This is a genomic window from Pediococcus acidilactici DSM 20284 (assembly GCF_000146325.1).
In the GTDB taxonomy this organism is placed as follows: Bacteria; Bacillota; Bacilli; order Lactobacillales; family Lactobacillaceae; genus Pediococcus; species Pediococcus acidilactici.
In genome coordinates, this window is record NZ_GL397067.1 from 404,656 (window position 1) to 519,998 (window position 115,343).

A 115,343-nucleotide genomic window follows, 5' to 3' on the forward strand; every position below is an offset into this window, starting at 1 on the left:
GCATCGTTAGCAGTCCAACATTAGAATTACGCATCAGTGCCAGCTTTCGTTGGTCATCGGTAAAGGCGTTGACGTCATTAATGATATCGACATAATCGATCACCCGTTCCATTACCGCGTATTTATAAGTATCAATCGCTACCGCCACTTGACTAAAGTTCTTTTGAATTAGGTCGAGTACTTGGGTAACTCGTTTGAGCTCTTCCTCCGGGGGAATTTCTACAAAGCCTGGCCGAGTAGTTTGGCCACCAACTTCGATAACGTCTACTCCGGCGCCAACCATTTCAGAGACCCGTTTTAAGATTGCGGTTTCACTTTGATACCAGCCGCCATCGTAAAAAGAATCGGGAGTAACATTTAAAATCCCATAGATTACGGGACGTTCAGTAAGGTTAAATTCAAAGCGACCAGCTTGCCACAGCACCCGGTACCTTTGATTTAGATTGTTCATTTGTTGGTCTAAACTCGGATCATTAAAAATTTCCGTCAATTTTTCCTTAAAAAGGGCTAAGTTAACCTGTGGTAAAAGTAAGTCTACTTTTAGCCCCTCCACTGTATGAATTAAATCCATCTGGTCTAATAGTTTGGCTAACAACCTTAACTTCGCAGCGTCATCAGCAATTACCTTTAACGCTAAATAACGCTGCCGGTTAAGCAGGTCATCCCATATTTTATTTTCCAATTGACTGCTAAATTGTAAATGCCGTTCGTAGATTTCCATAACTGATTCCTTTATATAAAGTAGCTGTCCAATAAATTCTGAACCGCCTTTGTCCGATGCAATAGCGGTATTTTTTCGTCGTTAGGCAGTTCCGCTAGCGTAGCGTTTTTTCCCGGGACTTCCAATATTAGATCAAAACTTTTCCCATTGTTTCCGCGGGGCTCGGCACTAATTTGCCCAACAAATTTACCGGTTGCTTTAAGGACGTGAGGTTGGTTTACCGCCACCAAAGTAGACTGCATGGTTACTTCCCTACTTTGATTGGCAACCATCTTTAAAATTTCTTGGTTCAACGCCGAATCCGTAGTTTGGTCCATGTGTAAATCTCGCGAAGTAGTGATTCCTAAACTTTGAGGGCATGCTTTTAACATCATCCCAGTATCGTCAGCCACGATCCACTTTCCCGGAAGTTTTTGAGCAATCCAGTTGGCCTTGGTAAGCGCATTTTCGGAATAACTTGTGGTACCTTCCTTAGGAAAATCAACTCGCCCTAGCAAAGACTGGTACGAAATTGCCTGCTGCCCAAACCATTCAAAAATCTGAATCAGTTCCCTAGTTTTATTTCTATTATTGGAAGCAATTATAAAGTTAGTTGGCATTGGAAACATTCGGTACCTCCAGCTCCTTGATCAAATAAAATGAACCGGTAACTACAATGGTCGTATCTGCATCAGCTAATGTTAAAGCCTGTTGCAAAGCGGTATATAGGTCACGATAACTACCCACGACTTTATTGCCTAACACGGTCTGAATCGTTGTCGGACGTAGTGCTCGGGATGGATTGTCTGGTTGAACCGCAAAAATCCGATCGGCCGCTTTAGCATACAAGTGCAACATTCCTGAATAATCTTTGTCTTTTAAGAACCCTAAAATAAAAAATAATTTGTGATTGGCGTTCAAATTGGACAATCCCTTAATCAGGGCTTGAGTACCGTCCACGTTATGAGCCCCGTCTAAAATAACCAACGGATCCCGTTGCAAAACTTGAAATCTATCCGGGATTTGAATGTGCTGCATCATTTCTATTAGTGGTTGCCAATCGTTAATCACTTGCTGATTAAACAGCCATTCGTAAACTGTTACCACGGTCGTTAAATTATCAATTTGGTAATCGCCCAGCAATTTAAACGGCGTCGCTGCAATGTTAATGGTCTTGGCATGCAGGCTAACTTTGAACCCAGTTATCGAGCGCTTAATCACTTGAATTGTTCCCGGAACTGCTTGGATTACCGAAGTGGCCCGCTTTTGAACCGCCTTTTTTTCAAGGATTGTCCGCACCTGCTGCGTTTGTTTGGGGGCGATAAAGACGGTTGCATCTTTTTTGATAATTCCCGCCTTATTTTGCGCAATTTGTTCTAAGGTATCACCTAAAATTTGTACGTGGTCGTAATCAATGTGGGTGAAAACGACCGCTGCGGGATGTTCAATAATGTTGGTTGCGTCATTTTCGCCACCGAGTCCTGCTTCGATAATTGCCCACTCTACGCCATTTTCAGCAAAATATTCCAACATAATCAACGTAAACCATTCAAAGATTGAAATACTTGCCGTTGTGATAGTTTGGGGAAGTTTTTGTGCGATTTTTTCGTATAAAGCCACAAAGGCTTCTTTTTCAATCATCGAGCCGTTAATTTGAATTTGTTCGCGCTGGTCAATCATTGCCGGGCTGGAAAAATGGCCCGCCCGGTAGCCCGCGTTTTCGAGACTTTTTGCAAGCATAGCGCCTGTAGAACCTTTCCCGTTGGTCCCCGCTAAGTGGATGATTCGATAATTTAAATCAGGATGTCCTAAGGCTGCGAGGACTGTTTTTAGTAATGGAATGCGATCTTGGTGACTAACCAGCATGTTATGATTTAATTTTCGAATTAATTCTTCGTAAGCTGTTTTAGGCATTTTGTTGTCCGACCTGCTGGAAAAAGTTAGCCCTTAAAGCTTGATCCGTTTTAAAAACCCCGGTCATTTTTGAAGTATAGGTAAATAAGTTCGATTGATTAATACCACGCATTTCCATACATAAATGCCGTGCTGACACGGTAACTGCGACCCCTTGAGGATCTAAGATGTTAGCTAATTCGGTGCTGATTTGGGTAGTTACTTTTTCTTGCATTCCGGGCCGTTTAACAACAAAGTCAACCAACCGGGGGATTTTGCTAATCCCAATGACTTTGCCATCCTTAGGGACATAAGCGACGTTGACGTTACCAAAAAATGGTAATAGATGGTGCTCACATACCGAATAAAACGGAATCTTTTGAACTAAAACCATTTCAGGCTCTTCGTCTACGTGAAAGATCTTATAATCGGTAAAATCGGTCGCCTGGTGGTTTAGTCCCGCAAAAATTTCTGCGTAAGCTTTCGCCACTCTTTTAGGCGTTTCCACCAAACCTTCTCGTTGGGGGTCTTCCCCAATTCCTTCTAATAAATCACTGACTGCTTTTTCAATTTTGGGTAGGTTCAATGTTTTCACTTCCTGAATCATATATTCTGACCATATTTTTGTCCGAAGTTGCATCAAGTAAAGCTTGGATTGCTTGATGAAGTTTAGGATCGTCCTGACTGACTTCCAACATCGGAATTAAAACAAAACGCCGATTTGGAATCTCCGGATGGGGAAGCGTTAATTCCGGAGAAGACACATGGTCGTTATTAAAAAATAAGATGTCTAAATCAATCGTCCTCGGACCCCAGTGGATGATTCGTTTACGTTTTAAAGCTTTCTCAATCGCGTGCAAATCATCTAATAGCTCATAAGCACTCTTCGAAGTCTTAACTTGAATCACCATATTAAGAAAATCATCTTGTTTGACGCCACCCACCGGTTCAGTTTCATAAATATGGGAAAGTCGGCTAACTTGAGCCACCTGATTTAACTTCTCAATTGCTAATTCTAAATTCTTTTTACGATCCCCTATATTACTGCCAATGCTTAAATAAGCCGTATTAACCATTCTGTTGACCACTCACTTCTATTTCTACGTTATCAAAATGTCCGTTAATCGGGACGCTGTATTTTCTAATTTTCAACTGCACGGCTTGAAGACTTGGATACTCACGTAAAATCAATTCTAATAGGTGATTAGCAACGCTTTCGATCAAGTCATAGTTATGAGTTAAAACAAATTCTTCGACCGTTTTATAAACGGCCGAATAACTAACCGTTTCGGTTAAATCGTCATGTTTAACTCGTTCTTCAATTGGATAAGTTAGCTCGGCATCAATTTCGATTTTTTGCCCTAGCTTCTTTTCTTCCGGTAAAACACCGTTGTAAGTATAAAACTGCATGTTGTTAATTCTAATCTTTCCCAACGAAACTCACATCCAATCCTCGTTAATAGTTATAATAATACCATTAAAAATATTCCCTAAAAACTATGCTGCATCAGTAAAAAATATGTTAAACAGTGGAAGCCTTGGTAACGGCCCGTTGATAGGTTAATTTAAAAATTGAATTAATGCTAAACGCGAGGTCTCTTTTATGATTAAGTCGTAAAATCCTTTTTGGGAGCCACAAAATATGTCAACTCGGAGAATTAAAGGGGAGTTTAATCGTTTGAATTAAAAAAATTATCCCCAAAATTAGATTTTAGTTCATAAAAGATTAAAATTTAATTACATACATTCTATTGACTTTTTTTTCTGCTACAATTATACTCATATTTAATTTATTTTTATTCATAAAAGGAAAAGTTAGGAGAAGATATTCAATATGGGTGAACAAAAGAAAAAACTATCGCTCGGCGCTTTAGTTTTGATGATATTTACCACCATCTTTGGTTTTGGTAATACCCCTACTGCTTTCCAGCAAATGGGTTACGGAGCAATTTTTTGGTACATTTTAGGTGCAATTTTATTCTTTATTCCCGCTGGCTTAATGTTTGCAGAATACGGGGCAACCTTTAAGGAAGCTAAGGGGGGCCTTTACTCCTGGTTGGAACAATCCATCGGTGAAAAGTGGGCCTTCATCGCCACATTTATGTGGTTGGCTTCATGGATCATTTGGATGGTAATGATCGCACAAAAGATTTGGATTACCTTGGCAACCATCATTTCTGGGCACGATACTACTGGTAGCTGGTCACTATTTGGAATGAATTCAACCATGACGATTGGATTACTCGCCATTCTATGGGTAGTATTTGTAACTTGGGCCGCTTCTCGAGGAATTAATACTTTGGCAAAGGTTTCCTCATTAGGCGGTTTAGCCGTAATGGCAATGAACGTAATCTTACTATTAGCTAGTGTGTTCATTTTAATCGCTAACCACGGTCACTTGGCTCAACCAATCAATCATTTAAGTGATTTTGCAACTTCGCCAAGTGCCCAATTCCAAAACCCCATCGCGATGATTTCCTTCGTAATTTACGCGATCTTCGCTTACGGTGGTTTGGAATCCATGGGGGGAATCACTGATAGTTTAGATAAGCCTGAAAAGACCTTCCCTAAAGGGGTTATGATCGGTGGAATCGTAATCGCGGTAGGTTACTCATTTGCGATCTTCCTCTGGGGAGTTTCAGCAAACTGGCACACCGTAATTTTGGAACAAAAAGCTAACTTAGGTAATATCACGTACGTAATGATGCAGAACTTAGGATTAGAGTTGGGTAAAGCAATGGGCTTGAGTAGTTCAGCTGCAGTTGCGTTAGGAACGGCCTTCTCAAGATTCTCTGGTTTAGGAATGCTGTTAGCTTACGTTGGTTCCTTCTTCGTTTTAAGTTACTCACCATTAAAATCATTCATCTTAGGTTCACCTAAAGAATTGTGGCCAAAGAAAATGACCGAACTAAACAAAAACGGCATGCCTGCTAACTCAATGTGGTTACAAGCAATCGTAGTTAGCGTATTTATCGCTGGAATTTCTATTTTAGCTTCAATTACTCACAAAGAAGCCACTTTCTTCTACAACGTGTTGACTTCCATGAGTAACGTTTCAACTACTTTGCCATACATCTTCTTAGTAGGGGCATTTCCATTCTTCAAGGCTAAAAAAGACCTTGATCGGCCATTTGAAGTTTACCGCAGTCGGCCTTGGATGCTAACCATCGTTACGGTAGTGTTAATTACCGTCGGCGTCGGAATTGTCTTTACCGCAATCTCACCGTTCATTTCCGGAGATTTGTTCACCGGATTATGGACCGTGGCAGGACCGTTATTCTTCGGTTTAATTGCTTGGGCATTCTTAGTTAGACGTGAAAAGAATAAAAATATTTAATAAATAAAAATCGTAAGTTTCAAGCATGTGCTTGGACTTACGATTTTTTTATTTGCGCCTTTTTATTGCCAATGGGTTTGTTTAAATTGACTTCGCCCGCCAGCCTCTTCAATTTGGTATCTCCGCGGATTCTTTTTATAAAATTGCTGGTGTTCTTCTTCTGCCGGATAAAACGGTTGGGCATCCTCAATGGTAGTGACGATTGGTTCGTCAAATCTACCTGATTCCGCGAGTGCTTTACGGGAAGCCAACGCAACCTGGCGCTGTTCTTCGCTGTTAACGTAAATTACCGGTCGATAGTTGTCCCCTCGGTCTTGGAATTGCCCCATCGCGTCTGTAGGGTCCGTTTGTTGCCAATATATTTCTACTAACTCCCGATAAGAAATAATTTCAGGATCAAAAGTGATCTGGACCGCTTCAGTATGGCCGGTGGTGTGCGAAGCTACCTGTTCATAAGTGGGATTTGGTACATGTCCCCCAGTATAACCAGAAACGACGTTTAAGATTCCAGGCTGCGTTTCAAATGGTTCGACCATACACCAGAAACATCCGCCCGCAAAAATAGCTGTTGATGTCATAAGTTACCCTTCTTTATCAAAGATTTTTTTCAAATAGCCGAGGTGATGCTCTTCCAATTCATCGTACGGGATGAACTTCAGCGCTGCCGAATTAATACAATAACGCACGCCTCCAGCTTCTTGTGGACCATCCAAAAACACGTGTCCTAAATGGGAGTCAGCTTGTTTGCTGCGCACTTCCACACGTTCCATTCCCCAGGATTGGTCCCGGTGTTCGGAAACTAACTGAGGGTCAATTGGTTGGCTAAAGGCTGGCCATCCACAGTGAGCGTCATATTTAGCAGTAGAGCTAAATAATGGTTCTCCACTGACTACGTCAACGTAAACTCCTTTTTCATAGAAGTTATCATATTTCCCGCTAAAGGGACGTTCTGTAGCCGCTTCTTGCGTCACCGCATATTCTTCAGGACTAAGCTTTTCTTTTAGCTCAGCTTTAGAAAGTTTTTTGTTCTCCATTTGCAGCACTCCTAACCACTAAAATGAATATAAATACATATTTATGGGTAATTTTGTTTAATTAGCCCCCTAAATATACAATTGGAAGATTAAAATAGAATTAGATCTTCGATCATTGTGGCTACATTATAAGCTGAATATTTTCAAAAGCAAATAATTGGCTTGCCCGTAAATTTATGGGACAAAAGGGTTCTTATTTGACCGAACCAATTCCTTTCTTAATTAACCGAGCGATATTCTCCGCAACTTGGGCAACATCATGAGGACCAGTTGCCAAAGCTTCGCGTAGCGACTTAACTCCGGATACGCTCGTAAAAATTGCGTCAATTGCGTTATCTGCGTATAATTCATCAATTCCCTTGCCGACGTTACCAGCAATTACAATCACCGGTGCATCTGGAGCAACTGCCTTAGTGGTTAGTGCTACCCCATAGGGAGTTTTGCCATACTTAGTTTGAAAATCGATTCCCCCTTCTCCGGTAAATACGTAGTCCGCATTTTGCGCCTTATTTTTTAATCCGCTGTATTCGATTACGATGTCGATCCCTTTTTTCATGGTTGCGTTAGTAAATGCTACTAGCCCGGCACCTAAACCGCCTGCAGCGCCCGCACCAGGGCGTTTAGCTAAATCAAGCCCTAAATCGCGCTGTAAGACTTTTGCATAATGAGTAAGGTTTTGATCCAGAAGTTGAACCATCTCGGGAGTCGCGCCCTTTTGGGGACCAAAAACCGCCGATGCGCCTTGTTTACCAATTAAGGGATTGGTGACGTCTGAGGCGATGATAATTTCCGTTTTTTTGATTCGGGGATCGATTTGGTTAACCTTAATTTGCTTAAGTTGGTTTAAATTGCCCCCGCCTAGTTGAATAGCTTGACCACCATCGTCTAGCAACTCTGCTCCAAGAGCTTGGGCCATTCCGGCACCGCCATCGTTAGTGGCACTGCCACCGATGCCAATGATTAACCGATCAACTCCTTGATCAAGTGCCTTTAAAATCAGTTCGCCCGTCCCGAAAGTAGTTGCTTTTAATGGATTCCGAGTGGTTTTCGTAACGTATTGGATTCCACTGGCTTGCGACATTTCAATCACGCCGGTATGCTGGTCACCTAAAATTCCATAAGTGGCGTTTACGGGCTTACCAAGTGGACCGGTAACTTCAGCAGTCAACAGCCGTCCCTTAGTGGCGTCAACTAAAGATTGTACGGTTCCTTCACCACCGTCTGCCATGGGAACGAGTGTATAAGTCGCTTCCGGAAAAATTCTTTTAAGTCCCGTTTTAATGGCGTTAGCGGCTTGTTTAGCCGTCATTCCATTTTTAAATGAATCTGGTGCAATCACAAATTTCATTATTCTACTCCTTTATTAAAAGAATCCATACATTACGGTTGCAACGATGGTCATTGACAATCCGACCAAGGTTTCATAGATAATTGAACGAGAACGTTCCTTAATTTCCATATGCATGGCATTGGCTGTAACGTGAAAATAATTCCCGTGTGGCAAGTGATCAATTACCGTCGCCCCAGTATGTACCATCGCAGCAGCGCCTAACGGACTTACCCCAAAACCTAAGATGGCCTTACTAAAGGAGCCTGTCGCTAAGATAACCCCCGTCGACGTTGAAGCAGTTGCCGCCGCCATTAAGATTCCAGCTAACGGCGCCAAGAAGACTCCAGAAACGTGGCTGATTTTGATTAATTCAATAATTTTATTTGGCAAACTAGACGTGGTAATTAACGCGCCAATCATTCCTGCTCCGATTAAAATCATGACTACATCGGTCATTCGGGCAATTCCAGATTGAGCGTAAGCCTTTAATTGTCGTCCCTTTCGCATTGCTAACGTCCCAACTACGGCAGCAAAGGGAAGCACGTAGGTGGCATCCAAATTTAAATTAGTTAAACCGTGAATATGTAAAAGTGAACTTAACGGATTTAGTAGCAACAAAACAATCGCTAAAATCGGGGTTACCAAGGCTGTGGCCAATGATGGCAACTCCGTAGGTTGCTTAGGCTTAGTTAAATTTGCAATATCCGTATCTAAGACCGCACTCCCACGATGTTTCAAAAAGGAAGCCACTAAAACTGCCACGATTAAACCAACGACACTGGGAATAAAGTCTGCAATCATGATCTGACTTAGATTAACGCCAAACCCTTTTGCTGCAGCAATCGAATTGGGATTTGGTGAAATAATGTTTCCGGCTTTGCCGCCTCCGGAAAGGGCAACTAAGAGCGCCAATTTTGAAATATGCATGCGTTGGCCAACTTCAAGCGCAATCGGCGCAACGATTAAGACGGCAACTGGGATAAAGACTCCCACTCCCGTAATTACCATTGTCGCTAATGCTAAACTAAATAGCGCTAACTGATCCCCCAGTTTGTTAACAATGGTCTTAGCGATCACATCCGCTGCGCCGGATTCCATCATCACCCCGGCAAGCATTCCGGCTGCAATTACCCGTAACACAGTTCCCATAACGCTTTGCGAGCCTTGAATGAGGACGTTAATGGTTTGGCTAAGTCCTGCTCCACCTAGCAAACAACCTAAAATTGCCCCCAACATTAACGAATAAACGGGGTTTAATTTCTTGAGAATAAGGATAATGGCAACGGCTAACCCCACTAGCGCTGCCCACCATGGTAATAAATGCATGAAATACTCCTTTCTTGTCAATCAATTCACATAACATTATACAGCTAATCACAAAGTAAAATAACCTCCTTTTCAAAAGTAAGCGCTTAACTTAGCAAATATGTAAAAAGGCTCTCCGTGACCAGATCCTCACCCTTCAGTGAGCATTGGTAGCGAAGAACCACGTAATAATTATTAATCTTTTGCTGTGTTCTTAAAACGGCGCCAATAATTTGCTAAATATTGGGTGGTGAGACTTTGAGGGTCTTTAATTAATTCGCCAGGCTGACCGGTTGCAACAAGCTTGCCACCGTTTTGACCACCAGTAGGACCTAAATCAATTAAGTAATCCGCATTTACCATTAAATCGAGATCATGGGTAATCACAATAATGGTTGCCTGTCGATCCAGCAAACGTTGAATGACTTGTAAAAGTACGCGGACGTCTAAAGGATGCAATCCAATGGTTGGTTCATCAAAAACAAATAGAGTGTTGGCTTGTTGTTGATTGAGATGCTTCACTAGTTTCAAGCGTTGCGCTTCTCCGCCCGATAAGCTAGGAGTATTTTCACCCAAATGTAAGTATCCTAACCCGACTTCCATTAAGTTTTGCAAATCTTGTTGAATCTTGGTTTCGTCCTTAAAGACGGTAATCGCTGATTTTACGTCCAAGTTTAAAACGTCCACGATCGACAAACCGTGCCATTTAATTTGCTGAATTTCAGGATTGTACCGTTCTCCATGACAAGTTGGGCAGACTTGTTGCATGTCTGGTAAAAACTGAATATCTAAAGTAATGCTTCCCGTCCCACCACAAGTCGGGCAGGCGCCCTGCTTGTTGTTGTAGGAGAAGTAGCTTGCCGTGTACTTTCGTTTTTTTGCTGCAGGTTGGCTAGCATATAGTTTACGTAAATTGTTCATGATATTAGTATACGTGGCAACCGTTGATCGAACACTTTTGCCAATTGGTTCGGCGTTGACGCTGACTACCTTTTTCAACGGGGTTTTTAGCTGCGTTACTTGTTTAGGGAGACTACGTTTTTGGGATTGCGCGGTGATTGCTGGGACTAAACTATCTAGGATTAAACTAGTCTTCCCCGCACCGGAAAAGCCGGTAACCGTGGTAAGCCGGTTGACGGGGATTTCAGCCCGCACATTTTGTAAATTGTAGTAGTCTTTAACGGTAAAATCGATTAATTTAGCAGGGTCCTGATTATTGATTTTCCGGACGTGAATCGTTGCCGTTCCCTTCAAGTAAGGGCCAATCAAGGAATCGGGATCTTCGGCCAATTCTGCTGGAGTGCCTTGATTCAAAATATAGCCGCCTTCCTGACCAGAGCCGGGGCCAATTTCAATAATTTGATCAGCAGCGCGGATAACGGCTAAATTATGGTCAACGACCACCAATGAATTTCCTTGATCAACTAATTCCCGAAAGACTTTTAGCAAACCACTGACGTTATCGGGATGCAAACCAATGGAAGGTTCATCCAACACGTATAAGACTCCCGTAGTCTTTGTACGTAAAGTTCGTGCTAATTGGATTCGTTGTAACTCCCCTGTCGAAAGACTATTACCGTTTCTTGAAAGGGTTAGATAATCTAAACCTAGATCGAGTAAAGGACGTAAGTTATGGCTAAATTCGGCAAACAAACTATCCGCCATCTTTTGCATGTCCGCGGGAAGTTCTGCGAGGACCTTTTCCATCCAGGAGTTTAAGTCGCCTAAGGCAAGGTCAGAAACTTCGGCAATGTTTTTTCCGCCGGTCGTCTGCTGCATTAATTCCGGTTTCAACCGGCTTCCGTGACAGACGGGACAAGTCGAATAGTTAAAAAATTGACTTATCCGAGCCTGCGCCCGTTCGCTTTTGCTCGTTTTAGCTGATTCGAGTACGGCCTGATGCGCATTTTCGTATAAAGCGTTAAAATCGTGGAAAACCCGGCCGGTTCCCGAACGAAAGTCCATCCGGTATTTTTTCTGGGGACCGTTTAAGATAAAGTCCTTTTCTTTAGCAGTCAATTCTTTGTAAGGCACGTTAATCCGCACACCGGCCTGTTCGGCAACCTTGGGCATAAAGTTTCTTCCTGGAAGATGCCAGGAAGCGACTGCACCATCAGCAACACTAAGGTTAGGATCACCGATTAATTTATCTTCGTCCAGTTGCCGGACTTTTCCAGTCCCCTGACAACGCTCGCAAGCTCCGTCACTATTGAAGGAAAATTGCTCCGCACTAGGGACGTAAAAGGCAACTCCACAAACGGGACAGGTGATTCTACCCATTGCATCACCACTTTCACTCATTGCTTGAGCAATCGCTAAGCTGGGCTTTACTCGGTGACCATTGGGGCAAACGGGCGAACCTAAACGAGAAAAAATTAACCGGATTACGTTTAAGGTCTCGCTCATCGTCCCAACCGTGGCCCTTTCGGACGGAACACTCGGTCGTTGCCGAAGCGCCAAGGCGGATGGAATGTGTTCTACACTAGTGACGTCCGCCTGTGAGCCTAGTTTAATCCGTCTTCTTGTGTAGGTCGACAGGGCTTCCAAATATCGCCGAGAGCCTTCTTCATAAAGGATTCCCATGGCTAACGAACTCTTCCCGGATCCGGAAAGGCCCGAAATTGCAACAAATTGGTGTAAAGGAATGTCCACGTCAATATTTTTTAAATTATGGACACGTCCTCCGCGAACGTTAATTTGGGTTGGTAAGACTGCTTGATTTTCCATTACTGCTTATGGATCTCCTTTCGAATAACAACATTTTTAAGATAGCCATGGAGTTGTAGGCAATAAGAAAAGTTGAATATTTTTCCGTGAAACCTGCTAACTGCAATTCTATTCTCATTAGATAATAAATTAAAATTGTGTTTGTGATACTTTTTAAAACGACAATATTTTTTATTAAAAATATGAACTATTTTACGAGTACTAATTTTCAAGCAAGGTCATAGAGTTTCCTTGTTTACTTTTCTATTGGATTAGTCATGCCTCCGATGCCAATCTTTAATTTGTTTTAACCGCTCTTTAAAGCGACCTTCCTTGCCTTCTTCCGTCGGAATATAATATTCGTTGCCAGCCACTGAAGGCGGCATGGTTTCCATGGTGGTTAGTTTGTCTTTGGCATTGTGTGCTAATTCATATCCGGTTCCGTATCCTAAATCTTTCATTAATTTAGTAGGTGCGTTTCTTAATTGTAGAGGGACTGGGTCGTTGGCAGTTTTTTTAACATCCTTTGCAGCAGCTAAACGAGCCTTGTAAACGGCATTAGATTTAGGTGCTAGTGACAAATAAGTAACGGCTTCCACCAAATGAACGTCACATTCTGGCATTCCTAAAAATTGACAAGCTTGAAAAACGATAATGGTAATGTTTAGGGCGTTAGGGTCAGCTAATCCTACGTCCTCACTTGCAAAACGAACTAGTCTCCGAGCTATGTAAAGAGGATCTTCACCACCTTCAAGCATTCGCGAGAGCCAGTAAATTGCAGCGTCAACATCACTATTGCGCATTGATTTATGCAGAGCGGAAATAATATTGTAATGCTCTTCCCCGTTTTTATCATAAAGAACAAACTTGCGACTAATCAATTGGCCTAAATCGTCCTTAGTTATTGTAATAGCCTCACCTTGTTTTTTTCCATTTAGGACCGCCATTTCAAGTATATTCAGCGCTTTTCGGGCATCGCCATCAGCAAAGTTTGCAATGGCATTAATTTGATTTTCTTCAATTTTGATTTTTTGATTATCAAAAGCTTGGGAATTGCTGATCACATTCTGAATTAATTTAACAAGATCCCCTTGTTCTAGAGGTTTAAGAACAAATACTTTACATCTGGATAATAAAGCGGAATTCACTTCAAAAGAAGGATTTTCCGTAGTAGCGCCAATTAAAATAATGCTACCTTTTTCCACATAAGGCAGGAAGGCATCTTGTTGAGACTTATTAAAACGATGAATTTCATCAACAAAGACCAAAGTTTTCTGGCCGATTTCGCGGTCTAATTCAGCTTGTTGCATAATTTTTTTTATTTTACTAATACTACTATCAACTGCACTAAAAGTTAAAAATTTGGAGTTAGTTTTATTAGCAATAATTTGAGCTAAAGTAGTTTTGCCAACCCCAGGTGGTCCCCAAAAAATCATCGAGGAGAGCTGATCATTTTCAATGATTTCACGCAATATCTTACCAGGGCCTAATAGATGCTCCTGACCAACAAATTCGTCTAAATTACTAGGACGTACTCGGTTAGCCAAGGGCGTGTTATTAAATTTGTTTTCGAAAAGTGAACCTTGTCGCATTCGTCAAACATCTCCTCTACTGAATATAGCGCTAAAAATAAATGCTATAATACATTCTAGTCTATAACGTTACGTAACAGTCAAGAGGTGTTTGTATGTTAAAAATTAGTGAAATGGCTAAGCTAGCTGATACTACTCGGCGAACTCTAATTTTTTATGATGAAAAGGATGTCTTCAAACCAGCACGTAAGACAAGTACAGGCTACCGGTATTACACGTATGATCAGCTGTATGATTTAATGTTTATTCGAGGATTACGCAGTCTAGATATTCCTTTAGATAAGATTAAAAAAATAAAGAACACTAATGAAGCAACTAGTGAGTTATTAGCTACTCAAAAACAAATTGATCAAAAATTAAGCGAATTAATTAAAATTAAGAAAATTATCAATAAACGTCTGGAAAAGAATAACTGCTTGAAATTGGAAAACTTATACCAGCCAATTATTAAAGAACACAATCAATTATTTTTTTGGTGTTCTCCGCAATCGATCAGTTGTACCGCAGAAGAAGTTGCGGAAATGTTTTCTAAATTTTATAAAGAGCTCGATGATTTGGCAGTAGTTAATACTGGAAAATCTGGATTTTTAACAAATTTATCGCTTAAGGATCCTAATGGATACGATGAAGCTTCTTTCAGAATTATTAAGGAAAACGACTTAGCGAAGCGCTCCGCAGTTATGCCGATGATTGAACGGCCTTCGGGGAAGTATGTTTCAATTTGCATTGAAAATACTCTTAAAGGAATTCATAAGGGACTGAACCAGCTAAAAATCTTTTGTACGCAAAATAATTTAAAAACTAACGAGTATCTCTGGCAAATCAATGCTTCTGATGATTTAGTAGAAAACGGTGCTTCAAAATACGGCTGGTTAGAGTATTCAATTATAAATTAATCATATGTAAAACTTGGTAAAGGGATAGTAATTAATAAAGCCACTCTAAAAATAGTAGTCAAAAGAAAAAAAGCTCCCCAAGAATATTGGATTCTTGAGGAGCTTTTTAAAGTAAACACTAAAAGCTAATTGGTTGTTTTTACTTAATTTAAAACTGGTAACTATATCAAACTTAGAGATAATTTTGTTTTCGTTAAATATACTACTTAGCTTTTAACGCTGATTATTCAAAAGCCTTCATGAGTGGTGGTACCACTTGCTTCTTCCGGGATACAACGCCAGGAAGGTCGGCAATGTTATGGTCACTTAACTTAACGTCAAAGGCCTTTTCAACCATTTCCTTAGGTTCGCCAACTACTAATAGACGAGAATCGCTTGTCAAAATGTTAGTTGCCAATAGTAAGAACATGTCGTAACCGTTCTTTTGGTTTTCGTCTTCCATTGTCTTAACTAAGGCATCTTCACGAGCGAACACGTCGTCCAAATCAACGGTGTTTACTTGGCCAATGCGAACTTTCTTACCGCCCATGTCGAAGCTCTTTGCGTCGCCATCAACTAGTTCAAGTTCACTCTTGCTTGATAAATCAGTACCTGCTTTTAGCATCGCCAAACCGTATTCTTCAACGTTAACGTCAGCAATCTTAGCTAAAGTTTCTACAGCCTTACGGTCGTCATCCGTAGTGGTTGGTGACTTAAGTAAAAGCGTATCGGAAATAATTGCTGAAAGCATTAGTCCAGCAATCTTAGCTGGAATTTCAATTCCTGCTTCTTTAAACATCTTGGTTAAGATGGTGCTTGTGCAGCCAACTGGTTCAGCACGGTAGAATAGTGGTTGAGCAGTTTCAAAGTTGGCAATCCGGTGGTGATCAACTACGGCCGTTACCGTAACTTGGTCTACATCTTGTGCACTTTGTTGCTTTTCGTTGTGGTCTACTAACATTACAGAGTCCACTTCGTTAGCCACGGTTTCAACCACCCGAGGAGCTGGTTCGTTAAAGTGATTTAAAACGTATTCCGTTTCTGGATTAGGGTTACCTAATGCAACGGCTTCAACGTCCTTTACGCCCATTTGAGTTTGGTAATATGCAAATGCCTTTGCCGCAACAATGGCATCTGTATCAGGGTTAGAATGTCCAAAAATAAGTTGTTTAGTCATTATCTGAATGCTCCTTTAATCTATTATTAGTTATCTCTTCTAATCTTTCAGTATACCCTTTTTTGGCTAAGTATGCCTCAAATTCATTCAAAAAGCTTTCGATTCTTGGAATGCTATCTTTATCTCTTCTAAAGACAAAGTCTAAATCAAACGAAATTACCGGATCCAACTTAGCCGTAAAGACTCCCTTTTTACGTGGGTGAGCCATTACGTATGATTCTGGCAACGCGGTTACCACGTCGGTCGCGTTCACAAAATGCCGAATCTGGTCGGGAGTGGTAAAGCAAGCGACACTATGCGGGCGGTTAACTAAGGCATTTTTATAAGCCTCTTTGATTACCCCATCTAAATAGAACTCTTCAGGGTAAGTTACCCAATTGTAGTTGATTGTTTTTTGCAACTTAATCCGCTTTTGACGAGCGATTTTTTCATCATGATGAATAAAAACTAAGCTTTCACTCGTGATTTTGCGGGACTGGTATGGTTTCCAGTTTTTAATACTGTCGTCTGGCAAATACATAATTGCTAGATCCACTTTATTATTTTCTAGATTTTCCCAAATTTCTTTTCTAGTCAGCATGTGGACAATGATTTTAATTCCGGGTTCCTTTTGGTAATAGTGCGCAATAAAGTCTTCGAAAATTTGGGTCTCAATCGAGGATAAAATTCCAATTGAAATTTCACCTTGACTTGCATTTGACGACTGTTGAATTTCGTCAGTTGCATTATTCAAGACACGGTTAATTTCATGACTAGCACTTAACATTGTGTATCCGGCATCGGTCAACCGCAATTTTTTCCCTACCGAATAAAATAGCGGTGCTCCAATGGTGTGCTCTAGTTTTTTAATTTGCTGGGTAAGCGCAGGTTGCGTAATCCCTAGAATTTGCGCAGCTTGCGTATAGTTCATCGTATCTGAAAGTTGCAAAAAATATGTCAACGCTTTTGAAGAAAAGATCTTTTCTTGTTTAGTCCGCATGTTCGTACACCTCGAGTTTCATTAAGCTTAATCGTCTAATAATCATTATAATTAAGTTTAATATTACTCCCTGTAAAGAGCAAGGGGTAATCGCTTTATTTCGCTTCGTTGACTGCTGGATCCAATGTTTTCAAGCGCATTGAAAGCGGATTACCCTCGGAGTCAATATCGATCACAAAACTACCGTTGGAATAACGTTCATTTAACGGATGTTCCATCGGCAAAATGTCATGAACTAAGCCGCGGGAAGTTAGAACTTCAAAGGCTTGGTGTTCGTTAACTACCGCAATATCAACCACCCGGTGAGGTTCTTTCTTAAGTTCACGCAAAATTTGTACTCCGCGCCGAGCTCGACTCGTTACGCTAATTTCGCTAACCTTCATCCGCTTGAAGGAACCGCGGTTAGTTATTAAGCCAATCTGGTCTTCATCGTTAACTAGCACAAAGTTAGCTACCTGATCATCCCTCAAGTCCATTGATTTAACGCCGGCAGCCCGGGGTCCTACGGTTGGAATTTCAACTAAGTCGTAGCGTAAACCATAACCATGTTCACTCGCTAATAGAATGGTTGCTGGAGCAGTTTTAGGATCTACTTGCACAACGTTAACTACCTTAGCACCTTGCTTTTTCAACTTAGCGTAGGTAATGGCTTTTTTACGATAGGTTCGCCCTGGTTTCAAATCTTGCAAAGCAGTTTGCTTAATGTATCCATCATCCGTCGCGATCAAGAAATTAATTGGTTGTTTAAAGTTTTTGACATCATAGGCCTTTAAGATAATTTCATCGTCAGCTAACCCAATAGTCTGGGAAACGTGTTCTCCAGTATCTTTCCAACGCGCTTCGGTAATTTCATATACCGGCCGGTAAATCAAATTACCTTTATTGGTAAACATCAACAGATGATCTAAGGTGCTCAATTCATGTTTGAAAACGGGTTGGTCGCCATCTTTAAGGCCATCTTCATCCGCAGACGCTTTATAAGAACGCAAGCTGCTGCGTTTTAGATAACCTGCTTGGCTAACTAACACCATCACTTGTTCTTCCGGTACGGTAACCGTGCGATCAATCTTAATTTCTTCAATTTCGTCCTGAATTTCTGATAAGCGCGGTGTGGCATATTGCTTTTTAACCTTCCGCAATTCTGCTGATAATACCCGTGATAACTTAGCTGGATCGTTAAGAATTTGGTTAAACTCGGCAATCGATTCGTTTAATTGCTGAGCTTCCGTCTTTAGCTCCGTTACGTCGGTATTAGTCAAACGATAAAGTTGCAAGGAAACGATTGATTCGGCTTGCTTTTCACTAAAGTCAAACCGTTCCACCAAGTTGTGCTTAGCATCCTTTTTGTCTTTACTACCCCGGATAGTTTTGATCACTTGATCCAGAATTGAAAGGGCCTTAATCAAGCCGTCAACGATGTGTAAACGGGCCTCTGCCTTTTGCAAATTAAATTGCGTTCGCTTAGTGATTACTTCTTTTTGGAAGTCCACGTAAGCTTGAATGATTGGCTTAAGCCCCATTCGTTCGGGACGTAACTTATTGATTGCGACCATGTTGAAATTATAAGAAACCTGTAAGTCGGTGTTCTTTAATAGATAGTTGAGCACCCCTTGGGCATCAACGTCCTTCTTTAATTCAATCGCGATTGATAGGCCTTCACGGTCGGATTCGTCACGTACTTCAGCAATTCCATCGATCTTTTTCATTACCCGAATTTCATCAATTTTTTTAACTAGTTGCGCTTTATTAACTTCGTAAGGAATTTCCGTAATTCGAATTTGCTGTTTGCTACCGCGCAATTGCTCAATGGCTGTCCGAGAACGGACGACCACTCGGCCCCGACCGGTTTTATAAGCTTGTTTTAAGCCGTCACGTCCTTGGACAATTCCACCAGTGGGAAAATCGGGACCTTTAACAAATTCCATCAATTTTTCTAACGAAGGATCTGGATGTTTGATGGTATATAAAACGGCGTCAATTACTTCCCCAATATTGTGTGGAGGAATTTCCGTCGCGTAACCAGCAGAGATCCCCGTTGCTCCATTCACCAAGAGGTTCGGGAAACGCGCCGGTAGAACGGTGGGTTCGTACTCCGTATCATCGAAATTTAGCACCATGTCGACCGTTTCTTTGTCGATATCTTGCAGCATTTCTTCGGCTGCCTGGCTCAACCGCGCCTCGGTATACCGCATTGCGGCTGGGGGATCATTGTCAATCGAACCATTGTTACCATGCATTTCAATTAACGGCACTCGCAGTTTCCAGTTTTGACTCATGCGGACTAAAGCTTCATAGATGGAACTATCACCATGCGGATGAAAATTACCCATTACGTTACCGACTGATTTAGCCGATTTACGAAAGGCTTTATCATGAGTATTACCATCTTTATTCATTGCAAAGAGGATGCGTCGTTGCACGGGCTTTAAGCCATCGCGAACGTCAGGCAACGCGCGTTCTTGGATGATATATTTAGAATACCGTCCAAAACGGTCGCCCATAATATCTTCAAGTGCTAATTCTTGAATTTTTGATTGATTATCAGCCATTCGGATTCCCCTTTTACTCTAGTTATTTTCTAAATCTAATTTTAATTCTTCAAACGTTTCGTTTTCTTTTCCTTTAGGGGTAGTTGGCTTAGATTCATGTTCAGCTTTAACAGCTTCGTTATCAAGCAAGCTACCATCCTCTTCGAGGGTGAAGGAAACGTTGCTTTCAATCCACTTCCGACGTGGTTCAACCTTATCACCCATTAAAGTGGTTACCCGGCGCTCAGCTAAGGTATCATCGTCAATTCGAACCCGCACTAAGGTCCGGGTATCCGGATTCATGGTGGTTTCCCATAGCTGATCGGCGTTCATTTCACCAAGTCCCTTAAACCGTTGCAAGGAAAAACCGCGGCCCATTTTTTTGCTAACTTCCTCAAGCTCTTCATCGGTCCACGCGTATTCAATCTTGGTCTTTTTATTAGCGCCCTTTTGTAGCTTATAAAGGGGTGGCAAAGCGATGTAAATCTTACCAGCATCGATCATTGGACGCATATATTTATAAAAGAACGTCAACAATAGTGTCTGGATGTGGGCTCCATCGGTATCCGCATCGGTCATGATAATTACTTTGTCATAATTGCTATCTTCAACCTTAAACTCGGGACCTACTCCAGCGCCAATGGTGTAAATGATCGTGTTGATTTCTTCGTTTTTTACGATGTCTTGTAGCTTAGCTTTTTCCGTGTTCAAAACCTTACCACGAAGCGGCAGGATTGCTTGGAATTTACGGTTACGGCCTTGCTTAGCACTACCTCCCGCAGAATCCCCTTCGACAAGGAACAACTCATTTTTCTTAGCGTTTTTGGATTGAGCAGGAGTCAGTTTACCAGATAAAATCCGATCTTGCTTTTTGCGACGTTTGCCGGTTCGGGATTCGTCCCGTGCTTTTCGCGCAGCCACGCGCGCATCACGAGCATTGATTGCTTTACGAACTAGTTGTTGAGCAAATTCCCCATTTTCCATCAAGAAGAAGCCCAGTTGTTCACTAACCACGGCTTCAACAATTGGACGAGCTTCAGGAGTTCCCAATTTTTCTTTGGTTTGACCTTCAAACTCAAGTAATTCTTCAGGAACCCGAATTGAAATCACTGCCGACAAACCTTCTCGAACATCAGAGCCTTCCAAGTTTTTATCTTTTTCCTTTAAAAGTCCGACTTTTCGAGCAAATTCGTTGAAGGCCTTGGTCCAACCCGAACGCATCCCTACTTCGTGGGTTCCGCCATCCTTAGTCCGGACGTTATTAACGAATGACAACACGGTTTCGGAGTAACCATCGTTATATTGTCCAGCAATTTCAACTTCAATGCCGTGTTTAGAACCGTCGAAGTACATGATGTTTCCCAGAGTATCCTTATCTTCGTTAAGGTATTCTACGAACTCCTTAATCCCTTCTTCATAAAGATATTCTTCAGCTTGCTCATGTCCCGCACGTTCATCAGTAAGGGTAATCTTAACCCCCTTTAGTAAGAAGGCAGATTCACGTAGTCGAACCGCTAAGGTATTAAAGTTAAAAACCGTCGTGGTAAAAATCGTCGGATCCGGTTTGAAAGTTACCGTAGTCCCGTTAGATTCTTTGGTTTTTCCCACTTTTTTTAGCGTTCCGACCGGATGTCCGCCATTCACGAAGTTTTCTTCGTATTTCATTTTGTCCCGAACGATTTCCACCGTTAGTTTTTCAGACAATGCGTTTACCACGCTTGCCCCCACTCCGTGCAATCCTCCCGAAGTCTTATAACCGCCTTGGCCGAATTTTCCTCCGGCGTGTAAAACGGTAAAGATTACTTCGGCAGTCGGTTTGCCAGACTTATGCATTCCAACTGGCATTCCGCGTCCGTGGTCCACGACCGTAATACTGTTATCTGAGCGGATTGTGACATTAATTTCTTTTCCGTACCCAGCTAACGCTTCATCGACTGCATTATCAACAATTTCATAAACGAGATGATGTAATCCGCGTCCATCAGTGGATCCGATGTACATTCCGGGGCGTTTTCGAACGGCTTCAAGCCCTTCAAGCACCTGGATGGAAGAATCATCATATGTTGTTTTACCTATTTTTGCCATTCACGTTACTCCTTTAAGGTCAGTACTATTATCATAACTTATTTTTAATCTGATGAAAACATTTCGATAAATGTTATAATACTGCATTGTGACTGAAATTTTATCACTGTTAAAAACCGTGCTAAAATTTATTGAAACTTAAATTATTAATTAGAAAAGAGGAAGTCCCATGTTAAAGATTTTAATCATGTTGGTGATTGCCTACTTATTGGGCTCGATTCCCTCGGGAGTGTTGGTCGCCAAACATTTTAACAAAGATTTACATAAAGAAGGTAGCGGAAACACCGGGACAACCAATACGTTTCGGGTTCTCGGCGTTAAACCTGGATTACTAGTTTTGTTAATGGACCTTTTAAAAGGAACTTTAGCCACGTTACAACCCATCGTTTTTCATGTTACCACGGTTAACCCCCTCATTATTGGCTTAGCGGCCATTTTAGGGCACACCTTTTCCGTTTTTGACGAATTTCGTGGTGGTAAAGCGGTAGCCACTAGTGCGGGAATGCTGTTAGCGTACAACCCCAGCTACTTCATCATTGCTTGCTGTCTATTTGTTGGTTTCATCTACATTTCCAGCATGGTTAGTTTTTCGAGCATCGTTTCGGCAATCTTACTCGTTATTATTTCGTTTTTCTACCATGATTGGGTGCTTTCAGTAGTGGCCATTGGGCTAACTAGTTTTATTATTTATCGTCATCGTTCGAACATCAGTCGAATCTTGAGCGGAAATGAGAACCTGGTTCCCTTTGGGATCTATTACCGTCTCAAGCATAAAGGCTAAACTAAAAACCCTTGAAACTTATCTTAGTTTCAGGGGTTTTGTTTTTTAGAAGAATGAAATTGTGAAGCTTTGGTTAAACGTCTCTCCAGCGGCTAATTGGTTCATTCCTAATTTTTCACTCAATTCGCCATTAAAGTCTACGGTATCCGCAATCCCCCACCAAGGTTCCAAACAAACGAAGTCTCCTTCAGCAGGATATGGGGACCAAATTCCCAGATAAGGCGCATCTTCCACCGTAAGGGCGACCCCATGGTCATTAACACTATTTTCTAGCATTACGGTCGTTGACTTTCGTTGAAGGTCAAGAATTAATGCATCTTCAGCGAAGAGCTCGTGACTTAACGCAATTGGCTGCGTAGCATCAAGATCCTGCAAATGTTTTGGATCTGTGTAAGGTGCTTGTAACGGAATTTGATTGAAAACTTTTTTAGGAGCAATCCGCATTTGACTTTCCGCCATCCCGATCCTTGGGTCACCTAGGTTAAGGTTAAATCCCGGGTGACCACCGATTGCAAACCAGAGACCGTCCTTTTCAGCCGGATTATGAACTTCGTAACGTTCGGTTAGTTCGTGGTCGTGTAGTTCAAAATGCAACCGTAAATCAAAATCAAACGGGAATTTTTCGCGCGTTTCCGCGGTACTCTTTAATTCCATTACCACTTGTTCGTCACTTGCTGAAATCACCGTAAAGCGCATGTCGCGAGCAAAACCGTGTTGCCCCATTGGATAACGCATGCCGTTAACCTTAAATTGATCGTCTTTTAAGCGACCCACGAACGGAAAGAGAACGGGAGCATGTCTCCCCCAGATTTGGGGATCGGCTTGCCAAACGTACTCAATTTGGTCGTCGTTAGACTTAACGCTGGTTAGCTCCGCGCCTAATTCATCAATTGTGACCGTTAAAAATTTATTTTTTAAAACTGCCGCCATAAAAATTGCCTCCTACAAGATAAACTCGCTCAAGTCTTTGTTACCCGCGATGCTACCAATCTTACTATCAACGTATTTTTCGGTAATGGTTACTTCGCCCATTTCCATCGATGGACCTTCAAAGAGGATGTCTTCCAATAGTTTTTCTAGAATGGTATGCAAACGCCGCGCACCAATGTTTTCCGTTTCATGGTTAACTTGTTCAGCAATTTCAGCAATTCGTTCAATTGCTTCGATAGTAAAGGTAACTTTCACGTTATCCGTGCCAATTAGGGCAATGTATTGCTTAACCAATGCATTCTTTGGTTCGGTAAGGATCTTGACAAAGTCGTCCTTCGAAAGGTCGTTTAGTTCAACCCGAATTGGGAAACGACCCTGCAATTCAGCAATTAAATCGCTAGGCTTGCTTTCGTGAAACGCCCCCGAACCGATGAAGAGGATGTGGCTGGTGTCTACCAAACCATACTTAGTGTTAACTTGAGACCCTTCTACAATTGGTAAAATGTCTCGTTGCACCCCTTGCCGGGACACGTCGCTAGAAGTGTTTTGTCCTGAACCAGTGATCTTATCAATTTCATCAATGAAGATAATTCCGGTGTTTTCCGCCCGTTGGATTGCATTATGATACAGATCCCCATGGTTAACTAATTTGTCGGACTCTTCTTTAATTAGAATTTCACGAGCTTCCCGCACGGGTACCGTTCGACTAATTTTCTTCTTTGGTAAGAGCCCGCTCAACGATTCGTTAAGATCGATGCCCATTTGGTTCATCATATTGTTATTATTATTTTGCTTAGGGTCGTCCATTTCAATGGTGACCATCTCGTTTTCGAGGAGTCCCTTAGCTAACTTGCTTGCCGTGTCCATCCGCTTTTCCTTGATGTCATCCGGCACATTTTGTCCACTTGGTTGAAAATCAGTTGGTGTCTTTCCCTGTTGCATTTGCGTAAACATGTTCATCATGTTTTGGAAGTCTACCGCTGAATTTTGCTTAGGATCTTCTGGCACCGGTACAAGCAATTCGACAATGCGGTGATCCGCATTCTTAGCTGCTTCCATCCGGACATCCTTAAAGGCCCGTTCTTCTTCTAAATGCACAGCATTTTCAACTAAGTCACGCACCATCGACTCAACGTCCCGTCCGACGTAACCAACTTCGGTAAACTTAGTTGCTTCGACCTTCACAAAGGGAGCGTTAACGATTTTGGCCAACCGCCGGGCAATTTCAGTTTTGCCGACCCCGGTTGGTCCAATCATTAGTAGGTTCTTGGGGGTGATGTCTTCTTGCATGTCGGCAGAAAGCTGAAGCCGCCGGTAACGATTCCGTAAAGCAACCGCAACGGCACGCTTAGCTGATTTTTGACCAATTACAAATTCGTCTAATTGGTTAACAATTTCTTGCGGGGTTAGGTTCTCTTTTAACATTGCTTAATTGTCCTCCTTGAAATCTAAGGCGATTACGTTGTGGTTAGTGAAAATATCAATATCTCCGGCAACGTTGATTGCGGTTTTAGCAATTTCCTTAGCGGTCATATCCTTGGCATGTTGTTTTAAAGCCTTAGCAGCTGCTAAAGCAAAGTTTCCGCCTGAACCAATGGCTAAAATTCCATCGTCCGGAGCGATTACTTCCCCACTTCCAGAAACCAAGTACATTTCCTTTTGATCCATTACGATCAACATGGCTTCCAGCTTTTGTAACTGTTGGTCGCCCCGCCAGATCTTTGCCAGTTCGACGGAAGCGCGTTGTAAATTACCGCTATATTCGGATAATTTCTTTTCAAATTTTTCTTCCAGGTTGAAAGCATCGGCCACACTGCCTGCAAAGCCCACGATGACTTTTCCATCGTAAATTCTGCGAACTTTTCGTGCCGTGCCCTTCATGATGAATTTTTCACCCATGGTAACCTGACCATCACCGGCCATGGCGTTTTCCCCATTGTGATTAATGGCGATTATGGTTGTTGCGTCAAATTTTACTGGCATAATGTTCTCCTTCATTAAGATTAAGACTTAGTCGAGCGCGGAAAAAACTTCCGATAGCTCTCTTGTAATTTTTCTTTTGTAACGTGCGTATAAATTTGGGTTGTTGAGAGGCTAGCGTGCCCTAGTAGTTCCTGAACGGTTCGTAAATCTGCACCATTGTTTAACATAGCGGTTGCAAAACTATGACGGAGCATATGCGGATGAATTTTTCCGTTCAAACTACTGTTCTTGATAATTTGGTTTAAAACATATTCTACTCCAGCCACGGTAATCGGCTGTCCATAATGGTTAACGAACACGTATTGATGAGTTTGGTGATACTTTTCCAATAGACTGGTCCACTCGTTTTGGTGGTAATCCTCTAATGCATGCTTAGCATAACGACCGAAGGGCACGTAACGTTCCTTATTTCCCTTTCCTAAAACTAGGATGGTCTGCATAGAAAAGTCAATATCCGTCCAGCGTAAATTAGTACATTCACTAACCCGCATCCCGGTTCCGTAAAGTACCTCTAACAAAGCAGCGTTACGTAAATGCAAGGGACCTTGATCTTGATAAACCGTATCAAAAAGCTGGTTCATCTCTTTTTCATAGAAAAAACGCGGAAGGTGGTCAGCGTGCTTTTTTAATTGCACAAATTCAAAAGGGTTTTTGGCAATCACGTCATTTTTTATCAAAAAACGATAAAAAGCACGTAAAGACGAGACTTTTCGTGAGATTGAGGTTCTTTTTAAATTTTGGTCAAAGAGGTAACTCATGAAGACGTTCGCGTCAAAACGGTCCACTGCTAAAAGCTCCGGTTTATTTCCGGTAGTCTGAAGAAACTTTTGAAATTCTTGCAAGTCTTCCAGATAAGCTGTAACCGTTTTATCAGAATACTGCCGCTCCACGGTTAAATACCTTTTAAATTGCTCTATCCAGTCCATAAAAAAACCTCCAACAATTGACACTGTAGCAAATTGTGGAGGGAAACTCAATTTATTTATCGTTTTTTAAGCTATTTTTGAGGTTCTTCCTCGTAGTCATGATTTGGACAAACGATTTGTTTACCGCCCTTAATTTTCTTTTCAATTAAGAAGCTGTGACATACGGGACACTCCCGCGCAATTGGCTTGTCCCAAGAGACAAATTCACAATCTGGGTAACGCGAGCAACCGTAGAATACGCGTCCACGCTTGGATTTGCGTTCGATAATCTGTCCTTTATGGCATTGTGGACAGGTTACCCCAATTTCCTTAACAATTGCCTGGGTGTTACGACAGTCAGGGAACCGGCTACAAGCAAAGAATTTACCATAGCGGCCCATTTTAACTACCATTGGTGCCCCACAGATCTCACAGTTAAAGCCGGCTGGTTCGTCTTTAATTTGAATCTTTTCAATTTGCCCCTGGGCTTTTTCCAATTCTTTAGCAAACGGCTTGTAATACCGGTCAACTACCTTAATCCAATTTTCCTTACCCTCTTCAATGGAATCAAGGTCTTTTTCTAAGCCAGCGGTAAAATCAATGTTAACGATGTCCGGGAAGAAGTCGTAAATGATTTCGTTGACGATTTCTCCTAGCTCCGTTGGTTCGAAACGCCGGGAGACTAACTTAACGTAGTAGCGACGTTGAATCGTATCCAGGGTTGGTGCATAGGTAGATGGACGACCGACGCCGTTTTCTTCCAAAGCCTTGATCAAAGCGGCTTCAGTATAGCGGGCTGGTGGCTGAGTAAAGTGTTGGTTTGGATTATTATTAACCAGCTTAACTTGGTCGCCTTCGGCAAGGTTTGGCAGCACGTTATCCTTGTCCTTATTAGTTTTATACACCTTTGTGAACCCTTCAAACTTGGTCTTCGAACCGTTTGCCCGGTACTGGACGTCGTTTTGTTCAATTGTAACGGTCATCGTATCGGAAACTTCGGGCGTCATTTGACTTGCAACAAACCGGGCCCAAATTAGTTTATAAAGCTTAAATTGGTCGTTATTAAGGTACTCTTTAATTTGTTCCGGCGTCCGCTTAACCGAAGAAGGACGGATCGCTTCGTGGGCGTCTTGCGCCCCTTCCGGCATCTTCCCCTTCCGTGGCTTAGTAGCCGCGTATTCTGCACCGTATTGATCATGAATAAATAAGGAAGTTTCGTGCTTAGCAACTTCTGAAATTCGGGTCGAGTCCGTCCGCATATAGGTGATCAACCCAACCGTTCCTTCTTTACCAATGTTAATTCCTTCATAAAGCTGTTGAGCGGTCATCATGGTTTTACGAGTCCGGAAATTAAGGGTTTTATTAGCCTCTTGTTGCATAGAACTCGTGGTAAACGCCGCTGCTGGGTACCGCTTCCGTTCACGCCGTTTAACTTCCGTAATGTCAAAGTCGCCTTTAGGGTCAATGTTCTTTAGGACTTCTTGGACCTTTTCATTATTTGGTAACTTCATTTTTTTATGGTGCATACCATAAAAACTAGCCTTAAACTTTGAACGGCCCTTTTTAAATTCAGAATCAATTGACCAGTACTCTTCGGGTTTAAAGGCGTCGATTTCTTTTTCACGTTTAATGATTAAGCTTAACGCGATGGATTGCACTCGACCCGCACTGAGGCCCTTTTTAACTTTTTGCCAGAGCAATGGTGAAATTGAATACCCCACTAACCGGTCTAAAATCCGGCGCGCTTGTTGGGCATCAACCAAGGTAGTGTCAATGCTGCGCGGGGTTTTAAAGGCGTTTTTAACCGCGTCTTTAGTAATTTCGTTAAATACCACCCGATTCTTATCTTTCGGATCTAGTCCTAATAGGTAGGAAAGGTGCCACGCAATTGCTTCTCCTTCCCGGTCCGGGTCAGAAGCAAGGTAAACCTTTTTAGCTTTTTTGGCTTCTTTACGTAAATTTTTAATGGTGTCACCCTTACCGCGGATCGAAATGTAGTGGGGCTCGTAGTCGTTTTCAATATCGACTCCCATTTTACTTTTCGGTAGATCCCGGATGTGGCCTAAACTAGCCACGACTTTATAAGAGCGACCCAAGTATTTTTCAATGGTTTTTGCCTTAGAAGGTGATTCTACGATCACCAAGTTTTTTTTAGTAGTCGGCATTTGTTGCTCCTTTGCCTTAAATTAGAATTTATAGTCACCATGTTATTGCATTAGAATCTAAATTGTCAAATAGCGGGTACCACCCTAAGCGATTGACGTAGTCTCTGATAGCCACTGTTATAACGGTGCTAATCAAGTTTACATATTAGCACGACTTTTTTAAAATGTATATTTATCTTTGTAAACCAACCTCTTCAAGAACGTCATTTAAAGAGATTAATGGGCGTGCTCCCGCAGCAATTAGCTCGTTGGTTCCCCGACTATTTTCGCTAAAAATACTCCCGGGCACCGCTAAAACGTTGCGATTTTCCCCTAAGGCTAGGCTGGCAGTAATTAAACTGCCTGATTTTTGTTTTGCTTCGATAATACAAGTGGCCTGAGCTAAGCCAGCAATAATCCGATTACGTTCCACAAAGTGATGACGCAGCGGTCGTGCTCCCTGAGCATACTCACTGAGCAACAGCCCGGTTTGTTGGACCTGGTCTTGTAAAACCGCGTTTTGCTTAGGATAAGTAACGTCTAAGCCGTTACCAATTACCGCAATTGTTTTCCCAGCTCCGTCCACGGTAGCTTGGTGAGTCATCGCATCAACACCGCGAGCCAAACCACTAACGGTAACTAACTGGTGTTCAAGCAAACCAGGAACCAGTTTTTTAACCGTCGCCATTCCGTAACGGGTCATGTTTCGAGCACCCACAATCGCAATCATTCGCGGTTCTTGGAGTAAATCTAGCCGGCCCCGGTAAAACAATACGGTGGGCGGACAATAAATTTCACGTAAAATGTCGGGATATGCTGGATCCGCAATCGTTAGGATTCCCCCGTTTTGCTCATTTTCATGAATCTTACGCTTTAATTTTGAACTATGCAAATAGTTAACTAAATCACTTCGCTGTTCGTCGGCAATTAACGGGCTTGTGTGTACCCATTCAGATATCGATAGCTCTGGCTGGTCGCGGACCGTTTGATAAATTTGAGATTGCTTTTTAATGCCAAAAGTAGTGCCGATTTTAATGCGAATTAAAAAATCACGAAGTTCCATTCTTTCACCTCGAATGTACAATACGTGATTTTAGTAAATAATATTTTATTGTCGAACAAATTCTGGAACCGGTTCAAAAGTCAACCGATGTAGCGGGGTAACTCCTAACTCCTTTAAACCTTCCAGGTGCTGCTTGGTTCCGTAACCCACGTTTTGATCGAAACCGTAGCCGGGATAAACTTTATTGTACGAGCGCATGAGGTGATCCCGGTAGACTTTGGCCACAATTGAAGCTGCCGCAATGCTAATACTCTTAGCATCCCCTTTATACATCACCGTCTTAGGAATACTCGTAGGAACCTGAACTGCATCAATTAACAAGTGTTCCGGAGTTACATTTAAATGGCTAATCGCGTCGTTCATTGCCGCTTTGGTGGCGTTCAAAATTCCCATTTGATCAATTTGCTGGTTAGAACGCACCCCGATACCAACGCTAACTGCTTCAGATAGAATTTGGGCGTACAGAGATTCCCTAAGCTTTAAGGACAACTGTTTGGAGTCGTTAACTTCTACCAAATCAAAATGGTCGTCTAGGACCACTGCCGCCGTCACCACTGGTCCAGCTAAACATCCGCGGCCTACTTCATCAATCCCAGCCACAAACTGCTTGCCGGACTGCCATAACTCATTTTCCAAGGAAAACCGCTTTTGAAAGGCGAGGCGTTGTTCAGCTATTTTTTGGAGCACCTTTTCCTTTTGCCGTAATAGTTTTTGCACTCCAGCCCGGTCATCGTCAGCTAGAGCCAAAAAGTAAGGATCATTAACGTCTTGAACGGTTACTAAGCGTTCCTTAATTTCTTTAATCGTCGCCACGGTCGTTAAGCTCCTCCACAAAATCTAAGTTAAAACGACCTAATTTGCCCTTCCGAGCATCCAACAAGATTCGTTGGCTAGCACGATCATAGTCGTCTCTCATTCCTAACTTCTGGGTGATTAACAGTAAAAGTTCTGGCAAAGGCTGATCAAAGTCTTCATCCGTTAAATGATACCGCTCCATTAAACCGTTACGATATTTTTCGCTAAAAATCTGCAAGCCAAATAATGCCACGTCATCATTGGCGTATAAGTTGTCCTTAATTGCCCCAGTAAATGCTAACTTACTGCCAACCGACTGGTCTTCAAACTTCGGCCATAAAATTCCGGGGGTATCTAATAGGTACAAACCTTGCCGTGACTTAAGCCATTGTTGTTTTTTAGTAACGCCAGGACGGTCCCCAGTAATGGCAACTTTTTTGTTAACCAGATGGTTTAGCAAGGTCGATTTTCCTACATTAGGGATTCCGATACACATCGATTTAATCTCCGTCTTCTTAATTCCCCGACTTTCCCAGTTTTCGAGCTTATCCGCTAAAATTGCGCGGGTATGTTTTAGGATAATTTTTTCCGTTGAAGGCTCTTTAGAGTTCAACGCCACGGCATGGTCGCCATTTTTGCGGAAGTACTCTAACCACCGTTGGGTCTCTTGAGGATCGGCCAAGTCCGCCTTGGTTAAAATTAATAAATGCGGCTTATCTTTAATAACCGACTCAATCATCGGATTGCGTGACGAAACTGGAATCCGCGCGTCGACCAGTTCAAAAACAACGTCAACGAGCTTTAATTTTTCCTCAACTTGCCGAATGGCTTTGGCCATGTGGCCCGGATACCATTGTATAATAGGCATATTCTCTAACTCCTTTTATATCAAGGCTTTAAACACCTTGTTTGTTTTATTTTTTAAAATTGGGCAAAAATTGGGCAAATTCAAAATCTAGTAATCGCCAAATCAATTTTACCATCTTCAAAGCTGTTTGCTACTACATCTTGAGTATCCGTGTCGTTTCTAATAACGAGCATTGGGCAAATTTAGTAAGTCGAAAAAAAGCTGTTTACACGATGTTCAATATTTAATTAGCAGTTAACTAATCTTTACTAGCCCTTAATAAAATAAAAAACAGAAATCAATTCCTCGAAAATTTGGTTTCTGTTTTTGTGTGCATCAAATCTATTCATAAAGATCCATACATACACTAGGACAAACAAAAAGAGAACCAAACTCGTTCTCTTTCACTAGTGAAATTGATTTTGTCTATCCTAAACGGTCTTTATCACCAAATTCATCCTGCATTGCCATACAAAACACGTAAATGGAAAAGAATAACATTACGAAAAATGATCCAACTACAAAATCTGCGCTTTCTTTAAGTGGCGTAAACGAAGTCATTACTAACATTAATGAGTTAGCAATTATCCAAACAATATACAGCCTTTTAGTTCGTTTCGTTAGGTTTGCCTTTTTTAATTTCATGATGAATCACTCTCTTTACTTCACACATGCTAACTATTCCAACTTTTCTTAATTCACAAAGCCCCTTTTAACAATTGTTATTGAAACTTCTATTAGGTTCAAATATCTACTGAATTCTGACTTTTAAAATTTGTCTTTTAGCCTATTCATACTTATACATAGTACATTTTTGAATTAGAAAACGTTCCTACTCCCTCATTTTAATTGTAATCTTTTTTCATTCGTTTGCAAACGCTTTTTTAATCCTGAATGTCCGGCTTCGTATTTTAAGAAAAACTGCTTACCATTTAGTCAAGTATACTTTTTACAATTTTTTGAATTTTACTCAAAACTAAAAAAGAGCTCTATAATAACAAGTGTGGATGAACAGTAAAAAACTGTTTGTCGACACTTTTTTCATACAAAAAAGGACATATCATCATCCTTAATGCTACAAACATGTCGACCGAAACCAAATTGAAAGCAGGTGATAATATGTCTCGTAAAGGTATTATACAAGATAATTTAACTAAAAGTGACCCTAATCTAGAAGTAAAATCTGTTATGGAAGAAAAGGAGGTTTATCGTGTGATCGGTAAATTAACCTATCGGTTAACCTCCTGTGCTTATTGTCATACAAGAAGCATTGTAAAAAACGGGTTTAAAACTGTGTATATCCGTGATATTCCCTTTAATGACAAGCCCGTCATTCTTCAGATAGATAAGCAACGCTTTTTATGCAAGGCATGTCACCGCTCTATTATCGCTCAGACTAATTTGATAAAAAAGTACGCCCAGTTAACTCAAAGATTGAAATTTAGCATTATTAACTATTTAGCTAAAGACTTATCCGTTAACAATATCGCCCAAGAATTAAATGTTTCCCCAGTTTCAGTAAATCGAATAGTCACGGACTTGCATGATCAATGGGTCCACCCGAAAGCCACTTTACCAGAACACCTTTCTATTGATGAGGTTAGAACTACCCAACATCAAATGAGCTTTTTTGGCTATCAACGCTGAGAGTGGCGCACTAGTAACCTTATTACCTGATCGCCTTTCCCAAAAATATTATCGATCATTTTGAACGATGTTACTCATTAACAGCTCGTAGAGCTGTCAAATCCGTAGTCTTAGATTTTAATTCTAGTTACCATACTTTTATTAAACGGCTTTTTCCAAACGCTAAAATTGTCGTGGATCGCTTCCATCTAATTCAAATGCTAAATCGCTTAATTACGCAAACTAGAATCTCTGTAATGCGTCAATTTAAATGGAACTCCAGAAATTACCGTCTTCTTAAATATTATTGGAAACTTTACTTAAAACCGTTTAACAATCTGGCGATTAAACATCCATTTTGAAAAAACATTTAAAAGACCGATTAACTGAAACTCAAATTGTTTCGAAGGAATCAATACCGATCTGGAATTGGCTAAAGTTTATTACATTACCCAATCTTTAGCAGAAGCCATTCGAAATAATAACCATGCTCAACTAGTAAAGTTACTACAAACAAAAACCAAAAATTCATCATTACATACTTTGCTTAAAACCTTTAATGCCAGAGCTAAATCTATTATTAACGCTATGCGTTCGCCATTATCCAACGGACGAATCGAAGGAGTTATTCGTAAAATCAAGCAAATTAATCGCACAGCCTACGGCTACCGAAATTGGCAACATCTAAGAGATCGCGTCTTTATTGAATTTTCACTCAAAACTAAAAAAAGGAAACCAATTCGTCGCTAAACGAAATGATTTCCTTAACAGCTTCTATCCACACTTGATGACAGAGAGCCAAAAATATAGCGATCCTCAAAAGTTAGACCAGGAGTCTAGCTAATGCGAGTTGCCATATAAAATCGTTGTCTTTTAGTTTGTCTAATATTTTAAAAACTATACTCTAATTAAAATAATTCATTATTTAACTGGGGTTGGTTCGGTCCATACCCAGTTAGATATTCGCTTATTAAGCTACCACTTTCCATTTACTTGAATCAATTAATCTTGATGACGAACGCTTTCTTTATTATGAACAATTTCTTCATTATCATTCGAGCCTTCCAAAACAACAAAACTATAAGATATGCATTTTGCTGCGTTACCATCAATTTTGAAAATAAAAATATCAAGATTCATTATGCAATTTTTCCAACTGAAGTCTAACTTCATTTTTTAATTTACTAAACTCACATTCTGTCATCAAATTATCACGCTTAAATCCCACATATTCTCTAATTCCTTATAAATATTTTTCAGATAATCATATTTTTCAGTATAAATTTTTGAACCATCCACACCCACTTCAAAAGGAGATTCAAAAACAAATGTATTTTGGATCTCCTGGCAAGCATTTAGAAAAATCAATGTATATTCAATAACTCTGATATATTTAAATTGGACTGGGCTATTAATATATGTAATTTCCTTATCTCTAAGATAGGCTAACCCTTCTGCAGGTATCCCTATAGAATTTATTGTCTGTCTGTATTCTATACTATCAACATACTCTTTTTTATCATATTTTTGAATTTAACATAGTTTATATAGTGCCAATACCAATTAATAATTGGTATAAACAAAGCCGTTAAAATAAAGCGCAAACACTTTATAAAAAAATCAATGTTTTCTTTTGTTATTACTTTTGAACTTATTTCTACAACAACTTGAATCATATAATTGGTTTCCAATCGTCTGTAAATAACTGTTGAACCGTATTATCTTCTAAATTTATTGGGGATTCTCTTATGTCATCAAGTTCAAAATCTACCCATTCAATGCAATAAGAAATATCATATTTTTCATTTTCAGGCATTCTATTAATTGCACCGATTAAATAATAATGTTTTGTACTGCTAATAAGATTATCGTCCGTAACATTACAGACAATACCTACCACTTTTTTTAAGGAATTTGCATAGTCAACAATATACCCTTTGGTTAAAGTTCCAGAAACACCAACTATATTAGCAATTTCTTTTTCAGATATATATAATTTATCTTTTCCCAATAAGTTACGTTTATTAAACAATTCAATAAATAAACTCAATTGTTTTTTTGCTGTTTCAAGTTCATCTATTAAACCATGAACAGTAAAAAAACAATCTTTTGAGTCATTATACATGCTTTGTATATATTTCATAAAATTCTCTCCATAGTTATTACATATTAAATAACAAAAACTGACTTAACTAAACAAAAAAATTTCGAGCCAGTTCCGAATATATCTAGGTTTTAACAACAATTTATCAACCATTTTTTCTGATAATAATTAGATGTGTTTATAACCGAAAATATGATAAATGAACATTAATTTAACACATGATTCCTTTTAAATAAATGCTTAATAGCCCACACCTCATACAGTAATACTTTAGGGCGTATACACTTGTTAATTATATGTTTATATTTAAAATGATTCTACTAAGAAAGCACCATATCCATTAATATGCAATATATCCTCAACAAAATTTTAACTTTTTATCATGAATTATATTACCTGTTAATTAAATCTGAAAATGTAGTGGCACTTATTTTTTTTGCAAAAGAAATATTTGAGTTGTTTTTCAAGTAATTCAATATTTCTTTTGCTCTATCATTTAAAGTCGAACTATCAATGACACTTAATAATTCACCAAAATTTTTATTGGTATTATTGCTATCTAGTTCATTAATGACAATTGGATCTTTTAAGATAAAAAACAGTTTCATTATTTGTGCACCGCTTAATAGTTTGAAAAATTCATCATAATAACTAATTGCACTTGGTGAAACACCGCCACAATATTCAACGTGACTTTTCCCAATTCTGCAAAGTAAAATATTCCTAATTAAGTTTTCTTCTCGTCCTAAAGGTATATCTTCCGATGTTTTAATATACTTCATAATATTTCTAATAATTGGAGTTTCAAATTTGAAATTATCCCATCCATTATGAGCATTCATTAAATCATCTGATAAAATTGTAAGCTCTAAACTTTTCCTGGAATCAGGTTTGAATCTAAATCCGTCACATTTCTCAAAGAAAGTTTCAGCAAGCGCTTTCTTCTCTTCTTCAAGATTCACTATAAATCCTTCCAATTTAACTCCTAAATCATATTTATACTCTTCCTTTGCCGCACACCAAATAGCAGGGGCAATAGCCAAAATATTTTCTTTAACGACTTTTTCTATTTTTACGTCAGTGAACATTCCAAAAATAGTTTTTAATATATTGCCGCATAACATTGATGAGAGATTATTGATTGATTCTTTTATTGTTACAATATCACTTTGTATAAACGATGACTTTTTTGCTCGCAGGTTAGAAATGAATTTTTTAACTTCAAGTGCTCCAGCAGATGGTTCTACGGATATAACCTCTACAGTACAAGTTTGTAACCATCCTAGTAATTCAAATGGTTGAATCTGTCCATTATTTGGATGTGCACTACTTATATTGTTACGCATATTTAAAATATGAACCAGTTTCTGGTAAACAATATCTGTTATTATTTCTAATTTTACGCATGTATCTAATAAAACTCGATCTTTTATATTTTTAAGGTCATTTTCATCATTATACTGGTCTCTAAGGTTATCACCTATAGCTGAATCAAAAAAAATATCAATACCGTATAAGCATATCTTATTATGTAAGTTAGTAACCACTTCATTCCATAAATCATTTAAGGCCGAATCAAACCTTCCAATTGCAACACTCGAAATAAATTTTGATAAATAATTAGCTTTATTTCTAACTTCAGGGGGAATACGCTCAATAATTGTTGGTAGACTTACTGAAATCTGATTCCGTTCATCTCTAGATGCCAAAATCCTTTCGGCAGGTAATCCCAAATTTTTTAGATAATTTTCAAAATCACTATTTGCTACTAAAGACATCTCAGATTTTTCACCTGAATTATTTTGCATTTTACCATCGTCTCCAATCTTATTTGTACAATAACCTATAATTACATTCTAATCATATCAAATATGTTTTATAATTTTCACAAAATTATCTTATATAAATCTAAATTTCGTCTATCATATAATAATATTGGTAATCATAAGATTAACATCCTATTTCCACGATCCACGTTTTATTCGGTGATATACATTTGCAATACTAAGGCACCATAAACGATATAATTACCAAACCTATTATAATATATACGTTCAATTTCAAATCCCTCGCATTAATTTTCCTAGTTTAGTGTTATAATATTCTGTATAAAAAGAGGGCGGTTGCAGCGCCCTCCCTACGTTCTATGCTTTTGAGTTGGGCTAACCTTGATGGTTAGTCTTTTTTAGTATCTCACAAACCTTAGCCAAATTTAACACTGCTATGGATAAACCTATCAGATTCAACACAAAAGAATCCAACTTTCAGCCTCTATGAATTATTTAATAACTTCACTTAATATCTTAAGCCTTACGTCGAAACAACTCTTAATCTCTCCCAATAATAAATCAAATCATTTTTAATCCTCATTTAACTAGGATATCCTTGTAATACATAGTAAAGCTATCTTAAAAGAAGGCGGAATTGATGCGACTTTGGCACGAAGATTTGATTGAAAAACTCCCCCGAGCTCAACTCCTAGATCAACATCGAGAAATTACAGCATTACGTGGTAAAGGTTGGGGTAAAAAACATGCAACCGTTGACTATGTTTTCCCACACTCGCCATATAAATTATATCAATTTCATATGTTAGTCATGTAGTCATGAACGAAATGAAAAGACGTGGTTATCAACCAAACCTGAACTGGTTCAACCCAACCTACCGCGGATTAAACTGCCCACCTTATCTAAGTTTACCAACTTGCCCATTAACTCACCCAATTTATCCTGAACATGATTTTGATTATTTGGCAGAGCGTCTAACCAATTTGCGTGCAAAAGATATTGATATTTAAATTCTAAATTTTAGTCAATTACGCATAATGCTTTTGTTTATTCTCTATCAAGTTTGACAATTAATCGTATTGTATTTTGAACTTCTTCTATTAAATCTGTAGGTAGTCGCTCCTCAAATTGCCAATTTCTGTGGACATAATCAAAAGACTTTAATTGTTCAATATAAATGGTCCCCTCTACCTTAGTTCTCTTATCCAAATGAACATGCAGTGGATAATCTTTTCCATTGAATTTCCCATGTGATATAGGTACCACCCATACAAAGGGAAAAGTAGCCATTAACTGGTTATTACTAACAATTGGTCTTTTTTATAAAAAAGCAAAATTGGTATATACCTATAATCGACTTTTGAAAGCGCCGTTTTGATAAAAAATTACATATTTGAATTTACCGTGGTCTAAAGGGCTAAATTTTTTTAAAAAAATATTGGTTACAACCTCCGTAGACCGCTTTTTTGGACAGCAACTAAATCTTCGTATCGCTACTCTCTATCTATTGTTTGCTCAATATCAACTATTTCCAGTAGCCCATTGCACATTCACTGCCCTTATTTCTGGCTTTCCGCCCGCTCGATTAAAGGCCTGTTCCATATTTTCTGTTATCAGTACCACAAATATTACCGGTACTTTTCCTTATTTGTATTTATATTCGTTACATTTACCAACCGAATTAGTCTAGCATTGTTTAGGAAATGTAAATGAACAACTTAAATGTAAAGTTGGGCAGTGCCTACAAATATTTGTCCATTATGGCTAGAAATCATTCTAAAATTTAATTTACTATTCGAAATAACACTAAATAAAAAAGCCCTATATAAAGGGCTTCCTGCTAATTAGACTTACTATTTTATCCTTTTTAAAAGCACTAATATAATCGGAGAAACAACCTATCTTTAGAAACGTGCATAACCTAAAGCATGTTGCGCAGCCAAATTAATTAAACTCCATTGCCGGTCGTAACCAGGTTGGAAGAAGAAGTCAGCTTCGGCTAAATCTTCAAGCGTCAAACGATGCTCTACCGCTAATGCCAAAACATTTCCTTGAGCAGTCAAATCGCATGTTGAAAGGACTGCTCCACCTAAAACAATGTGGGTATGGGGGTCAAACGTGATATCAACATCCACGCGAACATTTCCCTCTGACTCGGGAACGTATGCCGGTCGGATGTGGTCAACATAGTGTGAATTAACAATTTCAACATTGGAGCGTTCTGCAGTAAACTCATTTACACCCGTAGAAGCAAAGTGTTCGTCAAATACATGTAGCGCTGATGAACCAACTACGCCTTTAAAGATTTGGGTTGGTTTCTTCTCGAAAATATGATTTACAACGTATTGGGCTTCACGCCGGGCAGTTGTAGCTAAAGCAATTGGAGATGGCTTTCCAGCCGGGATAGATAGCGGTAAGATAGCATCTCCGACAGCAAATACGTCGGGCACGTTAGTTCTCAAGTAGCCATCCACATTGATGAATCCGCGATCAGTTAGATCCACTACGCCTTCGAGCCATTCTGTATTAGGTTGTACACCGGCAGCTTGAATTACAAGATCTGCAGGGTAACTGCCCTTTTTGGTTTCCACACTGGCAACTTTTCCGTCGCCCTTAAATGCGGTAATGCTCTGGCTCATTTCTACTTGAACACCGTTGTCAGTCAAGGTTTTATCAATAATTTCAGTCATTTCAGGGTTGAGATAATTGCCGAGGGGGCGATCGATGAAATCAAATAAAGTGACGTGTTTACCTTTCTTAGCAAATACCTCAGCCGCTTCAATCCCGATGTATCCTGAACCAACCACCGCGACATTTTTAATACTATCATCAGTTAACGCTGCCTTAATCTTTGTAGCCCAGTCGTAACCACGCATTAAATATACATTTTCAAGGTCTGTACCTGGGACTGGCAAATTTTTAGGTGTTACTCCCGAACTAAGAATCAATTTATCGTAAGCAACTTGTTCTTCTGTACCTTCTTTTAAATCCTTAACGGTTACCTGTTTTTGGTCAACATCAATTGCTGTAACTTGGTGATTGTTATAAATCTTTCCGCCTTTGGAAGTGATGTCTTCTGGTCGGAAATTCCTTACGTCATTAACATCTGTAACTTGGTCTTCTAAGTAAAGTTGCATCCCACAGGACATGAACGATACGAAATCGCCCATTTCATAAATCGTAACATCAACGTTATCGTATTTATCCAACAATTCAATTGCTGACTCATGTCCGCCATGTGAAGCCCCAACAATAATAACTTTTGCTTTATCCATCTATAATATCCCCCTATTCATAATATTACAGCTATAGTCTAACTCTTTTTGTAAATCGCTTACAAATAAAACGACCATAATTTTACAAAAACTATACTTTATTGCATTAAATGTATTTGTTTAATCAAAATTATTAAGTACTTAACGTTAGATAAGTTAGAGCTAAAACGGAATTTGTTATTCAGTATAGTTTGTATCAGAACTTCAAACATCTTTTTTACGCTTTTAATAATCAAACAGCTTCAATTATTGTACCTACGCCCATACCGCCACCAACGCAAAGGCTAGCGAGCCCTTTCTTTAATTTTTGATCGTGTAACTCGTATATCAAACTCACTAATATTCTTGCTCCCGAAGCACCTACTGGGTGTCCCAAAGCAATCGCACCACCATTAATATTCACATTCTCTGTTTTTAACTTTAATTTTCTAATACATGCAAGCGATTGCGCTGCAAAAGCTTCGTTGAGCTCATACAAATCAACGTCTTCTTTCGCTAATCCTGCATTTTTTAATACTTCATTAATAGCATAATACGGACCCATCCCCATTAGGTCAGGTTCTAAACCCACCACCGAACAGTTTACCCACCTTGCTAAGGGCTTTAGCCCGTGTGCAATAACCGCTTCCTTAGAAGCAAGGATTAGCGCTGCAGCCCCGTCGTTAATCCCAGAAGAATTGCCGGCAGTAACCTCCCCATCTAACTTAAACGCTGGTTTTAAATTTCCCAATTTTTCAATGGTTGTGTCCTTTCGTGGAGCCTCATCTTTGTTAAATAAATATTTGCCATCCGGTTGATTTACGGTTATTGATGTAATTTCTTTATCAAAGCGACCGTTATTTTGCGCATTAACTGCTTTTTGGTGGCTAGCTAAAGCAAACTCATCCATTTCACGTCTGCTAACATGGTATTTCGAGGCAACATTTTCAGCAGTAATTCCCATATGATAGTGGCCCCAGGCGTCAGTTAGCGCGTCACTTAGAATTGCATCTTCTAGGATTTGATTACCAAGCCGCTGTCCAAATCTCGATTTACGCGAAATTAAAGGCGCTGATGACATGCTTTCCATTCCTCCGGCAATTACGATTTTTGCTTGTTTCGAAGCAATCAGGCTTGCCGCTAAATTAATACTAGATAGACCAGACCCACACACATCATTAATAGTAATGGCCGGCACAGAATAATTAATGCCTGCGGATACCGCCGCTTGCCTTGCCGGGTTTTGACCATTACCTGCTTGAATCACGTTTCCCATTAGTACTTGATCAACGTAATTATCCTTTATATTAGCTTGTTCCATTGCCGCCTTTATTGCAAATCCGCCTAGTTCAGCGGCTGTAAATTCTTTTAGACTTCCACCTAGTTTGCCAATTGCCGTCCGTTTAGCTGCTACTATATAAATTTCATCCAATCCCTATTCACCCCATGAATATTACTAAATGCCATTTCACTTAAAAGAAACGGCACAACTGCTCGTTAATATGTAAAAAATTTATTGACGCCCTTCGTCAAGAGTATCTGAGTGCTTTCAAAACTCGTTCTCTCGTTTATTCTTAAGCACTAATGTTATCACTTGTTATATTTCTTTACATATACTATTTATGCATCAGGCAAAATCATTACGTTTTTTTATAAAATGTGTTCTCTACTTTGCCCAATCTCTAAAGCGTTTTACCCCAAAATCCTCCATATTCGATAAACTAAAATGTGCTAAAATCACATTAGAATCGGAATTTGTAAGAAAAGTAGCGTATAAATGCCCATACATCACCCGAAAGTTCGTCAACGATGGTTATTGGCAACGAACGGACTTATCTAAAATATGCTATATCATTTAAGCGAATGGAGAATTCTTATGAGTAGTGAAAAAATTGAATGGCGGAAGGAAGAAAAAGGCTTTTCCCTTAGGAAAAAGCCTCAAATATTAACCATCCCCGAACAAAATTATTTTAGTATTGCCGGCGAAGGTGATCCTAATTTACCTGATTTCCAGAAAAGGGTTCAATCCCTGTATCCTGTTTCTTATGCTATTCGGATGAGTCAAAAGAAAGGCTGGGACATCCCTAACTTTAAGCTATATACAGTGTACCCACTCCAAGGTTACTGGGGAATCCAAGACCAATATTTAAATGCTCCGGTAATGAAAAAAGAACACTTTAAATACATTATCAGCATTAAACAACCAAGTTTTGTAACTGACGAGATTGCTAAAGAAGCTCTAGAACGTGCTAAACCTAAGATTGATGATTTCCTGTTTGATCAAATTTATTTCGAGCATCGTCCAGCACAACTGGTCGCCCAAATCGTACACGTTGGCTCATTTGATACTGAACCCGAAAGTTTTCAAAAATTAGAGCAATTTATTGATGAAGCTGGTTATCAACGTAGTGAAAAAGAACATACGGAAATCTATATGAGCGATTTCCGCCGGGTTGAGGAAGCTAAGCGCAAAACTATTTTACGAGTGGCTATTCAGGAGAAATAGTAATTAATTGAATAGTGCTTGTTGGCTCTGCGAATATAGTCAAATATGCCCATTTTTCCAAGTAAGGTATCTATTTTTTTTAAGTGAAAAGGCCTTGAGGATTTTATTTTAATCTTTAAGGTCTTTTTTGTTTTTAGCTAAAATAATACCCATTCTTAGCTTTACCATTTCACCTAACTACTAATACGCGTAGCTAAATGATTAGCCAGCCCTAATCTCATTAGTTAATATCTAAAATTGCCCCTCCCTGAATTTTTTAAAAATAAAAAAGGAAACCACCTCGTCGTTAAACGAAATGATTTCCTTAATAGCCACTACTTACTTATACGTTACTCTTGAATGTGCAAAACGCTAAAATCAGACTATTTGGCTTCGATGACAATTTGGTCATCAACCAAATCAGCTTTCAAGTTCTTCACATCTAAATGATCAAGATAGAAATCAGTAACCTTGTCCCGAATTTGTTGTTCGATCACTCTTCTTAATGGACGAGCGCCCATTGCTTCATCGTAACCTTGCTCCATCAACCAATCCTTAGCTGGTTTAGTTACTTCCAAAGTCAAATCTTTCTTCGCCAATGTCTTTTGAACATCCGCAATCATTAAATCAACGATTTGACTTAAGTCTTTCTTAGTTAAGTGTGAGAATTCTACGATACCGTTGAACCGGTTTAAAAATTCTGGCCGGAAGAACGGTGCAAGTCGATCCATTAGAGATTGGTCCTTAGCATCGTCGCCGGTTAATTTTTCGTTACCGAATCCAGCGTTTGACGTTGCAATAATAATCGTGTTCTTGAAGTTGATTACGTTTCCTTGACCGTCCGTTAAACGTCCGTCATCCATTACTTGAAGTAAAAGTGTTAGGACTTGGGGATCCGCTTTTTCAATTTCATCTAATAAAACAATTGAATATGGGTTCCGCCGTACACGTTCGGTTAAGGTATTTGAGTTATCATCGTATCCTACATAACCAGCTGACGTACCAATTAATTTAGAAACCGCCGTCCGGTCCGAATATTCACTCATATCCAACCGAATAATCGCATTCTTATTGCCAAACATATCCAAAGCCAACTGTTTAGCTAATTCAGTTTTACCAACCCCGGTTGGGCCGACGAATAAGAAACTGCCAATCGGTTGTTCGCCTTCGGAGAATCCTGCCCGGTTCCGCCGAATTGCTCGAGCAACCATTTCTACCGCTTCGTCCTGCCCGATTACCTTGCTCTTCAAACGACTATCCAAATCTTTTAGCCGTTCAATATCGTTAGCGCCCATGTCAGAAACCGGAATTCCGGTTAAACGTTCTACCGATTGAGCAACGTCGTCAACCGTTGCAACAACTTCTTCTTTCTTATCTGCATTCTTAATTTGCTTGTTGGTCTCTTCAATCCGTTGCTTTAGGTCAGCAGCACGTTTGAAATCTTCTTCTTTAACTGCCTGTTCCTTTTCTTTTTCAAGCTTATTGAGCTTTTCTTTTAAGGTTGCTTCATCACTTTCAGGCTGACGAGCTGCTAAGTGGGCGGCGGTCATATCGATCAAGTCAATCGCCTTATCTGGTAGAGTTCTTTGTGGAATGTATTGAACCGAATAATCCACCGCTGCCTTCAAAACATCATCGGGGAGTTTTACATGATGATGTTTTTCGTATAAGTCCTTAACACCTTGCAAAATTTTAAACGTGTCTTCCGCGCTTGGTTCATTGACCACCACGTCGTTAAACCGACGAGCTAGCGCTGCGTTTTTCAAAATTGTATTACGGTATTCGTCTTGGGTAGTTGCCCCAATGACGGTTAATTCACCACGGGACAATGCTGGCTTAATAATATCTGCCATCCCTTTGCCACCATCTTCGCCGCCGGTTGAACCTGCGCCAATAATTTGGTGAATTTCGTCAAAGAATAGAATAATGTTTCCAGCTGCCTTAACTTCTTTGACTAAGTCTTTGATGTTTTCTTCAAACGACCCCCGGTATTGGGTTCCTGCTTCTAGAGAGGATAAATCGATTGAATAAATTTCTTTGCCTTGAATAGCTTCCGGAACGTTACCATTTACAATTGCTTGTGCTAAACCTTCAACAATTGCAGTTTTACCGACTCCGGCGTCCCCAACTAAAATGGGGTTATTCTTCGTTCTCCGGCTCAAAATTTCAGCTGTTTCTTGTATTTCATTTTCACGTCCAATAACTGGATCTAGCAGACCATCGCGGGCTTGTTCAGTCAAGTTAGTTCCTAACTTCTCCAAAATACCACCCTTTTTAAGGGCCTGTTGTCCGTCCTTGGATACTTCAATTGTTTTTGCATTTTCTGGTAGTTTACCAGTTGCTCGATATTGAGCAAATTCATCTGGAGTTAACGACTGCCCATTGACCAAGTAACGAGCGGAATCCGAGTTAGGATTTCCCATCCGTTTGAATACTTGATTAAAAATATCATCCATATCATTGTTGAAAAAAGGATCATTTCCGTAAAAATTGGCCATGTAACAACACCTCCGTTAATTAATGAAGTAAAAATTGTACTTCAGCATTAATTCAAAAGCACTCTTTTCACCTACAACCGTATTGTACTCCCTTTTTAGCACTCTGTTAAGTAAAGTGCTAATTAGATTACCCTGTATAATATTTCGAGGTGTCAAATGCCATATTAGCGGGATTTCTCGGCTTTAAAAGTTTTCCGTAAGGATTAAATATTATGCCTTAGGATCTAAATTTAAACATTCGGGACTCTTGATTTTCGCTTCCGTGGAGCAATTCAGGGCTTCTTGGCAGATTTGGAAGTATCTCCAACCTGCCACTAACTTTTACAATCGATAACCATTAAAAATTTGGCTCGGAAATAAAAAAGGAAACCACTCGTCACTAGACGAAATGATTTCCTTTTATTTATCGAATATTTTTTAACAGCTTACTCATGCAGCTGTTTTAAAGCCGCTTTAGGGACGTCCTTTTTAGCAACCTTTTCCCAAGAAATCACTTGGTGCCGCTTGGTGTTATATCCAACCTTTAAATATGCATGTAGTTTTAAGGGCCGTTCTAGCCCACCTCTAAACTTAGCCATTACTTGTTGGCCATTTTGATCATAGATCGGTTGATGATACATGTAATCCACGACTTGGCTGCCCGAGTCATCTTTTTCAACAATTTTGGTTCCCTGATTAATGATTTGAGTGTAATAATTTTCGGTACCGTAGTTGGACTTATACCAGAAATAAGCACCCCCGAAAATGAATAAAAATATTGCAACAATGATACCGCTAGCTATAACTCGTTTACGCATAAACTATTCTCCCATTCTAAAAAAAGGCTAACAAGAGTCCAAGTAAAATCCATCCTAACACAATCGCAATGGTTGTTTTCTTATAAATCACTAACAAAGCGATATATTCACGAATTAGCGCGCTAGGTAAAAAGTAAAATGAAGTTGGTGAACCCACACCGTTTGCATTTAACCCCGCCTTACGAGCATAAATTGCACTGCGCAATACATGATAGTTGTTAGTAGCAAAAATAACCTTAGGCACTCCTGACTTTTTCCAATCCTTTTCAATCTTTTGCTTTGAAAATTTCATATTTTGTAATGTAGTGGTGGATTGGTCTTCTAAAATGATTTTATCTTCGGGGACATGCTGACTTTTAAGGTATTTCGCCATGGCATAGGCTTCCGAAACAGGTTCATCAGGCCCCTGCCCGCCACTAACTATAAACTTGGGGTTCCCATCCTGTTTCCAAAAGTATTCTAACGCTTTGTCTAGCCGCCCTTTCAAGAGCGGAGTTACAGTTTCTGACCTTATTCCAGCGCCTAACGTAATAATATAATCGACTTTTTCTCTTATAGGAATTATTTGATACAGAAACGAATAGAACAAATAACAACTAAAAATAAACGTAAAAGTGACGTCGATTCCTATAAAAACGAGTAACACGCCCGTTAACCGACCTAAGTACTGACTAGCAAGTAAAATAGTCGCACCTGCACCCAATACAAGTAACAGGTTAACCCCGAAAATTAGCGACAATTTAGCCGTCAAGCTTTTGCCTTCGCGCGTTTGCATGACGTAGGAATTAATAATTAAACTAAAACCGACCAGTAACGGAACCACGATAATCCCTAATAGTAAAAACACCGCAAGACTAATGATTCCAATCCTAGAATCTCCAGCTAGATAAGAGGCAATTCCTAAAGTCGCTAATAAAGTTAAATTAATACAGCTTCCCGCAAAAAAGATTCCTGCAATAAAATTACGCCGATCTTTATATAGGTAAATACTAGAAACTAGAATAGTAAGAATTAAAAGAAGGTAAACAAACATAGCAGCCCTCGCAATTTTGATTTAATAAACCAGCAACTAAATCATTTAATTAATATAAAACAAGATTTATTACACGTTATTATATCAACTAATCCGAGAACTAGCCTGCAAAAAGCCTTGTGACGCATACTAGGAAACTTTTCTGCTTTCAAGCTTTTGCTCTAACTCAAATAACCAATGACAGATTGTCGATTACTGCATGTTGAAATCTACAATGCAATGTTTAACACCAATCATTTTAGCGGAGTTGGCACCGTAATTAATTTGCCAAATCGATTATCCCATATGTTTGCGTGATGCTTCTTTATTTGTTCAGCATTTAGCACATCCCCGTTAATGGTTGTAACTCCATCAATTAATATATCGGTTTTAAAACCCAGATGGAACGCGACTCGAATAGTTGTATCTACGCAAAATTCGACTTGTGCTCCGCAAATTTCTATATAATTCAGATGGTTCATTTTAAGAAATGCCTCAAGCCCCGTTTGGTAAAAAGCATCAGGCCGTATTTTATTAAAATAAGTATCAGTGCCTAACGAATTAAGCTCCTCAAAAAGTCTCCATTGTTCACTTGCAACTTCCATTCCTGGTTCAGTGTGCTGAACAAATACAATTGGGAGATTATTTTCTCTGTATTTATTAATCCGTTCGTTAATGTTTGAGATAACTTGATTGCGATTAGCTATTTTACTTAATGCTCGTTGCATATCAATAACGATTAAAACCTGAGCCATAGGTTTAAAATTCCTTTTCTTTTTATGACGTTAAGTACCACTAAGAATAATTTTTAAAGATGATGGAGGTTGTAAAGTTGATATCAGATTATTAATAGTGTTAAATACTATCACCGCTCAGGCACTATGGCAACCTTTTTTCTAGGGGATGTTTTTGTACTAATTGCAGTGTGTCTAAAATTCTTGCAGTTGAAATACTTAAAAAGAAGAGCTATTCAAACTCGAATAGCTCTCCCGTTTGCCCGCTAATAACTCGACTGTCTACTCTCCACGTTTTCCAATGTCATTCCGATAACGCATCCCCACTAACTTCTGTTGATTTAACCACGAATATAAAATTGTTCGCGCTTGCGTAATATTACTAGCTTTGGTTGTTGCACAAAGGATCCGGCCACCATTACTAACCAATTCGCCCTTCGAATCTTGTGCCACGCCAGCATAATTGATGGTAAGGTCTGCTGGAACGCTATTAAAGCTGGATAATCTAATCCCTGCAGCCGAAGATTGTGGGTAATTTTCTGAACTCACAACCACTCCTAAATAAATATCGTTATTTTGCCATTTTACTTGGGGCAGTTGCTGATCCAGTAACCCCAGAATAAGCTCGTAAAAATCACTTTGCAGCTGTGGTAATACAACTTCCGTTTCGGGGTCTCCAAAGCGGACGTTGAATTCAATTACCTTGGGCCCCGTTTTAGTCATAATCAAACCGGCATATAAAACCCCGCAAAAACTAATATCCCGTTGACGTAAAGCGTGAATGACCGGACGGACAATCTCATCCACACACCGTTTGCCCAGCTCTGTTGAAAATTGAGGCAAAGGACTATATGCGCCCATTCCACCCGTATTAGGTCCGCGGTCGCCATCATAAGCTGCCTTATGATCCTGGGAAAGCGGCATTGGGATAATTTGGTCGTCGTTGACAAATGCCATTAGCGAGAACTCTTGTCCTTCCAAGTATTCCTCGATAACGATTGACGTGGTATTAAATTGGTGCTCACCTAGCAATTGGTGAATTATTGCTACGGCATCACTTTGATTTTTAGCAATCGCAACCCCTTTTCCGGCGGCTAATCCGTCAGCTTTAATTACTAATGGATAAGTTGTCTTGGATAACGCCTGGATTGCAGAGCTTTCGTCTTGAAAGCTGGCGTAGCGCGCGGTTGGTACTCCCGCCTCCTGCATAACCTTTTTGGCAAATTGCTTCGAGCTCTCTAATTTTGCTGCCGCTTGAGACGGGCCAAAAATGGTTAACCCTGCCGCATTGAAATAATCAACAATTCCCTGTTGCAGCGGCAATTCCGGGCCGACAACCGTTAAACTAACCGCTTGCTTGCGGGCAAAATCAACCAACTTTTCAAAGTTTAATTCCTTGATGGGAACGGTCTTAATTCCGCTTCGCAACATACCGGGATTTCCGGGAGCGCAATAAACTTCTTCAACCTGCTCACTTAATAATAACTGGCGGCCAATTGCGTGTTCACGGGCACCTTGCCCAATAACTAGTACTTTTGCCACGAATTAAGCCCCCTAATGTCTAAAATGACGCCGACCGCTAAAGACTAGCGTGATTCCTAACTCGTTTGCTTTATCAATCGACGCTTGATCTTTAATGCTACCACCAGGTTCGACGATGGCCTTAATCCCGTGTTTAGCTGCAAACTCGACGCAATCGTCCATTGGGAAAAAGGCGTCGGACGCCATAATTGCATTTTTAAATCCAGCAGCTTTTTCTGCCTGTTCAACGGCAATTTCAACCGATCCAATCCGATTCATTTGCCCTGCGCCAATTCCTAAAGTCTGATTTTCCGTAGCAACCACGATTGCATTGCTCTTAACGTGTTTAACCACCGTTTGACCAAAAACCATGGCTCTTAGTTCGGTCTCTGTCGGTTGGCGCTTAGAAACCACCTTGAAATTAGCCTGGCTTTCAGCGACTTCATCAGGCTCTTGTACTAAAAGCCCGCCCATTACGGAGACTGTTTCGAGTTCCTTAGACGCTTGTTTTTTACTAAAATCAACCGTCATTATTCGTAGATTTTTCTTCTGCGCCAACACTGCAAAAGCTTCCTTTTCAAAACTAGGAGCAATTATAATTTCCAAAAAGAGCTGGTGCATTTTTTGGGCAGTCTCCAAATCAACTGGTCGATTTAATACAATAATCCCGCCAAAAATAGAAATTGGGTCAGCAGCGTACGCCCGGTCCCACGCTTCCTGAATCGACTTGCCTAGTCCAATTCCGCAAGGATTCATATGCTTAACGGCAATCACCGCAGGCTGCTCAAACTCGGCACTCATTTTCAAAGCCGCGTCAGCATCTTTAATATTGTTATACGAAAGTTCCTTTCCATGTAATTGCTTAGCTCGGGCAATCGAGAACGGTACTGGTAAGGCATTCTCGTAGAAAGCGGCTTTTTGGTGACTATTTTCACCGTAGCGCATTGCCTGTTTTTTAGTATAGGTCATTGTGAGTTGGGTAGGAAATTCTTCATCCGCACGGCCCAGATATTGGGCAATTAACGTGTCATACGCTGCCGTATGCTGGAAAACTTTCAAAGCTAGCGCCCGCCGAAAAGCAATTGCATCATGCGGTTGCGCCATCTGTTCTAAAACTGCTTGATAATCTGCAGGATCCGCCACCACCCAAACCGACGCAAAATTTTTAGCCGCGGAACGCAACATGCTGGGTCCGCCAATGTCAATTTGTTCAATTGCTTCTGCTTCAGTGATTCCGTCTTGCATAATAGTGCTTTTGAATGGATAGAGGTTCACACAGACTAAGTCAATCAGGTCAATTTGGTGTTCTTTTAGCGCCTGCAAGTGGTTCGGTAAGTCGCGTCGAGCCAATAGTCCGCCGTGAATTACGGGATGTAACGTCTTTACCCGACCATCCAGCATTTCTGGGAAACCCGTTAATTCCTCTACTCCCGTCACCGTTAGCCCCGCTTCTTCAAGAACCTTTTTAGTCCCGCCAGTAGAGACTATTCTAAATTCTTGAGCTGCTAAGCCCTTGGCAAATTCAACAATTCCAGTTTTATCCGACACGCTTAATAATGCAGTTTTCATGAGCACGCTCCCTTATTTAATCAATTTTCGTTGTTTTAAAACTTCGCATAGGCTAACAAAATATAACTCATGCTCAACTTGATGAATTCTTTGTGCTAATCGCGGCACATCATCATCGGGCAAAATAGGAACCGCCCGCTGCGCAATGATGGGGCCAGTATCAATTCCATCGTCAATCCAGTGCACGGTGACCCCGGTAACTTTTACGCCGTATGCCAAAGCGTCTTCAATTCCGTGTCGTCCCGGAAAGGCAGGCAACAATGCGGGATGAATATTAATAATGGCCTGCGGGTAGGCTTCTAGTAGCACTTTCGTAATAATTTTCATGTAACCGGCTAACACAATTAGTTTTAAATCGTATTTTTGCAACTCGAGCAGAATTGCTTGTTCGTAAGCCGTTTTGTCGGCAAACTCGCCCAAACGGTGGGTCCAAACTGGAATCCCCAATCTGACCGCTTTTTCAACTACTGGTGCATCTGGTTGATCACAGACTAAACATGCAATGCGAATTGGTACGTTAGTTTCTTCGATGTGGCGGGCAAGTGCAACAAAATTGGTGCCGGTCCCCGACGCAAATATTGCGATTTTAATCATTAATCAGCTCCTAAAAGTACGACGGCTGGTGCATTTTCTGGGCGCCTCTTCACTTGGCCAATCTTAAAATACGGTTCTTTTTGGCAGTCGAGTTCGTCCTTTACTTGCTGATATTGCTGAGGGCTCACGGTTAACACCATGCCAATTCCCATATTGAAAGTTTGGTAACGGTCGGTTTGTGAAAGTTTTCCAAGCTTAGTGAGAACCTTAAAAATCGCTGGTTTAGGCCAACTAGCCAATTTTATTTCAGCCTGTTGGTTAGGTTGTAACATCCGCGGTACGTTTTCCAGTAAACCACCGCCCGTAATGTGAGCAATCCCGTTTAATAACCTTTTTTGTAATAGTGGCCGGATCACGTTGCCATATAACCGGGTCGGTTCCAAAAGTTCTTCGATTAATGGACGGGCGATCCCTGGCAAATGGTCGTCAAATTGATAGTGGTGATCCGTGAAGAGAATTTTACGCACCAATGAGTAACCGTTACTATGTAAGCCAGTCGAAGGTAAACCAATCAAGTAATCTCCTTCACTTACCATGGCTGAGTTGAGGAGATTACTTTTAGCAGCTAAACCAACCGCAAAGCCGGCTAAATCAAAATGCTGGTCTTGATAAAGTCCTGGCATCTCGGCCGTCTCTCCGCCTAATAACGGGATGGATTGGGCCTGGCAAGCTTTCAAAATCCCTTTTAAAATTGCGGCTGTTTGGTCGCTTTCTAAATGTGAAAACGCCAAATAATCTAAAAAGAATAGCGGTAATGCGCCCTGTGCCAACAAATCGTTAACGCACATTGCTACCAAATCTTGCCCTAACGATTCGACTTTTCCAGTTTGGGCAGCTAACAGCACTTTAGTTCCCACTCCGTCAGCCCCCGCCACTAAAGCTGGATCGTCTAATTGATCTTCGGAGAGTTGGTAACATCCGGCAAAATTGCCAATCCCATTTAGAATGTGGGGGCCTTGTTCACCAATTGCTTGCTTTAAGCCTTCAATAATTTCTTCGCCCGCAGCAATGTTTACTCCCGCTTGTTCATAAGCATTTTTGGTCATTATTATTTCTCCTTTGCGACTCCCGTTGCCGATAACATAGTATCTTTTGCGGTTTTAGGAACTTCAAAATCGGCCGCGTAATCGTAAAGCGGCGTAGGATATTTTCCATCAAAGTACGCTACGCAAAGTCCGTCGTTAGAGGCATCTTGGTGTAAACCGATTGCGTCAATCAAACCGGGCAAACTTAAAAAGTGCAACGAGTCCGCCCCGATTGCAACGCACATTTCCTTTACCGTGAGGTTTGCCGCCATTAATTCACGAGTATGTTCGATATCAATTCCGTAAAAGCAAGGGTATTTCAACGGTGGTGAACTGATCATCAAATGCACCGCTTTAGCCCCCGCTTTTTTCAACATTTTTACAATGTACTTGCTGGTGGTCCCCCGAACAAGCGAGTCGTCAACGAGGGCTACCTTTTTCCCCGCAACTACCGCGGATAACACTGTCAACTTCATCTCGACCCCCTGTTCACGTAACTTAGGGGTGGGTTGAATAAACGTGCGGCTGCTGTACTGATTTTTAATCAGGCCCATTTCATTTGGGACCCCCAACTGCTCCGCCACTCCTGCCGCTGCTGATAGCGAAGAATTGGGTACCCCGACGACAATGTCCACGTCTAACGGATTTTCTTGGGCTAATCGCTTACCCATTCGTTGTCGCGCGCGATGGACGTTCACCCCGTAAAGATTCGAATCTGGACGGGCGAAATAAATAAATTCCATCGAACAAATTGCTAGCTGAGTCTCGGTCGTAAAATGGCTAATTTTAATTCCCTGGTCGTCAATTTGGACTAGTTCGCCAGGTTCTACGTCCCGAACAAACTCGGCACCCACCGCCGTTAACGCACAAGTTTCACTTGCGATCACGAATGCGCCATTAGCTAATTGTCCAATCACCAAAGGCCGGAAACCATTGGGATCCAATGCTGCGTATAAAGCATTTTCCGTAAGAATTAGGTACGCGAACCCGCCCTTAATTTGTCGCAAACTAGCCTTTAATTTTTCACTAAAGCTCGCCTGCTTTTGGTGCTGAATGAGGTGCATTAGAACTTCGGTATCCGAATTGGATTGAAAAATTGCGCCCTGCTCTTCTAATTGGTGGCGCAGTGTAATTGCATTTGTCAAATTACCATTATGGGCCATCGCCACGTCCCCTTGTAGATAGTGGAAAAGCAGCGGCTGAACATTTTCAACCCCGCGGCTTCCAGCCGTACCGTAACGGACATGGCCAATTGCACTGCGCCCAATTAAGTTCGTTAAGTCATCCGGGTTACTGAATACGTCCGCTAAAAGACCTAGGCCTTTGTGGATGGCAAATTTTCCCGTGGGAGTACGGGTTACGATGCCCGCCCCCTCTTGCCCGCGATGCTGTAAGCTGTGTAATCCGATATACGTTCGTTGCGCTGCATCAGGATCTCGCCAAACCCCAAAAATGCCGCATTCTTCATTGAGTCCCTTTAATTCAGTTGCCATGCGAGTGCTTCCTTCCAACTAGTTTCGGCCGCCGTTAAATCAACATCCAACATGTCATCAGTGGTTAAGATTTTAAGCCGATCACCCCCTACGCGCCCTAATAGCGTCGCTTTGCCAGCAGTTTTAGCTTCAAAATGCTCCCGGTTTGCTGGCGTAACGGTTACGAGGAATCGCGATTGGTTTTCAGCAAATAATTCGGCGGCCGCTAAGTCAGTTTGCACGTTAAACCCAATTTCTCCTGCGAAGGCACTTTCTGCGAGGGCGATCGCTAATCCACCTTCTGCCAAATCGTGCACACTAGCCAAAAGTCCTTCATGAATTAGGTCGCTTACTAAGCGTTGTTGGTCAATTTCGTATTGCAAATCAAAGTCGAACAGTTTACCTTCCACGTGGCCTAATTGCATTTTTTGGAGTTCACTACCGTTTAAGGCATCCGTAGTTTCGCCTAAAACATAAATCAAATCACCCGTTTGTTTAAAATCTAAGGTGGTTATCCAAGCTGGATCTTCAATTATTCCGACCATGCCCACCATGGGAGTAGGATAAATTGGTTGCCGATTAAATTCGTTGTACAGTGAAACGTTGCCCGAAATCACGGGAGTATCAAAAACATCGCAGGCCGCGGCCATTCCATTAATGGCTTGGGCTAATTCGTAGTAACTTTCCGGATCCTCTGGGCTCCCAAAATTCAGGCAATCGGTAATTGCTAAAGGCTTTCCTCCCGTTGCCACCACGTTGCGGGCCGCTTCACTAACGGCAATTTGTCCGCCGAGGTAAGGATCCAAGTATAAGTAACGGGGATTCGCGTCGGTAGTCATTGCGAGTGCTTTTTGGGTCCCGCGGATTCGAACCACAGCAGCGTCACTTTGGACGGTTGAAATCGTGTTAGTTTGTACCTGTGCATCGTAGCGTTCAAAGATTGCTTCTTTATTAGCAATCGTGGCTTGACGCAACATGGCATTAAAAGTTGCCGTTAAATCCTTAATTTGCGGTTGAAATTGCTTTCCATCGCTCTTGACACGTTGCGGTTTTTGGCTTGGCCGATGATAAGTCGGTGCTTCATCAACTAACGCATGAATTGGGACATCGGCTACGGTGGTCCCTTTAAAAATCAGTTGATATCGCTGGTCTTCGGTAACCTCCCCAATTTTTACAGCGGTACTATCATATTTTGCAAAAATTTCCTCTACTTCACGTTCGTGCCCCTGCTTAACGCAGAGCAACATCCGTTCTTGGGATTCAGAAAGCATTAATTCGTAGGGAGACATGTCTGCTTCACGTTGAGGAACCAAGTCAAGATCCAAGCGCATCCCAAATCCCGCTTTGGCCCCCATTTCCGCTGATGAGGAAACTAAGCCTGCCGCCCCCATATCTTGGATCCCTACTAACCATTCGGCATGGTTATGGATTAATTCTAAGCAAGCTTCCATTAACTGTTTTTCAGCAAACGGATCCCCAACCTGGACCGCCGACCGTTGTGTAGTCTGTGCATCATTAAATTCAGTGGAAGCAAAAATAGCGCCTTGAATCCCATCTCGACCAGTTTTAGCGCCCACATAATAGATTGAATTGCCGACCCCAGCGGCAGCTCCCCGTTGTTGGTCAGTGACGTTCAACAAGCCCACGCACATGGCGTTCATCACTGGGTTATTCTGGTAAATTGCATCAAAAGTCGTTTCTCCGCCAACCGTGGGAATCCCCATGCAATTACCGTAGTTGCCAATTCCCGCTACGGTTTGGTCCACTAAGAATTTTGTCCGGGCGTCAGTCAATTCACCAAAATGCAGACTATCCATTAACGCAATTGGTCGAGCGCCCATGGAAAAAATATCTCGAATAATGCCGCCCACGCCGGTTGCCGCACCTTGATAAGGTTCCACTGCCGTAGGATGATTATGACTTTCGGCTTTAAAAACTACCGCCTGCCCGCCGCCAATATCGACAATGCCAGCACCTTCTCCCGGTCCCTGTAATATTTGCTGACCCGTTGTGGGAAATTGTTTTAAAAGTGGCTTAGAGTTTTTATACGCACAATGCTCACTCCACATGGCAGCAAATAATCCTGTTTCAGTGAAGTTAGGGAGTCGACCCAGCGTGTTCCTGATTTGGTTAAATTCGTCTTCGCTTAGTCCCCACTGGATATATAATTTTTGATCCCAAATTTCGGTCGGTGTTAATTCCGTCATCATCGCAAAATCTCCCCTTATTAAACGTGTTGCGTGATACTAGCAACTAAACTTTGGAACAATATTTTCCCGTCCGTCCCCCCTAAAACTGCTTCACTAGCTCGTTCCGGATGGGGCATTAGTCCGAGGACGTTGCCCCCTTGGTTAGTAATTCCGGCAATGTTATCAGTACTGCCGTTAGGGTTGTTTACGTAACGCAGAACAATTTGGTTGTGTTCCTTCAAATCTTGTAAAGTTGTTTCATCACAATAATAGTTTCCTTCACCGTGAGCGATGGGGAACGTTACGGTTTGCTTTAAACTAAATTGGCGGGTAAACGGCGTTTGACAATTTTCAACAACCAATTTTTGGGGTCGGCAAATAAAATTTAAGCTCTCATTAGGATGCAATGCTCCGGGTAAAAGCCCGGCTTCCGTTAAAATTTGAAAGCCATTGCAGACCCCGATCACTGGTTTTCCAGCTTCCGCAAATTCTTGCACCGCGGACATGATGGGCGAAAAACGGGCAATTGCGCCGCTCCGGAGGTAATCACCGTACGAAAAGCCTCCCGGAATTAAGACGGCGCTGGTTTCAGCTGGTAAAACAGTCTCACGATAATCCACAAAACTCGGGGTGACCTTAAGGACGTCTCGTAAAACGTAATACATATCCCAGTCACAATTGGAGCCTGGAAAACGAAGGATGCTATATATCATTTTTCGTCCTCCTGATCGTCTTGAATCTCAAACCGGTAAGTTTCCATGTTAACGTTAGCTAATAATTCATCACACATTTTTTGGACTTGTTCGTTAATTTTTTGTCCGCCATCGGCCACCTGGATTTCGAAATATTTTCCCACCGACACTTTTTGGACCTCTTGATAATTCAAATGATGAAGCGCTTTTTTAATGGCGGCTCCCTGAGGATCCAAAATAGATTCTTTATAAGTTACGTAAACTTTAGCTTTGTACATGCGCTTCCTCCCGTGAATTTATTAAACGCCGGAGTACCTCTTGATAAACCGTCACCAGATTACCCGTTTTTTTGCGAAAAACGTCCTTATCTAAGGAAGTTTTGGTGGTTAGGTCTACCAACCGGCAAGAATCGGGTGAGATTTCGTCTGCAAGCATAATTTTTCCATCTGCGGTTTTGCCAAATTCAACCTTAAAGTCCACCAGTTGCAAACGAGCCTGCCGAAATCGTTCCTTTAATAGCCGATTAATTTGAAGTGCTAAGTTTTCGAGGATTTCACCTTCTGCATAACTAATAATTTTCAAAGAAACAGCTTGATTAGTGTTGATGAATGGATCGTCCAATTCGTCAGATTTATAAAAAAATTCCACAATCGGCTGATCGAACTCTCGTAAATACGGCACCGCAAATTTTCGCTGAAAACTGCCCGCTGCTGCATTACGTACGACTACCTCTAGTGGAATAATGTCTACTTTGTAATTTAATTGTTCGGTATCGGAAATTTTTTTAATAAAGTCCGTATGAATCCCTTTTGCACCTAGCATTTCAAAGAGGATACAATCGATCTGATTATTCAAAGCTCCCTTGCCAATAACTTGCTCTCTCCGTTTACCATTTAACGCCGTTGCTTGATCCAGGTACTCAACCCACACCACGTCTTCCTCATCCGTCCTATACAATCGTTTAGCTTTACCCTCTTTAATTAACGTCGTTTTCTTCATTGCTAATCTCCCAAATCTTTTCCGCTTGAATTGAACCTAAGCTTGGTTGCAGTTCTCCTAACAAGGTAATGTGCCCCATCTTCCGATTCACCCGACTTTCCGCTTTGCCATAATCGTGAAAATGCCAATGCGGCCGTTGTGCTAGCTTTTGGCGGGCTAATGTTAAATGTTGCCCGAGTAAATTGACCATCACTGCGGGGGCGTGTTGCGTAATTTTCGGTATTTCAAGTCCACAGATACTGCGAACGTGGGCTTCAAATTGTGAAATGTTACATGCTTCAATCGAGTAATGTCCCGAATTATGGGGACGGGGTGCTAATTCATTCACTAACAAACGCTCATCAGCTAACATGAAGAATTCAATCCCCAATACTCCTCGTAAACATAAACCTTGCGCAATTTGGCGAGCAATTTTTTGTGCTTTTTGCTGAACCTCTTTCGTTACCCGTGCCGGGACAATGCTTTGATGGAGAATATGGTTGTGATGGATATTTTCCGCTACTGGAAAACATCGCACCTGGCCATCCCGGCTTCGCGTCACCATTACCGATAATTCTTTGCTGAATTTCTGACGCTTTTCCAAAATGCACGGTGTTTGGGATGCTAAACTCCGGCCCGCTGGCAAATCGTCCTCCGAATTAATATCTTGCTGACCATGCCCGTCATAACCGCCCTCACAAGATTTTAAAATGCAAGGGTACCCTAGCTTAGTAATCGCGTCATTTAGCTCGGTTGGATTGCTGACGGGTTGATAAGGCGTTACCGGGAGGTCGTGGCTAGCAAGAAAATGTTTTTCGCGAAGACGATCACTAGTTACGTATAGTAAATTAGTCCCTTGCGGAAGAGCCGCTAACTTTTGTGTAGCCTCCAAGCTAGCTAAATCGACATTTTCAAATTCATAAGTTAAAACATCGCTACGTTCGGCCATCTTTAATAGGGCTTGCTGGTCGTTATAAGCGGCCACAATTTGAAAATCACTAACCTGACCAGCCGGACAGTTAGGGGTCGGATCTAAAATACCCACCTTATACCCCATTGCTTTGGCAGCCAGAGCGATCATCTGTCCTAATTGGCCGCCGCCAATAATTCCAATCGTTGCTGGCGGTAGGTATACACCCGCTTCACCACTGCTTTTCACTATTCTGGGCCTCCTGGGTTTGTTCTTGCCGAAATTCAATCATTTTTTTAGCAAGCCGCGGCTCGGTAATCGCTAAAATTTCGATTGCCAGTAAAGCTGCATTTTTAGCCCCGGCCTCTCCAATTGCCGTGGTTGCTACCGGTACTCCGCTGGGCATCTGCACAATCGACAATAAAGAGTCCAAGCCGTGCAACGCATGACTTTCAATCGGGACGCCCACCACCGGCAAAATGGTGTTGGCCGCTAACATTCCTGGTAAATGTGCAGCTCCACCAGCTCCCGCAATTATTACCCCATAACCATCTTTTTGAGCTTGCCTGCCAAATTTTTGAAGTTCACTAGGCATCCGATGCGCTGAAATTACGTGTCGCTCATAAGCCACCTCAAACTTATCAAGCATCGCTGCCGTTTCCTTCATCGTGGGCCAATCGGAAATTGATCCCATCACTACCGCAATTTTTTTCATAACAGCTCCTTTCAAACAAAAAAACTTGGTTAGTTTTCACGTTTAGTGTACCAACTTAGTTAACTTTAATCAACGCTTTATACGAACTATTTTTATTTAATTTCATTTTATAGTTCGTTTATAACTCTTAAAAAGAGATATATCATCATTAATCATCCGAATTATACATAAAGACCTCCCCAATCAACACTAACCGTTGCTCGAGGAGGTCCAATATAAAGTATGGTGAAAATAATTTTTGAATAAGTGCTTAAAAATAAGGTCCCGAAACTGGGTCTGGAGAAAAAAACATTCACCACTAACTCAACTAATAAAGTATGCATCCGTAGGTCCCTTTAAGTTATTATTTAGTAACTAATCATCAAAAAAGTTGCATCACTAATCTTAAGGTACTACCCACCTATTTTTACTTGGCCGCTAGCAACTTGCATTTTTTGAGCAGCCACTAGTAAAAGTTTTTCCGTTCCAACTGCCGACGACTTTGCGTCAGCGAATACGCGCCCGCTGTTAACCAGTGGCCCTAAACTTCTTAAAATCACGGCCAGCGTTAATAAATCTTTTTGTCCCATATTGATCCCTTCTTTCTTAATTTTAAAGTATTATATATGTGAACGCTTTCATTTTATCGTGGATACTTCTGGGACGCAAATAATAACTATCGTCAATTTCTTATACTTAGCCATCCAACTCTTTCAAGTTCACTTATTTAAATAAGCCCTCCTACCTCTCATCAAGAAGAAACGCGATTCACACCATCTTCACAGCAAAGATTCTTTACTATTGCTAAATCATTTTCTAACTGCTAACCAAACCATTCCACTACATCCTAATCCAGTAACGCTAAATATAATCTGCCTCCAATGTATTACGTTTAGGAAGACCTAGCACGGGATTTAAATTATGTCTATGGGAAGCAACCACGCTAAACACCACGCAAAAAATAAAAATTAGCCACCACCGTTTGCTTAAAAAATCCCAAAAAGTCATCCCCGTCCGGGCTCTTTGAACCCGTAATTTTTTGGCAGGGACTTCCCGATCCCGGATCAACGCGTCTAAACTAATTCGGGGAAATCAGGTAGCCTAAAGCTCCCACATCAAATATTAAAAATGTCGCCAGTAAAAAAAGTAGGTTTACCCTAGCTTTAACAAAAACGATTCCTAAAACCGCTAACAATAACAAATATTCTAATTTAGATGCCCACGTTTTAAAGACCATTACTCACGCTCGCTTTTTCAAAGATCACCCTAATTTTTTCAAATCCTCCTGAGAAATAAAAAGAGTCACTTCACCAGTTTCCTTATTAACCTTAGCTTTTACTTCCACACCATGGGCAAAGAAAGTTGGCTTGCCAACGTCAATTCTTAAGTATTGATTGCCATAGCATAACACTTGATAAAGTTTTTCCATTATTATCTCCTCCGTTAATCGAGTCTAAAAAAAATTATTAGCCATCAAGGTAATCCCCAGCTTAACTAAGAACATCTATAACTGTAGATTTTAATTGCTGAGCTACTTGCTGCGGTTGCGTAGCCTTCATGATTGCCGAAACTGCTGCAACTCCGTCGACATTCGTATTCCGCAAAACGGACAGATTTTCCGCATTTAGCCCACCAATTGCAAAAACCGTTATTTTTGCTTCCTGCTTAATTCGTTTTAGCGTTGCAACACTAGTGTGCACAGTTTTAACGTGGGTCGTAGTGGGAAAAATTGCTCCCACTCCCAAGTAGTTAGCTCCCTCTTCAACCGCGCGTCGTGCTTGCGCAACTGTTTTAGTAGTCGCTCCAATAATCTTGTTGGGCCCTAAGATTCGCCGTGCTACCGCCACTGGTAAATCAGCTTGTCCAAGATGAACACCCGCAGCATCGACAGCTTGCGCAATCGCTACCTGGTCATCGATTATTAACGGGACTTGGTAACGGTCGGTAATCTTTTTACATGACCCGCCAATTTATAGTATTCAGCACTGCTGATTTCTTTTTCCCGTAGCTGTAGTAAATCAACCCCTCCTTGGCAAGCCAACTTAATCCTTTCTAAAAATTGTTGTTGATTTAGTCCTAACCGGCCCGTGTCGAGATAAAGTAATGGCTTTTCTAACATTTGATCCACCTCAATTTAATTTTGACTTTCTTTATGATAGTGTTTACAATGTACGTGGTAATAATTTTACCACATAAATCAAAACTTTAAAGTTCGTCTGGGGTGCCATTTTTGGCTGAGATCATACCCATTGAACCTGATGTAGTTCGTACTACCGAAGGAAGACCGAATACCGCAATAGCATAATTCTGTAACTCACTTTTGGTGAATTACGCCACCCATAATTGCGTACCCCCTTTCTTTGGTTGTATCCATAAGAAAGGGGGTTTTTGCATGGCAATCGTTAACGCTAAGTTTCTTGATGCGTTTCCAATTGCCTGTGGATAGCTCCTTACCTGCAGTTCAGGCTACTCCGCCCGTAAATTGGTAAAAAACTCTGCTTAATTTAGTTCCGCAAAATATTTTTAACGCTTTTGCCCAGAGAAACGTTGGTCAGATTATCATTTTTGTAATTTTTCTGGGTGCCCTGCTAAGCTATAGCAAACGTCAGCACCATTATGACCAATTGCTTACCTTGGTTACCCAACTAATGATTTAATTATCCAATTGAACGTCTTGGTTATGTGAATTGTCCCTTTAGGAATTGCTTGTCTGATGGTCAAAACCACTGCCACTCACGGAATCACTTTACTATTACCGCTACTTTACTTTTTATTTTTATACGGGAGCGGTGTCGTTGTATTTTTAGTATTCTTAACGTTACTCACCATTTTGCGCACGCAAATCTCGCTTGCTAAATTGTTCAAGGGGCTCACCCGCATACTGCTCGTGGCGTTTACCACTACTTCTTCAGCAGTTACCCTTCCGGTTGAGTTCATGGATGTACAGCACCGGCTTAGCGTCAGTAAATCAGTCAGCGAATTAGTTTTACCGTTAGGGATGGTTTTAAAAAATAATGGTCCAGCAATGTATCTTGCTTTAGTTTGCACCGCCATTGCCAAATCTGCCACCTCCCCCTCACCACCCCTTATTTGCCAGCGGAAAGTATCGCGCTATTTGCTAGTATAGACTGGTTTGTAGGCATGCTTCGCACCGTGGCCAACGTGATTGGGGATGTAACTACTGCAGTAATCATTGATCATGAAGAAGCTGGTTGATGGCTGAGGTTGGCTTTTTATAGTTTCACTTTTGAATCGTTAGTGTTGATTTACAAAGAATTTTGTTTAGCAAAACATATTGACTAACGAAAAAGTCATTTTAAACAGTAAATTGCTTTCCTTAAAAAATGACCACACCTAAAATGGGTGTGGTCATTATATTGTCTATATAAAATAAACTTACAATCACAATAAAATTGTACATAAAAAAGCAATAAAAAATTTATTTACAAAGCTTTATTTCTCAATCCTATAAAAATAGTCAAAATCAAAAGATCAGCAGTGCCACCTAAACTAAGATTACGATCTAAAAATTTCTGATTCATTTCGTATAGCTTTTGCATCCCTAATTTAGTTTTACTACCACCACTATTTAACACGTCAATAGCTTCTGTACGTGCCCAATTGATAATATTTAAATCGTTATCAGCACGCTTTACCAAATTCGAATCTTCATTAATAGATACTAATTTCAACAATGTATCAATCAGTCTTTGGTTCTTTGTTCCCGTTGCTCTACATAGGAAGGGAAAGGCAACGCGAAATACTTTCGGAAAACCATCCTCTGCTTCACCGCGGATTCCCTTATAACCAAACCTTAAATATTGTATTTCACCAGCAGTTAAATTTTCTGGATTTTTTTCAGTTAAATTAGCGAAATCATGTTTTGTTAATCCTAATAGCATCTGCTTTATTACATCTTGTACAGCCATATGCCGTTGTTCTGAATAAGCCATCGCACAAGTCATAATCCCTAGAGAAAAGATTGCACCTTTGTGCGTGTTAACTTGCGAAGTTGCTTCAAACATTGCTTTTTCAGCTGTTTTGCCATATTCGCGTAATTCCAAAAACATTTTTGATAGTTGCCCTTGATAACTATATCCTAGGTCAGCGGCCTTTAAAAAATAATTTTTTAAACTCATGGAACTATCTATAAATGTAAATATATCCATATCAGGATGCGGTCCTGGCGACACTGGATCTACAAGCCCCGGTTTAGGATTTACACTTACTTCATATAGCAACGACTTAACTGCATCGTTAGCAATTTCGCTTACAACACTTTCACTTTCCACCATAATTTTCCTCAAAGTTGGTTACTTTTTCTTGTATAAATTGTTGCAATTCATTGACGGAATGTTTGCGTGAGCGAGCACAATTTTTGGCTAAATTTCCACAAACAAAACATTTCCGTGGTTCTAAACCTAAGTCTGTCCGCGAAATTGATTTGTTTCGTCCACCAGCAATCACATCAATATCGAAGAAGCGACCAATATCGTCATTATTTTCAAAATCAATTGCTCTTTCTTTAACATCATTTGCTGATAATTCTGAGATGATAAAACAAGTGTTACCAGCAGGTTTATTCCAATTTAAAATTATTTTAGTATTATCAACCCGGTTTAAGAAGCGGTTAACCCCGTTCACAAAAACTTTATGCAAATTGGAATTATTTTTAATAGGTCCAGGAATATTTAGTTTAATAACCACTATAGAATTAACAACGTATTTTCGGCTAAGTTGATTTTGAACGTAAACACGTTCATCACGATCATTTAAGATATCTTCAATCGATTGTACTTCACCTTTATTAAACAGTTCCATCTTATTCAGCCTCTAATTTATCATACTTTAATCTTTAACCTCTTTAATTGTATCAATCAAAGTACCATCACGGTATTCAATAAGAGCTACTGTACGATCGGTGAATTCAAGAGGTTCTGGTGTACCAACTTTATGTTCAGCCATCTTTTGAAGTTCTTCAATTGAATACACTGGTACCCCAGGAATATTATTTAATTGCCCTATTAAATCTTTCCGCTTGGGATTAATTGCAATTCCATATTCAGTTACTAATACATCTATTGAATCGCCTGGAGTTACAACTGTGGTTACTTGCGGTACAACAGTTGCAATTCGACCACGGACCAATGGAGCTGAAATAATTGTTAGCTTCGCTGTTCCAGCATCTTGATGCCCGCCAATTGCTCCTCGGATAACTCCGTCTGAACCACTCATAACGTTAACATTGAAGTTGGTATCAATTTCTAACGCACTTAGGATAGCAACGTCAAGCTGGTCGACCATAGCACCCTTGTTATCAGGATCGGCATACCACGAAGCATCAATTTCTTGTTGGTTTTCTTCAGATTGCATTGCATCAGCAGCACCCTTATCAAAGTCCTGAACGTCCATTACTTTCTTGACTAAACCTTCTTTCAATAAGTCAGTCGTCGGTTTAGTAATCCCACCTAATGCAAAGGAAGCTGTAATTTGATTATCTATCATTGCTTTTCTTAGATAGCGAGTAACTGCTAGAGCTGCTCCGCCCGAACCAGTTTGAAATGAAAATCCCTCTTTGAAATAATTTGAATTAACAATTACATCATTAACTGTCTTAGCAATCTTCAATTCCTTAGGATCCTTAGTAAATCTAGTAGCATCGGATCCAATCTTGTCAGGATCACCAACTTGTTTTACCTTAACCACATAGTCTACTTGAGTTTGCTTAATTGAAGCTGGTGTATTTGGATAATCAACAATATTATCCGTAACTAACACAACTTTGTCTGCATATTGAGCGTCCATCAAAGCATAACCTAGTGAGCCAAACACTGCATCACCTTTCATTCCATTAGCATTTCCTAACCTATCAGCATTAGGGACGCCTAAAAATGCCACATCAATTTTAATGTCACCATGCTCGATTGCACGTGCACGATTACCATGTGATCTAAAGATAACGGGATTTTTTAATCCGCCATGAGAAACAAATTCTCCTAGAGATCCCCGCATTCCAGAACTAGTAATATGCGTAATCGTTCCGGCCTTAATAGCTTCGATTACAGCGTCATTCATAACACCAGTTAATGAAGAGGGAGCTAGGGTTAGGTCTTTAATACCTTCATCTAAAATAATCTCCATAACTTGGTTAAAAACGAAATCCCCGTTTCTAAAATGATGGTGAAATGAAATTGTCATACCATCATGAACAGTCTTTTTAACCACGTCCCTTAATGATTCAACTACTTTATTGTCACCTGTAGTGACATGCACCTTAGGCGCAACACGTTGAATATCTGGATGTCCAATTTCAGTTGTTTGAAATGAACGATAATTATATTTATTTAAGGTATCTTCTGAAACTTTACGTTGTACTCTATTCTCCAAGGTAATTGCCCTCCTCATCAATTAATCCAGACGCTTTAGCTAATTTCATAACCCGTTGAGCTCTCAAAACAACTGGCCTATCAACCATTTGACCATTCATTGAAATCACTCCTGATCCCTTAGCCCGAGCCTCTTCAATGGCAAAGATAACATCTTTAGCTTTTTTAATTTCTGGTTTAGTAGGTGCATAAACTTCATTAACCATTGGAATTTGTCGCGGATTAACTAATGATTTCCCATCGAATCCAAGCTGATGGATATAACGTGTTTCACGATAAAATCCTTCTGTATCATCCATGTTAGAGAATACAGTATCAAATGCAGCAATCCCAGCAGCACGCGCAGCATGTAGAACCATATTGCGAGCAAACTCAAGCTCCGCTCCATCCGGATAACGGTGGGTCTTCATATCGGTAGTATAATCTTCGGCCGAAATTGCAATTCCAATCATACGTTCCGATGCACTCGCAATTTCGGGAGCGTTCAAAACTCCTTTAGCTGATTCAATAGCAGCCATGAGATGAGTACTTCCAATTTCACGATTAAATTTCTTCTCAGCTTCTAAAACATCTTGTTCTAGTTTTTTAATCATGTCAGCTGATTCAGCTTTTGGCAAACGAATAACTTCGATACCAGCCTTCACCATCGCTAAAACATCATTACGGTAAAAAGGGGTGTCTTGGCCATTAACACGGACGACCAATTCGGCATCACCATAATCTTGCGTTTTTATAGCTTCTGCAACCAAGAAACGGGCTGCATCTTTTTCTGCCATCGAAACAGCATCTTCTAGGTCAAACATGATTGAATCTGCTCCATAAATTCCAGCATCCTTAACCATAGCTGGATTATTTCCTGGAACAAACATCATTGTTCTACGTAATCGTTCATCTTGCATTAGAATACCTCCCAAACTGGTTCTTCAGCTGTACCAGTTGCTCTTTGGGCTGCGGCAAACGTCCGAGCCTTAATTACACAATCTAAAGCACCTTGATCAACAGCTTTAACCTTAGCATTTTCAATTCCTAACAAATTCAAACTACTAGTTATCACCTTTTTAATTTGTTTCCCAAATATTTTTGATACATCGGAGTCTAAATCAATTTCAATTCCATTATCATTTTTTGAAATTGTAATTTGAATGTCAGACGATTCTAGTGTTCCCGCAATAGCGGTTGATTTAATTTCCATCAATTTTAAAACCTTCCTTAATTAGTTTTTGTAAATCATTTAAGTGCTTAATAATATATTCGTAGGTAGTGGCCGGTAAATAATCTTTAATCTGTTCAATTGCATTATTTTTAATTGCGCGTCGCACCTGTGTAGCTGAAATTACATTGCCATCAATTTGCTTTCGTGGAATAATCTTAACTTTAACTTCAGGAGGTAAAACTTCTGATAAAGCTTTATTGTAGATACTTGTAGTTTTCGAAAATGGTTCTGAACCTAAATACCGTGTTTTGATATTAAGTGGTTTGGCGATCTGCGTCTTAAATAATTCAGCATCCATAGCAGTTTGATATTTGATGACATTATCACTACCAGTAATGAAATACGATGGAAAAGTCATATAACTAACCATGTACTCATTTCCTAACCTAACGATAACATTACTTAAATCTGCCAACCCTTGGCGAACTAGTTCAAAACGCGTTTTTGTGGTGAATAGCGATGCATCTTGTTCGACTACAAAAACATACACCAAATCACTTTGGGCAGCCGCTGTTTCAACCAAATAACGATGTCCTAAAGTAAATGGGTTAGCATTCATGACAATCGCACTGACTTGCTTGTCAGATTGGTTTTCCATTGTAGGAAGTGTTTTAATAAAATCATGTACACTATAATCCCCTGTTTCTAACAAAACAGCCGTATCAGTTTTTGCTAAAGTTTTAAAGCCAACATGTTCAAAACTATTTTGATAAATCGCTTTCGTAAAAACAAACACGTGAAATATTTGGCGTTGCGCCAATTCATTAATTAGCGTTGACACAATTAAATTAAATAATTTTCCATCCTGACAAGTAGGATCTACAGCAATGTACTTCAAAACATTGTTGTGGAAAGAGCCCGTAGCAATTAGTCGTTGCTTTTCAAAGATACCAAAACATGATATTTGAAGTAAAGTTTGTTTATCAGGAATTGTAATATCAAACTCCGACAACAAAGTTCCCCATTTTTTTCGATTACTAGCATCTTGCAAATTAATTTGCTTTACTTTCCCCTCATAAGCCATTTCGTAGCTCCTTTAAACAAATAAACGCATCAAGAAAATCGATAATGTAACTGTAATTGCTCCACCTAAACGAACAGCAACTTGAGCAAATGGCATTAGTTCCATTCGATCGCCAGCTGCTAGAATAGCAAGCGCGCCAGTGCCACCTTGACCACTACAACACGAAACTGCAATGGCGGTATCAACTGGGTACATACCTAACATTTTGGCACTGAAAAATGCGGCACAAACAATCCCAGTAACTGTAACTACAATAGTAATTAACATAGGAATATTGGTGAATACCGTAACTAACGATTCCCAGGGAGTCATTGCAATACCAACTCCGAACAAAAGTGGAGGTGTAATTCCTTTAACCGTTAAGCTATAAAGAGACTTTCCACCTTCTTGCAAACTTTCAGGGATCCACCCTAACATTTTAGCAATCATCACTACAATCAATAAAACAATTGGAGCTGGCAAATGAATCACACTGTTAACCCATACCCCTAATAAATAAAGTGAAATAGCTAAAATTCCCGAAACTAACATCTTTTCAATATCTGCACCGCTAGATTTTTGGGTCAAGTTGCCTAAATCAGATTGACCGTCATCAGCTTCGACTAGCCGTCCATTCCCAGTCCATTCAGGGTGAATATCCCCCATTTTTTTCAAAATACCAGACAAAATAACTGCTACTAAGCTTCCTAACATAACACAAGGCAAAATCATCGCAAAAATTTTAGGTTGTGCCATAGAAATAATAGCTGCATATCCCAAAGATAGAGGTAAAGCTCCTTCACCAACCCCGCCAGCCATAATTGGGGCAACCACGTAAAAATAACTTTTCCAAATAGATAAGCCTAACAAGCTCCCCACCGCGATTCCAAGCAGAGGACCAACTAACTCACAAATCAATAAAACAACGATAATTCTAGTGCTTGCCTTTATTAAGGTCTTTCGATTCATGGCACTGATACTACCAACAATCAATAGGGCAATAAAGAATGCCAAAAAATTATTATTGTTCATAAAATCCGTAACTACATGAACTGTGCTTTTAGGTAGCCAGTTTTCATATACTAAGTATGATGGTAAAAAGGTAACAACCAAAACCTTGCCACCCAATGACTTTAAGATTGGAATGTGTTTTCCAATCTCTTCCAAAATAAATGAGAAAAGAGTCATAATTCCAATTGCGCCCAGCATATCGTCTGGCATCTGGTTACCCCATGTTAATAACACATAAGCTACAATTAGCAAAATATAAAGTGGCATTGGAATAATTCCAATTTGCAACGAAAAGAGTTTTTTTAACATGCCTTGTGAACTCATTTTTTCTTCCATAATAGGCCTCCAATTTTTGGAATTACTTGCTATTTTTAACAGCTGTGACAACGGTTTCAACTACTGCTTTATCAAATACACCTGGAACAATGTTTTCAGCAGTTGGATTACTAATAACATTCGCTAAAGCTTCTGCAATTTGCATTTCCATTTGAGGTTTAAAATGTTTGATCTTTTCTTCTAACAGCCCCTTAAAAAGCCCTGGAAAAACTAAAATATTATTAACTTGATTTGGATATGTTGAACTACCAGTAGCAATTACTGCTGCACCAGCCTCTCTAGCAACTTTTGGATCTACTTCTGGTCTGGGATTCGCCAAAGCAAAAATAATTGGTTTGTCAGCCATCGATTTAATCATCTGCTTATTAACAATGTCTCCAATTGATAAACCAATGAAAACATCTTGATTTACTAGTGCATCTGCTAAATCTGTCCCTTGTTTAACTTCTTCAAAATGCTTAGCAACATCTAGCTGATACTGGTTTAAGCTAGTTCGTTTATCCCGAATAACGCCGTTTTGATCAACCAATGTAACATGTTTAAGACCCGCAGTGGCAAGTAACTTAGCTGTAGCTAACCCCGAAGCTCCTGCTCCATTAATAACAATTTTTAAGTCTGTAAGCTCCTTATTAACAACTTTAGCAGCATTAATCAAACTAGCTAAAACAACAATCGCCGTTCCTTCTTGGTCGTCATGATAGACTGGAATATCTAGTTGCTGGCTTAATTGTTCTTCAATTTCAAAACAACGTGGCGCTTTAATATCCTCTAAATGAATTCCTGCAAAACTCTTGCTAATATTTTTAACCGTTTTCACAAATTCAGGAACGGAACTTTGGCTTAGCGCTAATGGGATAGCATTAACACCTGATAACTCTTTATACAAAAGTGCTTTCCCTTCTACAACCGGCAAACCAGCTGATGGCCCTATATCTCCTAACCCTAAAACAGCTGAACCATCTGTCACCACTGCAACAAGTTTCCCACTGATAGTCAACTCATCTTTTTGTTTTGGATCGTCATAAATAATTCTAGATAATTCAGCAACTCCTGGCGTATATGCCTTACCGAGCTCATTTGAATTTCTAACTGGCAATTCAGCCGTAACTTCTAAAACACCGGTTTGTTTCTTATGTAATTCAATAATTTCTTGCTTATCCATAAGTCCCACCCTTTTCATTTTATTTGCATCTATAGAATAGCACTTTTTTACATTTTTTAAAATATTATATTATTTTTTTAATTTTTTAAAAACATTTAAAAAATATGCAAAAAACGTGTAAAAGGTTTTTGATTTTTTAAAAGAAAGCATAAAAAAATGCTATACTTTTACTGTACATAGATATGAAACCTAAGGAGATACAGTAATGCCAAAAAGTTACTCTAATAGAAAAAGATTAACTCAAATCGCTCACGACTATTATTTGTCAAATCTTTCAATTACAGAACTGTCAAAAAAATACGATGAGAGCCGCTACTTAATTACTAAAGCGTTAGATGAAGCTCGTACATCTGGGATTGTAAGCATCAAAATTAACGCTCCTATTGAAAGAAACTATCAGCTAGAAGAAGAGCTAAAAAAACGTTTTAATATACCTTTTGTTGCAGTAGTTAAAGAAAGCGACAATGGAGATGAAGACTACAATAATGTCTTGGAATGTGCGGCGGAAAGGATTCAAATATTAATTGAGAAAAGTCATATAGTCGGAATGACTTGGGGTAGTACGGTCTATTCGGTTATTGAACATTTCAAAAATACTCTGCGTGATGATTTAACTTTCACCCAATTCATTGGTGAAAATATGAAATACAACTCTGAAGCTGGATCTAGAAGGATGGTAGAACGTGCCGCTTCACATTACGAGGCTAAGTACCTTACTTTGCCGCTTCCTCTTTATATTGTGGATGATACAATCAGAGAACATTTACCTGAGGAACCCGCAATTCGGACAACTTTGGCTGCAGCTAGAAGAATGGACTTTTTATTCTGCGGTTTAGGGACAATTAGCTCATTTAATTCGATTAGTACTTGGAAATCAGCCAAAAATAAAATTTTACCGTATGTGAATGCCGAAGACATCGCTGGAATGCTATATGCTCGTCCTTATGATATTAACGGAAACTTTTTAACGCAAACAAATGACAAGACTACTGGAATAACAATTGATGAAATTTTGACTACACCTCGTCGTCTAGGAATTGTACACAGTAAGTTCAAGACTAGCGCTGCTCTGGGTGCGCTACGTGGTAATATGCTAACAGACATGGTAATGAGTGAGGGAATTGCACAACGTATCTTAATTACTGATGATGAAACTTCAAAGTACTAAGTGCGTTTAACTTGATAAAAAATCCTAATATTTAATTAACTTCAATGCTACGGTTTACTTATTAATAAAATTTGATTCTACAAAATCTGCTATTTGATAGACTTATCTATGTACTGATAGCAGATTTTTATATTATTATGTTGTAAAAAGGTGTTTGTTTTTTCACCAAGGAACTATAAAAATATTGCACGTAGGTCGTGTGTTTACATTAAATTATAATTTACCAATTTTGTAAGTTAAATCAAAAAATCTAGTTAACCAGCCGGAAATAATTCCACTAGTTAGCTAGATTTTTCATTCATAAATACTTATAACTATGCCTTAGCTAGATAATCAAATTAACTTAATTCGGGGAACCAAATTTTAATTTCTCGTTCGGCACTTTCAACGCTATCGGAGCTGTGCACAACGTTTCGAAGTAGTCCATCTGGCCATTCCCGACCAAGATCTCCCCGAATCGTTCCGAAGGCAGCTTCGGACGGGTTGGTAGCTCCCGCCATCCGATGGAAAACTTCAATCACGCGAGTACCACTAGCAATCATGGCCACGATTTTGCCTTCCAACATGTATGTTTCAATTTCCTTAAAGAATGGTTTATCAACTAATTTTGCATAGTGCTGATGTAACTGGCTTTTAGTTGCCCGGGTAACTTTAAGAGCATCAATTTCGTACCCCTTACGCTCTAGCCGCGTAATCACTTCACCAATGTGCCCTAAATTAACTCCATCCGGTTTGACTAAAATTAAGATTCGCTCTTGATTCATTAAAAATCCTCCGTTTCCGTCTAAGAGTGCCTTAATTGTACTAGAAATTATAAAGTCACACTACACATTAACTAAATCTATAGTGTAAGCTGATAAGACTTACACGAAAAAAGTCAGATTTTTAATTAACCATCGTATTACGATACTTCGTCGTAAATATCCGCTTTAAGAATTGGCCCAAAGTTAAAAATTGATTAATAGATTTTCTTTTATTCAGGAGCATCTTCTAACGTCCACCTTAATTCACCATGATAATCGCCCACTCGATCCAGCGGGTTTAATTCAATTTGCAAATATTTACTTAAATCTAAGCTGACATTTCCCTTACCTTGATAAACAATTTGACTTACGTTGTTTATCGACACTTCTCCAAACCGTAAGCGTTGCGAAAGTACCCAGTTTTCTTTGCTGGTCAAGGGCCGTTGTTCACATAGCTTTACGGTCCAGTAGCGCTGATCCACCTTGCTTTGATCAGCAATCTTTAAAAATTCTTCTTTTGGTAATGAAACTGTAGTAGTTTCGGCTGGAATGTTAAGTGTTTTAAAATTAATTTGCTTGGGCAATGACATTTGCGGACCGTGTTCTTGCTTAATGGTTCGAACTTCCTTATTAGACCGTTGATGATTAGTGTCTTCAACATAAAATGTCACTTGTTCGCCCAACCAAGCCTTAGGAAATGAATACATAAACTCGTCAGTCACTCTTTTAGGTGCATTAGTGTACTCCTTTAGGACCTGCTGCTCTCCTTTACAGCTGGCTACCAGAGTTATTTTTCCAGCTGTTGCTTGCGCAAAGGAAAAGGCCACCTTTCCTTTATTAGTAAATCGGGAAACGTAAATATTATCATCCTTGTCTTTTAATTCAAAATGCATCTGCTGTTTTTTTCGGTAGCGGTGCACCACCGTTTGGTCGTAAGGCATGAAGTAACCAGTATCTTTACTTGCATCATTTTTAACTGGAAAATATCCTGAAACTTCTGGGTACGTTGTGGACATGTCAAAAGGTGTCGTTAAAATCCCCTTTTTTTCAATGGGGGAACGGATTTCTTTGTATTTTTCGTTTACAAAAATTGTAGATATCTTGCCAATATAATTAATTGTCGTAACAGCACCACTTTTACCAACAGTCTTTCCTTTTACAGTTGTAGTTACGTCAAATGGTAGAGCTAATTCTCCGTTAACTATTTTAGCGGGATTTACATGATTTTGTTTTCCACACCACCTTAAATAAATCTTATAATGTAAAACGGTATCAGAAATTTGATCGGCAGTATTTTTTTTTGCCTGGAATCGAATTGTTTTATTCCCCTTTGCATCATAAATATAGTAAAAATTAAAGTAGTTAGATACATCCTTCCCATCAAAATCAGTTACCGTTGTTTGCTCAATCTCATATTGTCCGCTTTTCTCAATTTCCTGCAACCCACCAAAGTTAACTTCCACAGCCGAGTCTCCACTAGAAACAGTTTGGTGCGCAGCTAAATAGACTCCGCCGCGGTCTGCTAGTTTAAAATAGGCGTCTTCAGCGTAGGCCGGGGGAGTTTCAGGCTTTGCTAAAAATTCGGTCTGATACACTAATGATGATGGTGAGCTATCATTGTTATGCACTATGAAATTAACTTCAGAAATCGACTTAGTAACAACTTCAAAACTTTGTCGGGGGTCCCGCCACGGAATCCCCGCAGTAAGGTTTTTTAAATATAACCATTGTGCCCCATCCTGATTTTCGTTGTCATACATAATATTTGTGGGATTATTTGCATATACCGCTTCAATTACTCCACCAGGATCTTTGTACCCAATAAATTTATTAGTATTAAGTCCGTAATAATTAAACGCCGTCTTGACTGTCAAGGGCTTCTCGTGCTCGTCGACAAATTTATAGGTAACCACTACTTCATCAGCAACATCTATCCCTAAAAAATATGTTTTAGAAAAGCTCAACGTACCTCCTTTCAAGTTACTTTTACTTCGTTTTAAAGTTACTAGTAAATTAACCGTATTTCCCTTATAAAACCCTACATTTTTTATCAATGCTTGACTTTCATTAGTCTTTTGATCAACCGCTAAACGATTAGCGGTCGCATCTCCTTTCAAAGGGGTTACTTCTGTATGGGCTCCACTATGCATAATGAAGGTGTTTTCAGCGGGAGTAACTGCTTGGTTAGCCCATTTAAAACCATCCAAATTAGGTAGTGGTCTCAAACTGGCTTTTACACCAGGAGCTAGCCACCACAAACTCATTAGAAAAGTTACCAATATCAATCCTTTAACTTTTTTCATCAGTCGGCCCCTTATTCATAAAACTTTTTATACCAACGTCTGACCAAAACGTAACTGACCACAATTAGTCCTATTAAAAATAGCCCCCAAGAGGTGCTTTCATTAGTTTGCGGTAAACATCGAACATAGTCACTGTTTACTGGGGATTGAGGCTTTTTGGGAGAATCTTGTTTCGATAAAGAAACTTTCTTCATGGGCACCACTTGGTTAGCATTATTTTCCTGATAAAAGGTAATTCCAGCTTCGGTATTAACTCGGTCACTCGCGAGTACATCCGGAGTTACGTTGACTAACAATGCTAATAAAATTAATCCACCCCAAAATTTCATTTTACTTCTCCGTTTTTTTATTTTTGTGCTTCAATCGATAAATATAAACGCCTAAAATTAAGATTACCATTACCAAAAAGTCCATCATTAGATAAATTAAGCTATTATCTGCCGGCTTCTTAACTTCAACCGCGCTTTTATTTAGTTTCTCAGCATCTCCTTTAATCGAAAATTCTTTTTTTAGTAGCCATTTTTCTCCAGCAGGACTCTTTAAATGAATTGTTAAAACGTATCTACCACTTTTCAAAGGCTCATTATCCCAATCAATCGGCAAGCAAAAACGAGTCCGGGGAGCGATCGATATTTTTTTGGTAACCTGTTTTAATACGGCAGATTGTCCTTTTTTAGTTACGGTGGCCCGCATATCTAATCTACTCAGCAGCACCGGTTGGGGGTTTTCCAAGGTTGCAAAAACGGTCAAGTATCCATTAGCTAGCCCCGGAAAAACTTTTTTTAAAGTTAACTTAGGATGAATCACTTCATTTGTACATTCTAATTTTGCACCAATTGTGTAAGCAAAATTATTTAACAAACTTACTCCTTGCTCTTTGGGGGAATTTTTTAACGGCTTGGAGTAACAATAAAATCCACCTAAAACAGTTCCTTTAAACCCCTTTGTAGGAATTTTCAAAGGAAATTCAACTTTGCGAACTTCTTTTGGTTTTAAGATGACGGAATGCGGTCCTGAAACCATTGCTTTAAACGAAGGAGTCCCTAGCAACTGCGCCTTTGATTTAGAATAGTCAATCGCCCCATTCTGGTTAGTAATTGCATTATTAGTTTCAATAATTATTCGTTGCTTTTGATTGGTTATGTTTCGTAATTTGATAGTTAATTTTTCAGAAGAACCTGCCCGAACTCGTAAATCAAAATAGCTAGCTTTAGATTGCTGATTTTTTGGCAAAATAGCCTCTGCGTCGAACGACACTTGGTTATTTTTGGTCGTACTAGCTCGAGTGTTAGTATGGCTAACCAAGATAGTAAAAAAACAAACCAATCCAAGTACTTTTATCCACGACGTTCCTTTTTGAATGAATGGTGATTTAAACTGGCGCATCGGTCAACACCCAAGTCAAATCAGCTGTATAGCTTTGCGCTTCAACTCCCGCGCGCGGCACATGTAATTTAACGTTCTCATTTTTACCATCTTGACCTGCAAAAACGGCCGCAAATGCTCCTGCACCTTGCCCTTCTTTTGCAGTCATCACTTCTTGATATTCCTTATTTAGTTCAAAAGAATTTTGTACAATCTCAGGTTTGGGTGATTCATTGTTCTTGGTGGCCACTTTTCCATTAGATAGGGTCATTTTTGCACCGACTAATTCCTTACCGTTCGCGCCCACAAAAGGTGAAATCGCAACTCCTAGCGTCCAACCTTTTGCACCGCCCCGGGTGTCGTTAACCTGGACATGGGGTTTTTGATTTAAAGCGTAGTAATCCGTATCTTCCTGCTTAATTTCTTGTTGCCCAAAGGTTATGTTAGACGCGTAAGGAATCGATAACGCTCCCATGTCCCCTGTACCAGAATCATCATCGTGCGTATCATCTGGAACAACTGGGTGTACGTCTTCACCAGAACCTGCCGTTAAAGTTACGTCCGTTTTATTAGTTGCTTCAGAAATTTGCGAAGCCATTACTGTAGTTGAATTTAAAGCCAATATGCCTAATGCAAGTGTTATGATCACCTTTTTTCTCATTAAGATTCCTCCTTAAAATATATAAGTTACAGTAATTCTCGCACGTCTTTTTTTCAGTTACTAGTTCACCTTTTTTCTCTATTTTAAAAAAATTTAAGGTTCAGTAATAACAAAAGACCCCTCTCCAACTGAATCTTGGAAAGAGGCCTTCTTAGACTTGAATTAATAGTAATTTCCCAGCCGTTTGTATACACGCTTCAAAGTTGGAATGACCCAACGTAGCCCGTATTAATTACCTTGACAATTGATATAGCATTCCTCCTAGCTGTCGCCAATTACGTTCGGTAGGAAGTACCTTCATCAGAATAAGCGGCGTATCTCCAGTGTTAACGTAAAAATTAGAAATCACTAAATCTACTTGCGAAACGGGAGTTTTATAATCAAAAAACTCAAAGGTAAAAGAATGACCGAAATAAGCCCTAATCTTATTCATTAACCATAAGCGATGGGTATGGTGCACATCGTCTTTCACTAGAATTTTAATGGGGACAGCTTGCTTCACGAACAGACCGTAATAGTCCAGAATAAAATAATAATTCAAAAATAATTGTTGCCAATTTGATAATAGCTTTTTAACTGATTCACTAGCATTTCTGAGTAGTTCTTGATGAAAATTATTCATAATCTGGCACTCACGTGGACGTTCCGCCTCTAGTTCCGTAATGTAAGAACGGTTAAAAAAAACATCTGTATTACCAAAAAAGAAGGCACTTCTTTCATGAAAAGCTATAAAATTAAAGACCAACTCCAAATCGGTGGTTGCCAGCTGAAAATTAAAATGCTCTTTTACTACCTTCGCTAAATTTACTACTGCCTGATAGGACGCCGTTTGACTTTTTTGATGCGCTAATGCGTAGCTATTTTCATAATTTGAATTTCCATCAATAATCCCAAAACTATAAATAACTTGATATAAAAAATATAGCTCCGACTCTTTTAAGGGGAGTTTTCCAATTAAGTGCCACTTCCTCATCAAAGCAAAACTAGGATCGTTATCGACCACTTTTTTCTTTGCTAATTCAATTTGAACCGGTGCGTGTGAACTACGCTCCAAAGTAATTGCCATCCAATAAGCAAAAGTTTTCCATTGTAGAGGCTCTAATTCAATTCCATATACTTCCTCAAAATTAGTAATATACGCTTTAATTTCCTTTAAATCCGCTTTAAAAGGCCAGCTATCCGTTATTTCTCTAGTAGAATTCCAATAAAAGTAATAATAAAAGCTACGAATATTTACTTCGCTACCTTTTAAATCCAATCGATATGGCAAAAAATCTAACCGGTAACGACTGAAGTACTGTTTTAATAATTTAGCGTATCGAGAAACGGTTGATATACTCGTAAATTGGCTATCTGCATAATCCGTGAGTCGTAAATGTGGGTTCTGGAACATAAAATCAATTAGCTTATAATTATACGAAGCTCGGTAAAATTTCAAGTAAATCGGGTAAATTGGAAAATCCTCTTCTTTTAAAATTTGGACGTTTTTATTGCGATCGTTAAATAATTGTATTTTTTGGTTAGTTTCTTTAAATAATTGCTCAAATTCGTCTAGATAATTTAAAATTGATTTTTCAGTTACGCCCATTACCTCTGCAAGTTCCTTAGTTGAACACCAAGTGTTACTTTCCAACAAATATTCTAACAACTTAACTTTTTTTAATGACGATGCCGTTAAAAACGTTTTCATTTTTACCTCCAAATCCAACTAAAAACGCTTTTCGTTCCAGTTGGTTCATTATCCAATTAAAAATATGCAAATACTTTTATTTTTGTAGTTATTTATATCATATTGGTTCTCTAAATTACACGTTCATTTTAAAATTGGCTTTATTTCAGTATAGTAAGTAATCACGCTCAAAAATCAAGTTAGTTCCTTTTTTTCACAGATTAAGCTATTCTTAAACTAAATTAATACAGGAGGCCGAGTTCATGCGTTTATGGCACGAAGAACTAATTTCCAAACTGCCCCGGGCCCAGCTTTTAGGTCAACACCGGGAAGTTGCGGCACTCCGCGGCAAGGGCTGGGGCAAAAAACACGCCACCGTCGATTATGTTTTCACCCATTCGCCATACAAGTTGTACCAATTTCATTTGCTAGTAATGGCTGAAATGCAAGCGCGGGGATACCACCCTGATACCAAGTGGTTCGATTCCACTTACCGGGGATTGCATTGCCCAGCTTATTTAGCATTGGCACCTTGTCCGCTCACCGACCCAATCTATCCCGAACATGATCAGCAATATTTGGCAGAATGCTTGGAAAATTTGAGATCTAAGGGAATTCAGATAATGATTTGAAAAAGAGAGTGGGACAAAAGTCGGGCAGTTTGCGAGCATTAACTAAAAATAGACCATCATGTCTGAAGTTGGCATGATGGTCTATTTTTGGTTAAGCGGAACCAACTGACTTTTGGCACACGTTTTGGTTTTATTGAAGGCAAAATACTAAAACAACTTTCTAATGACCTTTTCATCCTTGAAAAGTATTTTTTTAGTTTGTTCCCCACCTCTTCCGATTATAAAATGTTTTATAAATCTTTTCCGTTAGATTTAATCACCTTTTTGTACCAATCAAATGAATCTTTTTTCAATCGTTGCAACGTCCCGCGTCCGGAGTCATCCAGATCGACGTAGATGAACCCATATCGTTTGCTCATTTGGCCGGTTGTCGCGCTAACAAGATCAATTGGTCCCCAAGTTAAGTAGCCAAAACAATTTACTTGGTCAATTTCTACTGCCTTTTTGACTTCTTGAACATGTTTACGTAAATAATCAATTCGGTAATCATCATGGATTTTTCCATTATCATCCAATCGATCCTCCGCACCTAGTCCATTTTCTGTAATCATAATTGGGATTCCATACTTTCGATACGTATAATTTAATAAGTATCGAATTCCCACGGGGTCAATTGTCCAGCCCCACTTGCTCGTTTCCAAAAAAGGATTAGTTAAACCGCCAAAAAGTGCGCTTTTTGCTTCCTTTGCCCCGTGATATTCGGTCACCGATGAGGCGTAGTAATTCATGCCGATAAAATCGATTTTTCCTTCTTTAAAATCTTCGGAATCATTTTTTGAAAATGCCAGTTGAATCCCGTCATCTTCATACTCTGCTAATTTGTATTGTGGAAACTCGCCGTTACACATTGCATCAATTTGATAAAAATCGCGGTCCATTTGTCTAAAAGCGTTCATTATATTTTCCGGTTCGCTGTTAATCGGGTAAACGGGTTCAATTCCGAATACGCAGCCAATTTTATTGGAAGCATCAATTTCATGTCCTAACCGGACTGCTTTACAACTGGCTAAGGTCATGTTGTAACCAATGGTTGCCAACGTTTGCGATTTATCTTTCATCTCAGAATATTTCAAGCCAGCAATTATATACGTAAAGATGTCGCTAGCCTCCGTTCGTGGATCAATATGATTCATTTCATTAAAGGTGACCCAATATTTAACCTTCCCGCGCAACGCAGTAAACATCGTCTTGCAAAATTTGAGATATAACTCAACAACCGAGCGATTTTGCCAAGAACCATATTTTTTAACCAGATTAATTGGCATTTCAAAATGATACAAAGTTACGATAGGCTCAATACGATACTTTTTTAACTCGTCAACTAAATTTATATAAAATTCAATTCCTTTTGGATTAGGCTCTAAGTCGTCGCCATTTGGATAAATTCTACTCCAATCAATTGAAATTCGAAGTGCCTTAAACCCCATCTGCGCAAGGAGTTTAACATCATCTAGATACCGGTGATAAAAATCAATTCCAATATGGGATGGGTACCGACATTCTGGATCAATTGTCTGGTGGATCTTTCTTGGTTGCCCATCCTCACCAACCGTTACGTAGTCCATAATCGCTGGCCCCTTACCGTCTTCGCTCCAAGCTCCTTCCGTTTGGTGGGCAGCAATACTTCCGCCCCATAAAAAGTTATCTGGAAATTTCATTACTTCCTCCTTAGCCGAGCACTACGTTTAGCATCTGGTCTTTGTCAGTTACAATCTGATTAACACTGGGGATTACGTCTAGAAAGTCGTTTGTGTTAGTAATAATCACCATTACGGTCGGGTCATATCCAGCTTCGACCACCTTGGAAAAATCTACGACCGCTAAAACATCCCCCTGGGAAACGGTTTCCCCTTCTTTTACTTGGAGCGCGAAATATTTTCCCTCTAATTCGACGGTGTCAATTCCGATGTGAATCAAGATTTCAATTCCATTGCTTCCGGTAATTCCAATTGCGTGTTTAGTCGGAAAAATCGCAGTTACCTTTCCATCAATTGGTGCATGAATATGGTCGTCAATGGGCTTAATGCCAATTCCTTTACCCATGGCTCCCGTAGAAAACGCGGCATCACCGACTTCTGCTAGCTGAACTAAATCTCCCTTCACTACACTACTCAAAGATACCGTTTGTAATTTTGAAGCAACCGCGTTCTCAACATTTCCAGGTACTTCTTCTGCAGAATCTTCAGCAGGCACACCTAGTAAGAATGCTGCAATTGCCGCACCAACAAAGCTAATAATAACGGAAGCAACCATCAACCATAAGTTCATGAAATGCCCTTTACCAATGTAAGCTGGTAAACCAAATAGTCCCCAAGCAATTGAATATGCTTTTACACCAGTAAGACCGGCAAATAAGCCTCCTAAGCCTCCGCCAATCATAACGGCAATAAAGGGCCGACGATATTTAAGAAAGACACCGTAAATTGCGGGTTCCGTAACACCTAAAATTGCGGATAGGGTCACCGTTCCAAATAGTTGCTTTTGCTTACGGTTACGGGTTCGCAAAAAGTATCCTAACATTGAGCCGCCAACTGCAATATCTGAGATGGTACATGAAGAAATAAATGCAGGATCGTACCCGTTAGCCGAAATTAAGGAGGCAACTACTGGCATGATAAAGTTACCCGCCCCTAACATGACGATGAACGGTTGTAACGCTGAATAAAGCATCATTACAAACCAGCTGCCAACGTATTTCATTAGCAAATTAAAGAAGGCAATAATTCCTTCACCTAGGTAATAGCCTAGCGGGCCAAAAATTAGTAGCGTTGCCGGTAAAGTTATTAACATGATAAGCAGCGGAGTCATAAAATACTGTAGAGCATTGGGAACTATTCGTTTCACAAATTTGGTTACGTACCCCATAAACCAAACTGCTAGGAGAATCGGAATAAAACTATTTGCGTACGTAATTTGGGGCAATGGGATTCCAAATAAATTAAGTCCTTTTACTCCGTTGATACTCTCCGATAAAATTGTTGCGGCTAACGCAACCGCCAAGTACGGGCTGGCACCTAAACGTTTAGCGCTACTCATTGCCATTAAGATTGGTAAGAAGTAAAATACCGAAACTCGCAACGCGTCAAAAATCTGGTAAGTTGGACTATTGGGTGAAATTAACCCCGTAAGCGAGATGATCGATAAAAAGGCTGCCAACAAGCCTGCGCAAATAATCGGTTCTAAAATTGGCGTCATGGATTCTGAAACGACATCCAACACTGCTTTAATCCAGTTCTTTTTTACCTTATGTACTTCTTCTTTATCGTTATCACTAATTCCCAACAAATCGATTAATTCATCATACACATCTACTACGTGAGTGCCAATAATAATCTGGTAAGCCACGTTGTTACTAACTACGTCAATCACCCCGTCTAAATCCTTGAGTGCTGCCGTATTTGCTTTATTACGATCTTTGAGTGTAAACCGTAGTCTTGTCATGCAATGGACTACCGCTTGGATATTTTCTTTTCCACCGACGTACTTGATAATATTTTCATTAAACTCTTTATACTTCATTTCCAACGTCCTTTCTGCTTGTAACTCGGTTAATATGGATCATTAAATAGGTATATTCATCAGGGGAAATTTCCTGCCCGAAACTTTTACTAATGTACTTATCAATTTTTTGTACCGCCCGAAATGCTTCAGGATAAATTGCCCTTATTTGTTCATATAAAACGTTTACGTCGGTTTTCGTGGACAGTTCATGACAATTTAATCGATCAATAAAATATTGTAAATGCGTAACCAAGCGCATGTAATTAATACTGGTTTCATTAAAATTGATATTGAAATGGTACTTAATTATATTTAGTAAATCTCTCAGTACCGTAATGTCTTTAACTTTTTGTTCGACATTGATCTGTTCATCTTGGACATTAATAAAGTGCAAACTAATTGGAATTGCTTCATCTTCTGGAAAATTAACCTCATAAGTCTGGTTAAGCCAGTTAATTGCCTTTATTCCAATTTCGTAATATTGGGGATAAAATTTCTTTACTTCCCATACCAGCGGGCTTGCAATAAACTGTCCTTTTTGACCTCGTTTTAACGCAAACGAAATATGATCTAATAACGCTAAATACAAACAATCAGTCACTTTAACTTTTAGGTAATTTTCACCGTAATCAACAATTTTATTAACCAAAGTAATAATTTTTTTATCAGAATGGGTTAATAAAAAACTAAGATGTTCTAAACGATCTTTTGAATCTAGAACGTACAGTTTACTAATCTCTTTTTCCTCAATTTGCTGTCCAACTTTTTTCTTGAAAGCAATCCCTGGAGAATACGCGATTGATTCATGAGTACCTTTAGATATAATGGCAACGTTGTTATTTAGTATCTTTTTTACTTTCATTCCTACTCCTTTCCAGAAAAAAACTCAGGCAAAACGCGCCAAGCCATTTATTGGCTAAAACGTGTCTTGCCTGAGTCCTGCCCTTTGTTCGGTCACATTACTCAAAGAAAAGTTACGTACTCTTCTAAGCTTTTTTCTATATTTAGTTCTTCAACTTCTTAATATTATCATTTCTAATTTTATTTTGTCAACGCTTTCATCGTTTAGTTTTTGGCGCAATAATTTTTTCACCTCCACACGTTCTATAAAGTTCCCTATCAAGAACACCATCTATACCAATTTGATTTATACCTACAAATACGTTAACATTTTCCTTATCAATCAAAAATTAAGGAGCGTATTTTTTATTAAAAAACTAAATCTTTTTCAGCTAGTAATGCTCGGACTTGGTTCTCTAATTGGTTCCGGGTGGCTTTTCGGATCAATGGAGGCTGCTTCGGTGGCAGGTCCGGCAGCAATCTTTTCTTGGATAATTGGGTTTATCGTGATTGCTGTGATTGCCTACAACTATATCGAACTAGGCACCATGTTTCCCGAATCCGGAGGAATGAGTAAATTTGCCCAATACAGCCACGGTTCGCTGGTGGGCTTCATTGCCTCTTGGGCCAACTGGATTTCTTTAATAACCTTAATTCCCATTGAAGCCGTTGCCTCGGTCCAATACATGAGTACCTGGCCGTGGGCTTGGGCTAATTGGACCCATCACTTTTTCAAAAATGGGACCATCACCACTAGTGGTTTGTTAGTAGTGTTTTGTTTCATTTTAATCTTTACCCTACTAAATTACTGGTCGGTATCTTTATTAACTAGGTTTACAAGTTTAATTTCAATCTTTAAAATTGCCGTACCCTTAATCACCATCATCTTTTTAACGTTAAGTGGTTTTCATCCAGAAAATTACGGCCATTCTTTAACTGAATTTATGCCGTACGGATCGGCTTCAATCTTTGCTGCCACCTCGGCTTCTGGAATCATTTTTTCCTTCAATGCCTTTCAGACGGTAATTAATATGGGTAATGAAGTTAAGAACCCTAAAAGAAACGTTGGTTTGGGTGTGGGGATCTCCCTTTTAATTAGTGCCGTACTTTACTTAGTTTTACAAAGCACCTACATTACCTCAATTCCAAGTTCATTGATCGCTCAATCAGGTTGGCACGGGATTAATTTTGAATCTCCCTTTGCCGATTTAGCAATCCTCTTAGGGATTCACTGGTTGTCCGTCCTACTTTACCTGGACGCCTTTATTTCACCATTTGGTACCGGAGTTTCCTTCGTTGCTTCAACGGGACGGGCCTTAGCTGCCATGTCGAGTAATAACCATTTCCCTAAAATTTTAGGGAAGATCAATGCTAAGTATGGAATTCCACGGATCGCAATGGCCTTCAATGCCGTTTTAAGTATGGTAATGGTTTCGATTTTTAGGTCATGGGGTACTTTAGCAAGTGTCATCTCAACTTCAACCTTAATCGCTTACCTAACGGGCCCGATTACGGTGGTTTCATTAAGAAAGATGGCCTCGCGTTTCAACCGGCCCGTCCGGTTAAAAGCAATTAAATTCATGGCTCCGTTAGCCTTCATCTTAGCTTCCTTAGCTATTTACTGGGCAATGTGGCCCACTACGGTAGAAGTTATCCTAGTTATTTTACTTGGCTTACCAATTTTCATATATTACGAGTGGCGTTTACATTGGAAAGAAACCATTAACCAGTTGCGTAGTAGTCTTTGGCTAATTGTGTATCTAATTTTTCTTTCAATCATGTCCTACATTGGTAGCGCCGATTTTAACGGTAAAAACTTAATTCACTACCCCTTCGACTTTATTATGATTATTATAGCGGCGTTCATTTTCTACGTATGGGGAATGCGTAGCCGAATTATTACCGTCTCATTTGGCAATGCCCGCGAAGTTAATAATCGCGTCAAAAAATAAACTAGCTAATGTAAAAATAAGGGGCTGTGACAAAAGTCTCTAAACAAAAAAAACGATTCATGAGGTGAAAATTCCTCATGGATCGTTTTTATTTTGGTTTTTTGACTTCAATTGAGCCAAAAGGTGTGCCAAAAGTCAGTTGGTTCCGCTTAACTAAAAAATTGATCATCATGTCAAATTCAGGCATCATGGTCAATTTTTAGTTAATGCTCGCAAACTACCGATTTTTTGTCCCACTCTCTTTTACGTAGGAACAAATTAGTAGGCACCGAATTGTCAGATTACTTTTCTAAACTAGCTTTTATTCCACCTTGGATAAAATTTTTCCTTAGACTAAAGCCAGTTTTTTTCATATACCGCGGTATTAAAGCCGCAAGTAACCTTAGTATCGTCAACCATTAGTGGGCGCTTAATCAATTTGCCATTCTGCGACATTAATTCCGCTGCTTGTTCCTTTGACATCGTATCTATCTTATCTTTAAGTTTCATCTTACGATAGTCTATTCCACTGGTATTGAAAAAATAGCGTAAATTCTGATCACTTTTAGCAAAAAAATCCAGCATCTGCGCCTTAGTTGGCGGCTGTTCAACCAGGTCAATTTTGTTATATGAAATTTGTTGCTCTTTTAGCCATTTTTCGGCCTTTTTACACGTACTACACTTAGAATAACAATAAAATGTGGTCATAGTAGCCTCCTAAGTCATCTCTAAACTTTAATTTATGATACTACATTTTTTAGCTAAAGAACCCGACTCCATCCGCTTTTTATTTAGAGATTCACTATTATTTTGAAAATTCCGTATTAAAAAAGGGTTCGCCAACTTAATGACGAGACCCTACTTACTTTTACTAAATTGAAGTTCATGTTAAAAGCTTTGATTCATACTTATTTTTGCTTAGCAAGCACTTGTTCCGCTTTATTTAACGCGGGGTCACTCTTCGAAAGTGCGTTAATTACCGCTTGTTCAATAGAACGCATGGTCTTCGCGTCAGTTTTTCCGGTAACCGTTAGATGATTAGCTTGTTGGTAAGCTTGCACTGCTTGCGCAACGCTTTCTGTGTAATCTTTAGTAACTTTGCCAGAATAATAACCCAAATCTTTCAACGCAATTTGTAGATTCTTAATATCGGTACCGCTTTGTCCCACTTGGTACGTTTTATGGTGGTTAAACGTGGTGATGTAGGCCATTTCAGGATAGTCGGCTTTATAATCTGGCGTTAGTCCTTTTTTATTGATCCAAGTTCCATCCGGCGTTAACCACTTAGCAATCGTTAGCTTAAGTTCGTCATTATCCGTGTACTGGGTAATATTTTGTACGGTTCCCTTGCCGTAGCTTTGCGCGCCCACCAACGGAATCCCCGCTGATTGATGCAAAGCAGCCGCAAAAATTTCGGCAGCGCTAGCACTTTCGCCATTGATAATTACTACGGCCGTTTTCTTAACTTTGTATCCCCCGTCTAACTTACGACTAGCCTTATAAACTTCAGGCTTACCACTCCGGGTTTTGACCTGCATAATTGGCTGGCCGTCTTTTAAGAACATTGAAGACATCTTCAACGCCTGTTGCATCAATCCTCCCGGATTATTACGCACGTCGATGATGTATGATTTAGCCCCTTGATGATCTAGCTTCTTCAAGTTCTTCTTTAGTTCACTCGCCGTCTTCTCTGCTACAGAAGAAATCGTGATGTATCCCACTTTATTCTTCAGTAGCTTTCCAGTCACTGTTTCGACCGGAATTTTGGCGCGCTTAAGCTTTTTAGTAAAGGTGGTGTCTCCGCGGTGTAATTCCAATTCCACCGTGGTTCCCACCTTACCGCGCATAATGCTCATCGTTTTGGATAACGACTGACTGGCAACTGATTTACCGTTAACCTTAATAATCTGATCGCCGGCCTTCAGCTTCGCTTTTTGTGCGGGAGTTCCGTCAATCGTGGACATGATTTCGATATGACCATTCTTTTTAATTACTTGGATCCCAATTCCGCCAAACGATCCCGCCACGCTATCATTTAAGGAGGAAGCGTCGCTATCGGTAAGGTAGTTTGAAAACGGATCGTCTAAGGTTGCCAGCATCCCGTTAATTGCCCCGGTAGCTAACTTGTTAGAATCAACGTTCCGGTAATAATTAGTATCAATTTGATTATAAACGCTCGCAATTCGATTTAAATTGGTTTGGCGGTCTGCTGATGAATTAGTGAAACCCAGTAGAAAAGTCATTACCCCCGCCAAGGTAATAACACCCCCTAAAATTACCGACCCAACCACGGTAAGGTACGGGTGTCGATTAATAAATTTTTTCATTAATTCTGTTCACTTTCCAAGTATCGTTGCCAAGCCTGATCAAAAATGGTCATGTTTTGCAAATAGCTCCCGTTGAGCTCTAGATACTTACTGATTTCTTCAAAATCCCGGTCTTGTTTAGGAAATGATTGGTCGAAAAAAGCTTGGTTTGCAAACTCTTCAACTTCGTCATTAGGTTCTGGATTCCGCTGGGTCATTAAAAACTGGTAAAATGTTTTTCTCAAAATATTCCTCCTCTACTTCACGACAACTCGGCTAGTTTGCTGATTTAGGCACGTTGATAATGAATTTAAACTGGTCGTGTACAATATCAATCTTTTCAACTTGGAAACTAACTTTATTTGTGGTTTTGATCTGGTCTAAACGTAGCAGTGCCTGATCCCCATTAATAATTACCCATTTAGGTAATTCATAGTTGCGGGAAATATATTTCAAAACCACCTTAGCTGGCAATTTTAACGTTCCCACTGACAAGCTGTGTGCTTTAAGCCGAATATTGCCCCCCTTAGTAACTGAAGGCACCATCGTTAACGCAAATTGAACCTTTTGCCCTAGGACTTCAATTTGCCCGCCTAAAATCGCGTAACGTTTTCCAATTCTAAATTGGTAGGTAAAGTCTTTGCTTTTTTGAAACTGGTTCAAATAGGCCGCACTTAAGTCATTTAACTGCGTTTTATTCAACGTGATTGGTACTTGGTCAAACTTATGGGGATCCTTCTTAGCCGTTTTTTCAAACTGGGGGACCGGTAAGCTCGCTTTGAAGCCCACGTAAACGCTCCCCGCCAATAATAACGCTACCAGAGTTAAAAATCCCCATTTCCAAAAATTATATAAATACTTGTTCATTCCGCCCTCCTAATCAAAAACTTCCAATTTTTGCAAAGCGGATTTTATTTTACTTGTCATCATATCATACCCCTTGTTATTTGGGTGAAAATGATCTTCATTTGAAAGGTATGCGTTCTTTTCTTTACTGTCCACTTTCCGAGTTTCCACCCGACTCTTCTCCACTACCGCAATATCATCTTCGGTACTTTGCTTCTTTAATTTTTTGATTTGTTGTTTAGTAGTAAACTGCCCTTTAGACAAGGCGTCGATGTTCACAAAAGTAGCGTCGTCAAATTCATCAGTCGTCGCCTTAGCAGTTGTATTAAAAGTCGTTACCGCTTGGGTAATGCTAGTTACGTTGGGGAAGTACACGTAAAATGGATTATAAATACCCACCATCACGATTTTTATCTTAGGGTTATTTTTCCGGGCAATTTCAAAAATTTTTCGTAAATTATTTTGATATTCTAGGCTAACTTTATTAACCCGTACTAAAATTTGACTTTCTGATTCACTAACGTTTTTTTGTAAGTTCTGGAAAAGATCGTTGCCTCCCGCAGTAACCACCAAAACATCACTTTTAACCGCTTCTTTTTGAATCCGCTTTGTATTCTGCAACCGGTGTAAAATTTGGTCACTACGTTCGCCACTAACCCCTTCATCATAAACAGTTGCTTTACCTGCAAGGTTTTTTTGAACAATTTGTTTTTTTAACCGCTTTTGGTACCCATCCTTGTCCTGAGTGTCTCCCACACCCTGGGTTAACGAGTCTCCTAGCGCCAAAATCTTTACTTGCGACGTTGCAGGCTGCGGTTGCTTAGTTTTGAGCTTCACGCTTTTCTTAACGACAGTTGGGGTAGGATTTGGCGAGTGGTTAGGCTGCGAGCTTTTGAAAAAACCCATGGCCCACAAAAAAACCGTTGCGATTAACAGCACCCCCACGATGCTAAACACGATTTCCTTTAAAACTTTTTTCATTTTTTCCTCACTCTTAAACCAAATTAGGGCCAAAACCGCTTATTCGATTTTAGCCCTAAAGGTTAGTCTTCACTGTAATATAGTAAACAAAATGCGCCCATGCCAGTGTGGGTAGCAATGATTGGCACCGTTTCACGAACCACAATATCCTTTACAGGGAAAAGTTCGCCAACGTGCTTCTTCATATCTTCAACCATTTCATCAGCATGCACATGTGAAATCCCGACTGACTTAATTTTACCGCTTTGTTTCATTTCTTCGTAAATATCAAGCCAGATCTTCTTCATGGCCTTCATACCACGAACTTTGTTAGCAATGTCTAATTTACCATCTTTTACTTGCAAAAGCAGCTTGATATTTAACAATCCGCCAAGCATTCCACTAACCTTACTAAGTCGGCCACCCTTAACTAAGTTTTCAAGGTTAACAATACCTAAATAAAGTTTAGTGTGGTCGCGAATGTAGGCAGCACGTTCCAGAATTTCTTCTTTGGTTGCTCCAGCCTGAGCCATCTTAGCCGCTTCAATAACTTGAAAGGCTAGTGCCCGATCGGTAAACTGGCTATCCACCACCGTCACGTCGGACTTACTTAGTTCAGCAGCTTGTTGCGCAGTGTGTACCGTCCCACTAATGGCCGCAAGCATATTAAAACTAATCACCTGACTGCCATCCGCACCTAACCGATCAAACATCTCAACGAATTTACCTAGCGGTGGTTGGCTAGTTTTAGGGAGTGAATTTGACTCGGCCATTTTTTGAATAAATTCCTCGTTAGAAATGGTCTCCCTTTCCACGTATACGGTGTCATCAATCATCACGCTCAATGGTACGATTGAAATATTATATTTTTTAATTTCTTCATCCGTTACACCACAGGATGAATCGGTGACAATTTTAATTTGAGTCATATGCTTCCACTTTCCCTTGTATCATAATTATTACGAGCCAACCAACGTCAATTAACACTTTCAATTAAGTTAGTAAAACTCGCTTGCTTAATAATATCATTATAACAATCTCTGTTGATTTTTGGCTGAATAATGCCGTTTTTTAATAAAAAGGTTGGGAAAAAATAATAAAATGCTTTTCAAGGATGAAAAGGATCTTAAAAAGTTGTTTTGGTGTTTTGACTTCAAGAGAGCCAAAACCTGTGCCAAAAGTCAGTTGGTTCCGCTTAACCAAAAATTGACCATCATGCCTAATTCAGGCATCATGGTCAATTTTCAGCTAATGCTCGCAAATTACCCGACTTTTGTCCCACTCTCTTTCGTCATGGCTATTTTATAGTTAATTTTTTCCAAAATTAATTACGCCTGATCCATTGCTGAAAAACGTGGTCTGGAACTCCAGGTACACTTTTTCCCGGACGTTCTTCCTGTAAAGTAAACTTTTGTTTATCCACCACGGGAGCAAATACGTCGCATTGAAAGTCGCCAGTTACTTTAGTGATCAATAATTCATCCGCAACCGGCATTAACTTATGATATACCGCTGACCCACCAATTACGAAATGCTTTTCCGTTTTCGTAAGGCTAGCTAACAGTTCTTCGTAAGAAGAAAATCCCCGAACTTCCGAGGGCAAATGTTCCGGATGGTGAGTTAGTACCAGATTTGTTCGACGCGGTAACGGACGACCAATCGACTCAAAAGTCTTGCGACCCATAATTACCGAATGGTCCAGCGTAGTTTGTCGGAAAAAAGCCATATCATCCGGTATGTGCCACGGGATGGATTGCTGCCGACCAATTCCATGACGGTCATCTTCCGCCCAAATCATTGTAATCATGCAAATCTCCTAATTTTTTAAACAGCTACCGGAGCCTTAATGGCAGGATGTGGATCGTAGCCTTCTACCACAATGTCGGCTGGTTCGTAATCAAAAATATTTTCGTGAACTTGGTTAAATTTCAACCGCGGAGCCGGACGAGGGTCCCGAGTTAATTGTTCCTTAACTTGGGCAATATGGTTACTGTAAATATGCGCGTCCCCAAGGGTATGCACAAATTCACCAACTTCTAGGCCACAAGTCTTAGCAATCATCGCCGTTAGCAATGCGTAACTAGCAATGTTAAACGGCACCCCGAGGAAAATATCCCCGCTACGTTGGTAAAGTTGACAACTCAGCTTGCCATCAGCCACGTAAAATTGGAATAACGAGTGACACGGTGGCAAAGCAGCCGTTGGGACATCCTCTGGATTCCAAGCGGTCACGATCATTCGGCGAGAATCAGGATGGTTCTTAATCAAATCAATCACGTTTTCAATTTGGTCAATAGTTTCTCCAGTACTAGTTTTCCAAGCCCGCCATTGACTACCGTACACATTCCCCAAATCGCCATACTTAGCAGCAAAGGCGTCGTCTTCCAAGATTAACTTGGTAAAACGATCCTTTTGCACTTGATACTGTGCGTTAAAATCCGAGTCGATCAAGGAGCGGTGCCCAAAATTGGTCATATCTGGCCCATCGTATTCGGCACTCTCTACCCATTTTTTAAAGGCCCATTCGTCCCAAATGTGGTTCTTGTGTTGTAACAAATAGCGAATATTCGTATCACCCTTTAAAAACCACATCAACTCGCTTTTAATTAAGCCAAACGGCACCCGTTTGGTAGTTAACAGGGGGAACCCTTCACTGAGGTCAAACCGCATTTGGTAGCCAAAGGTACTCAAGGTTCCCGTTTGTGTCCGGTCACTTTTTTGGTGACCATTTTCTAAGACATATCTTTCTAGGTTCAGGTATTGTTCTTCGAGCATCCCGTTACTCCCCTTCTTCAAAACTTTCCAAATACTCCCAACGCGCCATTTTATTCTCTAACTCATCGGATACCTGGTTGAGTTCAGCCTGAAGTTCCGATAGTTTGCCATAATCCGCAGCGTATTCGTTCATTTGTTCGGTAATTGTTTTAGATTTTTGTTCTAGTTTATCAATTTCTGCTTCAATTGTCTGCCATTCTTTTTCTTCGGCATAGGTTCTTTTTTTCTTCTTTTTTGGTTTGGCCACGGAAGTTGGTTCCGTCCGAGGCTTAGCCGCGGTAGCACTAGTAGACGTGGTTTGCGCCCGCTGTTTAAGGTAGTCGCTAATTTGACCAGTGTATTGTTCAATCTGCCCGTTACCATCAAAAATCAACAATTGATCGCTAACCTTATCAAGGAAATAGCGGTCGTGAGATACCGTTAAAACGGTCCCGTTGAAATGTTCAAGGTAGTTTTCTAATACGGTTAAGGTGGCAATATCTAAATCGTTCGTCGGTTCGTCTAGTAATAAGACGTTAGGTTGTTGCATGAGAACCTTAATTAAGTACAACCGGCGCTTTTCACCACCCGAAAGTTTTTTAATTAAACTTCCATGCATAAACTTCGGAAAGAGAAATTGCTCTAATAAACTGGTAACGCTAATTTTTTCACCGTCCCGGTTAACAACTTCTTGACCAATTTCCTTGATGTAATTAATTACCCGTTTGTCTTCTGGAATGGGCTCCATCTTCTGAGTATAATAGCCAATTTTAACCGTTTCGCCAATGTCGATCGTCCCGCCTTGGATGGGGAGCTTTCCGGCTATCGCATTCAAGAAGGAAGATTTTCCCGCACCATTGGCCCCTGTAATCCCAATTCGGTCGCCAGCTTGAATTAACTTGGTAAAGTCACGGGCAATCGGATGGCCCCCCACTTGCAAATCAAGGTGCTTAATTTCAATAACTTTTTTTCCTAATCGTTGTTGGGTTAGTCCAATCTCAACGTCTTGGTCAATTTCCTTAGGCGCATGCACGTCTTGATCAAGTTTATCAAACTTGTTAATTCGAGCCTGTTGCTTTGTTCCCCGGGCTTTAGGACCCCGCTTAATCCATTCCAGCTCTTGCTTATAAAGCTTGTACTTCTTTTCTTGGCTAGCTTCATTTTGCTGTTCGCGTAACGCCTTTTGTTCCACGTATTTAGCATAATTACCTTCATATTCGTACAGGTGACCGAAGCTTAGTTCCCAGATGTGGTTGGTTACCCGATCTAAGAAATACCGGTCGTGGGTAACTAGTAAAAGGGCGCCCTTGTAATCGGCTAAATACTTTTCTAGCCACTCAATTGAGTCAAAATCCAAGTGGTTAGTGGGTTCGTCCAGTAGCAATAAATCCGCGGGTTCTAATAAAGCCTGCGCTAACGCAATTCGCTTCACCTGGCCCCCTGATAGTTGGTTAATTGGGGCATCCAGCATATCCACGTGGAGTTGCGTTAAGATTGTCTTGATATTGCTTTCGGTATTCCAGGCGTCCAGCCGGTTCATTTCATCTTCAGCTTTAGTAAACTTCTCAAAAATCGTATTTGAAGTGGGTTTATCAGTATATTGAGCTAAAACTTGCTCGTAACGTTTGATTACCCGAAAAACTTCTTGGTCCCCGCTATAAATAAAGTCCCGAACCGTTTCATATTGGTTAATCTCCGAGCTTTGCTTTAAGTAGGCAATTCGGTAATCGTTGGGAGCTTCAAACTCGCCGCTATCAGCCGGATCAATCCCAGCGACCGCGTTTAAGAGGTTGGTTTTTCCTGACCCGTTCGTCCCGATCAACCCAATCCGATCATTTTCGTTGATGGTGAAATTAATCGATTGAAAGAGTTGCTTTTCCCCATATGTTTTGGTTAAATTTTTAGCCTTTAATGTTTTCATTCTCAATCATCTTTCCCTAATTTTCGTGCTGCTGTAAACAATGCTTCTGGTTGGTTCGGCAATTGATCGTTAATCACCATGGCTTTTAAGGAGTTTAAAATCCGCCCCATTTGGGGTCCTGGAGTGATGATCTGGTTTGCAATCAAGTCCTTACCAGTTACCGCTAATTCTTTAGGTGATTTGATTTGTAGCGTTTGGTAAGTGTCCAACCATCCCTGTGCATCATGACCTAAAATTTTCGCCACCCGGACTGCGTTAGCGACGTTATTAGCACCAGCTTCAAATAAAATTATCCGATCCACCCCGGTACTATCCAGCATGCTAAGTACCCGAACGGTTGCCGTAACGTGGCGAATCAATTCGTTAGAGGTCTTCCACTGCTTTAAAAAGCGGTTAATTTGTGCGCCGCGTAGCTGCAACATCCACGCTAAAAGCGCCCAAACTTGGGTTTCGTTTTCTAACTGGCTTAGCGGATAAGCTAGCAATTCTTGCAGTACGGCTCCCTTACCGGCTAATCCTGGACAGTACTCATGGAGCCGCGTGGCAACCATATCAGCTAACCCCCGGTTAGGATTAGTTCCTAGCATCATCTTTTGAAACTCTACTAGGGTTCGTTCCACCGAGATTTTAGCCAACAAACTGCTATTCATTTTAATGGCCGCCAACGTTTGCGGTTCGATCACAAAATCTAATTGACTAGCAAACCGGACTCCGCGCATCATTCGTAAAGCATCTTCGTGAAAACGTGCCTTAGGGTCCCCGACCGCGCGAATTTTCTGCTGTTTAAGGTCGGTTAAACCGTCAAAAACGTCAATAACGGTTCGATCTTCCCGTAAGGCAAAGGCGTTAATGGTAAAATCGCGCCTCATTAAGTCTTCCTTTAGTGACCGGACAAACGTAACCTGATCAGGCCGCCGAAAATCTTGGTAACCACTTTCCGTTCGAAAAGTGGTGATTTCGTAACTATGTTCTCCAGTTAAAACCATTACGGTTCCGTGTTCGATTCCCGTATCAACGGTTCGTTTAAAAATTTGTTTAATTTCAGCGGGATAAGCACTCGTCGCAATGTCCACGTCGTGAATGGGCTTACCAAGCAACGTATCCCGGACACTACCGCCCACAAAATAAGCTTCATATCCAGCTTCTTCGATTTGTTGTAACACGTTTCGTGCTTCCTCAAACTCTTGTGGCATTTTTTCTAACTGCACCATTCTCACATCCAATCCACATTTAATACTACCAGAAACCACCCTGATTTTGAAAAGGAAGTTCCACTTCTATGGTATGATATTTGCAAGTACTGCATAAGGAATAAGGAGGTTGTTTATGCAAAAAGATGAATCAATTCGGTTGTTAGATTTCGTCATGATTACGCTAGGCTGTTGTCTGTACGGGCTTGGTCTTGCCGTGGTTAACATCCCCAATCACCTCGCGGAGGGTGGGATCACCGGGGTAACTCTGATATTGCGGGCCTTGTTTGGGATTGATCCCGCGCTTTCCACGCTGTTAATCAACGTTCCCTTAATTTTAATTGGTTACCGCTTTTTGGGTAAGCGTTCCTTAATTTACACAATTTTTGGAACGTTAGCACTTTCTTTTTGGTTGTACTTTTGGCAACGCATCCCCATTAGCTTGGATATTCATCACGACATGTTCATTGCCGGGATTCTCGCCGGGATCGCCGGTGGTTTCGGAAGCGGGGTCGTTTACCGTTTTGGTGGAACTACCGGTGGAACCGACGTCGTTGCCCGAATTTTGGAAAAGCGCCGCGGAATTGCAATGGGACACACCCTTTTCGCACTTGATGCGGTTGTCTTAACCATTTCGCTTTGCTACATTGACGTCTTACATATGATGTACACGTTACTAGCTGCCTACGTTTTCTCCCGCTTAGTTTCCCTGACCCAAGTCGGAGCTTACGCGGGCCACGGCTTAATCATTATCAGTGACCAAAATGAAGAAATTGCAGAAGCCCTTATGAATGAGCTCGGTCGTGGTGCTAGTTACATAAAAATGACGGGCGCGTATTCTAATAACGAACACCAGATGGTTTATTGCGTAATCGGCCCTAACGAACTCAACTTAGCTAAACGAATTATTGAACGCGTCGACCCCCGCGCGTTTACTTCCGTAATCGACGTTCACGAAGCCATTGGTGAAGGATTCACTTACGATTCCGATAAACAACCTGAATAATACAAAAAAATGCAGAAGTCGCCAATTGGCAATTTCTGCATTTTTATTACCGCTGCCTAACCTTTAAAATACCGTTAAATCAGAATACTTCGGAGTTAACTCATTAAAATCATAGGTAGCTAAATTTTTAATATCTTCTCCATGGAAGAATGCTGCGTGACTACGAGCCAACATGAGGTTAATCTTGTCGGTGTCGTCAAATTGAACTAAAATAACTGGTTTGCCATTTTCAAATGCGGCGCCAATTTCAAATACCGTTCCAGGATCTGAAATCACTTCTTCATCTTGCTTAGCATAATCAAGAATTGCAACCACCACGTCTGATTTACGAACTTGACGAACGTCAGCTTCAAATACGCCAACTTGCCACTTAAAAGTACCAAACTTTTCTGCTTCGTATTGGTGATCCATTGGAACGTAGATGTTATCACCGTCGATCGTCGAATTTTTCTTTAAAAGTTCTTCAACCTTCCGTACCCGTTCAATTTGTAAATCACTGAAGAAAGGTGCTGCTAAATATACCGAATTTGCCATTCTTCCAATCACTCCTTTAGCCTTGTGTAATAAAACTATAACATAGCTAAGAGCATTTTAGAGCAATGTTTTTAACTCCGCGGTCGAAATTTTTTCCGGAAGATTCTTGTCTAGCGCATAGAAAAACTGACCGGTTGCGTTTTTACCAACGACTCCGTAAACGGTTCGTTCGTTAAAACTAGTGAGTAGTTTAATTTGGTAATTTTTGGCAATCACATTTTTCATTAACGTTTGTTGTTCATTAAAACTTGCGTCGTTAAATTTCGTAAAGTCCGCCGGTTGTTCTGCCGTAAATTGATTTTTACGCATAACCTCGACCATCTTTTTGTTAAATTTAGGCGCCCAATCTTTAATCTTAAAGTTATCTTGCCAACGATTAATAACCCTGCACCTCCAAATCTGCTAATTCATCTTGCATATTCAAATCGGTTGGAACCAATTTGACATACTTCCGCGCTACGTCTACCGCTTGTTCAAGTTGACCATTTTCTTTACTGAAGTGGTACCAATCTAGCAAGAACGGCGCAGAGTCAGCCAAATCATTCGCAGCAGCACTAAAATGCTTCTGTGCTCCCGCAAAGTCTTCCGTTTTCCACTCGGCAAGTGCCACGTTCCAATTTAATTGGGCATCCGTGATTTCGTCCGTCGCGTAATTTAAAGTTTCTGCGTAACGACCTTGGCGATTATAAAAATCGGTAATCCGAATTATGGCTGCCTGATTATCTGGAGCCAATTCTACAGCTTTTTGTAGGTACTTCTCAACTAACTCGTCATCATGGGCGTGCTCAGCCATTTCAGCAGCCAGCAAATATAGGTCCGGGTTATATTGGTCAGCCGCTAACCCCTCTTGTGCAGCGGTTAAGCCCTTATCCCATTCCTCATCGCGGCGGTACGCATCAATCAAGTACGGATAGACACTGCTATACGATGAGTCCATGTCGACAACTTTCTCTAACACCGTCTGCGCGCGTTGCACTTCATTAAGCTGCAGATAGGTAATTCCCTCCTGCATTAAAATATCGGGAGTCAAGTCTTCATCATGAATCTGTTCATAATAAGCGATTGCCTTTTCAAACTTGCCAGAAGCCGCATAGGAAGCCGCTAAACGCTCGACAATGTTGATTTGGCTCATCATAGGGATCCCTTGCTTAATCAGCCTGAGGTAGTACGTGACGGCCTTAGGATAGTCTTGCATTGTGTAGTACAACTCCCCTAAGGCTAATTGAATTGCCGGTTCGTCTGGGGCAAGTTGCTCAGCAGCTAAAAGTTTTCTTTCCGAAACCTCGTATAATTCTTCAGTTTGATAAAGATCGGCTTCCACCATCAATGCCGACACGTAAAATTCAGAATCTTCAGGAATCTTTTCTAGGTTCGCTAGAGCACGATCATTTTCTCCTTGGTCCACCAAAATTTCAGCAGCCAATACCGGTAATTCATGATCACCAGGATATCGTTCGATCAATTTTTCATAAATCCGGAGTGCCTTGCCATCAAACCCCAAAGCATACAGTTCCCCAGCTAGGTTATAAAGGGTCTCGTCATCGTCTTTTCTCAACGCCCAACCGTATAACCGATTGAATTCGTCAATTTGTCCCGATTCTAAGGCATCTAATGCTCTTTTAGAGTAATTTGCTTCTTCGTTATTCATAATTTTTACAGGCAAACAAAAAGCCAGCATAACAGAGCTATGCTGACCCAAGTTCAGAAATCCGCTTATTTAACAGCGTCCTTCAAAGCCTTACCAGGCTTGAATGCTGGAACTTTGCTTGCTGCGATTTCAATTTCTTTACCAGTTTGTGGGTTGCGACCCTTACGAGCTGCACGATTACGTACTTCAAAAGTACCGAAACCGATCAATTGAACTTTGTCGCCCTTCTTCAAGTCATCTTGAATTGAGCCAAATACAGCTTCAACAGCCGCTGTTGCATCCTTCTTGGTTAAACCAGTCTTCTTAGCAACATTTTCAACTAATTCTGCTTTGTTTGCCATGTATATTTCACCTCCTGAATTTTGTTTATCAAAACAAGGTGTTTTGTCATTTTTGAAAAATCAAAAACGGTGAAACAATAATCTGTTATTATTTCAACTTGAAATATATCACACAGAGTCTGCTGTGACAAGCTTTTTTGCGCTTTTTGCATTAAAAAGAGCATCTATAATACTTATTTAAGAATTACTTCCGACGACGTTCAATTAAATGCACAGGTGTTCCCTCAAAGTCGAATGCTTCGCGAATTTTGTTTTCTAAGAAGCGTTCGTACGAGAAATGCATTAAGTCCGGATCGTTAACGAAAATCACGAAAGTTGGCGGCTGTATGCTAACTTGCGTACCGTAGTAAACCCGTAGACGTTTGCCGTTCTCACTAGGTGTAGGGTTAACTGCAATAGCATCCATCAACACGTCGTTTAAGGTGGATGATTGCACTCGACGACGGTGATTTTCATCGACCCGTTTGATTAATGCGGGAAGTTGCGATAAACGTTGTTTTGTAACGGCAGAAACAAAGATAATTGGTGCATAGCTGAGGTAGGCAAACTCTTGGCGTATTGACTGTTCAAAGTTAGATAAACTATGGTTATCCTTTTTTAGCTTATCCCACTTATTTACCACGATTACGATTGCCCGGCCCGCTTCGTGGGCATAACCCGCAATCCGCTTATCCTGTTCTCGAATACCTTCCTCAGCATTTAGTACTACCAAAACTACGTTACTGTTGTCGATGGCTTTCATTGCCCGCATCACACTATAGCGTTCAGTATTTTCGTAAATTTTCCCTTTTTTCCGCATTCCAGCGGTGTCGACCATTACAAACTCGTCACCATTACTTGTAAATCGCGTATCGATTGCATCCCGGGTCGTTCCTGCAATGTCAGAAACAATTACCCGTTGTTCGCCTAAAATTGCGTTAACTAATGAAGATTTTCCAACGTTAGGCCGCCCAATTAAACTAAAGCGGATTGCTTCGTCATCTTCTTGTGCTTCTTTTTCTGGAAAATTAGCGATGACTGCGTCTAGCAGGTCCCCTAAACCTAGTCCGTGGCTTCCAGATAATGGGTACGGGTCACCAAAACCTAAGCTGTAAAAGTCATAAATATCTTGGCGTAATTCCGGGTTATCGACTTTGTTAACCGCTAAAATAACCGGCTTATCGGCTTTATATAAAATTTTAGCAACCGCTTCGTCCGCGTCACTAACGCCTTCCCGAACACTTACGATAAAAATAATTACGTCCGCTTCGTTAATTGCCAATTCGGCTTGATCCCGAATTTCTTCTAAAAATGGTTCTTCACCAATTTGAATTCCGCCAGTATCAATTAGGTTGAATTTCCGACCTAGCCATTCGCTATGGGTATAAATTCGGTCTCGGGTTACTCCCGGAGTATCTTCCACAATGGAGATTCGTTCCCCCGCAATTCGGTTAAAAATGGTTGATTTTCCGACGTTTGGTCGACCGACAATTGCTACAGTTGGATTTCCCATCAATTGGCCCCCTTTCTAAATACAACATTAAAAAGGTCTTGGACAGACTATCATTCTCCGCCAAGGCCTTTCTAACTGAGTTGATAGGCATAATCTAGCACTCGACATGTTAAATTATTAATCCTAACAATTTTTTGAATTATTTATCTGAATCTTTAAGGCTATCACCAATGATATCGCCTAGTGTGAAACCAGTTGTTTCTTCTGGCATATCCTTGCTGTAGTCAGTTGCTGGAGCCTTAGAAGCTTTCTTTTCACTCTTTGGAGCTTCTTCTAAAGCTTTGATCGATAATGCCAAACGGCGTTCTTCTGGATGTACTTCAAGTACTTTAACCTTAATGTCTTGACCTTCTTCAAGTACATCTGCTGGAGTAGCGATGTGCTTGTGAGAAATTTGAGAAATGTGAACTAATCCTTCAACACCAGGGAAGACTTCAACGAATGCACCGAAATCCGTTAACCGTTTTACTTTACCATCTAAAACAGCACCTACTGGAGCTTTTTCAGCAATATTTTCCCAAGGTCCTGGTTGGGTTTGTTTGATTGAAAGTGAAATCCGTTCTCTTTCTGGATCAACACTTAAAACCTTAACTTGAACTTCTTCACCAGGCTTAAGAACGTCAGAAGGTTTTTCAACCCGTTCGTATGAAATTTCTGAAATATGAACAAGTCCGTCAATTCCACCAAGGTCAACAAAGGCACCAAAGTTTGTAAGACGAGCTACCTTACCAGTAACGACTTCGCCTTCTTGCAATGAGCTTAATACTTCTTGGCGTTTTTCAGCACGTTCAGCATTGATAACCGCCTTGTGTGAAAGAATCAAACGATTGTCTTCAGGCTTGATTTCGATAATCTTAACTTTAAGAGTTTGACCCTTATAAGCATTTAAATCATCAACGTAGCGGTTTTCAATCATTGAAGCAGGAATAAATCCACGTACTCCAGCATCAACTACCAAACCACCCTTAACAACTTGAGTAACTGGTACTTCAAGTTCTTCGCCATTAGCAGCCTTTTCTTCAATTTCTTTCCAAACTTTACGAGCTAATAGACGCTTACGAGAAAGTAGGTAACTGCCACCTTCCTTATCGTCACCAATCCGTGAAATAACTACAAGTTCTAGTTCATCACCAATTTTTACTTCGTCATTAATATTGTCGATATGTTGCGTAGAAAGTTCACGTAAAGGTACGACACCTTCCACACCAGCACCTTGAATTCCCACGATCACTTGACGATCGTCATCAATATCAAGTACTTCGCCAGTAACTACGTCACCAACTTTTACTTCTTCAACGCTATTAATTGCGTTGAGTAAATCACTGTTTTGATTAACATCATTTTCGGCCATCCGAATAATCCCCCTTTTACAGCACTTATACTTATATGATATCGAAAAAATTGCATAATTGCTAGTAATTGTTGTTACTTTCTGAATACAGTTTCATGAACAATGTCTAAAATCTTCTGTACCACCTCTTCAATCGACATGGCAGTAGTGTCTACCTCGATTGCATCAGCAGCTTTAGTGAGTGGTGAAATTTCTCGGGTAGAATCTTTGTGGTCCCGAATTTCAATTTCTTTCTTCAATTGTTCCAAATCTGTATCCATGCCTTTTGCAATATTTTCCTTATAGCGACGTTCGGCCCGTTCTTGGACACTAGCCACGAGAAAAATTTTAACTTCGGCATTTGGTAATACTGCTGAACCAATGTCGCGGCCATCCATGACGATTCCGCCATCTTTGGCTAAGTCGCGCTGCCAGTCCGTCAATACTTTACGGACTTGTTCTTGAGCCGCAATCGTAGAAACCGCATTGGTTACGTCCGTTCGCCGAATTGCTTCCGTGACTTCTTTTCCGTCCAAAAAGACCTTTTGTACGGGATCACCGGGTTCAAAATTTAAATTAGTTTCTGTCAACATTGTCGCGATCTTTTCTTCATCATTTAAATCAAAGTGATTTTGCATCGCTTTTAAGGTAACTGCACGATACATCGCGCCCGTATCGCAGTAAATGTAACTTAAATCCTTAGCGACAATTTTAGCAACCGTACTTTTCCCTGCTGATGCGGGTCCGTCAATTGCAATTTGTAATTTCTTGTCCATAAACTAACTAACGACCTACCTTACTCTTAATTGTTGTCCAGGTTCAATTTCGGAGTTACTGTTCAACCCGTTTAATTCCATCAACTTCTGAACAGAGATTCCGTTGTTAACCGCAACCCGATACATTCCTTGACCAGCTTGGACCGTTGCGTAAGAAGCACCTTCTGCAGAGCTAGCGCTGCTTGATGATTGCGTTGTTGCACTGCTTGAGGATGCTATTGACGAGCTTGCTGACGATTCTACTGATGTCGATTTTGACTTATCATCGTTCTTTTTCGTCGTTGATGATGTTGAGCTAGCAGATGACGAAGCATCCTTTTCATGCTTCTTAGATGAAGACTTGGCCTTACTTGCCGAATTTTTCTTACTTGATTTAGCTACCTGAGTGGTTGTAGTATTTGCAGTTTTTTGCTGAAAATCTTGCCGTTGGGTCATGTAATAAGCTAACGACGCAATTGCCAAGATGATTACTACCCAGATCATCGAACCTACAATGGTTTTAGTCCGCTTTTTTTGCTTATGAAACTCGCCGCGTTCCGACTTACTTGCGACTTGCTCTTCAGCAGCATGTTCATTCGTAGCTGTTTGCTCGGCGTGGGCTGATTCCTCAGGATTCGTTGTGGAAGCAGCTGCCTTATTTTCAGAGTTCGCTACCTTTTCGTTAGCAGCTCGTTCCTCAGTAACTTCATTTGACGAAGCCTTTTCGATTGATTTCTTGTTTTTCTTGTTTTTGCTACTCAATGTTCGTCCTCCTAATGCATACCAATATGATGTATTTTACAATATTTTATTTAGAATGACTACGTAAAACAGGCTAGTTAGCCGCAAAAATTTGTGCTAATTTGTCCTTCCAGCCCATCATCGCCAATTTACTAGAATCATGCGCCTCTTGCAACCCGAATTCTGTGAAATCACTTATCGAACCGCAACATTGTTCATCGTGTTTCGTAAATGGTTCATCAAAATGTTGCAATAAAAAGCGCCGGTGACATCCCGTAGTCCGAATTAATTTTAACATTTCTAAAATCTGTTGTTCCTTTTGTTGCGCTTGTTTTTTAAATAATTTTTTTAATTGGCTTTCAGTTAGACCAAATTCCCGATAATAATTAACCAAAGCTTGCTGCTCTTCAGTTTGCTGTTCACCATTTGACAACGGCAATCCATCAGTGTTTGGAAGTGAATAACTATTTAAAATAGTTGGAATCATTTCATCTCCCGTCGCGTACAACGTAATCGCCACGCTTGACTTACCGTCGCGTCCGGCACGACCAATTTCTTGAACGTAGCTTTCAATGTCGCCCGGCATGTGGTAATGAATTACGTAACGAATATCGGCTTTGTCAATTCCCATGCCAAAAGCGCTAGTTGCACAAATCACGTCAAGCTGATTTTTTTGAAACTGACTTTGAACTTGTAGTCGGTCATAGGTGGACATCCCCGCATGGTATGGCGCAGCCGTTTGCCTAAGTTGGCGATTAATTAGTTCACTTACTTGGCTAGCAATCTTTCGACTAGAAAAGTATACAATGCCCGCGCCCGGTAGCTGGTCGATCAGATTTAATAACAATTCTTCCTTATCAGCGACGTTATCGGTCGTCAAAAAATCTAGAAAGATATTTTTGCGGTCTACGGAAGCAACGTACTGCTCAGTTGTTTGAACATTTAAGGCGAGGTATCGCAAAATTTCCGAGCGAGTGTTCCGGCTAGCAGTGGCCGTTAACGCTAACGTCAATGGATTTCCAAACTGCTGACGGACTTGCCCAATTCGCAAATAGTCCGGACGAAACGACTTCCCCCACTGCACAATGCAGTGAGCCTCATCCACGACCATCAACGCAATCTTTAAGCGGGCAATTCGCCCTTGTACCTCTGCCTTTTGTAAGCTTTCTGGTGATAAAAAAATAAATTTATATTCCGCCAGATGGTTTAATACGTATAGTTGATCGGTGAACGCTACTTGAGAAGTAAGCTCTGCAATTTGACGCTCGCCACTCAAACGCAACCGTTGGATTTGGTCCTTAATAAGGGATAACAATGGGGAAACCACCACTACCGTTCCGGGGACTAGTAAACCATACATCTGGTAAATTAAGGTTTTACCGGCTCCCGTCGGCAAAATTGCTAGCGTACTTCGCCCTTCCAGCAATTTATGTAAAATTTCCAACTGCCCGGGCCGAAATTCCTGAAATCCAAACCGGTCCTTCAATTTATCATAAATTAATTGGTCCGAAATTGTCATTGTCTTTGCCGTTCCTTAATAAATCTAATTTGGCTAAGCCGAAAATCAAAAAAGGTCAGCTCAGGATATTCTTGCAACGCAGTTTGAAAATCAACCCCCGCAATTTCCATTTGCGCAACACCAGGGCTTAAAAATTGTTGGTAGGGAAAATTATCCAGCAAGATTGCCATCATCAGTAAGTGTTCTTTTACAGTATTAATTTTCACCCGCCGCAATTCTGCAATTTTATCTACGTTATAACCCTTTTGTAATAGTTGCAAAGTTTGCCACGTACTTTTGGGCAAAACGGAGGGTTGCACAACCATTCCAATTAATTGGTTAAAGGGCGTCACTTGATTATTAATTACCAAGCTAAAAATTTTCCTAAAAATTAAGCGTAACCGTAATTCCATTTGAAATGGACTAACGTTATTAACCCGGGCAAGCTGCTCCACCGTTAATCCCAAGTCGTGATGGTTGGGTAAGTAGTTTACGAACCAGTCGGCTTCTTCTTTAGGTAATTGCTCACAGAGTGCACCCAACGCCTGTTGGTATTCCTGAACCAATTTTGGACGGGACGTTTCACTTTGTTTCCAGTTGGCAAACCACTTTTTTACCATGAAGTTTATCTGAGAGTCTTCACTTATTGGGATGTACCGCGTATTTTTAAAACTATACTCTGAAACTACCTGGGTTGCCATTAGCCATAGCTTAATTGCGGGATCAAATTTGACTCGTAAACTAGCTTCCGGTGGCGGCAAAACTCTACTTTGTTGCTGTGCCCCCCGTTCCGTTAGCTTTAACGCATCCCGTTCCCCAGTTAAGTAACCCATTTTAACTGCTTGATCTAAACTATTTAGGAATTCCTGACGATCCAGTTTTTTCCAAAAACCAATGTAATTTAGCAACCCGTATTCTAAGCCGCCATAAAGTGCCGATACCGTTAGTTTATTTTTCAACAAATTTAAAATCACCTTTGGTCGGCGACTTTGATGGCGGTCAAAAAAAATTAATCCGTCTTCCGGTTTCATTTGTATGTTTACCGTTTCAAACGTTTAACTTCGCTCAGTTTCAAGGCGCGCCATTTTCCAGATTGCACATCATCAATTGATAAGAAAGAGTAGCTATTACGGTGTAATTTTTGCACCGGATGGCCAACCGCCATGAACATTTTCTTAACTTGGTGATTCCGCCCTTCATGGATCGTTAGTTGCACGATGGACGTCTTTTTTTCTAAATCAGTACTAATCAGCTTGGCCTTGGCTTTAGCAGTTTTGCGGTGATCGATTACGACCCCTTCTTCTAGGCGCTTCAAGGCTGACCCATTGACCAGTCCCTTGACCTTAGCAGTGTATGTTTTTTCAAATTTAAACTTCGGATGCATTAGGCGGTTAGCCAATTCACCATCGTTAGTCATCAAAACTGCGCCAGAAGTGTCGTAATCCAACCTTCCCACGGGATAAATCCGTTCAGTAACGTCTGGAAAAAAGTCCATGACCGTTTTGCGGTTTTTGTCATCACTAACTGAAGTAATTACTCCGCGCGGTTTATTTAATAAGAAATAGACGTTTTGCTCGCGCTGAATAGGCACCTCGTCAACTTCAATTCGGTCATGCTGTTCTACTTTAGTGCCCAATTCTTTTACTACCCGTCCGTTAACTTTAACGTGTCCTTCAGCGATTAGCTTTTCCGATTTCCGTCGCGAAGCTACTCCAGCCTCAGCCATTACTTTTTGTAATCTTTCTTCTGCCATAGTTACTCCTTGTTGGTTGTCATTTTCGATTCAAACTCTTGTAAAAATAAATCCTCATTATCTTGATCTTCTGCGGAATTTTCGGTATCTTCAGGCAACGCCGGCAGTTCCGTAAGATCTTGTAACCCAAAATAGTCTAAAAATTCTGCGGTGGTTCCGTACGTTTTCGGTCGTCCCGGTTCGTTCAACCGTCCCGTAACCTTAACCAAATTTCTCAGGACGAGATTTTGCAAGGTAGTTCCGCTATGAACACCGCGAATCTGATCAATTTCAATCCGGGTGATTGGTTGCCGATACGCCACAATCGCTAAAATTTCCAAAGCTGCCGCCGATAATCCTGCTTGGTTGGAACGAGCAAAATACTTTTTAATTAGCGAAGCTAACTCTGGTTTGGTAACTAATTTATAGGTTCCGCCCGTTTGAATCAAGCTTAACGCCGAATTGGGGTCCTGGTGATATTTTTCGGCTAACTTTTCCAAAATGGCGGTTACCGCTGGTTTAGCGTAGCCGGTTAATTCAGCTAGGCTAGCCAATGCAATCCCTTCAGCTCCCGCTACAAAAAGTAGCCCTTCAACTTTTTGTTCCTTGTTCATTAACTTCACCTATCTTGATTGTAATTGATTGGTCTGCTGAATCCTGTGATAATTTTATTTGCTGGTTTTTGGCTAATTCCAAAATTGCCATAAAAGTGGTAACCAACACTTCCCGGTTCACCCGGATGGTAAACAAATCTTCAAAACGACAAACCGAGCGCTGTTGGATCCTTCTCTTCACAAAATCCATTTGTTCTTCGATGGAAACTTTTTCGGTCTGTACCGTGCGTGAAACTGGCTCCAACAATGCTTGCCGAGCAAGTACTTTTTGTAAAGCTTTTTGCAAATCGGTAAGCTCGATTCCAGGTGCTAGTCTAGTGACCGTTGCGGGGTCAATTTCCATCTCAGGTCTCGAAAACGAGCGTTGCCGTTCGCCTTCTAAGTCCCGTAAATTTTCAGAGGCCGTTTTAAAAATCTGGTATTCAATTAATTGGTCAACTAAATCAGTTCGGGGATCTTCGTCAACCAATTCTTCATCTTCTTCGTGAGGCAACAGCATTTTTCCCTTAATTTCAGTTAGTTTCGCCGCCATTACTAAATATTCTCCGGCAATATTTAATCGCAGAGTTTCCTGAGTATGCAAATACTGTAAATACTGGCTTGTAATTTCTGAAATACGGATATCGTAAATGCTCATCTGCGATTGACGAATCAAGTGTAATAATAAATCGAGCGGCCCCTCAAAATCGGCTAGCTTCACGTCCGGTAAGTTATACACTTTAGCTTTCATCAACTTGCCCCATTTCAAACCTTTCAATCATTGCACTCGTTTTTAAAGAGCCCATTAAGCGCCGGTCTGGAAAGATCGACAATAATGACCGAAAGATTTCATTTTCATTAAAAACCGTTTCTTCATTGGCGATGAAGGCCATCCGTTCTACAACTACGCAATCTGCCTCCAAAACAATTAGTACCAATCCAATGTAAGTACCATTTCTACGTTCTAGATAAATTTGCCGATTCTTTTTGGTATATCGCTCTAGAACTTGCTGAACAACGTCGATTGAACCAAACGCATCGATTGTTGACAATAAGCCCATTGCAATTTGTCTTTTTGATTCTGTATATTTAACTAACATTTTGCTCCCCTGTTATCAGGCTCGCGGATGGTACTTATCGTATACATCCACCAACCGCTGTTGAGTAATGTGCGTATAAATTTGGGTTGTCGAAATATCCGCGTGTCCTAGTAGTTCTTGAACAATACGCAAATCTGCACCATTTTCTAACAAATGTGTCGCAAAAGAATGTCGCAACGTATGCGGGGTGATATTTTTCTTGATTCCTGCTTTTTGAACTTGAGCTTTTAAATTTTTCCAAACTCCTTGTCGGGTTAACGGGTGACCATGCTGGTTTAAGAAAATTTCATTGTATCGCTTAGCTCCCAGCAACGCTCTTCGCGGACCGTTAATATAACGTTCTAGCCATTGGATCGCTACGTCCCCAATTGGGATAATCCGTTGCTTATTTCCTTTCCCAACCGTCTCAATAAGTCCCATCTCTAAATGAAGTTCATTTAGATTTAACGCAATCAGCTCACTAACCCGTAGACCGGTCGCATACATCACTTCTAAAATCGCCCGATCTCTAATTCCCAAAGGTTTACTAGTATCGGGCACTTTAAGCAGTCGTTCAACTTCTTCAGTGGTCAAAACCGATGGTAAATGTTGTGCCCGTTTAGGCGGGTCAATATTTACCATAGGATTCGTTTGGATTTGGTCATTAAGCAGCAGATACTTAAAAAATTTCCTTAAACTTGAAATCGTATGAATTGAAGAACTGCGGGCCCGGCCAGTTTGTTTTAAAGCATCTAGGTAGTTCAAGATGGTATAACGATCAACATCTTTAATATCCGCAATATGTTGCTCCTGCAAAAAATTTTGCAAGTGGCGCAATTCTTGACGATAACTCACAATTGTATTATCTGAAAGTCCCCGTTCAACTTTTAGAGCGTGGAGATAATCGTTAATCAGATCATCCATCACCTATTGCTCCTTCAAAACAATCCCATCAGCGGTTTGCTCAATTACGCCTGCCTTAAGCAAGTGACCAATCGCCATTTTAAAACGACTCTTGCTAATCCCAAAATGTTCTTTGATATCACTAGGATTACTGTGGTCGTTAAAAGGTAGTTGCCCATCCGAACGGTGTTGCAACAACGCTAAAATCATCGCCGCATCGTCGCCAAGCGCTTCGTAATTGCGCGGCTTTAACGACAAGTTCAGCGTCCCATCCGGATGAATTCCGATCACCCGTGCTTGAACCTTTTCACCTAAACGTGGCTCCCGATCCCGTTCTGAAGGATGGATAAAGCCTAGTTGGAATTGATCAGTAATTACTAATGTTCCGGCTAATTTTAGCCGGTATGCCGTTGCAGTAACATTCTGGTTAATCATTTTTTTATTTGCCCGGACAGAAATCGCCTTAAAAACGGTGGAATCGGCAGGATGTGCCCACATTCGTTCCTTATTATCCACCGTGAGACAAACTAGTAACTGATCATCCACGTGTGGCCACAGCTTGGTTTCCGTTGGTAATTCGTCAAGCGAAACCACCACGTCCTTGTTATTTAAACCGATATCCACAAAAACTCCTAAGTCTTTGCGAACCTTAACCACCGTCCCCCAACCGTACTTTCCGGTAGTGGCTTTTGGGGCTTCGCGCGTCATTTGACGCTCGTGGTTAGCATTTTCGTAAGCGAACCCGCTGAAATTACTATCCTTTTTTAAAGGCTTCTTTATTTCGCTTTTGTCAATGCGATAAGTGAGGCCATCTTCAGCCTGTGCAAAATAAAATTGGTCATTTTCATCAATAACCTTCGCCTGAATCTTTTTGCCTAATAATGTTTCCATGTTTTCTCCCGTTTATTTAATTTGTATTTGTAATAATTGAATAATTAAGTACGCTATTCCAGAAGCAATAATTGGTCCAGCAGCAATCCCGTTCATGAAAACCACCCCAATGATCGTTCCCATGACTAACGCGACCGTCACCTCTGGGCTAGCAGATAAAAAGCCGACCCCTTGGTATGACAATAATGAAACTAAAATCCCACAAGCGACCGCAATCCAGCCAACTGGTGACTTGAATGAGTTAATCAAGTCCATGATACCAATTCTTCCCGTAGCAATTGGAACTAAAATTGCTACTGAAATAATGGTCACTCCCCAGTTGATTCCCTGCTTGTCAATAATGCTAAAGAGTTTAGCAGAATTAGGCAGCAACTTAAATAGCAAAACGGCAATTGTGGCAATCATTAATGATTGGTTTTTTCCCAACCAAGAAACTAATAAAATCCCTATTAAAAAAAGCCAGCTTTCCAATATTTTCACTCCGAACTTTTCAGTTTACATAAAAAATTTTCTTTTCAATTATAATACGAAGCCCCAACGAAGCTTCGCATTCATTTTTTAATCTAAAAGTTTATTTATTATACTATTGTACACTATTTTGGCTTAGGCGAAAAATGCAAATCCCCGTTTTTCAACGTATTTTCAAAAAGATTTAGCAAATTATTTTCTTTTCATATTGGGCGCTTTTTCACTTGAAAAACGCTCATTTTCCAGCGCACAAAAAAAGACCCAGGGTCCTAGACCCCAAGCCTTTAATGGTTCACTTTAAATCTTAAAGTGAGTTTGAAGCACCGTGGTAGATAATTCCACGACGTGAATCAACCGTAATTAATTCATCGTCAGAAAGAATTGATGTAGCGTTTTGAACACCAACGATTACTGGAATACCCATTGAGATTCCAACAACTGCAGCGTGTGATGTCAAACCACCATTTTCAACAACCAAAGCACTTGATTTTTCAATTGCTGGTAAGTAATCTTTGTCAGTTGTCTTTGTAACTAAGATTCCACCTTCAACAGCCTTTTGGTTAGCTTCGTCAGCTGATGTAGCAACAACTGCTTTACCAATTACAGTTTCGTCGCCAACACCTTGACCAGATGCCAACTTAGAACCGATTAATTGAAGCTTCATCATGTTAGTTGTACCACTTTCACCAACTGGTACACCAGCAGTAACAAGGATTAAGTCGCCTTCCTTAGCAAAGCCAAGGTCAACTGCCTTGTTAGCAGCCAATTCGAACATTTCATCAGTAGTTGCAGGACGTTCAGCAACGATTGGGTGAACACCCCAATTAACCATCAAGCCACGACGTACACGTTCGTCGAAAGTAATTGCCAAGATGTCTGCATCTGGACGATACTTAGAAATCATCCGTGCTGTGTAGCCTGATTGAGTTGCAGCAACGATTGTCTTAACGCCCAAGTTCTTAGCAGCGCGAGCAACGGCAGCAGCCACTGTTTCAGTAACGTCACTTTGATCAAAAGTATTGATTTGAAGGTTATCGTCATCAGCCATAGCATTTTCAGCTTTTTGGTCGATCTTAGCCATTGTAGCAACTGCTTCAACTGGGTAGTCACCATTAGCACTTTCACCAGAAAGCATTGTTGCATCAGTACCATCCCAAACAGCGTTAGCAACGTCAGAAGCTTCCGCACGAGTTGGGCGTGGGTTTTCGATCATTGAGTCAAGCATTTGTGTAGCAGTAATAACTGGCTTACCGAGTGCGTTGCACTTCTTGATCAATGTCTTTTGTACCAACGGAACGTTTTCTGCTGGAATTTCAACACCCATGTCACCACGAGCAATCATGATTCCATCAGCAACCTTCAAGATTTCGTCAGTGTTGTCGATACCTTCTTGGGATTCGATCTTAGGGAAGATTTGAACATCTTCCATGTTCTTTTCTTCAAGTAATTCACGAATATCAAGAACGTCTTGAGGCTTACGAACAAAACTTGCAGCAATGTAGTTAATGTTCATTGATTCAAGACCAAAGCGAATGTCGCTAGCATCTTTTTCAGTAATACCTGGTAAGTTGATTGATACGCCAGGAGCGTTAGTACCCTTACGTGAACCAAGGACACCGTTGTTTGTAGCATGCACAACTAATTCGCGGTTTTCGTCATCTTTTTCGTCAATCTTAAAATCAAGTAATCCATCATCAAAGAGAACGTGTCCACCAACATGAACATCGTCGTAAAGACCAGGGTATGTAACCGCGATCTTTTCCTTAGTAGTTTCTAAGCTAGCATCCATTGAGATACGAGCCTTATCCCCTGTGTGATATTCTTGGTTACCATCTTTTTGGACGGTTGTCCGAATTTCAGCACCCTTTGTGTCAAGCAAAATACCTACTGATTTACCAGTAATCTTTTCTGCTTCCTTAACCATGTTGTAGCGGCCTAAATGTTCTTCATGGTCACCATGTGAAAAGTTAAAACGGAAAATATTTGCACCAGCTTCGATTAACTTAACAATCGTGTCAACTGATGTACTTGCAGGACCAAGTGTTGAAACAATCTTGGTTTTCTTCATTACAGAATCTCTCCCTTGATTTTAAATTATAAAAGATCTTTTAGATCATTTTATACCAAATTAATAAAATAAAAAATTAGAACGATAAGTCCTCACTTAATTGGTAAAGTGAGTCGTCTGCTTGATGTTTTGCATCAAACAAGTCCGTGATGTCGTGTGCTTGAACCTTGTTATCCAAGATTCCAACCGCTAAACCACCCTTGCCTTCAAGAAGTAGTTCAACAGCATAAGCACCCATCTTACTTGCTAGGACACGATCCTTAGCAGATGGAACGCCCCCGCGTTGAACATGGCCAATTACCGTAGCACGAGCGTCGAAGTCACCATATTGCTTAAGCTTTTTAATAAACTCTGGAGCAGCTTCAGAGTTTGCATCGCCTTCAGCAATTACGATGATTCCATAATCCTTACCGTTAGCACGGTTTCTCTTAAGCTTGTTAGCAATTGCTTCCACATCGTAATCAAAACCTGGTGCAATCACTGCGTCAGCTCCCGAAGCAACTCCTGCCCAAAGAGCAATATCAGCAGCGTGGCGACCCATTACTTGAACCGCAAACACCCGTTGATGACTCTTAGCAGTATCCCGGACCTTATCGATCGCGTCTACTGCAGTATTCAATGCGGTGTCAAAACCAATAGTGAAGTCGGTAAACGGAATGTCATTATCGATCGTTCCTGGAAGGCCGATTGTATTGTATCCGTGTTCTGTTAAGCGAAGAGCACCGTGGTATGAACCATCTCCACCAATAACAACCAACGCATCAATACCGAACTTCTTAAGTTGTTCGATACCCTTTAATTGGCTTTCTTCTTGAGCAAATTCAGGGTAACGGGCTGAGTACAGCATAGTTCCGCCTTGCGAAACCATGTCATCTAAATCCGTTGCCTTGAATTCATGAATATCACCAGCTACTAAACCAGCGAAACCATAATTTATTCCATAAGCTTCAAGACCTGAGCTTATGGCCTTTCGTGCAACGGCGCGGATGGCTACGTTCATGCCCGGAGCATCCCCACCACTTGTCATGATACCAATACGCTTCATTTTTTCACCTCAAATAGAAATATTGAGTTTTTTCAAAACTTCATTGTTGATTCTATCACTTTTAAAATCAGTTGTCTGTACCATTTTGCCAATTCTTTCAATGTAAGTGCTTTAATACACGTTTTATTTTTCAACCAATGAAATTTGATCTGTTCCAAGTAAATTTTCAAACGCTTTCTTCACTTCGGGTGTTCCTTGCAAACTAAATTTTTCGGATAGTGCTCGTTGCTGATTGGTATCTCGGTAAACCAAGGTAACCGGAACTTTACCATGGTACTCTTTGAACATCCCGAATAATCTCTTTTGGAAATCTGCGGGATTTTTGCGGCTGGGTACTTTAATTAGCCAGTGCGTTTGCCCATGTGCAATTTGTCGAGGTGCTTCAATCTGATCAACAATTAGCTGGAGCTGGTCCTCTCGTTGCTCAACTTTGCCCGTTAACTGCAGTACTCGTTTACTTTCTAAAAGTTGGGTGGCTTGGTAAACACGGGGGAAGATTACCGCTTCGCACTCATCCGTTTGGTCACTGATTTTAGCAAATGCCATAGGTTCGCCCTTCTTTGTTCGAATTGAGCGAAAACTGCGGATATAAACTATGGAAGTTACCTTTTCTCCAGCTTTAAACTGCTGAATTGGGACAAAACGGCGCTGTTTAATTAATTCCGCAAACCGTTCTACTGGATGAGCTGAAACATAAGTTCCAAGTAATTCTTCTTCCCGATCCAACTTCTCATCAAGCGGTAGATCGGGACGACTTTTAATTGTCGGCATTAGCTTTTGAAATAGGTCCACATTTTGACCGCTAAAGGTAATCCCCTTAAGCAGTTCGGGTAAATATTCGTCTAGTTCCGCCCGATTATAGCCAAAGCTGTCCAAAGCTCCCGCAAAAATTAATTTATCAATTACATCTTCGTCAATCCCCTGATTGCCCATTCGGCGTAACCAGTCGTCAACCGTCTTAAATTGTCCGCCCCGTTCACGTTCCGCTAATAAATGCTGGATAAAGTCGCGGCGTAACCCCTTAATTGCGGTAAATCCCATTCGGATTTGACCATTTTGGTAGGTATAAGTTGCGCTACTTTGATTAATATCTGGAGCTAACGTAGGAATTCCTAACCGCTTTAATTCTTGAATGTAAGTCTTAGTTTTCGTATCATTGCCCACCACGGAATTTAATAATGCCGTATAAAAATCACCAGGATAGTGTGCTTTAAGGTACGCCAACTGAAAGGCTAGTTTACTGTAAGCAACTGCATGGGATTTATTAAATCCATAGTTAGCAAAGTTTTCGATATACCGGTACACTTGTTGGGCAATTTTTTCACTATAACCCTTTTGAACGGCTCCCTGAATAAAATTCGTCCGCATTTGCTCAATTACGGCATGCTTTTTCTTGCTCATTGCCCGTCGCAACAAGTCCGCTTGGCCCAGGCTCAAGCCCCCCATCGCGGAGGCCACTTCCATTACCTGTTCTTGATAAACCAAGATTCCGTAAGTCTCACCTAAAACCCGTTCCAAAATTTGGTTAGGAAACCGATACGGTTCCAGATGATCCTTTCGTTTAACAAACCGGTCAATATTTTCCATTGGCCCCGGCCGATAGAGGGCGTTGACCGCAACGACGAGTCCGAAGTTCGTGGGGTGTACTTTACGCAAAACGTTACGGATCCCTGTAGATTCGAATTGAAAAACTCCGCTAGTATCCCCCCGCTGAAATAACTGTAAAGTTTGCGGATCGTTTAACTCAATCTTTTCAATCTCAAATTGCGGTTCGGTACGGTGAACCAGTTCTAAAATGTTATTCATTAAAGAAAGGTTCCGAAGTCCTAAGAAATCCATCTTTAATAAGCCAACTTGCTCAACAAAATTCTTGGAATACTGGCTCATCAGCATCCCTTCGTTACCATCTTGAACCGGCACGCTTTCCACCAGTTCGTCTTGACTTAAAACAATTCCCGCTGCATGCGTTGAAAAGTGTCGGGGAAGTCCCTCTAACCGGCACGCTGTCTCAAACATAAACCGATTTTTCGGCGAACTTTCAATAAAATCCCGTAACCGGTGAGAGGTTTGAGCTGCTTGTTTTAACGTGATGTTTAATTTATTAGGAATGAGTGCGCTAATTTGGTTAATTTTATTAGGCATTTCCCCAAATACACGGGCAACGTCCCGAATGGCCTGTTTAGCAGCTAAAGTACCAAACGTAATAATCTGCCCCACGTGTTGGTGACCATAGCGGTCGTGTACATATTGTAAAACGACTTCCCGCTGATCATCAGGGATATCTAAATCAATATCAGGCATCTGCGCTCGTTCGGGATTCAAGAAACGTTCAAACAAAAGCCCGTATTGCAAAGGATCCACACTCGTAATTTTCAATAGGTAAGCTA

The 115,343-nt window shown here is 40.4% G+C and carries 109 protein-coding genes, 2 pseudogenes and 1 riboswitch (2 of these 112 only partly in view); of the genes and pseudogenes, 15 read left to right on the top strand and 96 right to left on the bottom strand.

All coding sequences use genetic code 11. The features are described 5' to 3' along the window. The 6 genes in view from folP to folB are tightly spaced (at most 11 nt apart) and all read right to left on the bottom strand, a layout consistent with a single transcriptional unit that may run on beyond the window. Positions 1–721 carry the 5' portion of a dihydropteroate synthase gene (gene folP / locus HMPREF0623_RS02060; protein ID WP_004165858.1) on the bottom strand. 410 nt of this gene lie to the left of the window's left edge, so 721 of the gene's 1,131 nt are visible here — the first part of the coding sequence; its start codon is at positions 719–721; its stop codon lies beyond the left edge, outside the window. 11 nt (positions 722–732) lie between these two features. Then, positions 733–1,329 (bottom strand): non-canonical purine NTP pyrophosphatase, encoded by a 597-nt coding sequence (locus HMPREF0623_RS02065; RefSeq protein ID WP_002831658.1) that lies wholly within the window; start codon positions 1,327–1,329, stop codon positions 733–735. Next, entirely contained in the window at positions 1,310–2,614 is a 1,305-nt protein-coding gene (locus HMPREF0623_RS02070; RefSeq protein ID WP_004165860.1) for a bifunctional folylpolyglutamate synthase/dihydrofolate synthase, read from the bottom strand. Before HMPREF0623_RS02070 ends, HMPREF0623_RS02065 begins: the two co-directional genes overlap by 20 nt. Further along, positions 2,607–3,200 carry a GTP cyclohydrolase I FolE gene (gene folE / locus HMPREF0623_RS02075; protein ID WP_004165861.1) on the bottom strand — a complete coding sequence of 198 codons (594 nt, stop codon included), beginning with the start codon at positions 3,198–3,200 and terminating at the stop codon, positions 2,607–2,609. The genes HMPREF0623_RS02070 and folE overlap by 8 nt, the downstream gene beginning before the upstream one ends. Continuing rightward, positions 3,160–3,669, bottom strand: coding sequence for a 2-amino-4-hydroxy-6-hydroxymethyldihydropteridine diphosphokinase (gene folK, locus HMPREF0623_RS02080; RefSeq protein WP_004165862.1), 510 nt, complete (start codon positions 3,667–3,669; stop codon positions 3,160–3,162). Before folK ends, folE begins: the two co-directional genes overlap by 41 nt. Beyond that, positions 3,662–4,027, bottom strand: a complete 366-nt coding sequence (folB, locus tag HMPREF0623_RS02085) for a dihydroneopterin aldolase (RefSeq protein WP_002831663.1) — start codon at positions 4,025–4,027, stop codon at positions 3,662–3,664. Before folB ends, folK begins: the two co-directional genes overlap by 8 nt. Positions 4,028–4,427: 400 nt before the next feature. Between folB and yjeM the strand changes: the two genes are divergently transcribed. Continuing rightward, positions 4,428–5,930, top strand: a complete 1,503-nt coding sequence (yjeM, locus tag HMPREF0623_RS02090) for a glutamate/gamma-aminobutyrate family transporter YjeM (RefSeq protein ID WP_002831664.1) — start codon at positions 4,428–4,430, stop codon at positions 5,928–5,930. 62 nt (positions 5,931–5,992) lie between these two features. Here the strand turns inward: yjeM and msrA are convergent, their stop codons facing one another. The 6 genes from msrA to HMPREF0623_RS02120 all read right to left on the bottom strand — a co-directional run bounded on the left by msrA (position 5,993) and on the right by HMPREF0623_RS02120 (position 13,897). Continuing rightward, positions 5,993–6,508, bottom strand: coding sequence for a peptide-methionine (S)-S-oxide reductase MsrA (gene msrA, locus HMPREF0623_RS02095; RefSeq protein WP_002831666.1), 516 nt, complete (start codon positions 6,506–6,508; stop codon positions 5,993–5,995). Between the two features lie 3 nt (positions 6,509–6,511). Further along, entirely contained in the window at positions 6,512–6,964 is a 453-nt protein-coding gene (gene msrB / locus HMPREF0623_RS02100) for a peptide-methionine (R)-S-oxide reductase MsrB (protein ID WP_002831667.1), read from the bottom strand. Between the two features lie 193 nt (positions 6,965–7,157). Beyond that, the gene (locus tag HMPREF0623_RS02105) at positions 7,158–8,312 is read right to left on the bottom strand and encodes a glycerate kinase family protein (RefSeq protein ID WP_002831669.1); all 1,155 of its coding nucleotides are present in this window, start codon (positions 8,310–8,312) and stop codon (positions 7,158–7,160) included. 15 nt (positions 8,313–8,327) lie between these two features. Beyond that, the gene (locus HMPREF0623_RS02110; protein ID WP_002831671.1) at positions 8,328–9,620 is read right to left on the bottom strand and encodes a GntP family permease; all 1,293 of its coding nucleotides are present in this window, start codon (positions 9,618–9,620) and stop codon (positions 8,328–8,330) included. Between the two features lie 174 nt (positions 9,621–9,794). Further along, positions 9,795–12,326: an ATP-binding cassette domain-containing protein gene (locus HMPREF0623_RS02115; protein ID WP_004165864.1), complete on the bottom strand. Its 2,532-nt coding sequence runs from the start codon at positions 12,324–12,326 to the stop codon at positions 9,795–9,797. A gap of 251 nt (positions 12,327–12,577) precedes the next feature. After that, a complete protein-coding gene (locus HMPREF0623_RS02120; protein ID WP_004165865.1) occupies positions 12,578–13,897 on the bottom strand; it encodes a replication-associated recombination protein A in 1,320 nt (439 codons plus the stop codon). A 95-nt stretch (positions 13,898–13,992) separates the two neighbouring features. Between HMPREF0623_RS02120 and HMPREF0623_RS02125 the strand changes: the two genes are divergently transcribed. Continuing rightward, positions 13,993–14,793 carry a MerR family transcriptional regulator gene (locus tag HMPREF0623_RS02125; RefSeq protein ID WP_004165101.1) on the top strand — a complete coding sequence of 267 codons (801 nt, stop codon included), beginning with the start codon at positions 13,993–13,995 and terminating at the stop codon, positions 14,791–14,793. A gap of 223 nt (positions 14,794–15,016) precedes the next feature. On the opposite strand, the gene HMPREF0623_RS02130 is transcribed toward HMPREF0623_RS02125, so the two are convergent. The 4 genes from HMPREF0623_RS02130 to parE form a co-directional block, all read right to left on the bottom strand. After that, positions 15,017–15,949, bottom strand: a complete 933-nt coding sequence (locus tag HMPREF0623_RS02130; protein WP_004165100.1) for a manganese-dependent inorganic pyrophosphatase — start codon at positions 15,947–15,949, stop codon at positions 15,017–15,019. After that, a complete protein-coding gene (locus HMPREF0623_RS02135; RefSeq protein WP_002831679.1) occupies positions 15,942–16,928 on the bottom strand; it encodes a LysR family transcriptional regulator in 987 nt (328 codons plus the stop codon). The genes HMPREF0623_RS02130 and HMPREF0623_RS02135 overlap by 8 nt, the downstream gene beginning before the upstream one ends. A 95-nt stretch (positions 16,929–17,023) precedes the next feature. Next, complete coding sequence (gene parC, locus HMPREF0623_RS02140) at positions 17,024–19,477, bottom strand: DNA topoisomerase IV subunit A (protein ID WP_002831680.1); 2,454 nt, start codon at positions 19,475–19,477, stop codon at positions 17,024–17,026. 18 nt (positions 19,478–19,495) lie between these two features. After that, complete coding sequence (parE, locus tag HMPREF0623_RS02145) at positions 19,496–21,541, bottom strand: DNA topoisomerase IV subunit B (RefSeq protein ID WP_004165866.1); 2,046 nt, start codon at positions 21,539–21,541, stop codon at positions 19,496–19,498. 169 nt (positions 21,542–21,710) lie between these two features. On the opposite strand from parE, the gene plsY reads away from it, so the two are divergent. Further along, positions 21,711–22,322, top strand: coding sequence for a glycerol-3-phosphate 1-O-acyltransferase PlsY (gene plsY, locus HMPREF0623_RS02150; RefSeq protein ID WP_002831684.1), 612 nt, complete (start codon positions 21,711–21,713; stop codon positions 22,320–22,322). 45 nt (positions 22,323–22,367) lie between these two features. Here plsY and HMPREF0623_RS02155 read toward each other — a convergent pair whose 3' ends face one another. The 9 genes from HMPREF0623_RS02155 to HMPREF0623_RS02195 all read right to left on the bottom strand — a co-directional run bounded on the left by HMPREF0623_RS02155 (position 22,368) and on the right by HMPREF0623_RS02195 (position 31,559). After that, positions 22,368–23,252, bottom strand: coding sequence for an aldose 1-epimerase family protein (locus tag HMPREF0623_RS02155; RefSeq protein WP_004165867.1), 885 nt, complete (start codon positions 23,250–23,252; stop codon positions 22,368–22,370). Positions 23,253–23,264: 12 nt separating this feature from the next. After that, positions 23,265–24,677 (bottom strand): ATP-dependent protease ATPase subunit HslU, encoded by a 1,413-nt coding sequence (gene hslU, locus HMPREF0623_RS02160; RefSeq protein ID WP_004165097.1) that lies wholly within the window; start codon positions 24,675–24,677, stop codon positions 23,265–23,267. A 3-nt stretch (positions 24,678–24,680) separates the two neighbouring features. Beyond that, complete coding sequence (gene hslV / locus HMPREF0623_RS02165) at positions 24,681–25,235, bottom strand: ATP-dependent protease subunit HslV (RefSeq protein WP_004165095.1); 555 nt, start codon at positions 25,233–25,235, stop codon at positions 24,681–24,683. A gap of 20 nt (positions 25,236–25,255) precedes the next feature. After that, on the bottom strand, positions 25,256–26,161 hold the full coding sequence (xerC, locus tag HMPREF0623_RS02170; protein WP_004165094.1) for a tyrosine recombinase XerC: 906 nt from the start codon (positions 26,159–26,161) through the stop codon (positions 25,256–25,258). Positions 26,162–26,232: 71 nt separating this feature from the next. Beyond that, positions 26,233–28,305, bottom strand: coding sequence for a type I DNA topoisomerase (gene topA, locus HMPREF0623_RS02175; protein ID WP_002831689.1), 2,073 nt, complete (start codon positions 28,303–28,305; stop codon positions 26,233–26,235). Positions 28,306–28,477: 172 nt separating this feature from the next. After that, positions 28,478–29,347, bottom strand: a complete 870-nt coding sequence (gene dprA / locus HMPREF0623_RS02180; RefSeq protein ID WP_002831690.1) for a DNA-processing protein DprA — start codon at positions 29,345–29,347, stop codon at positions 28,478–28,480. Positions 29,348–29,392: 45 nt separating this feature from the next. Further along, positions 29,393–30,160, bottom strand: coding sequence for a ribonuclease HII (locus HMPREF0623_RS02185; RefSeq protein ID WP_002831692.1), 768 nt, complete (start codon positions 30,158–30,160; stop codon positions 29,393–29,395). Next, positions 30,147–31,010 (bottom strand): ribosome biogenesis GTPase YlqF, encoded by an 864-nt coding sequence (ylqF, locus tag HMPREF0623_RS02190; protein WP_002831694.1) that lies wholly within the window; start codon positions 31,008–31,010, stop codon positions 30,147–30,149. Before ylqF ends, HMPREF0623_RS02185 begins: the two co-directional genes overlap by 14 nt. A gap of 405 nt (positions 31,011–31,415) precedes the next feature. Further along, positions 31,416–31,559, bottom strand: a complete 144-nt coding sequence (locus tag HMPREF0623_RS02195; RefSeq protein ID WP_232362406.1) for a hypothetical protein — start codon at positions 31,557–31,559, stop codon at positions 31,416–31,418. A gap of 549 nt (positions 31,560–32,108) precedes the next feature. On the opposite strand from HMPREF0623_RS02195, the gene HMPREF0623_RS09250 reads away from it, so the two are divergent. The 3 genes from HMPREF0623_RS09250 to HMPREF0623_RS09760 all read left to right on the top strand — a co-directional run bounded on the left by HMPREF0623_RS09250 (position 32,109) and on the right by HMPREF0623_RS09760 (position 33,365). Next, positions 32,109–32,636, top strand: a complete 528-nt coding sequence (locus HMPREF0623_RS09250; RefSeq protein WP_162257380.1) for a transposase family protein — start codon at positions 32,109–32,111, stop codon at positions 32,634–32,636. 50 nt (positions 32,637–32,686) lie between these two features. Then, positions 32,687–32,977 (top strand): transposase, encoded by a 291-nt coding sequence (locus HMPREF0623_RS09825; protein ID WP_392391865.1) that lies wholly within the window; start codon positions 32,687–32,689, stop codon positions 32,975–32,977. A 61-nt stretch (positions 32,978–33,038) separates the two neighbouring features. Continuing rightward, positions 33,039–33,365 carry a transposase gene (locus tag HMPREF0623_RS09760; RefSeq protein WP_262347920.1) on the top strand — a complete coding sequence of 109 codons (327 nt, stop codon included), beginning with the start codon at positions 33,039–33,041 and terminating at the stop codon, positions 33,363–33,365. A 252-nt stretch (positions 33,366–33,617) separates the two neighbouring features. Here the strand turns inward: HMPREF0623_RS09760 and HMPREF0623_RS09620 are convergent, their stop codons facing one another. From HMPREF0623_RS09620 to HMPREF0623_RS02215, 3 genes are all read right to left on the bottom strand, one after another. After that, positions 33,618–33,755 (bottom strand): hypothetical protein, encoded by a 138-nt coding sequence (locus tag HMPREF0623_RS09620; protein WP_155515583.1) that lies wholly within the window; start codon positions 33,753–33,755, stop codon positions 33,618–33,620. A gap of 532 nt (positions 33,756–34,287) precedes the next feature. Beyond that, a complete protein-coding gene (locus HMPREF0623_RS02210) occupies positions 34,288–34,758 on the bottom strand; it encodes a hypothetical protein (RefSeq protein ID WP_004165876.1) in 471 nt (156 codons plus the stop codon). Positions 34,759–35,111: 353 nt separating this feature from the next. After that, positions 35,112–36,527, bottom strand: coding sequence for a hypothetical protein (locus HMPREF0623_RS02215; protein WP_004165877.1), 1,416 nt, complete (start codon positions 36,525–36,527; stop codon positions 35,112–35,114). A gap of 619 nt (positions 36,528–37,146) precedes the next feature. Between HMPREF0623_RS02215 and HMPREF0623_RS02220 the strand changes: the two are divergent. Then, positions 37,147–37,517: pseudogene (locus HMPREF0623_RS02220) on the top strand (TIGR02328 family protein). Positions 37,518–37,554: 37 nt separating this feature from the next. Here the strand turns inward: HMPREF0623_RS02220 and HMPREF0623_RS09350 are convergent. The 3 genes from HMPREF0623_RS09350 to HMPREF0623_RS02230 all read right to left on the bottom strand — a co-directional run bounded on the left by HMPREF0623_RS09350 (position 37,555) and on the right by HMPREF0623_RS02230 (position 41,193). Continuing rightward, on the bottom strand, positions 37,555–37,818 hold the full coding sequence (locus HMPREF0623_RS09350; RefSeq protein ID WP_262347921.1) for a type II toxin-antitoxin system PemK/MazF family toxin: 264 nt from the start codon (positions 37,816–37,818) through the stop codon (positions 37,555–37,557). A gap of 593 nt (positions 37,819–38,411) precedes the next feature. Next, positions 38,412–39,782 carry an FAD-dependent oxidoreductase gene (locus tag HMPREF0623_RS02225; RefSeq protein WP_004165881.1) on the bottom strand — a complete coding sequence of 457 codons (1,371 nt, stop codon included), beginning with the start codon at positions 39,780–39,782 and terminating at the stop codon, positions 38,412–38,414. A 232-nt stretch (positions 39,783–40,014) separates the two neighbouring features. Beyond that, entirely contained in the window at positions 40,015–41,193 is a 1,179-nt protein-coding gene (locus HMPREF0623_RS02230; RefSeq protein ID WP_004165882.1) for a thiolase family protein, read from the bottom strand. A 444-nt stretch (positions 41,194–41,637) separates the two neighbouring features. Between HMPREF0623_RS02230 and HMPREF0623_RS02235 the strand changes: the two genes are divergently transcribed. Beyond that, on the top strand, positions 41,638–42,267 hold the full coding sequence (locus HMPREF0623_RS02235; protein ID WP_036671236.1) for a GyrI-like domain-containing protein: 630 nt from the start codon (positions 41,638–41,640) through the stop codon (positions 42,265–42,267). A gap of 362 nt (positions 42,268–42,629) precedes the next feature. Here the strand turns inward: HMPREF0623_RS02235 and HMPREF0623_RS02240 are convergent, their stop codons facing one another. The 18 genes and pseudogenes from HMPREF0623_RS02240 to thiE form a co-directional block, all read right to left on the bottom strand. Beyond that, entirely contained in the window at positions 42,630–44,744 is a 2,115-nt protein-coding gene (locus HMPREF0623_RS02240; RefSeq protein WP_002830250.1) for an ATP-dependent Clp protease ATP-binding subunit, read from the bottom strand. A 425-nt stretch (positions 44,745–45,169) separates the two neighbouring features. Further along, on the bottom strand, positions 45,170–45,541 hold the full coding sequence (locus tag HMPREF0623_RS02245; protein WP_002830251.1) for a YxeA family protein: 372 nt from the start codon (positions 45,539–45,541) through the stop codon (positions 45,170–45,172). Positions 45,542–45,557: 16 nt separating this feature from the next. Next, positions 45,558–46,574: a YdcF family protein gene (locus HMPREF0623_RS02250; RefSeq protein ID WP_004165885.1), complete on the bottom strand. Its 1,017-nt coding sequence runs from the start codon at positions 46,572–46,574 to the stop codon at positions 45,558–45,560. A gap of 233 nt (positions 46,575–46,807) precedes the next feature. Next, positions 46,808–47,308, bottom strand: a complete 501-nt coding sequence (locus tag HMPREF0623_RS02255) for a cysteine hydrolase family protein (RefSeq protein WP_004165886.1) — start codon at positions 47,306–47,308, stop codon at positions 46,808–46,810. A 261-nt stretch (positions 47,309–47,569) separates the two neighbouring features. After that, the gene (gene purD, locus HMPREF0623_RS02260; protein WP_004165887.1) at positions 47,570–48,829 is read right to left on the bottom strand and encodes a phosphoribosylamine--glycine ligase; all 1,260 of its coding nucleotides are present in this window, start codon (positions 48,827–48,829) and stop codon (positions 47,570–47,572) included. 12 nt (positions 48,830–48,841) lie between these two features. Beyond that, positions 48,842–50,377, bottom strand: a complete 1,536-nt coding sequence (gene purH / locus HMPREF0623_RS02265; protein WP_004165888.1) for a bifunctional phosphoribosylaminoimidazolecarboxamide formyltransferase/IMP cyclohydrolase — start codon at positions 50,375–50,377, stop codon at positions 48,842–48,844. 12 nt (positions 50,378–50,389) lie between these two features. Continuing rightward, complete coding sequence (gene purN / locus HMPREF0623_RS02270) at positions 50,390–50,971, bottom strand: phosphoribosylglycinamide formyltransferase (protein WP_004165889.1); 582 nt, start codon at positions 50,969–50,971, stop codon at positions 50,390–50,392. Continuing rightward, positions 50,971–52,017 carry a phosphoribosylformylglycinamidine cyclo-ligase gene (gene purM, locus HMPREF0623_RS02275; RefSeq protein WP_004165890.1) on the bottom strand — a complete coding sequence of 349 codons (1,047 nt, stop codon included), beginning with the start codon at positions 52,015–52,017 and terminating at the stop codon, positions 50,971–50,973. The genes purN and purM overlap by 1 nt, the downstream gene beginning before the upstream one ends. Positions 52,018–52,019: 2 nt before the next feature. Then, entirely contained in the window at positions 52,020–53,489 is a 1,470-nt protein-coding gene (purF, locus tag HMPREF0623_RS02280) for an amidophosphoribosyltransferase (protein WP_004165892.1), read from the bottom strand. Next, positions 53,474–55,678, bottom strand: a complete 2,205-nt coding sequence (purL, locus tag HMPREF0623_RS02285; protein ID WP_004165893.1) for a phosphoribosylformylglycinamidine synthase subunit PurL — start codon at positions 55,676–55,678, stop codon at positions 53,474–53,476. The genes purF and purL overlap by 16 nt, the downstream gene beginning before the upstream one ends. 17 nt (positions 55,679–55,695) lie before the next feature. Next, positions 55,696–56,370, bottom strand: coding sequence for a phosphoribosylformylglycinamidine synthase subunit PurQ (purQ, locus tag HMPREF0623_RS02290; protein WP_004165894.1), 675 nt, complete (start codon positions 56,368–56,370; stop codon positions 55,696–55,698). After that, entirely contained in the window at positions 56,367–56,627 is a 261-nt protein-coding gene (gene purS / locus HMPREF0623_RS02295) for a phosphoribosylformylglycinamidine synthase subunit PurS (RefSeq protein ID WP_004165895.1), read from the bottom strand. Before purS ends, purQ begins: the two co-directional genes overlap by 4 nt. Continuing rightward, positions 56,614–57,348 (bottom strand): phosphoribosylaminoimidazolesuccinocarboxamide synthase, encoded by a 735-nt coding sequence (gene purC / locus HMPREF0623_RS02300; protein ID WP_004165896.1) that lies wholly within the window; start codon positions 57,346–57,348, stop codon positions 56,614–56,616. The genes purS and purC overlap by 14 nt, the downstream gene beginning before the upstream one ends. Continuing rightward, positions 57,326–58,486 (bottom strand): 5-(carboxyamino)imidazole ribonucleotide synthase, encoded by a 1,161-nt coding sequence (purK, locus tag HMPREF0623_RS02305; RefSeq protein ID WP_004165897.1) that lies wholly within the window; start codon positions 58,484–58,486, stop codon positions 57,326–57,328. Before purK ends, purC begins: the two co-directional genes overlap by 23 nt. Then, on the bottom strand, positions 58,470–58,952 hold the full coding sequence (gene purE, locus HMPREF0623_RS02310) for a 5-(carboxyamino)imidazole ribonucleotide mutase (protein ID WP_002831743.1): 483 nt from the start codon (positions 58,950–58,952) through the stop codon (positions 58,470–58,472). Before purE ends, purK begins: the two co-directional genes overlap by 17 nt. A gap of 392 nt (positions 58,953–59,344) precedes the next feature. Beyond that, on the bottom strand, positions 59,345–59,521 hold the full coding sequence (locus HMPREF0623_RS09625) for a hypothetical protein (protein WP_002831745.1): 177 nt from the start codon (positions 59,519–59,521) through the stop codon (positions 59,345–59,347). A 671-nt stretch (positions 59,522–60,192) separates the two neighbouring features. Continuing rightward, positions 60,193–60,360, bottom strand: a complete 168-nt coding sequence (locus tag HMPREF0623_RS02315; protein WP_002831747.1) for a hypothetical protein — start codon at positions 60,358–60,360, stop codon at positions 60,193–60,195. 61 nt (positions 60,361–60,421) lie between these two features. Beyond that, positions 60,422–61,050, bottom strand: a pseudogene (gene thiE / locus HMPREF0623_RS02320) (thiamine phosphate synthase). An 88-nt stretch (positions 61,051–61,138) separates the two neighbouring features. Further along, a riboswitch (TPP riboswitch) is annotated at positions 61,139–61,230 on the top strand. Between the two features lie 196 nt (positions 61,231–61,426). Here thiE and HMPREF0623_RS09830 point away from each other — a divergent pair. The 3 genes from HMPREF0623_RS09830 to HMPREF0623_RS09770 are packed head-to-tail and all read left to right on the top strand — an operon-like array spanning position 61,427 to position 62,147. Further along, positions 61,427–61,588, top strand: coding sequence for a cation:dicarboxylate symporter family transporter (locus tag HMPREF0623_RS09830; protein ID WP_126130533.1), 162 nt, complete (start codon positions 61,427–61,429; stop codon positions 61,586–61,588). Positions 61,589–61,644: 56 nt separating this feature from the next. Then, complete coding sequence (locus HMPREF0623_RS09765) at positions 61,645–62,058, top strand: cation:dicarboxylate symporter family transporter (protein ID WP_004165902.1); 414 nt, start codon at positions 61,645–61,647, stop codon at positions 62,056–62,058. Continuing rightward, a complete protein-coding gene (locus HMPREF0623_RS09770; protein ID WP_004165903.1) occupies positions 62,022–62,147 on the top strand; it encodes a cation:dicarboxylate symporter family transporter in 126 nt (41 codons plus the stop codon). The genes HMPREF0623_RS09765 and HMPREF0623_RS09770 overlap by 37 nt, the downstream gene beginning before the upstream one ends. A gap of 227 nt (positions 62,148–62,374) precedes the next feature. Here HMPREF0623_RS09770 and citG read toward each other — a convergent pair whose 3' ends face one another. The 8 genes from citG to HMPREF0623_RS02365 are packed head-to-tail and all read right to left on the bottom strand — an operon-like array spanning position 62,375 to position 70,042. After that, complete coding sequence (citG, locus tag HMPREF0623_RS02330; protein WP_004165904.1) at positions 62,375–63,226, bottom strand: triphosphoribosyl-dephospho-CoA synthase CitG; 852 nt, start codon at positions 63,224–63,226, stop codon at positions 62,375–62,377. Further along, positions 63,213–63,752 (bottom strand): citrate lyase holo-[acyl-carrier protein] synthase, encoded by a 540-nt coding sequence (gene citX, locus HMPREF0623_RS02335; protein ID WP_002831753.1) that lies wholly within the window; start codon positions 63,750–63,752, stop codon positions 63,213–63,215. The genes citG and citX overlap by 14 nt, the downstream gene beginning before the upstream one ends. A 27-nt stretch (positions 63,753–63,779) precedes the next feature. After that, complete coding sequence (gene citF / locus HMPREF0623_RS02340) at positions 63,780–65,318, bottom strand: citrate lyase subunit alpha (RefSeq protein WP_002831755.1); 1,539 nt, start codon at positions 65,316–65,318, stop codon at positions 63,780–63,782. After that, positions 65,308–66,216 (bottom strand): citrate (pro-3S)-lyase subunit beta, encoded by a 909-nt coding sequence (gene citE / locus HMPREF0623_RS02345; protein WP_002831756.1) that lies wholly within the window; start codon positions 66,214–66,216, stop codon positions 65,308–65,310. Before citE ends, citF begins: the two co-directional genes overlap by 11 nt. Further along, positions 66,216–66,509 carry a citrate lyase acyl carrier protein gene (gene citD / locus HMPREF0623_RS02350; RefSeq protein WP_002831757.1) on the bottom strand — a complete coding sequence of 98 codons (294 nt, stop codon included), beginning with the start codon at positions 66,507–66,509 and terminating at the stop codon, positions 66,216–66,218. The genes citE and citD overlap by 1 nt, the downstream gene beginning before the upstream one ends. Then, positions 66,499–67,554: a [citrate (pro-3S)-lyase] ligase gene (gene citC, locus HMPREF0623_RS02355; protein ID WP_004165906.1), complete on the bottom strand. Its 1,056-nt coding sequence runs from the start codon at positions 67,552–67,554 to the stop codon at positions 66,499–66,501. The genes citD and citC overlap by 11 nt, the downstream gene beginning before the upstream one ends. 12 nt (positions 67,555–67,566) lie before the next feature. Continuing rightward, the gene (locus HMPREF0623_RS02360) at positions 67,567–68,853 is read right to left on the bottom strand and encodes a 2-hydroxycarboxylate transporter family protein (RefSeq protein WP_187361947.1); all 1,287 of its coding nucleotides are present in this window, start codon (positions 68,851–68,853) and stop codon (positions 67,567–67,569) included. Positions 68,854–68,902: 49 nt separating this feature from the next. After that, on the bottom strand, positions 68,903–70,042 hold the full coding sequence (locus HMPREF0623_RS02365; protein ID WP_036671237.1) for an NAD(P)-dependent malic enzyme: 1,140 nt from the start codon (positions 70,040–70,042) through the stop codon (positions 68,903–68,905). A 205-nt stretch (positions 70,043–70,247) separates the two neighbouring features. Here HMPREF0623_RS02365 and HMPREF0623_RS02370 point away from each other — a divergent pair, with 205 nt between their 5' ends. After that, positions 70,248–71,210, top strand: coding sequence for a sugar-binding transcriptional regulator (locus HMPREF0623_RS02370; RefSeq protein ID WP_002831761.1), 963 nt, complete (start codon positions 70,248–70,250; stop codon positions 71,208–71,210). A 338-nt stretch (positions 71,211–71,548) separates the two neighbouring features. Here HMPREF0623_RS02370 and ndk read toward each other — a convergent pair whose 3' ends face one another. From ndk to HMPREF0623_RS02400, 6 genes are all read right to left on the bottom strand, one after another. Beyond that, on the bottom strand, positions 71,549–71,974 hold the full coding sequence (gene ndk / locus HMPREF0623_RS02375; RefSeq protein ID WP_002831762.1) for a nucleoside-diphosphate kinase: 426 nt from the start codon (positions 71,972–71,974) through the stop codon (positions 71,549–71,551). Between the two features lie 209 nt (positions 71,975–72,183). Further along, a complete protein-coding gene (locus HMPREF0623_RS02380; RefSeq protein ID WP_004165909.1) occupies positions 72,184–74,256 on the bottom strand; it encodes a hypothetical protein in 2,073 nt (690 codons plus the stop codon). An 11-nt stretch (positions 74,257–74,267) separates the two neighbouring features. After that, positions 74,268–74,585 carry an LPXTG cell wall anchor domain-containing protein gene (locus tag HMPREF0623_RS02385; RefSeq protein ID WP_002830281.1) on the bottom strand — a complete coding sequence of 106 codons (318 nt, stop codon included), beginning with the start codon at positions 74,583–74,585 and terminating at the stop codon, positions 74,268–74,270. Position 74,586: 1 nt separating this feature from the next. Continuing rightward, the gene (locus HMPREF0623_RS02390; protein ID WP_004165910.1) at positions 74,587–75,642 is read right to left on the bottom strand and encodes a DUF916 and DUF3324 domain-containing protein; all 1,056 of its coding nucleotides are present in this window, start codon (positions 75,640–75,642) and stop codon (positions 74,587–74,589) included. After that, a complete protein-coding gene (locus tag HMPREF0623_RS02395; protein ID WP_004165911.1) occupies positions 75,629–76,282 on the bottom strand; it encodes a WxL domain-containing protein in 654 nt (217 codons plus the stop codon). The genes HMPREF0623_RS02390 and HMPREF0623_RS02395 overlap by 14 nt, the downstream gene beginning before the upstream one ends. 232 nt (positions 76,283–76,514) lie before the next feature. Beyond that, complete coding sequence (locus HMPREF0623_RS02400; RefSeq protein WP_004165912.1) at positions 76,515–77,972, bottom strand: helix-turn-helix domain-containing protein; 1,458 nt, start codon at positions 77,970–77,972, stop codon at positions 76,515–76,517. Positions 77,973–78,214: 242 nt separating this feature from the next. Here HMPREF0623_RS02400 and HMPREF0623_RS02405 point away from each other — a divergent pair, with 242 nt between their 5' ends. Continuing rightward, positions 78,215–78,583, top strand: coding sequence for a TIGR02328 family protein (locus HMPREF0623_RS02405; RefSeq protein ID WP_002830286.1), 369 nt, complete (start codon positions 78,215–78,217; stop codon positions 78,581–78,583). Positions 78,584–78,813: 230 nt separating this feature from the next. Here HMPREF0623_RS02405 and HMPREF0623_RS02410 read toward each other — a convergent pair whose 3' ends face one another. The 3 genes from HMPREF0623_RS02410 to HMPREF0623_RS02420 are packed head-to-tail and all read right to left on the bottom strand — an operon-like array spanning position 78,814 to position 82,946. Further along, positions 78,814–80,241, bottom strand: a complete 1,428-nt coding sequence (locus HMPREF0623_RS02410) for a glycoside hydrolase family 1 protein (protein WP_002830287.1) — start codon at positions 80,239–80,241, stop codon at positions 78,814–78,816. Between the two features lie 10 nt (positions 80,242–80,251). Then, complete coding sequence (locus tag HMPREF0623_RS02415) at positions 80,252–82,102, bottom strand: PTS beta-glucoside transporter subunit IIBCA (protein WP_004165913.1); 1,851 nt, start codon at positions 82,100–82,102, stop codon at positions 80,252–80,254. Further along, entirely contained in the window at positions 82,092–82,946 is an 855-nt protein-coding gene (locus tag HMPREF0623_RS02420) for a PRD domain-containing protein (RefSeq protein ID WP_004165914.1), read from the bottom strand. Before HMPREF0623_RS02420 ends, HMPREF0623_RS02415 begins: the two co-directional genes overlap by 11 nt. A 376-nt stretch (positions 82,947–83,322) precedes the next feature. Between HMPREF0623_RS02420 and HMPREF0623_RS02425 the strand changes: the two genes are divergently transcribed. Then, positions 83,323–84,876 (top strand): APC family permease, encoded by a 1,554-nt coding sequence (locus HMPREF0623_RS02425; RefSeq protein ID WP_050748328.1) that lies wholly within the window; start codon positions 83,323–83,325, stop codon positions 84,874–84,876. 333 nt (positions 84,877–85,209) lie between these two features. On the opposite strand, the gene HMPREF0623_RS02435 is transcribed toward HMPREF0623_RS02425, so the two are convergent. The 10 genes from HMPREF0623_RS02435 to HMPREF0623_RS02485 form a co-directional block, all read right to left on the bottom strand. Then, positions 85,210–85,563, bottom strand: coding sequence for an arsenate reductase family protein (locus HMPREF0623_RS02435; protein ID WP_002831856.1), 354 nt, complete (start codon positions 85,561–85,563; stop codon positions 85,210–85,212). Positions 85,564–85,763: 200 nt separating this feature from the next. Continuing rightward, positions 85,764–87,182: a S41 family peptidase gene (locus HMPREF0623_RS02440; RefSeq protein WP_004165918.1), complete on the bottom strand. Its 1,419-nt coding sequence runs from the start codon at positions 87,180–87,182 to the stop codon at positions 85,764–85,766. After that, positions 87,182–87,406, bottom strand: a complete 225-nt coding sequence (locus HMPREF0623_RS02445; RefSeq protein ID WP_002830294.1) for a YozE family protein — start codon at positions 87,404–87,406, stop codon at positions 87,182–87,184. The genes HMPREF0623_RS02440 and HMPREF0623_RS02445 overlap by 1 nt, the downstream gene beginning before the upstream one ends. Positions 87,407–87,437: 31 nt before the next feature. Further along, positions 87,438–88,028 carry a YpmS family protein gene (locus tag HMPREF0623_RS02450; RefSeq protein WP_002830295.1) on the bottom strand — a complete coding sequence of 197 codons (591 nt, stop codon included), beginning with the start codon at positions 88,026–88,028 and terminating at the stop codon, positions 87,438–87,440. A gap of 9 nt (positions 88,029–88,037) precedes the next feature. Then, positions 88,038–88,988: an SGNH/GDSL hydrolase family protein gene (locus HMPREF0623_RS02455; protein ID WP_036671238.1), complete on the bottom strand. Its 951-nt coding sequence runs from the start codon at positions 88,986–88,988 to the stop codon at positions 88,038–88,040. A 62-nt stretch (positions 88,989–89,050) separates the two neighbouring features. Continuing rightward, positions 89,051–89,896 (bottom strand): DegV family protein, encoded by an 846-nt coding sequence (locus tag HMPREF0623_RS02460; protein WP_002830297.1) that lies wholly within the window; start codon positions 89,894–89,896, stop codon positions 89,051–89,053. A gap of 395 nt (positions 89,897–90,291) precedes the next feature. Then, a complete protein-coding gene (locus HMPREF0623_RS02470) occupies positions 90,292–90,774 on the bottom strand; it encodes a dihydrofolate reductase (RefSeq protein ID WP_004165921.1) in 483 nt (160 codons plus the stop codon). 17 nt (positions 90,775–90,791) lie between these two features. Further along, entirely contained in the window at positions 90,792–91,742 is a 951-nt protein-coding gene (locus HMPREF0623_RS02475; RefSeq protein WP_002831862.1) for a thymidylate synthase, read from the bottom strand. Positions 91,743–91,746: 4 nt separating this feature from the next. Beyond that, positions 91,747–93,642 carry an ABC-F family ATP-binding cassette domain-containing protein gene (locus HMPREF0623_RS02480; RefSeq protein ID WP_004165923.1) on the bottom strand — a complete coding sequence of 632 codons (1,896 nt, stop codon included), beginning with the start codon at positions 93,640–93,642 and terminating at the stop codon, positions 91,747–91,749. Between the two features lie 2 nt (positions 93,643–93,644). After that, the gene (locus HMPREF0623_RS02485; protein ID WP_004165924.1) at positions 93,645–94,853 is read right to left on the bottom strand and encodes a CCA tRNA nucleotidyltransferase; all 1,209 of its coding nucleotides are present in this window, start codon (positions 94,851–94,853) and stop codon (positions 93,645–93,647) included. A 115-nt stretch (positions 94,854–94,968) separates the two neighbouring features. Between HMPREF0623_RS02485 and HMPREF0623_RS02490 the strand changes: the two genes are divergently transcribed. Beyond that, a complete protein-coding gene (locus tag HMPREF0623_RS02490) occupies positions 94,969–95,838 on the top strand; it encodes a YitT family protein (protein WP_004165925.1) in 870 nt (289 codons plus the stop codon). Positions 95,839–95,901: 63 nt separating this feature from the next. On the opposite strand, the gene HMPREF0623_RS02495 is transcribed toward HMPREF0623_RS02490, so the two are convergent. The 20 genes from HMPREF0623_RS02495 to dnaE all read right to left on the bottom strand — a co-directional run. Further along, positions 95,902–96,372 carry a nucleoside 2-deoxyribosyltransferase gene (locus tag HMPREF0623_RS02495; protein WP_002830304.1) on the bottom strand — a complete coding sequence of 157 codons (471 nt, stop codon included), beginning with the start codon at positions 96,370–96,372 and terminating at the stop codon, positions 95,902–95,904. A gap of 57 nt (positions 96,373–96,429) precedes the next feature. After that, positions 96,430–96,681, bottom strand: a complete 252-nt coding sequence (locus HMPREF0623_RS02500; protein ID WP_002831868.1) for a hypothetical protein — start codon at positions 96,679–96,681, stop codon at positions 96,430–96,432. 67 nt (positions 96,682–96,748) lie between these two features. Next, positions 96,749–98,020 carry a tetratricopeptide repeat protein gene (locus HMPREF0623_RS02505; RefSeq protein WP_036671484.1) on the bottom strand — a complete coding sequence of 424 codons (1,272 nt, stop codon included), beginning with the start codon at positions 98,018–98,020 and terminating at the stop codon, positions 96,749–96,751. Between the two features lie 65 nt (positions 98,021–98,085). Further along, positions 98,086–98,361, bottom strand: coding sequence for an HU family DNA-binding protein (locus HMPREF0623_RS02510; RefSeq protein ID WP_002830307.1), 276 nt, complete (start codon positions 98,359–98,361; stop codon positions 98,086–98,088). 184 nt (positions 98,362–98,545) lie between these two features. Next, a complete protein-coding gene (gene der / locus HMPREF0623_RS02515) occupies positions 98,546–99,853 on the bottom strand; it encodes a ribosome biogenesis GTPase Der (RefSeq protein WP_002830308.1) in 1,308 nt (435 codons plus the stop codon). A gap of 139 nt (positions 99,854–99,992) precedes the next feature. Further along, a complete protein-coding gene (gene rpsA, locus HMPREF0623_RS02520; RefSeq protein WP_002831871.1) occupies positions 99,993–101,204 on the bottom strand; it encodes a 30S ribosomal protein S1 in 1,212 nt (403 codons plus the stop codon). Between the two features lie 74 nt (positions 101,205–101,278). Then, on the bottom strand, positions 101,279–101,959 hold the full coding sequence (gene cmk, locus HMPREF0623_RS02525; protein ID WP_002830311.1) for a (d)CMP kinase: 681 nt from the start codon (positions 101,957–101,959) through the stop codon (positions 101,279–101,281). Between the two features lie 15 nt (positions 101,960–101,974). Next, positions 101,975–102,700, bottom strand: coding sequence for a LysM peptidoglycan-binding domain-containing protein (locus tag HMPREF0623_RS02530; RefSeq protein WP_004165928.1), 726 nt, complete (start codon positions 102,698–102,700; stop codon positions 101,975–101,977). A 73-nt stretch (positions 102,701–102,773) separates the two neighbouring features. Beyond that, positions 102,774–104,198, bottom strand: coding sequence for a RecQ family ATP-dependent DNA helicase (locus HMPREF0623_RS02535; protein WP_004165929.1), 1,425 nt, complete (start codon positions 104,196–104,198; stop codon positions 102,774–102,776). After that, positions 104,195–105,208 carry a helix-turn-helix domain-containing protein gene (locus HMPREF0623_RS02540; RefSeq protein WP_004165931.1) on the bottom strand — a complete coding sequence of 338 codons (1,014 nt, stop codon included), beginning with the start codon at positions 105,206–105,208 and terminating at the stop codon, positions 104,195–104,197. The genes HMPREF0623_RS02535 and HMPREF0623_RS02540 overlap by 4 nt, the downstream gene beginning before the upstream one ends. An 8-nt stretch (positions 105,209–105,216) precedes the next feature. Next, positions 105,217–105,930: a pseudouridine synthase gene (locus HMPREF0623_RS02545; protein ID WP_002830316.1), complete on the bottom strand. Its 714-nt coding sequence runs from the start codon at positions 105,928–105,930 to the stop codon at positions 105,217–105,219. A gap of 2 nt (positions 105,931–105,932) precedes the next feature. Then, entirely contained in the window at positions 105,933–106,523 is a 591-nt protein-coding gene (scpB, locus tag HMPREF0623_RS02550; RefSeq protein ID WP_002830317.1) for an SMC-Scp complex subunit ScpB, read from the bottom strand. Then, entirely contained in the window at positions 106,501–107,253 is a 753-nt protein-coding gene (locus HMPREF0623_RS02555) for a segregation/condensation protein A (RefSeq protein WP_004165932.1), read from the bottom strand. The genes scpB and HMPREF0623_RS02555 overlap by 23 nt, the downstream gene beginning before the upstream one ends. Continuing rightward, on the bottom strand, positions 107,243–107,602 hold the full coding sequence (locus HMPREF0623_RS02560; protein WP_002830319.1) for a hypothetical protein: 360 nt from the start codon (positions 107,600–107,602) through the stop codon (positions 107,243–107,245). The genes HMPREF0623_RS02555 and HMPREF0623_RS02560 overlap by 11 nt, the downstream gene beginning before the upstream one ends. Positions 107,603–107,617: 15 nt before the next feature. Beyond that, positions 107,618–108,505, bottom strand: a complete 888-nt coding sequence (gene xerD / locus HMPREF0623_RS02565; protein ID WP_036671239.1) for a site-specific tyrosine recombinase XerD — start codon at positions 108,503–108,505, stop codon at positions 107,618–107,620. A gap of 3 nt (positions 108,506–108,508) precedes the next feature. Continuing rightward, on the bottom strand, positions 108,509–109,375 hold the full coding sequence (locus HMPREF0623_RS02570) for a CvfB family protein (RefSeq protein WP_004165934.1): 867 nt from the start codon (positions 109,373–109,375) through the stop codon (positions 108,509–108,511). A gap of 12 nt (positions 109,376–109,387) precedes the next feature. After that, positions 109,388–109,846, bottom strand: coding sequence for a DUF441 domain-containing protein (locus HMPREF0623_RS02575; protein WP_002831884.1), 459 nt, complete (start codon positions 109,844–109,846; stop codon positions 109,388–109,390). Between the two features lie 301 nt (positions 109,847–110,147). After that, entirely contained in the window at positions 110,148–111,911 is a 1,764-nt protein-coding gene (gene pyk / locus HMPREF0623_RS02580) for a pyruvate kinase (protein WP_004165935.1), read from the bottom strand. A 76-nt stretch (positions 111,912–111,987) separates the two neighbouring features. Beyond that, positions 111,988–112,956 carry a 6-phosphofructokinase gene (gene pfkA / locus HMPREF0623_RS02585; RefSeq protein WP_002830324.1) on the bottom strand — a complete coding sequence of 323 codons (969 nt, stop codon included), beginning with the start codon at positions 112,954–112,956 and terminating at the stop codon, positions 111,988–111,990. A gap of 123 nt (positions 112,957–113,079) precedes the next feature. After that, positions 113,080–115,343 carry the 3' portion of a DNA polymerase III subunit alpha gene (gene dnaE / locus HMPREF0623_RS02590; protein ID WP_036671240.1) on the bottom strand. It continues 1,072 nt past the right edge of the window, so the window shows 2,264 of its 3,336 coding nt (coding positions 1,073–3,336); its start codon lies off the right edge, out of view — the gene reads right to left on this strand; it ends in the stop codon at positions 113,080–113,082.

Coding starts and splice junctions, on each gene's coding strand:
- HMPREF0623_RS02065 (WP_002831658.1), bottom strand. CDS start 1,329: ATGTTTCCAATGCCAACTAACTTTATAATTGCTTCCAATAATAGAAAT.
- HMPREF0623_RS02070 (WP_004165860.1), bottom strand. CDS start 2,614: ATGCCTAAAACAGCTTACGAAGAATTAATTCGAAAATTAAATCATAAC.
- folE (WP_004165861.1), bottom strand. CDS start 3,200: ATGATTCAGGAAGTGAAAACATTGAACCTACCCAAAATTGAAAAAGCA.
- folK (WP_004165862.1), bottom strand. CDS start 3,669: ATGGTTAATACGGCTTATTTAAGCATTGGCAGTAATATAGGGGATCGT.
- yjeM (WP_002831664.1), top strand. CDS start 4,428: ATGGGTGAACAAAAGAAAAAACTATCGCTCGGCGCTTTAGTTTTGATG.
- msrA (WP_002831666.1), bottom strand. CDS start 6,508: ATGACATCAACAGCTATTTTTGCGGGCGGATGTTTCTGGTGTATGGTC.
- msrB (WP_002831667.1), bottom strand. CDS start 6,964: ATGGAGAACAAAAAACTTTCTAAAGCTGAGCTAAAAGAAAAGCTTAGT.
- HMPREF0623_RS02105 (WP_002831669.1), bottom strand. CDS start 8,312: ATGAAATTTGTGATTGCACCAGATTCATTTAAAAATGGAATGACGGCT.
- HMPREF0623_RS02110 (WP_002831671.1), bottom strand. CDS start 9,620: ATGCATTTATTACCATGGTGGGCAGCGCTAGTGGGGTTAGCCGTTGCC.
- HMPREF0623_RS02115 (WP_004165864.1), bottom strand. CDS start 12,326: ATGGAAAATCAAGCAGTCTTACCAACCCAAATTAACGTTCGCGGAGGA.
- HMPREF0623_RS02120 (WP_004165865.1), bottom strand. CDS start 13,897: ATGCGACAAGGTTCACTTTTCGAAAACAAATTTAATAACACGCCCTTG.
- HMPREF0623_RS02125 (WP_004165101.1), top strand. CDS start 13,993: ATGTTAAAAATTAGTGAAATGGCTAAGCTAGCTGATACTACTCGGCGA.
- HMPREF0623_RS02130 (WP_004165100.1), bottom strand. CDS start 15,949: ATGACTAAACAACTTATTTTTGGACATTCTAACCCTGATACAGATGCC.
- HMPREF0623_RS02135 (WP_002831679.1), bottom strand. CDS start 16,928: ATGCGGACTAAACAAGAAAAGATCTTTTCTTCAAAAGCGTTGACATAT.
- parC (WP_002831680.1), bottom strand. CDS start 19,477: ATGGCTGATAATCAATCAAAAATTCAAGAATTAGCACTTGAAGATATT.
- parE (WP_004165866.1), bottom strand. CDS start 21,541: ATGGCAAAAATAGGTAAAACAACATATGATGATTCTTCCATCCAGGTG.
- plsY (WP_002831684.1), top strand. CDS start 21,711: ATGTTAAAGATTTTAATCATGTTGGTGATTGCCTACTTATTGGGCTCG.
- HMPREF0623_RS02155 (WP_004165867.1), bottom strand. CDS start 23,252: ATGGCGGCAGTTTTAAAAAATAAATTTTTAACGGTCACAATTGATGAA.
- hslU (WP_004165097.1), bottom strand. CDS start 24,677: ATGTTAAAAGAGAACCTAACCCCGCAAGAAATTGTTAACCAATTAGAC.
- hslV (WP_004165095.1), bottom strand. CDS start 25,235: ATGCCAGTAAAATTTGACGCAACAACCATAATCGCCATTAATCACAAT.
- xerC (WP_004165094.1), bottom strand. CDS start 26,161: ATGGACTGGATAGAGCAATTTAAAAGGTATTTAACCGTGGAGCGGCAG.
- topA (WP_002831689.1), bottom strand. CDS start 28,305: ATGCCGACTACTAAAAAAAACTTGGTGATCGTAGAATCACCTTCTAAG.
- dprA (WP_002831690.1), bottom strand. CDS start 29,347: ATGGAACTTCGTGATTTTTTAATTCGCATTAAAATCGGCACTACTTTT.
- ylqF (WP_002831694.1), bottom strand. CDS start 31,010: ATGCCTATTATACAATGGTATCCGGGCCACATGGCCAAAGCCATTCGG.
- HMPREF0623_RS02195 (WP_232362406.1), bottom strand. CDS start 31,559: ATGTTAGTAATGACTTCGTTTACGCCACTTAAAGAAAGCGCAGATTTT.
- HMPREF0623_RS09250 (WP_162257380.1), top strand. CDS start 32,109: ATGTCTCGTAAAGGTATTATACAAGATAATTTAACTAAAAGTGACCCT.
- HMPREF0623_RS09620 (WP_155515583.1), bottom strand. CDS start 33,755: ATGAATCTTGATATTTTTATTTTCAAAATTGATGGTAACGCAGCAAAA.
- HMPREF0623_RS02210 (WP_004165876.1), bottom strand. CDS start 34,758: ATGAAATATATACAAAGCATGTATAATGACTCAAAAGATTGTTTTTTT.
- HMPREF0623_RS02215 (WP_004165877.1), bottom strand. CDS start 36,527: ATGCAAAATAATTCAGGTGAAAAATCTGAGATGTCTTTAGTAGCAAAT.
- HMPREF0623_RS02225 (WP_004165881.1), bottom strand. CDS start 39,782: ATGGATAAAGCAAAAGTTATTATTGTTGGGGCTTCACATGGCGGACAT.
- HMPREF0623_RS02235 (WP_036671236.1), top strand. CDS start 41,638: ATGAGTAGTGAAAAAATTGAATGGCGGAAGGAAGAAAAAGGCTTTTCC.
- HMPREF0623_RS02240 (WP_002830250.1), bottom strand. CDS start 44,744: ATGGCCAATTTTTACGGAAATGATCCTTTTTTCAACAATGATATGGAT.
- HMPREF0623_RS02245 (WP_002830251.1), bottom strand. CDS start 45,541: ATGCGTAAACGAGTTATAGCTAGCGGTATCATTGTTGCAATATTTTTA.
- HMPREF0623_RS02250 (WP_004165885.1), bottom strand. CDS start 46,574: ATGTTTGTTTACCTTCTTTTAATTCTTACTATTCTAGTTTCTAGTATT.
- HMPREF0623_RS02255 (WP_004165886.1), bottom strand. CDS start 47,308: ATGGCTCAGGTTTTAATCGTTATTGATATGCAACGAGCATTAAGTAAA.
- purH (WP_004165888.1), bottom strand. CDS start 50,377: ATGAAAACTGCATTATTAAGCGTGTCGGATAAAACTGGAATTGTTGAA.
- purN (WP_004165889.1), bottom strand. CDS start 50,971: ATGATTAAAATCGCAATATTTGCGTCGGGGACCGGCACCAATTTTGTT.
- purM (WP_004165890.1), bottom strand. CDS start 52,017: ATGACCAAAAATGCTTATGAACAAGCGGGAGTAAACATTGCTGCGGGC.
- purF (WP_004165892.1), bottom strand. CDS start 53,489: ATGGCAACTGAATTAAAGGGACTCAATGAAGAATGCGGCATTTTTGGG.
- purL (WP_004165893.1), bottom strand. CDS start 55,678: ATGATGACGGAATTAACACCGACCGAAATTTGGGATCAAAAATTATAT.
- purQ (WP_004165894.1), bottom strand. CDS start 56,370: ATGATATATAGCATCCTTCGTTTTCCAGGCTCCAATTGTGACTGGGAT.
- purS (WP_004165895.1), bottom strand. CDS start 56,627: ATGTACAAAGCTAAAGTTTACGTAACTTATAAAGAATCTATTTTGGAT.
- purC (WP_004165896.1), bottom strand. CDS start 57,348: ATGAAGAAAACGACGTTAATTAAAGAGGGTAAAGCTAAACGATTGTAT.
- purE (WP_002831743.1), bottom strand. CDS start 58,952: ATGAAAAAAATTGCGGTAGTGATGGGATCAATTTCCGATTGGCCCACG.
- HMPREF0623_RS09625 (WP_002831745.1), bottom strand. CDS start 59,521: ATGGGACAAAAAGATTTATTAACGCTGGCCGTGATTTTAAGAAGTTTA.
- HMPREF0623_RS02315 (WP_002831747.1), bottom strand. CDS start 60,360: ATGGAAAAACTTTATCAAGTGTTATGCTATGGCAATCAATACTTAAGA.
- HMPREF0623_RS09765 (WP_004165902.1), top strand. CDS start 61,645: ATGGTCAAAACCACTGCCACTCACGGAATCACTTTACTATTACCGCTA.
- citG (WP_004165904.1), bottom strand. CDS start 63,226: ATGGTGGAAAGTGAAAGTGTTGTAAGCGAAATTGCTAACGATGCAGTT.
- citX (WP_002831753.1), bottom strand. CDS start 63,752: ATGGAACTGTTTAATAAAGGTGAAGTACAATCGATTGAAGATATCTTA.
- citE (WP_002831756.1), bottom strand. CDS start 66,216: ATGCAAGATGAACGATTACGTAGAACAATGATGTTTGTTCCAGGAAAT.
- citD (WP_002831757.1), bottom strand. CDS start 66,509: ATGGAAATTAAATCAACCGCTATTGCGGGAACACTAGAATCGTCTGAC.
- citC (WP_004165906.1), bottom strand. CDS start 67,554: ATGGCTTATGAGGGGAAAGTAAAGCAAATTAATTTGCAAGATGCTAGT.
- HMPREF0623_RS02360 (WP_187361947.1), bottom strand. CDS start 68,853: ATGTTAAAAAAACTCTTTTCGTTGCAAATTGGAATTATTCCAATGCCA.
- HMPREF0623_RS02365 (WP_036671237.1), bottom strand. CDS start 70,042: ATGGATAAGCAAGAAATTATTGAATTACATAAGAAACAAACCGGTGTT.
- HMPREF0623_RS02370 (WP_002831761.1), top strand. CDS start 70,248: ATGCCAAAAAGTTACTCTAATAGAAAAAGATTAACTCAAATCGCTCAC.
- ndk (WP_002831762.1), bottom strand. CDS start 71,974: ATGAATCAAGAGCGAATCTTAATTTTAGTCAAACCGGATGGAGTTAAT.
- HMPREF0623_RS02380 (WP_004165909.1), bottom strand. CDS start 74,256: ATGAAAAAAGTTAAAGGATTGATATTGGTAACTTTTCTAATGAGTTTG.
- HMPREF0623_RS02385 (WP_002830281.1), bottom strand. CDS start 74,585: ATGAAATTTTGGGGTGGATTAATTTTATTAGCATTGTTAGTCAACGTA.
- HMPREF0623_RS02390 (WP_004165910.1), bottom strand. CDS start 75,642: ATGCGCCAGTTTAAATCACCATTCATTCAAAAAGGAACGTCGTGGATA.
- HMPREF0623_RS02395 (WP_004165911.1), bottom strand. CDS start 76,282: ATGAGAAAAAAGGTGATCATAACACTTGCATTAGGCATATTGGCTTTA.
- HMPREF0623_RS02400 (WP_004165912.1), bottom strand. CDS start 77,972: ATGAAAACGTTTTTAACGGCATCGTCATTAAAAAAAGTTAAGTTGTTA.
- HMPREF0623_RS02405 (WP_002830286.1), top strand. CDS start 78,215: ATGCGTTTATGGCACGAAGAACTAATTTCCAAACTGCCCCGGGCCCAG.
- HMPREF0623_RS02410 (WP_002830287.1), bottom strand. CDS start 80,241: ATGAAATTTCCAGATAACTTTTTATGGGGCGGAAGTATTGCTGCCCAC.
- HMPREF0623_RS02415 (WP_004165913.1), bottom strand. CDS start 82,102: ATGAAGTATAAAGAGTTTAATGAAAATATTATCAAGTACGTCGGTGGA.
- HMPREF0623_RS02420 (WP_004165914.1), bottom strand. CDS start 82,946: ATGAAAGTAAAAAAGATACTAAATAACAACGTTGCCATTATATCTAAA.
- HMPREF0623_RS02425 (WP_050748328.1), top strand. CDS start 83,323: ATGCTCGGACTTGGTTCTCTAATTGGTTCCGGGTGGCTTTTCGGATCA.
- HMPREF0623_RS02435 (WP_002831856.1), bottom strand. CDS start 85,563: ATGACCACATTTTATTGTTATTCTAAGTGTAGTACGTGTAAAAAGGCC.
- HMPREF0623_RS02440 (WP_004165918.1), bottom strand. CDS start 87,182: ATGAAAAAATTTATTAATCGACACCCGTACCTTACCGTGGTTGGGTCG.
- HMPREF0623_RS02450 (WP_002830295.1), bottom strand. CDS start 88,028: ATGAACAAGTATTTATATAATTTTTGGAAATGGGGATTTTTAACTCTG.
- HMPREF0623_RS02455 (WP_036671238.1), bottom strand. CDS start 88,988: ATGAAAAAAGTTTTAAAGGAAATCGTGTTTAGCATCGTGGGGGTGCTG.
- HMPREF0623_RS02460 (WP_002830297.1), bottom strand. CDS start 89,896: ATGACTCAAATTAAAATTGTCACCGATTCATCCTGTGGTGTAACGGAT.
- HMPREF0623_RS02470 (WP_004165921.1), bottom strand. CDS start 90,774: ATGATTACAATGATTTGGGCGGAAGATGACCGTCATGGAATTGGTCGG.
- HMPREF0623_RS02475 (WP_002831862.1), bottom strand. CDS start 91,742: ATGCTCGAAGAACAATACCTGAACCTAGAAAGATATGTCTTAGAAAAT.
- HMPREF0623_RS02480 (WP_004165923.1), bottom strand. CDS start 93,642: ATGAAAACATTAAAGGCTAAAAATTTAACCAAAACATATGGGGAAAAG.
- HMPREF0623_RS02485 (WP_004165924.1), bottom strand. CDS start 94,853: ATGGTGCAGTTAGAAAAAATGCCACAAGAGTTTGAGGAAGCACGAAAC.
- HMPREF0623_RS02490 (WP_004165925.1), top strand. CDS start 94,969: ATGCAAAAAGATGAATCAATTCGGTTGTTAGATTTCGTCATGATTACG.
- HMPREF0623_RS02495 (WP_002830304.1), bottom strand. CDS start 96,372: ATGGCAAATTCGGTATATTTAGCAGCACCTTTCTTCAGTGATTTACAA.
- HMPREF0623_RS02500 (WP_002831868.1), bottom strand. CDS start 96,681: ATGCGTAAAAATCAATTTACGGCAGAACAACCGGCGGACTTTACGAAA.
- HMPREF0623_RS02505 (WP_036671484.1), bottom strand. CDS start 98,020: ATGAATAACGAAGAAGCAAATTACTCTAAAAGAGCATTAGATGCCTTA.
- HMPREF0623_RS02510 (WP_002830307.1), bottom strand. CDS start 98,361: ATGGCAAACAAAGCAGAATTAGTTGAAAATGTTGCTAAGAAGACTGGT.
- der (WP_002830308.1), bottom strand. CDS start 99,853: ATGGGAAATCCAACTGTAGCAATTGTCGGTCGACCAAACGTCGGAAAA.
- rpsA (WP_002831871.1), bottom strand. CDS start 101,204: ATGGCCGAAAATGATGTTAATCAAAACAGTGATTTACTCAACGCAATT.
- cmk (WP_002830311.1), bottom strand. CDS start 101,959: ATGGACAAGAAATTACAAATTGCAATTGACGGACCCGCATCAGCAGGG.
- HMPREF0623_RS02535 (WP_004165929.1), bottom strand. CDS start 104,198: ATGACAATTTCGGACCAATTAATTTATGATAAATTGAAGGACCGGTTT.
- HMPREF0623_RS02540 (WP_004165931.1), bottom strand. CDS start 105,208: ATGAAACCGGAAGACGGATTAATTTTTTTTGACCGCCATCAAAGTCGC.
- HMPREF0623_RS02545 (WP_002830316.1), bottom strand. CDS start 105,930: ATGGCAGAAGAAAGATTACAAAAAGTAATGGCTGAGGCTGGAGTAGCT.
- scpB (WP_002830317.1), bottom strand. CDS start 106,523: ATGAACAAGGAACAAAAAGTTGAAGGGCTACTTTTTGTAGCGGGAGCT.
- HMPREF0623_RS02555 (WP_004165932.1), bottom strand. CDS start 107,253: ATGAAAGCTAAAGTGTATAACTTACCGGACGTGAAGCTAGCCGATTTT.
- HMPREF0623_RS02560 (WP_002830319.1), bottom strand. CDS start 107,602: ATGTTAGTTAAATATACAGAATCAAAAAGACAAATTGCAATGGGCTTA.
- xerD (WP_036671239.1), bottom strand. CDS start 108,505: ATGGATGATCTGATTAACGATTATCTCCACGCTCTAAAAGTTGAACGG.
- HMPREF0623_RS02570 (WP_004165934.1), bottom strand. CDS start 109,375: ATGGAAACATTATTAGGCAAAAAGATTCAGGCGAAGGTTATTGATGAA.
- pyk (WP_004165935.1), bottom strand. CDS start 111,911: ATGAAGAAAACCAAGATTGTTTCAACACTTGGTCCTGCAAGTACATCA.
- pfkA (WP_002830324.1), bottom strand. CDS start 112,956: ATGAAGCGTATTGGTATCATGACAAGTGGTGGGGATGCTCCGGGCATG.